The organism is Reyranella sp. (assembly GCF_965249915.1).
In the GTDB taxonomy this organism is placed as follows: domain Bacteria; phylum Pseudomonadota; class Alphaproteobacteria; order Reyranellales; family Reyranellaceae; genus Reyranella.
The window spans coordinates 2,339,055-2,453,170 of sequence record NZ_OZ252257.1 but is presented as its reverse complement, the minus strand read 5'-3'; the positions used below and the strand labels follow the sequence as shown (position 1 = coordinate 2,453,170).

The 114,116-nt window shown below is 66.5% G+C and carries 103 protein-coding genes and 2 tRNA genes (2 of these 105 cut by a window edge); 70 read left to right on the top strand and 35 right to left on the bottom strand.

Features of this window, described 5'->3' with window-relative positions; all coding sequences use genetic code 11:
* A protein-coding gene (uvrA, locus tag ACP15H_RS12140) for an excinuclease ABC subunit UvrA (RefSeq protein ID WP_425066438.1) crosses the window boundary here: on the bottom strand, window positions 1-1,668 show its 5' portion. The gene continues 1,221 nt to the left of window position 1, outside the view; only the first 1,668 of its 2,889 coding nucleotides appear in the window; it begins with the start codon at window positions 1,666-1,668; the stop codon falls past the left edge of the window.
* Between the two features lie 75 nt (window positions 1,669-1,743).
* A complete protein-coding gene (locus tag ACP15H_RS12135; RefSeq protein WP_425066437.1) occupies window positions 1,744-2,988 on the bottom strand; it encodes an MFS transporter in 1,245 nt (414 codons plus the stop codon).
* A gap of 323 nt (window positions 2,989-3,311) precedes the next feature.
* On the opposite strand from ACP15H_RS12135, the gene ACP15H_RS12130 reads away from it, so the two are divergent.
* The 3 genes from ACP15H_RS12130 (at window position 3,312) to ACP15H_RS12120 (ending at window position 6,032) form a co-directional block, all read left to right on the top strand.
* The gene (locus ACP15H_RS12130) at window positions 3,312-3,581 is read left to right on the top strand and encodes a hypothetical protein (protein ID WP_425066436.1); all 270 of its coding nucleotides are present in this window, start codon (window positions 3,312-3,314) and stop codon (window positions 3,579-3,581) included.
* 321 nt (window positions 3,582-3,902) lie between these two features.
* Window positions 3,903-4,415 carry a single-stranded DNA-binding protein gene (gene ssb, locus ACP15H_RS12125; protein WP_425066435.1) on the top strand — a complete coding sequence of 171 codons (513 nt, stop codon included), beginning with the start codon at window positions 3,903-3,905 and terminating at the stop codon, window positions 4,413-4,415.
* 3 nt (window positions 4,416-4,418) lie between these two features.
* Window positions 4,419-6,032 (top strand): DUF4166 domain-containing protein, encoded by a 1,614-nt coding sequence (locus ACP15H_RS12120; protein WP_425066434.1) that lies wholly within the window; start codon window positions 4,419-4,421, stop codon window positions 6,030-6,032.
* On the opposite strand, the gene ACP15H_RS12115 is transcribed toward ACP15H_RS12120, so the two are convergent.
* Both ACP15H_RS12115 and ACP15H_RS12110 read right to left on the bottom strand, forming a co-directional pair.
* Window positions 6,019-6,450, bottom strand: coding sequence for a thiol-disulfide oxidoreductase DCC family protein (locus ACP15H_RS12115; RefSeq protein ID WP_425066433.1), 432 nt, complete (start codon window positions 6,448-6,450; stop codon window positions 6,019-6,021). The genes ACP15H_RS12120 and ACP15H_RS12115 overlap by 14 nt on opposite strands.
* Window positions 6,447-7,088 carry an HAD family hydrolase gene (locus ACP15H_RS12110; protein ID WP_425066432.1) on the bottom strand — a complete coding sequence of 214 codons (642 nt, stop codon included), beginning with the start codon at window positions 7,086-7,088 and terminating at the stop codon, window positions 6,447-6,449. Before ACP15H_RS12110 ends, ACP15H_RS12115 begins: the two co-directional genes overlap by 4 nt.
* Before the next feature lie 177 nt (window positions 7,089-7,265).
* On the opposite strand from ACP15H_RS12110, the gene gyrA reads away from it, so the two are divergent.
* From gyrA to ACP15H_RS12045, 13 genes are all read left to right on the top strand, one after another.
* A complete protein-coding gene (gene gyrA, locus ACP15H_RS12105; protein ID WP_425066431.1) occupies window positions 7,266-10,118 on the top strand; it encodes a DNA gyrase subunit A in 2,853 nt (950 codons plus the stop codon).
* 55 nt (window positions 10,119-10,173) lie between these two features.
* A complete protein-coding gene (gene coaD / locus ACP15H_RS12100; RefSeq protein ID WP_422035227.1) occupies window positions 10,174-10,680 on the top strand; it encodes a pantetheine-phosphate adenylyltransferase in 507 nt (168 codons plus the stop codon).
* 86 nt (window positions 10,681-10,766) lie between these two features.
* Window positions 10,767-10,841, top strand: a tRNA-Lys gene (locus tag ACP15H_RS12095).
* 28 nt (window positions 10,842-10,869) lie between these two features.
* Window positions 10,870-11,748 carry an ABC transporter permease gene (locus ACP15H_RS12090; RefSeq protein WP_425066430.1) on the top strand — a complete coding sequence of 293 codons (879 nt, stop codon included), beginning with the start codon at window positions 10,870-10,872 and terminating at the stop codon, window positions 11,746-11,748.
* Window positions 11,726-12,532 (top strand): ABC transporter ATP-binding protein, encoded by an 807-nt coding sequence (locus tag ACP15H_RS12085; protein ID WP_304854657.1) that lies wholly within the window; start codon window positions 11,726-11,728, stop codon window positions 12,530-12,532. The genes ACP15H_RS12090 and ACP15H_RS12085 overlap by 23 nt, the downstream gene beginning before the upstream one ends.
* A gap of 6 nt (window positions 12,533-12,538) precedes the next feature.
* A complete protein-coding gene (locus tag ACP15H_RS12080; protein ID WP_425066429.1) occupies window positions 12,539-13,705 on the top strand; it encodes a glycosyltransferase in 1,167 nt (388 codons plus the stop codon).
* Window positions 13,702-14,082, top strand: coding sequence for an STAS domain-containing protein (locus ACP15H_RS12075; RefSeq protein WP_425066428.1), 381 nt, complete (start codon window positions 13,702-13,704; stop codon window positions 14,080-14,082). The genes ACP15H_RS12080 and ACP15H_RS12075 overlap by 4 nt, the downstream gene beginning before the upstream one ends.
* Window positions 14,083-14,237: 155 nt before the next feature.
* On the top strand, window positions 14,238-15,326 hold the full coding sequence (locus ACP15H_RS12070; RefSeq protein WP_425066427.1) for a polysaccharide biosynthesis/export family protein: 1,089 nt from the start codon (window positions 14,238-14,240) through the stop codon (window positions 15,324-15,326).
* A gap of 86 nt (window positions 15,327-15,412) precedes the next feature.
* On the top strand, window positions 15,413-16,366 hold the full coding sequence (locus ACP15H_RS12065; RefSeq protein WP_425066426.1) for an HlyD family secretion protein: 954 nt from the start codon (window positions 15,413-15,415) through the stop codon (window positions 16,364-16,366).
* Window positions 16,366-17,640, top strand: coding sequence for a hypothetical protein (locus tag ACP15H_RS12060; protein ID WP_425066425.1), 1,275 nt, complete (start codon window positions 16,366-16,368; stop codon window positions 17,638-17,640). The genes ACP15H_RS12065 and ACP15H_RS12060 overlap by 1 nt, the downstream gene beginning before the upstream one ends.
* A 5-nt stretch (window positions 17,641-17,645) precedes the next feature.
* Window positions 17,646-18,359 carry an ABC transporter ATP-binding protein gene (locus ACP15H_RS12055; protein WP_425066424.1) on the top strand — a complete coding sequence of 238 codons (714 nt, stop codon included), beginning with the start codon at window positions 17,646-17,648 and terminating at the stop codon, window positions 18,357-18,359.
* Window positions 18,360-18,374: 15 nt separating this feature from the next.
* A complete protein-coding gene (locus tag ACP15H_RS12050) occupies window positions 18,375-19,619 on the top strand; it encodes a glycosyltransferase family 2 protein (protein ID WP_425066423.1) in 1,245 nt (414 codons plus the stop codon).
* 13 nt (window positions 19,620-19,632) lie between these two features.
* A complete protein-coding gene (locus ACP15H_RS12045; protein WP_425066422.1) occupies window positions 19,633-20,931 on the top strand; it encodes a glycosyltransferase in 1,299 nt (432 codons plus the stop codon).
* Here ACP15H_RS12045 and ACP15H_RS12040 read toward each other — a convergent pair.
* From ACP15H_RS12040 to ACP15H_RS12025, 4 genes are read right to left on the bottom strand one after another with little or no spacing between them, the layout of a single operon-like run.
* The gene (locus ACP15H_RS12040; RefSeq protein ID WP_425066421.1) at window positions 20,928-21,890 is read right to left on the bottom strand and encodes a hypothetical protein; all 963 of its coding nucleotides are present in this window, start codon (window positions 21,888-21,890) and stop codon (window positions 20,928-20,930) included. The two genes, ACP15H_RS12045 and ACP15H_RS12040, sit on opposite strands and share 4 nt — an antisense overlap.
* Before the next feature lie 2 nt (window positions 21,891-21,892).
* Complete coding sequence (locus tag ACP15H_RS12035) at window positions 21,893-23,299, bottom strand: mannose-1-phosphate guanylyltransferase/mannose-6-phosphate isomerase (protein WP_425066420.1); 1,407 nt, start codon at window positions 23,297-23,299, stop codon at window positions 21,893-21,895.
* Between the two features lie 14 nt (window positions 23,300-23,313).
* Window positions 23,314-25,017, bottom strand: a complete 1,704-nt coding sequence (locus ACP15H_RS12030; protein WP_425066419.1) for an FAD-dependent oxidoreductase — start codon at window positions 25,015-25,017, stop codon at window positions 23,314-23,316.
* Window positions 25,014-26,222 (bottom strand): cyclic nucleotide-gated ion channel, encoded by a 1,209-nt coding sequence (locus ACP15H_RS12025; protein ID WP_425066418.1) that lies wholly within the window; start codon window positions 26,220-26,222, stop codon window positions 25,014-25,016. The genes ACP15H_RS12030 and ACP15H_RS12025 overlap by 4 nt, the downstream gene beginning before the upstream one ends.
* Before the next feature lie 94 nt (window positions 26,223-26,316).
* On the opposite strand from ACP15H_RS12025, the gene ACP15H_RS12020 reads away from it, so the two are divergent.
* The 8 genes from ACP15H_RS12020 to ACP15H_RS11985 all read left to right on the top strand — a co-directional run bounded on the left by ACP15H_RS12020 (window position 26,317) and on the right by ACP15H_RS11985 (window position 38,029).
* Window positions 26,317-28,395 carry a hydantoinase/oxoprolinase family protein gene (locus tag ACP15H_RS12020; protein ID WP_425066417.1) on the top strand — a complete coding sequence of 693 codons (2,079 nt, stop codon included), beginning with the start codon at window positions 26,317-26,319 and terminating at the stop codon, window positions 28,393-28,395.
* Between the two features lie 10 nt (window positions 28,396-28,405).
* Window positions 28,406-30,079: a hydantoinase B/oxoprolinase family protein gene (locus tag ACP15H_RS12015; RefSeq protein ID WP_425066416.1), complete on the top strand. Its 1,674-nt coding sequence runs from the start codon at window positions 28,406-28,408 to the stop codon at window positions 30,077-30,079.
* A gap of 55 nt (window positions 30,080-30,134) precedes the next feature.
* The gene (locus tag ACP15H_RS12010) at window positions 30,135-31,148 is read left to right on the top strand and encodes a TRAP transporter substrate-binding protein (RefSeq protein ID WP_425066415.1); all 1,014 of its coding nucleotides are present in this window, start codon (window positions 30,135-30,137) and stop codon (window positions 31,146-31,148) included.
* Window positions 31,145-31,729: a TRAP transporter small permease subunit gene (locus tag ACP15H_RS12005; protein ID WP_425066414.1), complete on the top strand. Its 585-nt coding sequence runs from the start codon at window positions 31,145-31,147 to the stop codon at window positions 31,727-31,729. Before ACP15H_RS12010 ends, ACP15H_RS12005 begins: the two co-directional genes overlap by 4 nt.
* A 23-nt stretch (window positions 31,730-31,752) precedes the next feature.
* Window positions 31,753-33,057, top strand: coding sequence for a TRAP transporter large permease (locus ACP15H_RS12000; RefSeq protein ID WP_425066413.1), 1,305 nt, complete (start codon window positions 31,753-31,755; stop codon window positions 33,055-33,057).
* Between the two features lie 28 nt (window positions 33,058-33,085).
* Window positions 33,086-34,450, top strand: a complete 1,365-nt coding sequence (locus ACP15H_RS11995; RefSeq protein WP_425066412.1) for a glutamine synthetase family protein — start codon at window positions 33,086-33,088, stop codon at window positions 34,448-34,450.
* A gap of 73 nt (window positions 34,451-34,523) precedes the next feature.
* Window positions 34,524-36,992: a GcvT family protein gene (locus tag ACP15H_RS11990; RefSeq protein ID WP_425066411.1), complete on the top strand. Its 2,469-nt coding sequence runs from the start codon at window positions 34,524-34,526 to the stop codon at window positions 36,990-36,992.
* A gap of 26 nt (window positions 36,993-37,018) precedes the next feature.
* Entirely contained in the window at window positions 37,019-38,029 is a 1,011-nt protein-coding gene (locus ACP15H_RS11985; RefSeq protein WP_425066410.1) for a putative 2-aminoethylphosphonate ABC transporter substrate-binding protein, read from the top strand.
* Between the two features lie 15 nt (window positions 38,030-38,044).
* Here ACP15H_RS11985 and ACP15H_RS11980 read toward each other — a convergent pair whose 3' ends face one another.
* On the bottom strand, window positions 38,045-39,730 hold the full coding sequence (locus ACP15H_RS11980) for a Na/Pi cotransporter family protein (protein WP_425066409.1): 1,686 nt from the start codon (window positions 39,728-39,730) through the stop codon (window positions 38,045-38,047).
* An 85-nt stretch (window positions 39,731-39,815) separates the two neighbouring features.
* Window positions 39,816-40,682, bottom strand: coding sequence for a LysR substrate-binding domain-containing protein (locus ACP15H_RS11975; protein WP_425066408.1), 867 nt, complete (start codon window positions 40,680-40,682; stop codon window positions 39,816-39,818).
* A 73-nt stretch (window positions 40,683-40,755) separates the two neighbouring features.
* Between ACP15H_RS11975 and ACP15H_RS11970 the strand changes: the two genes are divergently transcribed.
* Genes ACP15H_RS11970 through phnY form a run of 3 tightly spaced genes read left to right on the top strand, consistent with a single transcriptional unit; the run spans window position 40,756 to window position 44,639 of the window.
* On the top strand, window positions 40,756-41,907 hold the full coding sequence (locus tag ACP15H_RS11970; protein WP_425066407.1) for a 2-aminoethylphosphonate--pyruvate transaminase: 1,152 nt from the start codon (window positions 40,756-40,758) through the stop codon (window positions 41,905-41,907).
* An 11-nt stretch (window positions 41,908-41,918) separates the two neighbouring features.
* Window positions 41,919-43,175, top strand: coding sequence for a phosphonoacetate hydrolase (gene phnA / locus ACP15H_RS11965; RefSeq protein ID WP_425066406.1), 1,257 nt, complete (start codon window positions 41,919-41,921; stop codon window positions 43,173-43,175).
* Window positions 43,176-43,184: 9 nt separating this feature from the next.
* Window positions 43,185-44,639, top strand: coding sequence for a phosphonoacetaldehyde dehydrogenase (gene phnY / locus ACP15H_RS11960; RefSeq protein WP_425066405.1), 1,455 nt, complete (start codon window positions 43,185-43,187; stop codon window positions 44,637-44,639).
* A 9-nt stretch (window positions 44,640-44,648) separates the two neighbouring features.
* Here the strand turns inward: phnY and ACP15H_RS11955 are convergent, their stop codons facing one another.
* Together ACP15H_RS11955 and ACP15H_RS11950 are read right to left on the bottom strand one after the other, a co-directional pair.
* Complete coding sequence (locus tag ACP15H_RS11955; protein WP_425066404.1) at window positions 44,649-45,488, bottom strand: DUF2950 domain-containing protein; 840 nt, start codon at window positions 45,486-45,488, stop codon at window positions 44,649-44,651.
* 89 nt (window positions 45,489-45,577) lie between these two features.
* Window positions 45,578-46,858 (bottom strand): DUF3300 domain-containing protein, encoded by a 1,281-nt coding sequence (locus ACP15H_RS11950; protein WP_425066403.1) that lies wholly within the window; start codon window positions 46,856-46,858, stop codon window positions 45,578-45,580.
* Between the two features lie 217 nt (window positions 46,859-47,075).
* Here ACP15H_RS11950 and ACP15H_RS11945 point away from each other — a divergent pair, with 217 nt between their 5' ends.
* Complete coding sequence (locus tag ACP15H_RS11945; protein WP_425066402.1) at window positions 47,076-47,900, top strand: isocitrate lyase/PEP mutase family protein; 825 nt, start codon at window positions 47,076-47,078, stop codon at window positions 47,898-47,900.
* Window positions 47,901-47,909: 9 nt separating this feature from the next.
* Entirely contained in the window at window positions 47,910-48,539 is a 630-nt protein-coding gene (locus ACP15H_RS11940) for a hypothetical protein (protein ID WP_425066401.1), read from the top strand.
* Window positions 48,540-48,542: 3 nt separating this feature from the next.
* Here ACP15H_RS11940 and ACP15H_RS11935 read toward each other — a convergent pair whose 3' ends face one another.
* Entirely contained in the window at window positions 48,543-48,923 is a 381-nt protein-coding gene (locus ACP15H_RS11935) for a rhodanese-like domain-containing protein (protein WP_425066400.1), read from the bottom strand.
* Window positions 48,924-49,043: 120 nt separating this feature from the next.
* On the opposite strand from ACP15H_RS11935, the gene ACP15H_RS11930 reads away from it, so the two are divergent.
* The 3 genes from ACP15H_RS11930 to ACP15H_RS11920 all read left to right on the top strand — a co-directional run bounded on the left by ACP15H_RS11930 (window position 49,044) and on the right by ACP15H_RS11920 (window position 52,231).
* On the top strand, window positions 49,044-49,415 hold the full coding sequence (locus ACP15H_RS11930; protein ID WP_425066399.1) for a Rid family hydrolase: 372 nt from the start codon (window positions 49,044-49,046) through the stop codon (window positions 49,413-49,415).
* 65 nt (window positions 49,416-49,480) lie between these two features.
* A complete protein-coding gene (locus tag ACP15H_RS11925; RefSeq protein ID WP_425066398.1) occupies window positions 49,481-50,965 on the top strand; it encodes a flavin-containing monooxygenase in 1,485 nt (494 codons plus the stop codon).
* Complete coding sequence (locus ACP15H_RS11920; RefSeq protein WP_425066397.1) at window positions 50,966-52,231, top strand: MFS transporter; 1,266 nt, start codon at window positions 50,966-50,968, stop codon at window positions 52,229-52,231.
* Window positions 52,232-52,246: 15 nt separating this feature from the next.
* On the opposite strand, the gene ACP15H_RS11915 is transcribed toward ACP15H_RS11920, so the two are convergent.
* Window positions 52,247-53,026: a 2-keto-4-pentenoate hydratase gene (locus ACP15H_RS11915; protein ID WP_425066396.1), complete on the bottom strand. Its 780-nt coding sequence runs from the start codon at window positions 53,024-53,026 to the stop codon at window positions 52,247-52,249.
* A 33-nt stretch (window positions 53,027-53,059) separates the two neighbouring features.
* On the opposite strand from ACP15H_RS11915, the gene ACP15H_RS11910 reads away from it, so the two are divergent.
* The 9 genes from ACP15H_RS11910 to speB all read left to right on the top strand — a co-directional run bounded on the left by ACP15H_RS11910 (window position 53,060) and on the right by speB (window position 63,061).
* The gene (locus ACP15H_RS11910; RefSeq protein ID WP_425066395.1) at window positions 53,060-53,878 is read left to right on the top strand and encodes an isocitrate lyase/PEP mutase family protein; all 819 of its coding nucleotides are present in this window, start codon (window positions 53,060-53,062) and stop codon (window positions 53,876-53,878) included.
* A complete protein-coding gene (locus tag ACP15H_RS11905; protein ID WP_425066394.1) occupies window positions 53,875-54,357 on the top strand; it encodes a MarR family winged helix-turn-helix transcriptional regulator in 483 nt (160 codons plus the stop codon). Before ACP15H_RS11910 ends, ACP15H_RS11905 begins: the two co-directional genes overlap by 4 nt.
* 93 nt (window positions 54,358-54,450) lie before the next feature.
* Complete coding sequence (locus ACP15H_RS11900; RefSeq protein ID WP_425066393.1) at window positions 54,451-55,497, top strand: putative 2-aminoethylphosphonate ABC transporter substrate-binding protein; 1,047 nt, start codon at window positions 54,451-54,453, stop codon at window positions 55,495-55,497.
* A gap of 82 nt (window positions 55,498-55,579) precedes the next feature.
* Window positions 55,580-56,647, top strand: coding sequence for a putative 2-aminoethylphosphonate ABC transporter ATP-binding protein (locus ACP15H_RS11895; RefSeq protein WP_425066392.1), 1,068 nt, complete (start codon window positions 55,580-55,582; stop codon window positions 56,645-56,647).
* Window positions 56,648-56,660: 13 nt separating this feature from the next.
* Window positions 56,661-58,349, top strand: a complete 1,689-nt coding sequence (locus ACP15H_RS11890; RefSeq protein WP_425066391.1) for a putative 2-aminoethylphosphonate ABC transporter permease subunit — start codon at window positions 56,661-56,663, stop codon at window positions 58,347-58,349.
* 20 nt (window positions 58,350-58,369) lie between these two features.
* The gene (gene prpF, locus ACP15H_RS11885) at window positions 58,370-59,557 is read left to right on the top strand and encodes a 2-methylaconitate cis-trans isomerase PrpF (RefSeq protein WP_425066390.1); all 1,188 of its coding nucleotides are present in this window, start codon (window positions 58,370-58,372) and stop codon (window positions 59,555-59,557) included.
* Window positions 59,554-60,696 carry an NAD(P)/FAD-dependent oxidoreductase gene (locus ACP15H_RS11880; RefSeq protein ID WP_425066389.1) on the top strand — a complete coding sequence of 381 codons (1,143 nt, stop codon included), beginning with the start codon at window positions 59,554-59,556 and terminating at the stop codon, window positions 60,694-60,696. Before prpF ends, ACP15H_RS11880 begins: the two co-directional genes overlap by 4 nt.
* Window positions 60,697-60,725: 29 nt before the next feature.
* On the top strand, window positions 60,726-62,063 hold the full coding sequence (locus tag ACP15H_RS11875) for an aspartate aminotransferase family protein (protein WP_425066388.1): 1,338 nt from the start codon (window positions 60,726-60,728) through the stop codon (window positions 62,061-62,063).
* 17 nt (window positions 62,064-62,080) lie between these two features.
* Window positions 62,081-63,061 carry an agmatinase gene (gene speB, locus ACP15H_RS11870; protein ID WP_425066387.1) on the top strand — a complete coding sequence of 327 codons (981 nt, stop codon included), beginning with the start codon at window positions 62,081-62,083 and terminating at the stop codon, window positions 63,059-63,061.
* A 12-nt stretch (window positions 63,062-63,073) separates the two neighbouring features.
* Here speB and ACP15H_RS11865 read toward each other — a convergent pair whose 3' ends face one another.
* Window positions 63,074-63,457 (bottom strand): ArsR/SmtB family transcription factor, encoded by a 384-nt coding sequence (locus ACP15H_RS11865; protein ID WP_425066386.1) that lies wholly within the window; start codon window positions 63,455-63,457, stop codon window positions 63,074-63,076.
* Window positions 63,458-63,573: 116 nt separating this feature from the next.
* Between ACP15H_RS11865 and ACP15H_RS11860 the strand changes: the two genes are divergently transcribed.
* Both ACP15H_RS11860 and ACP15H_RS11855 read left to right on the top strand, forming a co-directional pair.
* Window positions 63,574-64,725 carry an MFS transporter gene (locus ACP15H_RS11860; RefSeq protein WP_425066385.1) on the top strand — a complete coding sequence of 384 codons (1,152 nt, stop codon included), beginning with the start codon at window positions 63,574-63,576 and terminating at the stop codon, window positions 64,723-64,725.
* Between the two features lie 55 nt (window positions 64,726-64,780).
* A complete protein-coding gene (locus ACP15H_RS11855) occupies window positions 64,781-65,629 on the top strand; it encodes an alpha/beta fold hydrolase (protein ID WP_425066384.1) in 849 nt (282 codons plus the stop codon).
* Window positions 65,630-65,769: 140 nt separating this feature from the next.
* On the opposite strand, the gene ACP15H_RS11850 is transcribed toward ACP15H_RS11855, so the two are convergent.
* Window positions 65,770-66,915, bottom strand: a complete 1,146-nt coding sequence (locus tag ACP15H_RS11850) for an iron-containing alcohol dehydrogenase (protein WP_425066383.1) — start codon at window positions 66,913-66,915, stop codon at window positions 65,770-65,772.
* Window positions 66,916-66,969: 54 nt separating this feature from the next.
* Here ACP15H_RS11850 and ACP15H_RS11845 point away from each other — a divergent pair, with 54 nt between their 5' ends.
* From ACP15H_RS11845 to ACP15H_RS11820, 6 genes are read left to right on the top strand one after another with little or no spacing between them, the layout of a single operon-like run.
* Complete coding sequence (locus ACP15H_RS11845; protein ID WP_425066382.1) at window positions 66,970-68,364, top strand: M20 family metallopeptidase; 1,395 nt, start codon at window positions 66,970-66,972, stop codon at window positions 68,362-68,364.
* An 11-nt stretch (window positions 68,365-68,375) separates the two neighbouring features.
* The gene (locus ACP15H_RS11840; RefSeq protein WP_425066381.1) at window positions 68,376-68,933 is read left to right on the top strand and encodes a sigma-70 family RNA polymerase sigma factor; all 558 of its coding nucleotides are present in this window, start codon (window positions 68,376-68,378) and stop codon (window positions 68,931-68,933) included.
* Window positions 68,930-69,598 carry a ChrR family anti-sigma-E factor gene (locus ACP15H_RS11835; RefSeq protein ID WP_425066380.1) on the top strand — a complete coding sequence of 223 codons (669 nt, stop codon included), beginning with the start codon at window positions 68,930-68,932 and terminating at the stop codon, window positions 69,596-69,598. Before ACP15H_RS11840 ends, ACP15H_RS11835 begins: the two co-directional genes overlap by 4 nt.
* A 59-nt stretch (window positions 69,599-69,657) precedes the next feature.
* Complete coding sequence (locus tag ACP15H_RS11830; protein WP_425066379.1) at window positions 69,658-70,206, top strand: carboxymuconolactone decarboxylase family protein; 549 nt, start codon at window positions 69,658-69,660, stop codon at window positions 70,204-70,206.
* Window positions 70,207-70,229: 23 nt separating this feature from the next.
* Window positions 70,230-71,741: a M81 family metallopeptidase gene (locus ACP15H_RS11825; RefSeq protein ID WP_425066378.1), complete on the top strand. Its 1,512-nt coding sequence runs from the start codon at window positions 70,230-70,232 to the stop codon at window positions 71,739-71,741.
* A 31-nt stretch (window positions 71,742-71,772) separates the two neighbouring features.
* Window positions 71,773-72,780: a TauD/TfdA dioxygenase family protein gene (locus ACP15H_RS11820; RefSeq protein WP_425066377.1), complete on the top strand. Its 1,008-nt coding sequence runs from the start codon at window positions 71,773-71,775 to the stop codon at window positions 72,778-72,780.
* 9 nt (window positions 72,781-72,789) lie between these two features.
* Here ACP15H_RS11820 and ACP15H_RS11815 read toward each other — a convergent pair whose 3' ends face one another.
* From ACP15H_RS11815 to ACP15H_RS11775, 9 genes are all read right to left on the bottom strand, one after another.
* Window positions 72,790-73,842 carry a prolyl hydroxylase family protein gene (locus ACP15H_RS11815; protein WP_425066376.1) on the bottom strand — a complete coding sequence of 351 codons (1,053 nt, stop codon included), beginning with the start codon at window positions 73,840-73,842 and terminating at the stop codon, window positions 72,790-72,792.
* A gap of 212 nt (window positions 73,843-74,054) precedes the next feature.
* Entirely contained in the window at window positions 74,055-74,537 is a 483-nt protein-coding gene (locus ACP15H_RS11810) for a hypothetical protein (RefSeq protein WP_425066375.1), read from the bottom strand.
* Window positions 74,538-74,725: 188 nt separating this feature from the next.
* Window positions 74,726-76,351: a dihydroxyacetone kinase subunit DhaK gene (locus ACP15H_RS11805; protein ID WP_425066374.1), complete on the bottom strand. Its 1,626-nt coding sequence runs from the start codon at window positions 76,349-76,351 to the stop codon at window positions 74,726-74,728.
* 91 nt (window positions 76,352-76,442) lie between these two features.
* Entirely contained in the window at window positions 76,443-77,630 is a 1,188-nt protein-coding gene (locus tag ACP15H_RS11800) for a multidrug effflux MFS transporter (RefSeq protein ID WP_425066373.1), read from the bottom strand.
* Window positions 77,631-77,713: 83 nt separating this feature from the next.
* Window positions 77,714-78,319: a histidine phosphatase family protein gene (locus tag ACP15H_RS11795; protein WP_425066372.1), complete on the bottom strand. Its 606-nt coding sequence runs from the start codon at window positions 78,317-78,319 to the stop codon at window positions 77,714-77,716.
* Window positions 78,320-78,370: 51 nt separating this feature from the next.
* A complete protein-coding gene (locus ACP15H_RS11790) occupies window positions 78,371-78,673 on the bottom strand; it encodes a hypothetical protein (protein WP_425066371.1) in 303 nt (100 codons plus the stop codon).
* Between the two features lie 152 nt (window positions 78,674-78,825).
* Entirely contained in the window at window positions 78,826-79,254 is a 429-nt protein-coding gene (locus ACP15H_RS11785; RefSeq protein WP_425066370.1) for a hypothetical protein, read from the bottom strand.
* Window positions 79,255-79,453: 199 nt separating this feature from the next.
* A tRNA-Val gene (locus ACP15H_RS11780) sits at window positions 79,454-79,528 on the bottom strand.
* Between the two features lie 35 nt (window positions 79,529-79,563).
* Window positions 79,564-80,268 carry an HAD-IA family hydrolase gene (locus ACP15H_RS11775; protein ID WP_425066369.1) on the bottom strand — a complete coding sequence of 235 codons (705 nt, stop codon included), beginning with the start codon at window positions 80,266-80,268 and terminating at the stop codon, window positions 79,564-79,566.
* Window positions 80,269-80,327: 59 nt separating this feature from the next.
* Here ACP15H_RS11775 and glmU point away from each other — a divergent pair, with 59 nt between their 5' ends.
* Both glmU and glmS read left to right on the top strand, forming a co-directional pair.
* On the top strand, window positions 80,328-81,701 hold the full coding sequence (glmU, locus tag ACP15H_RS11770) for a bifunctional UDP-N-acetylglucosamine diphosphorylase/glucosamine-1-phosphate N-acetyltransferase GlmU (protein WP_425066368.1): 1,374 nt from the start codon (window positions 80,328-80,330) through the stop codon (window positions 81,699-81,701).
* A gap of 25 nt (window positions 81,702-81,726) precedes the next feature.
* Complete coding sequence (gene glmS, locus ACP15H_RS11765; protein WP_425066367.1) at window positions 81,727-83,550, top strand: glutamine--fructose-6-phosphate transaminase (isomerizing); 1,824 nt, start codon at window positions 81,727-81,729, stop codon at window positions 83,548-83,550.
* Between the two features lie 69 nt (window positions 83,551-83,619).
* On the opposite strand, the gene ACP15H_RS11760 is transcribed toward glmS, so the two are convergent.
* A complete protein-coding gene (locus ACP15H_RS11760) occupies window positions 83,620-84,717 on the bottom strand; it encodes a hypothetical protein (protein ID WP_425066366.1) in 1,098 nt (365 codons plus the stop codon).
* 270 nt (window positions 84,718-84,987) lie between these two features.
* Here ACP15H_RS11760 and ACP15H_RS11755 point away from each other — a divergent pair, with 270 nt between their 5' ends.
* The 6 genes from ACP15H_RS11755 (at window position 84,988) to ACP15H_RS11730 (ending at window position 91,082) form a co-directional block, all read left to right on the top strand.
* Window positions 84,988-85,776, top strand: a complete 789-nt coding sequence (locus ACP15H_RS11755) for an ABC transporter ATP-binding protein (RefSeq protein WP_425066365.1) — start codon at window positions 84,988-84,990, stop codon at window positions 85,774-85,776.
* Window positions 85,776-86,489: an ABC transporter ATP-binding protein gene (locus ACP15H_RS11750; RefSeq protein WP_298309544.1), complete on the top strand. Its 714-nt coding sequence runs from the start codon at window positions 85,776-85,778 to the stop codon at window positions 86,487-86,489. Before ACP15H_RS11755 ends, ACP15H_RS11750 begins: the two co-directional genes overlap by 1 nt.
* 11 nt (window positions 86,490-86,500) lie before the next feature.
* Window positions 86,501-87,406 (top strand): branched-chain amino acid ABC transporter permease, encoded by a 906-nt coding sequence (locus tag ACP15H_RS11745; RefSeq protein WP_422015044.1) that lies wholly within the window; start codon window positions 86,501-86,503, stop codon window positions 87,404-87,406.
* 1 nt (window position 87,407) lies between these two features.
* Window positions 87,408-88,412 carry a branched-chain amino acid ABC transporter permease gene (locus ACP15H_RS11740; RefSeq protein WP_425066364.1) on the top strand — a complete coding sequence of 335 codons (1,005 nt, stop codon included), beginning with the start codon at window positions 87,408-87,410 and terminating at the stop codon, window positions 88,410-88,412.
* A 100-nt stretch (window positions 88,413-88,512) separates the two neighbouring features.
* On the top strand, window positions 88,513-89,730 hold the full coding sequence (locus ACP15H_RS11735; RefSeq protein WP_425066363.1) for an ABC transporter substrate-binding protein: 1,218 nt from the start codon (window positions 88,513-88,515) through the stop codon (window positions 89,728-89,730).
* Between the two features lie 131 nt (window positions 89,731-89,861).
* On the top strand, window positions 89,862-91,082 hold the full coding sequence (locus ACP15H_RS11730; RefSeq protein WP_425066362.1) for an ABC transporter substrate-binding protein: 1,221 nt from the start codon (window positions 89,862-89,864) through the stop codon (window positions 91,080-91,082).
* Window positions 91,083-91,137: 55 nt separating this feature from the next.
* Here the strand turns inward: ACP15H_RS11730 and ACP15H_RS11725 are convergent, their stop codons facing one another.
* A complete protein-coding gene (locus ACP15H_RS11725) occupies window positions 91,138-91,617 on the bottom strand; it encodes an EF-hand domain-containing protein (protein ID WP_425066361.1) in 480 nt (159 codons plus the stop codon).
* A 138-nt stretch (window positions 91,618-91,755) separates the two neighbouring features.
* Between ACP15H_RS11725 and gor the strand changes: the two genes are divergently transcribed.
* The 4 genes from gor (at window position 91,756) to ACP15H_RS11705 (ending at window position 96,543) form a co-directional block, all read left to right on the top strand.
* Window positions 91,756-93,150 carry a glutathione-disulfide reductase gene (gor, locus tag ACP15H_RS11720; RefSeq protein WP_425066360.1) on the top strand — a complete coding sequence of 465 codons (1,395 nt, stop codon included), beginning with the start codon at window positions 91,756-91,758 and terminating at the stop codon, window positions 93,148-93,150.
* Window positions 93,151-93,244: 94 nt separating this feature from the next.
* Window positions 93,245-94,693 (top strand): class II 3-deoxy-7-phosphoheptulonate synthase, encoded by a 1,449-nt coding sequence (locus ACP15H_RS11715; RefSeq protein ID WP_425066359.1) that lies wholly within the window; start codon window positions 93,245-93,247, stop codon window positions 94,691-94,693.
* A gap of 42 nt (window positions 94,694-94,735) precedes the next feature.
* Window positions 94,736-95,884 (top strand): hypothetical protein, encoded by a 1,149-nt coding sequence (locus tag ACP15H_RS11710; RefSeq protein ID WP_425066358.1) that lies wholly within the window; start codon window positions 94,736-94,738, stop codon window positions 95,882-95,884.
* 29 nt (window positions 95,885-95,913) lie between these two features.
* Window positions 95,914-96,543, top strand: coding sequence for a glutathione S-transferase family protein (locus tag ACP15H_RS11705; RefSeq protein ID WP_425066357.1), 630 nt, complete (start codon window positions 95,914-95,916; stop codon window positions 96,541-96,543).
* Window positions 96,544-96,547: 4 nt separating this feature from the next.
* On the opposite strand, the gene ACP15H_RS11700 is transcribed toward ACP15H_RS11705, so the two are convergent.
* Complete coding sequence (locus tag ACP15H_RS11700; RefSeq protein WP_425066356.1) at window positions 96,548-96,961, bottom strand: hypothetical protein; 414 nt, start codon at window positions 96,959-96,961, stop codon at window positions 96,548-96,550.
* A 72-nt stretch (window positions 96,962-97,033) separates the two neighbouring features.
* Between ACP15H_RS11700 and ACP15H_RS11695 the strand changes: the two genes are divergently transcribed.
* Window positions 97,034-98,248 (top strand): MFS transporter, encoded by a 1,215-nt coding sequence (locus tag ACP15H_RS11695; protein ID WP_425066355.1) that lies wholly within the window; start codon window positions 97,034-97,036, stop codon window positions 98,246-98,248.
* Between the two features lie 65 nt (window positions 98,249-98,313).
* Window positions 98,314-98,979 (top strand): hypothetical protein, encoded by a 666-nt coding sequence (locus tag ACP15H_RS11690; protein ID WP_425066354.1) that lies wholly within the window; start codon window positions 98,314-98,316, stop codon window positions 98,977-98,979.
* 8 nt (window positions 98,980-98,987) lie between these two features.
* Here ACP15H_RS11690 and hemA read toward each other — a convergent pair whose 3' ends face one another.
* The 3 genes from hemA to ACP15H_RS11675 all read right to left on the bottom strand — a co-directional run bounded on the left by hemA (window position 98,988) and on the right by ACP15H_RS11675 (window position 102,086).
* Window positions 98,988-100,211 carry a 5-aminolevulinate synthase gene (hemA, locus tag ACP15H_RS11685; protein ID WP_425066353.1) on the bottom strand — a complete coding sequence of 408 codons (1,224 nt, stop codon included), beginning with the start codon at window positions 100,209-100,211 and terminating at the stop codon, window positions 98,988-98,990.
* A 106-nt stretch (window positions 100,212-100,317) separates the two neighbouring features.
* Complete coding sequence (locus ACP15H_RS11680) at window positions 100,318-100,671, bottom strand: hypothetical protein (protein WP_425066352.1); 354 nt, start codon at window positions 100,669-100,671, stop codon at window positions 100,318-100,320.
* A gap of 2 nt (window positions 100,672-100,673) precedes the next feature.
* Complete coding sequence (locus ACP15H_RS11675) at window positions 100,674-102,086, bottom strand: aspartate aminotransferase family protein (RefSeq protein WP_425066351.1); 1,413 nt, start codon at window positions 102,084-102,086, stop codon at window positions 100,674-100,676.
* Window positions 102,087-102,287: 201 nt separating this feature from the next.
* On the opposite strand from ACP15H_RS11675, the gene ACP15H_RS11670 reads away from it, so the two are divergent.
* The 7 genes from ACP15H_RS11670 to ACP15H_RS11640 all read left to right on the top strand — a co-directional run bounded on the left by ACP15H_RS11670 (window position 102,288) and on the right by ACP15H_RS11640 (window position 110,207).
* Window positions 102,288-103,904: an ABC transporter substrate-binding protein gene (locus ACP15H_RS11670; RefSeq protein ID WP_425066350.1), complete on the top strand. Its 1,617-nt coding sequence runs from the start codon at window positions 102,288-102,290 to the stop codon at window positions 103,902-103,904.
* Window positions 103,905-104,007: 103 nt separating this feature from the next.
* Complete coding sequence (locus ACP15H_RS11665; RefSeq protein ID WP_425066349.1) at window positions 104,008-105,003, top strand: ABC transporter permease; 996 nt, start codon at window positions 104,008-104,010, stop codon at window positions 105,001-105,003.
* Between the two features lies 1 nt (window position 105,004).
* A complete protein-coding gene (locus ACP15H_RS11660) occupies window positions 105,005-105,943 on the top strand; it encodes an ABC transporter permease (protein ID WP_425066348.1) in 939 nt (312 codons plus the stop codon).
* A gap of 9 nt (window positions 105,944-105,952) precedes the next feature.
* On the top strand, window positions 105,953-106,975 hold the full coding sequence (locus ACP15H_RS11655; RefSeq protein WP_425066347.1) for an ABC transporter ATP-binding protein: 1,023 nt from the start codon (window positions 105,953-105,955) through the stop codon (window positions 106,973-106,975).
* Window positions 106,968-108,005, top strand: coding sequence for an ABC transporter ATP-binding protein (locus ACP15H_RS11650; RefSeq protein ID WP_425066346.1), 1,038 nt, complete (start codon window positions 106,968-106,970; stop codon window positions 108,003-108,005). Before ACP15H_RS11655 ends, ACP15H_RS11650 begins: the two co-directional genes overlap by 8 nt.
* A gap of 121 nt (window positions 108,006-108,126) precedes the next feature.
* Window positions 108,127-109,320, top strand: a complete 1,194-nt coding sequence (locus ACP15H_RS11645; RefSeq protein ID WP_425066345.1) for a M20 aminoacylase family protein — start codon at window positions 108,127-108,129, stop codon at window positions 109,318-109,320.
* 26 nt (window positions 109,321-109,346) lie between these two features.
* Window positions 109,347-110,207, top strand: a complete 861-nt coding sequence (locus tag ACP15H_RS11640) for a DUF6671 family protein (RefSeq protein ID WP_425066344.1) — start codon at window positions 109,347-109,349, stop codon at window positions 110,205-110,207.
* Window positions 110,208-110,284: 77 nt separating this feature from the next.
* Here the strand turns inward: ACP15H_RS11640 and ACP15H_RS11635 are convergent, their stop codons facing one another.
* The 4 genes from ACP15H_RS11635 to ACP15H_RS11620 form a co-directional block, all read right to left on the bottom strand.
* Window positions 110,285-111,319 carry a succinylglutamate desuccinylase/aspartoacylase family protein gene (locus ACP15H_RS11635; protein WP_425066343.1) on the bottom strand — a complete coding sequence of 345 codons (1,035 nt, stop codon included), beginning with the start codon at window positions 111,317-111,319 and terminating at the stop codon, window positions 110,285-110,287.
* Window positions 111,319-112,221 carry an ABC transporter permease gene (locus tag ACP15H_RS11630; protein ID WP_425066342.1) on the bottom strand — a complete coding sequence of 301 codons (903 nt, stop codon included), beginning with the start codon at window positions 112,219-112,221 and terminating at the stop codon, window positions 111,319-111,321. Before ACP15H_RS11630 ends, ACP15H_RS11635 begins: the two co-directional genes overlap by 1 nt.
* Window positions 112,218-113,198 carry an ABC transporter permease gene (locus tag ACP15H_RS11625; RefSeq protein ID WP_425066341.1) on the bottom strand — a complete coding sequence of 327 codons (981 nt, stop codon included), beginning with the start codon at window positions 113,196-113,198 and terminating at the stop codon, window positions 112,218-112,220. The genes ACP15H_RS11630 and ACP15H_RS11625 overlap by 4 nt, the downstream gene beginning before the upstream one ends.
* A 168-nt stretch (window positions 113,199-113,366) precedes the next feature.
* Window positions 113,367-114,116, bottom strand: the final stretch of a protein-coding gene (locus tag ACP15H_RS11620) for a peptide ABC transporter substrate-binding protein (protein ID WP_425066340.1). Its footprint extends 909 nt past the window's final position; the window shows 750 of its 1,659 coding nt (coding positions 910-1,659); the start codon falls outside the window, past its right edge; the stop codon is at window positions 113,367-113,369.

The window sequence follows — 114,116 nt, the reverse complement described above, 5'->3', positions numbered from 1 at the left end:
TTCGACCACCAGCACCGTGTTGCCGAGGTCGCGCAGGCGCGTCAGCGTCTTCAGCAGCCGGTCGTTGTCGCGCTGGTGCAGGCCGATCGAGGGCTCGTCGAGCACATAGAGCACGCCGGTCAGGCCGGAGCCGATCTGGGAGGCGAGGCGAATGCGCTGGCTCTCGCCGCCGGACAGCGTGCCCGACGTGCGATTGAGCGTCAGGTAGGACAGGCCGACATTGTCGAGGAAGCCCAGCCGCTCGTTGATCTCCTTCAGGATGCGGGCGGCGATCTCGCGCTGCTTGGACGTGAGCTTGGGATCGAGTGCCAGAAACCACTTCACCGCCTCGCCGATCGAGAACTCGGTGGTCTGGCTGATGTTGAGGCCGGCGATCTTGACCGCGAGCGCCTCGGGCTTGAGACGCGCGCCGTTGCAGACCTCGCACTTGCTCTCGTGCTGGAAGCGCTCCAGTTCCTCGCGCACCCACGAGGAGTCGGTCTCCCGCCAGCGGCGGTCGAGATTGGGGATCACGCCCTCGAACGGCTTGGTCGTCTGGTACTGGCGGATGCCGTCGTCGTAGCGCATGGCGACCGACTCGCTGCCGCTGCCATGGAGGATCGTGTCGCGCACTTTCTTGGGCAGATCGCGCCACGGCACCGAGGTCTTGACCTTGAAGTGCTTGGCGATGCTCTCGAGCGTCTGCATGTAATACTGGCCCGACGAATCGGCCCACGGCGCGACCGCGCCCTCGGAGAGCGAGAGCCGGTCGTCCGGCACCACCATCTCGGGATCGAAGAACATCTTCACGCCCAAACCATCGCAGGCCGGGCAGGCGCCCTGCGGCGCGTTGAAGGAGAAGAGGCGCGGCTCGATCTCCTCGATGGTGAAACCGGAGACCGGGCAGGCGAAGCGGGCGGAGAAGACGGTGCGCTCGCCGTTGTCGGCGTTCTCGGCGATGGCCAGGCCCTCGGCGAGGGTAAGCGCCGTCTCGAGCGAATCGGCGAGGCGGTTGCCGAGGTCGGGCTTCACGACGATGCGGTCCACGACCACGTCGATGTCGTGCTTGAACTTCTTGTCGAGTGTCGGCGCCTCGGCGATCTCGTAGAGCTTGCCGTCGATCTTGACCCTCTGGAAGCCCTTGCGCTGCAGGTCCTGCAGTTCCTTGCGATACTCGCCCTTCCGGCCACGCACGATCGGCGCCATCAGATAGAGGCGCGTGCCTTCGGGCATCGTCTTGATGCGGTCGACCATCTGCGAGACGGTCTGGCTCTCGATCGGCAGTCCGGTCGCGGGCGAGTAGGGCACGCCAACGCGCGCGAACAGCAGGCGAAGATAATCGTAGATCTCGGTGACGGTGCCGACCGTCGAGCGCGGATTGCGCGAGGTCGTCTTCTGCTCGATCGAGATCGCGGGCGAGAGGCCCTCGATCGAATCGACGTCCGGCTTCTGCATCAGTTCGAGGAACTGGCGGGCATAGGCCGAGAGGCTCTCGACGTAGCGGCGCTGGCCCTCGGCATAGATCGTGTCGAAGGCGAGCGACGACTTGCCCGAGCCGGAGAGGCCGGTGATCACCACCAGCCGGTCGCGCGGCAGGTCGACGTCGACGTTCTTGAGATTGTGCTCGCGCGCGCCCCGTACGGAGATGAAGCGATGCGGCTCGGCAGCTTGTAAGCGGGACTTGGCCATCAGGAGCGGAACCATAAGGTATGCGCGGGATCAGCGCATATGGCGATTAGCCCACAGCTCCGCCAGTGCCCTGCGTCAAGCTGGCGATGCTTGCGCTGCCAGCACGCGAGCGGTCGGCCGGTCGTTCATCAGAAGCTGCGCGGTCCCCGCGATCAGCCCGATCAGCACGCCGATCTTCCAGGCGAGGTCATAGGAGCCCATCAGATCGAACAGATAGCCGCCGCCCCAGGCGCCGAGGAACGATCCGGCCTGGTGGCTGAGGAAGGCAATGCCGGTCAGGGTCGACAGGAAGCGCAGGCCGAAGATCTGCACCACCAGCCCGTTGACCAGCGGAATAACCCCCAGCCAGAGCGTGCCCATGGCGGCGCCGAACAGCACGACGGAGAGCGGCGTCGGCGGGAACAGGAAGAACAGCGCCACCGCCAGCGAGCGCAGCAGGTAGATCGCGCCGAGCAGCAGGCGCTTGGGATATTTGTCGCCCAGCCAGCCGAACAGCCACGAACTCAGGATGTTGAAGCCGCCGATCAGCATCAGCGCCACGGCGCTGTACGACGGATCCATGCCGCACTGGGCGAGATAGGTCGGCAGATGGGTGGTGATGAAGACCAGCTGCAGGCCGCAGACGAAGAAAGCGAGCGCCATCACGACATAGCCGGTGTGGCGCCGCGCCTCGTCGAGCGCGCCCGCCAGGGTGAGGTTGCGATCGGTCGACAGGGTGTTGGGCAGCTTGTCGGCCCGGCTGCCGACCCAGGCGGCCGGCAGCATGGCCAGCGCCAGAATGACGAAGGCCCAGACCGCCGCGCGCCAGCCGTCGGTATTGAGAAGGTAGGCCGCGATCGGCGCCGTCACCATGGTGCCGACGGAGCCGGCGGCCGAGACGATGCCGAAGGCCAATGTCCGGCGCCCCGGTTCGACGACGCGGGCGGCGATGTTGGCGGTGATGCCCGAGGTCGTGCAGGCCAGCGCCACGCCGATCAGGACGCCGGCGCCCAGAACGATGGGCAGGGCGGCCTGCGCCGTGGCGGTCAACCAGATGCCCAGGATGTACAGGGCGCTACCGATCATGGCGACCCAGCGCGTCCCGTATTTGTCTGCGAAGAAGCCGGCGACCGGCTGGCTCAGACCCCAGGCGACCTGCTGCACGGAGATCGCCAGCGCGAAGTCCGAGATCGCGATTCCGAGTTCCTTGGACGCCGGCGCCTGGAACAGGCCGAGATTCTGCCGGATGCCCATGGCGAGGGTCATCATCAGCGCGGCGCCGCCCAGCATGGCGTAGGCCTGGCCGGTCGAGACCTGGGGAACGTGGAAGGATTTGCTCATGGCCGGGGAAGATACGGGAGAGTTTGCCGCGACAACCAATGAATTGTCGGAGGGCCCGCATGAGGGAAGCTCACGCCACAACCGTAATTTGGTGGCTGCCCACAGGCTCCCGACCTTAGAATCTGTTGGAGGCTCAAGGCTTCGGCCAGAAAAAGGGCTGGCCGCTGCTTGCAACAGCGCCAGCCCTAGGTCGATGCCGAAGGTCTCGGAGCGAGACCATGCGACAACAAAGCAAATCCAGTCTGCGTTTGGGGCTGGCGTCCGTCAAGCACGCGAAACGTGTGGCCTCGCTCTCCTTGTTGGAAAGACCATAGGAGACTGAAATGGCGCTCTTTGCCGTAAGTTATGACCTACACAACAACCGCCAATATGAGCCGCTTTGGAACGCGCTCAAATCTGCAGGCGGGGTTCGGCTACTGGAATCATTCTGGCTGCTCAGTTCAACGCACAGCGCTGCCATCCTTCGCAATCTGCTGAACGCGCTCGTCGATTCCGACGACGCTGTAGCGGTTATAGAGGTTACGCCTGCTGCCGACTGGGCGACCACAGCGAATGTTTACACCGGCGGTACAAGGCTTCTCCAGACTCGGTAGATCGAGAACGCCCACCCCGTGGCTACCTCGGGGTGGGCGAATTCGCTGCTTCGTGAAGAACCAGCGTAAGCACCGCCAGCAGCCGCGCGCTGCGGTCACGGCGCCATGCGGAGCCGCCGGCCGCCGCCGACCGGCCCAGCCCGCAGGCTCACCAGGTGCCCCGCCGCAGCAGCAACGGCACGCCGCGCGCGTGAAGGCGCTACCTCACGTCGCTCGCGGCGCCATCGAAGTTAGGTGTTTCCCACAGGCGGCCGGGGCTAGGTTGCCCGCCGTGAGGTAGGTGCCGCGTCCTGCGGTGCCGGGAAAGCCAAGGAGGCCCCCATGGCGGGCAGCGTCAACAAAGTCATTCTGGTCGGCAATCTCGGCCGCGACCCCGAAGTGAAGTCCATGCAGGACGGCCGTTCGCTGGTGAACATGTCGGTGGCGACGTCGGAGACCTGGCGCGACCGCAACAGCGGCGAGCGCAAGGAACGGACCGAGTGGCACCGCGTCGTGATCTTCAACGACAAGCTGGCCGAAGTGGCCCAGAAGTTCCTGAAGAAGGGCGCCAAGATCTATCTCGAAGGCCAGCTCACCACCCGCAAGTGGACCGACCAGAGCGGCCAGGAACGCTACACGACCGAAGTGGTCATTCCGCGTTTCGGCGGCTCGCTCACCATGCTCGACGGCCGCAGCGGCGGCGGTGACGGCGGCGGGGGCGGCGGCATGGACGACGATTTCGGCGGCGGCGGCATGTCCGGCGGCGGCGGGATGTCGAGCGGCGGTGGTGGGGGTGGGGGCGGCCGCGCTGCCCCGCGCGGCAAGGCCGAGCTCGACGACGACATTCCGTTCTAGGCCATGATGCGGACGCTCGTCCTGGGTGGGACGGGCGTCTTTGGCGGCCGGCTATGCCGCCTGCTGGCGAACGATCCCCTCATCGATCTGACGATCGCCGCGCGTGATCGCGTGAAGGTCGAGGCGATGGCCACCGAATTGGGCGTGGCCGGCCTCGCGCTCGATTGGCGGCAGGATCTCGATCGCGCGCTCGCCTCGCAGCGATTCGACGTTCTGATCCATGTGGCTGGTCCCTTCCAGGGCCAGGACTATGCGGTGGCGGAAGCCTGCATCCGCCACGGCGTCCACTATCTCGACCTTTCGGACGACCGCGCCTTCGTCTGCGGCATCGACCGCCTGGACGCGGCGGCCCGAGCCGCCGGCGTGTTCGTCTGTTCGGGGGCGAGTACGGCGCCCGCGCTCACCGGCGCCGTCCTGGAGCAGGCGTTGCAGGAAGGAATAGCCGTCGACCGCGTGTCGTTCGGTATCGTGCCGGGAAATGATGCGCCGCGCGGCCGCGCCCTGATCGAGGCCATCCTGTCCGGCGCGGGGAAGCCCATTCCCGATCAGCCGGGGCGGCATGTCTGGGGCAGCCTTCGCCGGTTCGCCGTGTCCGGATTGGGCCGCCGCTGGGCGGCTTCCTGCGACCTGCCCGAGCCGGCCCTGTTTCGAGAGCGTTTTGGCGTCGCGGAGACCTATGCCGGTGCGGGGCTGGAACTCTCCATCCTGCACCTCGGCCTCTGGCTGCTGGCCATGCCCGTCCGGCTCGGCGTGCTTCGCTCGCTGCGACCGGCGGCGAGGCCGCTCGCCTGGATCGCCGATCGGCTGCGCGTCTTCGGCACCGACAGAGGCGGGCTGCGCATCGATCTCGAGGGCGCGGGTGGTTCGCGCAGCTGGTCCCTGGTGGCGGAGGGCGGCGACGGTCCTTTCGTGCCGGCGACGCCCGCCGCGGCGCTGGTGCGCAAGCTGGCGCGCGGGGAAGTCTCCCAGCGGGGCGCCATGCCCTGTATCGGCCTGCTGTCGCTGGCCGAGATCGAGGCCGAGTGGGTGCGGGCGCATCTGCGCATCGCATCGGGATGGGGCGAGGACGGGGCGTCGTTCCGGCCCTCGCTCTATCGCCGCGTCCTGGGCCGTGCCTACGGCGCGATGTCCGGCGCCGGGCAGATCCTTCATGACGGCGACGTCGTGAGCTGGAGCGGGCGGTGCACGGTCGAGGGAACGACCCGCCTCGCCGGACGGGTCTTGGCCCGGTTGTTCGGCTTGCCGCCTGCGGTCGCGGACGCCCGCATCGAGGTCGACTTCGGCATGCAGGGCGGGCGCGAGACCTGGATACGGCGGGTCGGCGGCCGCACCATGCGTTCCGAGCAATATATCGGGCTGCGCCGCCCCATGGGCTGGATCGTCGAGCGGTTCGGGCCCTTCGCCTTCGATCTCAGGCTGCCCGTGAAAGATGGCCGGCTCGAACTGGTGATGGTGGGCATGCGTTTCGCGGGCGTGCCGCTGCCGCGCTTCTGCTGGCCCGTCATCAAGGCGGTCGAGACCGAGGATGAGGAGGGGCGTTTCCGGTTCGATGTCGAGATCGGCCTGCCCTGGATCGGCCGGCTGGTGCGCTATCGCGGCTTCCTCACAGGTCGATGAAGCGGTCCCGCGTCTGCGGCGACGGCACGAGGCATGAGTCGAGGCGGCCGAACCAGCGGATCCGGTTGCGCGCGACGATGTCGTAGATCGGGTCCCGCAGGATCTTCGGCAGTAGGATGAGGGGATAAAGCCCGCGCGCCGGGCCCTTCAGATGGCGCAACGCCCGCAGCGCGGCGGTCGAGCGTGTGTAGACCTTTCCGTTCTCGAGCAGCAGGATCGTGCGGTCCAGCGTGTCGCCGGGCAGGTCCAGGGCGGCCAGGACCCGCTTGCCGAGGAGCGACTGTGCGCTGGCGAACTTGAGGCGCCCGGCGGGATCGCGCTTCAGGCAGAAGGCGACGAAGCGGCTGCACAGCACGCATTGACCGTCGAAGAAGTAGAGCGGCTGCGGCAGGTCCGCCAGAGCCGGCGGGATCTTCACGCGGGAAAGCCGAGGGCCCGCAGTTCGGCCTCCGTCTCTTCCGCCGAGCGGTGATGGATGGCGCTCATGCCGATGGCCCGCGCGCCCTCGACGTTCGCCATCACGTCGTCGATGAACACGGCGGCCTGTGGCCTGAAACCGCCGGTCTCGCAGGCCAGCCGGTAGATGGCGGCGTCGGGCTTCCAGCAGCCGACGTTTCCGGAGACGATGAAGTCGCGGAAGCGGCCCACGAAGGGGTGTCTTGCCCGCGCCGGTCCGCGCAGCCACGCGTCGAGGAAGCCGGGCGCGTTGGACAGCAGGTAGAGCGGCACGCCGGCGTCGGCCAGCCGCTCGACCAGGGCCGCCACCGGCGGGAAGGCGTGGTCGAGCATCTCGTCGAAACGGTCATAATAGGCCGAAATCAGCGCTTCCTTGCCCGGATGACGCGCCTGGAGCTCGCGCGTGGCGGTGGCGGGATCGCCATCATAGTCCTGCCGCATGTGCCATTCGCGGGTGGTCACATTGGCCAGGAACGCCTCCATCTCCGCCTCCTGCGGGATCAGCTTCCGGTAGAGGTGCCGCGGATTGTAGTCGATCAGCACGCCGCCCATGTCGAAGACCACGACGGAGGGGCGGGACGGGGCATTTTCTGGGGGCAATTCTCGGCCTTTCCGCGAGCTATTTTCGGTGCGAATTTAGTCAATAATATCAAAGCATTAAAGGGCAGTTCTTCGGGCGATTTTTGTTGGTCTTCCGGGGTATGTTTGGTAGGTTGCGAAATACCCCTGCCGGAGTCTCCGGACGGGCTGCAAGAACGAGAAAAATCCCAGGTCTCCGTGAGCGACGATACGACACTGCCGCCGGCGCCGCCGCCCTCCGACGCGCCTCCGCCCCCGTCATCTCCGCACGATATCGCCCCGATCACGATCGAAGAGGAGATGCGCCGCTCCTACCTCGATTACGCCATGAGCGTGATCGTGGCGCGCGCTCTTCCCGATGCGCGCGACGGCATGAAGCCCGTGCAGCGTCGCATTCTCTACGCGATGAAGGAGGGCGGCTACGACTCGACGCGGCCCTTCCGCAAGTCGGCGCGCATCGTCGGCGACGTGATGGGCAAATATCACCCGCACGGCGACAGCGCGATCTACGACGCCATGGTTCGCATGGCGCAGGACTTCTCGATGCGCCTGCCGCTGATCTCGGGGCAGGGCAACTTCGGCTCGATGGACGGCGATCCGCCGGCGGCGATGCGCTATACCGAGGCGCGTCTGGCCAGCGTCTCCGAGACGCTGCTCGAGGACATCAACAAGGACACGGTCGAGTTCCAGCCGAACTACGACGAGCGCGAGAGCGAGCCGACGGTGCTGCCGGCGGCCTATCCGAACCTGCTGGCCAACGGCGCCGGTGGAATCGCGGTGGGCATGGCGACAAACATTCCGCCGCACAATCTCGGCGAACTGATCGATGCCTGCCTGGCGCTGATCGCCAATCCGGAGCTGACCGTGCCGCAGCTCACGGAGTACGTGCCGGGTCCGGATTTTCCGACCGGCGGCATCATCCTCGGCCGCAACGGCATCCGGGCTGCTTTCGAGCTGGGCCGCGGCTCGATGATCATGCGGGCCAAGACCAACATCGAGGCGAGGTCCGGAGGCCGCGAGTCGATCGTCGTCACCGAGATACCGTACCAGGAAAACAAGGCCCGGCTGCACGAGCGCATCGCTGAGGTGGTGCGCGACAAGAAGGTCGAGGGCATCTCCGAGATTCGCGATGAGAGCGACAGGGATGGCGTGCGGCTGGTCATCGACCTGAAGCGCGACGCGATGTCCGATATCGTGCTCAACCAGCTCTATCGCTTCACGCCCCTGCAGACGAGCTTCAGCGTCAACGCCCTGGCGCTCGACGGCGGCCGTCCGAAGTTGATGAACCTCAAGGAGCTTCTCGAGGCCTTCATCCGGTTCCGGGCCGAGGTGATCACCCGGCGCACGCGCTTCGAGCTCAACCATGCGCGCGACCGCGCCCATGTGCTGGTGGGGCTGGCGATCGCCGTCGCCAATATCGACGAAGTCATCGAGATGATCCGTCGCTCGCCCGACCCGAATGTGGCGCGCGAGCGTTTGATGGCCAAGGACTGGCCGGCTGCCGACGTGAAGCCGCTGATCGACCTGATTGCCGAGCCCGGCCGCGAAGTGTCGCCGGAGGGAACCTACCGGCTGTCCGAGGTGCAGGCCCGCGCGATCCTCGAACTGCGCCTGCAGCGCCTGACCGGCCTGGAACGCGACAAGATCGCCGAGGAGTTGACCGAGGTCGCGAAGCTGATCGAGGGCTATCTCGAGCTGCTGGGCGATCGGGGCAAGCTGTTCGCGCTGATGGGCGAGGAGCTCCGCGAGATCAAGGAGAAGTACGCCACGCCGCGGCGGACCCAGATCGTCGACAACGAATTCGAGCAGGACATCGAGGACCTGATTCAGCGCGAGGACATGGCCGTCACGGTGACCCATGGCGGCTATGTGAAGCGTGTCCCGGTGTCGGCCTATCGGGCCCAGCGCCGCGGTGGCAAGGGCCGCTCGGGCATGGCCACGCGCGAGGACGATTTCGTATCGAGCCTGTTCGTGGCCAACACGCACACGCCGGTGCTGTTCTTCTCCAGCCGCGGCATCGTCTACAAGCTCAAGGTCTGGCGCCTGCCGCTGGGCGCGCCGCAGGCGCGCGGCAAGGCGTTCGTGAACCTGCTGCCGCTCGGCGAGGGCGAGACCATCAGCGCCGTCATGCCGATGCCGGAAGACGAATCGAGCTGGTCGAAGCTCAACGTCATGTTCGCGACGGCGCGCGGCGGCGTGCGTCGCAACGAGCTCAGCGACTTCACCAGCGTCAACCAGGGTGGCAAGATCGCCATGAAGTTCGAGGGCGAAGACGCGGGCGATCGCCTGATCGGCGTCGGCGTCTGCTCCGAGGAGCAGGACGTCCTGCTGGCGACGCGCCAGGGCCGCTCGATGCGCTTCCCGGTCTCGACCGTGCGCGTATTCGCCAGCCGCAATTCAACCGGCGTGCGCGGCATCGCGCTGGCCGAGGGCGACGAGGTGATCTCGATGTCGCTGGTCGACGGCGGCAAGGGAATCCCGACCGAAGATCGCGACGCCTACCTGCGCCAGTCGCGCGCGCTGCGCCAGGCGGAGAACGCGGTGGACGCCGGCGAGCCGGTCGCGGACGCAGCAGAGGAAGAGGCGGTCCCAGGCGAGGAGGCCACTTCGACGGCCTACACCCTGTCGCCCGAGCGTTTTGCGGAGCTTCAGGCCAAGGAGGAGTTCGTGCTCACGGTGGCCTCTTCCGGCTTCGGCAAGCGCACCTCGGCGTACGAGTATCGGGTGACCGGTCGCGGCGGCAAGGGCGTGGAACTGATGAGCCTCGCCAGGGGCGGCGAGATCGTCGCTGCGCTGCCGGTGCTCAATACCGACGAGATCATGCTGGTGACCGATGCCGGCACGCTGATCCGTTGTCCGGTGGATGGAATCCGTATTGCCGGGCGGGCGACGCGCGGCGTGCGCATCGTCAACGTGAGCGAGGGCGAGCGCGTCGTGACGGCTGTGCGGATCGGCGACGACGATGCCGGCAACGGCGGAAACGGCGACATCCAGGCAGAGCCGAATACCGGAACAGAGCAGGACTCCAGTTCCGAAACAAACGGTGGATAAGGGTCGGTCGTGTCGCTAAGACTTCGCCGTCGCAGTCTGCGCACAAGGGGGAGACATGGCCGTAGAACGCACCGGGGTTTATCCGGGCACGTTCGATCCCATCACGAGCGGGCACATGGAAGTGGTGCGGCGCTCGCTGCGCCTCGTCGACAGGCTGGTGATCGGCCCGCACATCAACGTGGGCAAGGGACCGCTTTTCTCGCTCGAGGAGCGGATCGAAATCATCAACGAGGACATCGCGGATTTTCCACAGGCGGACCGCGATCGCATCACGGTGGTGCCGTTCGAGGGGCTGTTGATCCACTTCGCGCGCGACGTGAATGCGTCGGTCATCATCCGCGGACTGCGGGCCGTCTCGGACTTCGAGTACGAGATCCAGATGGCCAATATGAATGCGCGCATGGAGCCTGCAATCGAGACGATCTTCCTGATGGCGTCGGACCGGCACCAGTTCATCGCCTCGTCCCTGGTGAAGGATATCGCCCGTCTGGGCGGCGACACGTCGCAATTCGTGTCCAAGAAGGTATTCGAGCGCCTGAAAGCCAAGTTCAGCAAGGCGTGAGGCCGGCAAGGTCGCGTTGACCATCGGCCCCCCGCACTTTATATGGGCGCCGCGCGGCGGAGAAGCCCGCGGCGCGGAACCGGAAAGAGCCCGTAGCTCAGCGGTAGAGCATCTGACTTTTAATCAGAGGGTCGTGGGATCGTACCCCACCGGGCTCACCACTGGACCCAAGAAGGAGAAGAACGGCTCATGCCGTCGGTGAAAGTCGTCAACGGCAAGCAGATCGTGGTCGAGCATCTCGGCCCGGTCGAGCGGGTCATCAGCTTCCTAACCAAGCCGTTCGTCCGGATGCTGCAGCATCGCGACCTGATCGCGGCCATCCTGCGGCGCGAGGTGCGCGAGCGCTTCAAGGGATCGATCGCGGGCTGGATCTGGGCGATCATTGCCCCGCTGCTGATGATCGCCGTCTATACCTTTGCGTTCACGACGACGCTTTCGCTGCCGGTGGCCGACGGGACCGACGGCAAGCAGGTCAGCTATTCGCTGTTCATCTTCAGCGGCCTCATCGTCTTCAGCTTCTTCTCGGAGATGGCGTTCCGGGCGCCGATGCTGCTGCACGAGTACACCCATTTCATCAAGCAGACGATCTTCCCCAGCGACATGCTGCCGGTGATCTCGACCCTGCGTGCGACGGCCTACACGCTGATCTCCGGCGCGGTGATGCTGATCTTCCAGCTCGCGATGACCGGCTCCCTGCCGTGGACCGTGCTGCTGGTGCCGTTGATCTTCATTCCGTTCATGGCGTTCCTGATCGGCATGTCGTGGTTCCTTGCAGCCCTGGGCGCGTTTACGCGCGACGCCGGCTATCTGATGATCACCATCGTGCCGCTGTTCATGTTCGCGACGCCGATCTTCTACTCCCACACCGGGTTGCCGCCGCCGTTCAACTTCTGGATCTATGCCAACGCGCTGACCGGCTTCGTCGAGGTCATGCGCGACGTCGTCCTGTTCGGCAAGCTGCCTGATATGATCGTCTACGGGTATACGCTGGCGATCTCGTTGTTCAGCTTCTATTTCGGCTACTGGTTCTTTGACAGGTATCGGAATGTCATCGTCGACGTCCTCTGAGATCGTCGTCGAGGCGAAGAACCTCGGCAAGGCTTTCCAGCTCTATGCTCACCGCAACGACTGGTTGAAGCAGGTCCTGTTCGGCTGGTGGAAGGCGTACTTCAAGCCGTTCTGGGTGCTGCGCGACATCAGCCTCGAGGTGAGGAAGGGCGAGAGCATCGGCATCCTCGGTCGCAACGGCTGCGGCAAGTCCACCCTGCTGCAGGTGGTTTGCGGCATGACGCTGCCCAGCCATGGCGAACTCAGGGTCACCGGCCGCATCGCACCGGTGCTGGCGCTGGGCTCGACCTTCGACATGGAGCTGTCGGGCCGCGAGAACGTCCTGATCGGCGGCGCCGTGCTCGGGCTGAAGCGCAGCGAAGTCCTGCGCAAGTTCGATTCGATCGCCGAGTTCGCCGGCATCGGCGAGTACATGGACCAGCCGGTGAAGCACTATTCGATGGGCATGCGCACGCGCCTGGCCTTCTCGATCTGCGCCCATGTCGAGGCGGAAATCCTGGTCGTCGACGAAGCACTGTCGGTCGGCGACGCCGCGTTTCAGCGCAAGTGCCTCGACTGGATCGACAATTTCCGCAAGACGGGGACGCTGCTCTTCGTGTCCCATTCGATGGCCGAGGTTCGTCGCCTGTGCACGCGCGCGATCTGGATCGAGGAGGGGCGCATCCGCGAGCAGGGCGATCCGAACGACGTCATCCGCTCCTACCATCGTGCCCTGCTGGTCGAGAAGGACGACGTCCAGCGCTTCTCCTCAGGAAACGCCAAGCAGGTTGCTGCGGGCGAGTAGGGCCGCATGGAGCCGGGCATCCTGGCGTGGCTCGGCTTCGGCTGGTGGTCGCTCGGCTCGGCCATCCAATGGACGAGTGCCGCCCTGGGGAGGTCGCCCCGGCAGAACCTCGCCGCCAGCCACAGCCCGCGTGAGTTCAGCATCGTGGCGCCGATGGCCGGCGCCGACGATGCGGCAGCGGACTATGTGCAGGCCCTGAGGCGACTGGCCGAGGCCGGCGCGGAAGTTCTGATCTGCGTGGCCCGTGCCGACGATGCGGCGGTGGCGCCGACAAGAAGGATCTGGGCCGAGGCGCAAATCCTGGTCGGCGCGGACGATACCTTCAACCCGAAGATGAACAATGTGCGCAAGGGGCTCGAGGCGGCCAGCCGGAACGTCGTTGCCCTGTGCGACGCCGGTATCCAGCTTAGTCCGGAGGAGCTGACCCGCGCCGCCGCTCCGCTCTCTGCGGGAGTGGGCTTGGTGCTCGCGCTCAAGGCTGCCGACGCGCCGCGGAGTTTCGCGGCGGAGATCGAGCGGGCGTACATCGACGGCCACCAGGCCAAGTTTCTTTTCGCCGCCGATCGCCTGGGCCTTGCCGTGGCGTCCGGCGGCGTCACGCTCTTGACCCGCGACACGCTGCAGCGGATCGGCAACTGGCGGGGCTTCAACCGCTGGATCGCCGACGACTATTCGGTGGTGCGCTCGGTGCGCGAACTGGGCCTCTCCACCCGTCTGGGTGCGGTGATGCCGCGCCTGCCGCTCGGGGAGCGCTCCTGGTCGACGGTGTGGCGGCGCCAGGTCCGATGGGCGCGTACACGGCTGCGGCTGCCGGTCTGGCCGCTCGTTCTGTGGGAGCCCGCGATCGGCTGGGCGGCCACCGGTGCGGCGGGCGCCGCTGCGCTCTTTTGTTCGGGGGCGAACCTGGCGATGGTCGCGGTCGCTGTGGCGCTCCATACCGGAGGCTGGCTGTTGGCCGAGAAATGGTTCATGACGGGCCGTGGCCTGTCGTTCGGCATGCGCGGTGCGGCCGCTGCGCTCGTCCGCGAGGCGCTTGCGCCGGTCTTGATCGCAAGTGCGCTGTCGGGCCGCGCGATCCACTGGCGTGGCACCGATCTCGGGGGCCAATGGCGGGACCGACAGGGATCTGCCGAAGAGTCGTCGAAGAAGACCGTATCCGGGAAGCCCACATGAACAGCAGCAGCAGGCAGGCGATTTCCACCGTGATGTTGCCGGCGAAGGTCGACACGGTGACTGTCGCGGCGGTCGAGGGAATGCTGTTGGAGACTCTGCATCCAGGCGCACGCATCATCGTCGACGGCAGCGAGGTTGCCTACATGAGCGCCGCCGGCGTGCGCACCTTCGCAACCGTGATGCACAAAGCGGCGAAGGTGCAGGCGCAGATCGTTTTCTGTCGCTTCTCAGGCGCCGCCTGGGATTGTCTCCTGGTCAGTGGCTTTTCTGAACTTCTGGAAATCGCCGCTACGACCGAAGAAGCCGTGGCACGACTTGAGAAGGATCCGCGGCCATCCACTGGGGAAAGCTTGCACCGGCGCCGTGGCGCGGGTTAACTACTGTTTGGGCTGAGAGCGATATCAATGAGTTGGGACAAGGCGCGACGCGAAGCGTGGCGACAGTTCCGGACGGAGATTGGGATTTGACAATCTGGAGCTGGCTGCGTGCTACCGCGCGCCCTACCGCCATTGTCCTCGGCTTGGGAGTTGGCTTGGCGGCTTGTACCGCCTTGCCCGGCGACGGCCCCTGGATGGGAGGCGCATCCTCCGCCACCACCGATGCATTGCCGTTCGACGTGATCGACCTCACGCCGACGACCATTGCGAACTACCGCCAGCCGCCACCCATCGACAGGCCCTCGACGGTAAGCCAGCTGCCGGCTGGAGCCAGGGTCTCGGTTGCGCCGGGCGACGCCATCAAGGTTCGAATCTTCGAGCCCTACGAAGGCAGTATCTTCCCGACCATTCAGCGGCCGGGAGCGGATTTCGGTGTCCAGCGCGTCACCGACGACGGCACGATCAACGTGCCCTTCGTCGGCACGGTCAAGGTCGCAGGCCTCGACCTCAGCCAGATCGAGAAGAAGGTCGCCCAGCAGGTGGCGGCATCCGGCAAGGCCCAGGACCCGCAGGTCATCGTCGAATTCGTCGCCGACCGGACGCACACGGTCATGGTCTCTGGCGATGTGAGGAATCCCGGGCGGGTGTCCCTGCTTGAAGGGGTGCGCTCCGTCGTCGAGGCGATCAACAAGGCCGGCGGTCCGTCCGGCATCGGCGGGCAGGCCCCCAACGGCGTCGGCGCCAACCAGTTCGAAGTGGTCGTCCGCCGCAACGGCCAGATGATCCTGCAGTCGCAATTCTCCGACCTTCTCGCCGGGGCGGACATCGCCCTCCAGAAGAACGACGAGATCGTGGTGCGCCCCAACCCGCGGATGTTCACGGTGCTCGGCGCCGTGATCAAGGCGGGCAATGTCGACATGTCCAAGCACTCGATCAGCCTTCTCGAGGCCATGGGCATGGTCGGCGGGCTCAACGATGCCCGTGCGAACAAAACGGGCGTTTATGTGTTCAGGATGGGGGATTTGCAGAACAATCCCACCGCCCGGGCGCGGGTTTTCCGGCTGGACCTGTACCAGCCCGTGTCTATCTTTATCGCGCAGCAGTTCCCCGTGCTGCCGAAGGACGTTGTCTATATTACCAACGCCCCGCTTTACGAGTACGACAAGATATTGACATCAATCTATCGTACTTTCTCGATCGTGGGGGTCGCGCGAGGAAATCTCGTGACGTCGACCAGCTTCTAACTAGGGGCAGCGTGCCCGAGGGTTTTCTGGTACCATCTATTATGGCGCAGGCAAAAAAGTTCACTTGGGGCGCCGCAGGATTCGCCGTGTTGCTCGTTGCCGCGGCGCTGACCCTGTGGATCATGCCCAGTCGGCAGACGAGCAGCGCCCAGGACGGACCCCGTCCGATGGCCCCGCTGATCACGCGCGGATATACCGATGCTCCGGCCGGCACGGCGCTGATTGCCGGCGATCCCGCCGGTGGCGGCGTGCTGATCGAACTCAAGATCGCCGACGGCCAGAAGGTGAAGCGCGACGAGGTCATCGCCGTGCTGTCCAATTATCCCAAGGCCGATATCGCCGTGCGTACCACCGAGGCCGAGCTCGCGAAGACCCGGCAGGCGCGCGAAGCGATGGTCAGCGGCTATCGTGCGGCCGAGATCGCCATGCAGGAAGTCGTGGTCAAGTCGACGGCGGAGGAGGTCAAGCTCAAGAACCTCGAAATGCAGCGTTCGGGCAAGCCGCCGGATCAGAAGCAGCTCGAGCAGAGCATTTCCCTCCAGAGCCTCGAGCGCGAGCAGGCCAAGCTCCGCGTTTTGAAGGAGACGCTGCAGACCGATCTCCAGCAGATCGATACGGACATCTCCATCATCCAGGCGAAGCTCGACAATGCGCGCAACACGCGCGAGCAGGCGCTGGTGCGGTCGCCCCTCGATGGGATGGTGATCCAGGTTTATACCCGCCAGGGCGAGCGGGTCTCGCAGAACGGGATCGCCAAGATCGTCGACCTGTCGCAACTCCGCGTTCTGGCGGATGTCGACGAGTTGAACGTCGGGCGAATCGCGACCGGCGGCAAGGTGGAGGTGACGTTCCGCGGCAGCCCCACCGTCTACTACGGCACGATCTCGCGCGTCGCGCCGACCGTGAAGCGCATGCAGCGCATGGAGCCCGATGGCGGTTCCTCGACCGACGCGCGCGTGGTCCAGGTCGAGATCCAGCTCGATGACCCGTCCAGCATGCCGCAGGTCCTGGGCCGCGAGACGCGCGTCACCTTTCTCTGATGGCGTTGACGCTGCCAGCGGTCAAGTCGCTGCCGCGGCGCTGGGCTAACTGGCGTCCGACCTTCTCGCTCGCCCGGTTGCGTGCGGCCGCGATAACCGCCACGCGCATGCCGCTGGGCTCGCAACAGCTCAAGCGCCAGCGCACGAGTACACTGCTCTCGCTCGCCGGCGTGACGGCCAGTCTGCTGGTGATCTTTGCGCAGCTCGGCATCGAGCGTGCGGTCTACGATTCGGCAATCCGTCTTCATCGTTCGGTGGTGGGCGACCTCGTCCTGGTGCCCTACGGCTTCAAGTCGCTGCAGCTCCACGCCGAGGTGCCGGCGTCCCTGACCGACGTGGTTTCAGCCAATCCGGCGGTGACCAACACGCTGCCGTTCTGGTTCGGCGTCATGTCGATCATGCACAAGGGCATGGATAGCGCCCGCCGCATCGCCTGGTATGCCGTCGATGTCGAGCGCCCCGCGATCGACGTTCCCGGCCTGCGCGAGAACCTCTATCGCCTGCGCGAAGCCCGCAGGATGCTCTACGACCGCGAATCACGGCCCTATTTCGGCGACCTCGCCGATCAGGTCGGACCGGGCAAGCCGGAATTCCAGGTCCTGGGGCCACCCGACAATCGCGGCCTGCTGCGCCAGCTTTTCGTGGTCGGCAACTTCTCGCTCGGTCCCAACGTCCTGAACGACGGCTCGATCATCATGTCGGAGGACACGATGGCCGAGGTGTTCGGATCGTGGTGGTCGGACCGGCCGGCCTTCATTGCGATCCAGCTCGCCAAGGGCTCCGACGTCAGCGCCGTTCGCCAGGAAATCAACACGGCGCTCGCCGGGCGAGGCGAGGTCCTCACGCTGCGTGAATTCGAGAAGCGCGAGCGCATCTACTGGTCGCGCGAGACGCCGGTCGGCTACATCACCGACCTCGGTTTCGTGATGGGCGTGATGATCGGCATGGTCTTTATCTACTATGCCCAGTACCAGATCATCCGCTTCTACCTGCCCGAATATGCCATCCTGAAGAGCCTCGGTTACGACTGGTGGTTCTTCCTCTTCATGATCGGGCAGATCGGCGCGGCCATCATCACACCGGCCTTTCTCGTGGCCTTCACGCTCGGCCGCTTCGTCTACGGCGCCACGGAAGCGGCCATGCATCTGGGCATGACGATGGGCCTGCGCGAAATGGTCGTGGCGCTGGTCGCCTGCCTGATCATGACGCTCGTCTCCAGCCTGTTCGCCATCCGGCGGCTGTGGCGGGTCGATCCCATCATGCTGTTCGAGTGACCGAGATGTCAGACACGCAAGGGTTCGGGCCGGCGGTCGTCGAGGCGGTGGATGTTCACCACCACTACGGCGAGGGGCCGCAGCGGGTGGACGTGCTGTACGACATCAACATGCATGTCCGCGAGGGGGAGCTGGTCATCGTCACCGGCCCGTCGGGCTCGGGCAAGACGACGCTGCTGACCATTCTCGGCACCATGCGCAAGCCGTCGGAAGGCAAGCTGCGGCTGCTCGGCACCGACATCGTGGGGCTGGGCGGCTCCGACCTCGACGTCCTGCGCAACCGCATTCGCTTCCTGTTCCAGAAGCGCAACCTCCTGTCCTCGCTGACGGCGCTGCAGAATGTAGTCGCCGGCGTTTCGACGACGCCGCTCGCCGATCCGGCATGGGACGAACCGCGGGCGCGGCATCTGCTCGGCATGCTGGGCCTCGGCGACAAGGCCTCCGCCTGGCCGGACGAGCTGTCGGGCGGCCAGCAGCAGCGCGTCGCGATCGCCCGCACCATGATCGGACTGCCCGATTTGATCATCGCCGACGAACCGACCTCGGCACTGGATCGCGTTTCCGGCCGGCTGGTGGTCGACCAGCTCAAGGATCTGTCGATGCGCGCCAAGTGCGCGGTGGTCCTGTCGACGCACGATGAACGCATCTTCGACGTCGCTTCGCGCCGCCTCCACATCGAGGACGGCCGCTGCTTCGAAGTCCCCATTCATTATCACTGAGAGCGGCGGCCCGGCATGCTGCTGTTCCTGATCGATCTCCTCGTTTTCCTGTGCCTGGCCGCGCAGTTCGCGATCGCGGGCTATTTCCTCTATCTCGTCTACTGGCTGTTCGAATTGCCTCGCGAAGAGGCGCCACCTGCGTCGTTGCCCGCGGATCTGCCCCGTGTCCTGGTGCAGGTGCCGGTCTACAACGAGCCGCTGGTGGTCGAGCGTTCGATGGCCGCGATGGGCGCCCTCGACTGGCCGCGCGACCGCCTCACCATCCAGCTCCTCGATGACAGCAACGACATCACCTCCGACATCGCCGCGCATGCCATCGCGCGCCTGCGCCGGGACGGCATCGACGCGCATCATGTCAGGCGCGACGACCGCGGTGGCTTCAAGGCCGGCGCGCTGGCGGCAGGCATGGCGCTCGACGATGCGCCCTATGTCGCGGTGTTCGACGCCGATTTCGTGCCGCCGCCCGGCTGGCTGAAGCAGGCCATGGCCGCGATGCTCAGTCATCCGCGCGCCGCCTTCGTCCAGACCCGTATCGAATGGGGCAATGGCGAGCGCAACTGGCTGACGCGCGCCCAGCGCCTCATGCAGGATGCGCACTTCGCCGTGGAGCAGGATGTGCGGGCTCGGCGCGGCGTGCCGTTCCAGTTCAATGGCACCGGGGGCATCTGGCGCCGGGCTGCGGTCGAGGAGGCCGGCGGCTGGTCTCACGACACGCTGTCGGAGGATCTCGACCTGGTTCTGCGCACCTACCTGAAGGGCTGGACCGGCGTGTTCCTGATGGACACGCATGTGGTCGGCGAGCTGCCGCAGAAGGTCGAGGATTTCAGCGCCCAGCAGAGCCGCTGGTCAAAGGGCTTCGTGCAGGTCGCCCGCAAGCTGCTGGGGCCGATCTGGAAGTCGGCCTGGCCGACCGAGGCCAAGTTCACCACGACCGTGGCGCTCGCCCAGCAACTGGTCTTTCCGCTGCTCGTGGTCGGAGTCCTGGGTCTGGTCGTTTCGATCCTGGGCCATGGCCGGCTGCTCGGTCTTTTCCGGTTCGGCCTCTGGCTGTGGTTGATCGGCATGCTTGCCGTGCTGTTCGGCATGACCTGGGGGGCCTATCGTCGCCTGAAGCGCGGCGGGACCGTGCGCTACCTGGTCACGGCTGCCAGCGTGCCGGCGCTGATCGTGTATCTTGCCGTCGCCAATGCCGCCGCGATCGTGGGCGCGGGCCTGGGCAGGAAGACCGAGTTCAATCGCACACCCAAGACGGGGACCTGAGGCAGCGTCGTCGATGGCTATTATCGCTACCCTGGCTCTTCTGTTCGGCGCCGTGTTTGCGGTCTGCTGCGTCTTGCTGGCGGCTTTCATCGGCAGCCTGCTCTACATGGTCGTGCTGCATCATCGTCTGAAGGCCAGCGGGCTGCGTCGCGAGGAGATGCTGCTGTCAACGCCGTTGCCGGCCGACGCCGACCTGCCGCATGTCGTCGTGCAGATTCCCTCGTTCAACGAAGGCCCCGTGGTACGGCGCGGCGCCGAATCGGCGGCGGCGCTCGACTGGCCGCGCGACAAGCTGCACATCCAGCTCCTCGACGACAGCACCGACGAGACGGCCGAGACGGTCCGCCAGGTCGCGGCGGAGTTGCGGGCCAAGGGCTTCGACGTGGTGGCCCTGCAACGCACCGATCGCAGCGGCTACAAGGGCGGGGCGCTGCACGAGGCGATGCAGAAGACGCCGCACGATTTCTTCGCGATTTTCGACGTCGACTACATTCCTCCCGTGGACTTCCTGCGCGTCTGCATGCGTCCGTTCTTCGCCGAGCCGAAGACGGCCTTCGTCCAGGCGCGCTTCGATTTCCTCAATCCGCACGAGAACGCGCTGACCGAGATGCAGATGGTGACGCTCGACGCCCATCTCGGCATCGAGCAGGCGACGCGGTGCTGGGCCGGCCATCCGCTGCCGTTCAACGGGACCTGCGGGATCTGGCAGCGCGCGGCCATCGATGCCGGCGGTGGCTGGAAGGGCGACACGGTCACCGAGGATCTCGATCTCACCTACCGCGGCTGGGTGAAGGGCTGGCGGGCCCTGTTCCTCACCAGTGTGGGCGTGCCGGGCGAACTGCCGGCCGACACCAAGACCTGGCTGCGTCAGCAGCAGCGCTGGCAGGACGGTTTCCGCCACGTTTCGATGCGGATGTTCCCCGAGATTCTGAAGAGCCGCGACATCACCCCGTCGGCCAAGCTGGCGGCCCTGCTGCATCTCTGCATGGCGCTGAACCAGCCGGTGCTCCTGGTCGGCGTCGTGTCGGGCATCCTGGCGGGCCTGCTGGCGCCGTCGCTCGTGCCGCTTCTGCTCACGCTGTTTTTCGTGACCGTGGCATGGGTCCTGGTCTGCGCGACGACGTTCCTGCGGGCCGGGCACAACTTCATCCGGGGCGGCGAGATTCCGCCGCTCCAGTTCGCCGTGGTGCTGTTGCGCTTCGTGGGCGGGCAGGTGGCGACCGTGGTGCGCTCGCTCGGCGTTCACGTGAAGAAGCTGTTCAGCAAGCCCAAGCCGGTCGTCTTCGACCGCACCCCCAAGCGCGGAACCTAGGCCAGCACGCTCTCGCGCAGCAGCGGATGGTGGGCGCAGCGCAGGCCGCCTCCGAGCCGGATCGGTCCGTCGAAGGGAAGCGGGATGACGTCGACCTTGCGCTTGCGCAGCTCGTCGCTCACGCGCCGGTTGTCGGCGTCGATGATGACCCGCCCCGGTTCCAGGACGAGGCCGTTGGTGGCGAGAAGCGTGGCCTCCTCCGGCGAGACTTCGATCTTGTCCCAGTCGCGCAGCGACATCGGCAGACCGTCGATCAGCTTCTGCGGGCAGTGGATGAGCAGGCCGGGCTGGACCAGCGCCATCGCGCAGTCGAGATGCAGGACGTGCGACTTCAGGGCGACCGGGATCACGCGATAGCTGTCGCCGACCAGGGCCTGCAGCCAGTCGGCGCCGGCGAGATCGGAGGCGCAGCCCGAGATTCCGACATAGATTTCGCGGCCGTTGAGCAGCGTATCGCCGCCTTCGAGGAAGGGGCCGTCGACGCCTCCCGGCGAGCCCAGCGGGACGCTCGACCAGTGGGCGCCGCGGGTTGCGACGGCCTTCTGGACGATCGGCCGCAGGCCATAGCGCTCGCGCTGGCGGCACTTCAGGCGCAGCGACGCATCGATCACGTGCCTGTCGACGACGATCATGCCGTCGCGCGCGAAGAGCTGGGCGCCTTCGCCCTTCGGGGCGAGGAAGGTGCGCTCCTCGCCCTTCAGCCGCTGCGGGCGGTGAACAGTGACGCCCTCGCGGGCCACGAGCTCGGCCAGCGCATCGACTTGGCGCTCTATGCGGTGCGCCCACTCGGGATCGACGTCGATCAGGCGCTGTCCGGCGTGACGGCGGCTGAATTCGAGTCCCTCGGGTGTCAGCCAGCGACACGAGTCTTCGTGGAAGACGACGAAGTCTTCGGCCGGCGAGATGCCGATCACCACGTCGCGCAGTTTGCCCCACTCGTGGTGTGCGCCGAACAGCATGCTCAGACCCGGGCGTAGATGTCCTCGTAGCGGACGATGTCGTCCTCTTCGACATAGTCGCCGGTCTGGACCTCGACCACCTCGAGCAGTTCGGTGCCGGGATTGGCAAGGCGATGGACGCCGCCGATCGGGATGTAGGTCGATTCGTTCTCGTGCAGGGTCATGATCTTGCCGTCGAGCGTGACCTCGGCGACGCCCTTCACGACCACCCAGTGCTCGGCCCGGCGGTTGTGGCTCTGCAGGCTGAGCTTGGCGCCGGGCTTGACCGTCAGCCGCTTGGCGCGGAAGCGCTCGCCGCGGTCGATGTCCTGGTAGCTGCCCCAGGGGCGATGCATCACCGCATGCTCGGTCGCGGCGCGGTGCTTGCCGTCCGACATGCGCTGCACGACGTCCTTCAGGCTCGGCAGGTTGTCGCGATGGCCGACCAGCACGGCGTCGTTCATCGACACCACGACGACGTCCTCGACGCCGATCACGGCGGTGAGCGGGCCGTCGGAGCGGATGTAGGAATTGCGCACATGGTCGATCTCGACCGGGCCTTCGGTGACGTTGCCCTCGCTGTCGGCATGGCCGACATCGAGCAGCGCGTCCCAGGTGCCGAGGTCGGACCAGCGGAAGCGGGCGGGCACCACCCAGCATTTGTCGGTGCGTTCCATCACGGCATAGTCGATCGACTTGGCCGGCGCCCTGGCGAAGGAATCGGCGTCGAGGAACACCGTCGAGCCGCTCGTCCTGGCCTTGGCCACGGCGTCTTCGGCCGCGGCCGCCATCGCCGGCTCGAAGCGGGCCATCTCCGACAGCAGGAGGGCGGGGGCGAACAGGAAGTTGCCGCTGTTCCACAGCAGCCCTTCGGCGATGTACTGCATCGCCTTCTGGGCATTGGGCTTCTCGACGAAGGCCGCGACCTTCATGACCGGGCCGATCTTCTCGGTGCCGGGCCGGATATAGCCATAGTCGGTCTTGGGCTCCGTCGGCGGAATGCCGAAGGTAACGATGCCGCCCTGCTGGACGGCGGCGAGGCCTTCGCGGCAGCCGGCGAGGAACTCCTCGGCGCCGATCACCAGATGGTCCGAAGCCAGCGCCAGCACCGCCTTTGCGCCCAGGCCGCGCGTGTAGGCGGCGGCAGCGGCCATGGCGGGGCCCGAATCGCGGCGGGATGGCTCGACCAGGATGTCGATCTCGACGCCGATCTCCGAGGCCTGGCTCTCGCACATGAAGCGATAGGCGTCGTTGGTCGCGATCACGGGCTTGCCGAACAGGCTGCGATCGGCCACGCGCAGCAGGGTCTGCTGGAAGGTCGACTGCTTGCCCAAAAGCGGGACGAACTGCTTGGGCATGCTCTCGCGAGACAGCGGCCACAGGCGCTTGCCGGAGCCTCCGACGAGGATAACGGGCGTGATGAGCGACATTTGGGCGGCTTTCGTTACGGAGAGGCTTCCTGGCCGGCTTCGGCGGCGGCGTGCCGGGCCGCGATATAGCCGAACGTAAGGGCTGGGCCAATGGTGATGCCGGCACCGGGATAGGTGCCGCCCATGACGCTGGTCATGTCGTTGCCGGCGGCATAGAGGCCGCGGATCGGGGCGCCCGCGCTGTCGAGGACGCGGGCATGGCCGTCCACCCGCAGGCCGAGGAAGGTCCCGATGTCTCCGGGCAGCATTTTCATCGCGTAGAAGGGCCCTTGCTCCAGTGGTGCGAGGCAAGGGTTGGGACCGTGCGTCGGGTCGCCATTGAAGCGGTGGTAGGCATCGGTGCCCTTGCCGAAGTCGGGATCTTCGCCCCGTGCGGCATTGGCGTTGAAGCGACGGATCGTCTCTTGCAGATCGCGTGAATCCATGCCGATCTTTGCGGCCAGGGCCGACCAGTCCGGAGCCGTCAGCAGATAGCCGGTCCGCACATGCGGACCGAGCGGCAAGGGGGCGGGGCCGATGGCGCCCATGCCGTAGCGCCGGATGGCGCGATGGTCGCAGAGCAGCCAGCAGCTGGTCTCGTCGCGCCCGCGGCAGGCCTCGACCATGGCCGGTACGAAGTCGTGATACGAGGCCGATTCGTTGGCGAAGCGCCGGCCGCTCGGATCGACGGCGATGTAGCCTGGCTTGCCGCGCTCATAGAAATGCGGGAACGGCAGGGTCGACCCATCGGGCTGGGGGACCAGCGAGACCGGAACCCAGGCGGCAGGATGGGCGACGTCTTCCGCCATCGCGCCGCCGGCCGACTGGCCGAGCCGGATCCCGTCGCCGCGATTGCCAGGGGGTGGCGCCGAGCGATGGAAGTGCCCGTTCCGAACATGGCCGTAGTAGCGACCCTTGAGCTCGTCGTTGGCGGGGAAGCCGCCACAGGCCAGCACGACGCCGCGGCGCGCACGGATCTCCTGTCGCTTGCCCTCGCGCTGCACGATTGCGCCCGTGACCGCACCCTCGTGCTGCACCAGTTCGACTACCGGGCTGTCCAGCCAGAGTTCGATGCCGCGCTCCTCGGCCGAGAGGGCGAGAGCGGCGATCAGGCCGTTGCCGTTGGTGAGGCGTGTGCCGCGATCATGATTCAATCGGTCGACCGCGTAGCGTGCCGTCATGCCCGCGACATGAAGCGCCGAACGCACGGAACGGGTCATCTTGAAGACATGGGGCAGGTCGTTGCGGCCGAGCATCATGCCGCCGAACGCCATCATCGTCGTCAGCGGCGCCCGTAATTGATCGAACCGCTTGCCCAGCCGCCGTCCGTCGAACGGCAGGGGCAGCAGCGATCGGCCGCCCTGCGCGGCGCCCGGCTTGGTGGGGTGATAGTCCGCCCAGATCGGCACGGCCTCGTAGCGAACGTGCGTGTTGTTCTCGATGAACTCGACGGCGGGATTGCAGTTGTCGAGGAAGGCATTGGCCAGTTCGAGGTTCAGGCGGTTTCCAGCCTCGTGCTGCAGGTAGGTCAGTGCATCTTCCTTGGAATCGGCGATGCCGAGGGCGCGCCCGTGCCGGTTGCCGGGGATCCAGATGACACCGGCGGAATAGGCCGTGGTCCCGCCGAACAGCTTCTCCTTCTCGACCATGAGCACGTCGAGACCGGCATGAGAGGCCGTCAGTGCCGCCGAGAAGCCGGCCGCACCCGATCCCACCACCAGGAGATCGGTTTCGATCATGATTTCGTCGCACCGGGCGACGAATCGCCCGGATGCCTTCCGAGATTCTCCTCGTGCCGGCGCCGGGCCTCGTTCTCCACCGCCTCGGCAAGGGCCGGGATGTGGGACGCGATCTCGTAGAAGTCGCTGGCATAGAGAACGAGAAGGGTGGTCGGTGCCGTCGTGACGATGGAGGCGGCCCGAGGCTGGCGATTGAGAAGCGACATTTCGCCGAAGAAGGCGCCGTCGCCGAGGCGCACCGTGCCGCCGGTCGGCAGCCGCACCTCGACCTCGCCGTCGCAGATGAAGAACATCGAATCGCCGGGGTCGCCGCGTCGCAGGACCAGCACGCGCGCCGGGTAGTAGCGGGTGCGCAGCTTGCCCACGATCTCGGAGAGCGTCACCACGCCCAGCGACGCGAAGATCGGGACCCGCGTCACCTGATCCCAGACCCGCAGATACTCGCGCCGCCGCTCTTCCTGCGCGAAGCCCGTGGCGAGCACGCCGGTCATCAGCGCCAGCACCGCGATGCCGCTGATCATGAGCAGCGAACCGATGATGCGGCCCATCGGCGTAAGCGGCACGACGTCGCCGTAGCCGGTCGTCGTCAGGGTGACCACCGACCACCACATGGCGTTGGGCAGGCTGCCGAACTGCTGCGGCTGGCCTTCGCGCTCCACGATATGGGCGCCGGTGGCCGCAGTGATCAGCAGGATCGCGAACACGATCAGCACGCTGGCAATGGGCGCGCGCTCGTTGGAGATCACGCGGGCAAGCGTGCCGAAGGCCGGCGCGTGAAGACCGAGCTTCAGTATCCATAGGATACAGAATACCGAGGCGGCATCGGTCCCGGCGATGCTGTACCCGCCTGCCAACATGATGGCGGGCATGATTGCGAGCAATCCGATCAGGCCGGGTATGCTGCCCGCCCAGCGCAGCCGCGCCGCAGAGGGAGACATGTCGGCCATGTGGGGCAGTTCGGGCGCCACCCAGAGGCGGGCCACATATTCCACGAGGAAGAAGAGCGTCACGCACCAGATCGCCGCGCGCAGAAATACGCGATGCTGGGGCAACAATTCATCGATCGACAGCAGAATCACGGCGAGCAGTCCGACGCCGAGAATGACCAGATGGGCTTTCCGCCACCGGCGGGCGCCTGGCGTCGGGTTGTTGGGGCGCAGGATGTCGAATGCCTGCGCGCGAGGCGTCTTATTGGGGGCCGTCACGGAGCGACCATAGGCGCGCTGGCCTGCGAATTGCAACGCGGGGGCGCCCAGTCTACCGTCAGGGCCGTTCCCCAGACAGAGGTTTGCATTCAAGGTGGTCAACGATTTGCGCATTGCCGTCGACATCGGCGGCACGTTCACGGACGTCGTGTTGGAAGAGGGAGGCCGTCGGATCACGCGCAAGCTGCTGACGACGCCGCAGCGGCCGGAGGAGGCCGTTCTTGAAGGGGTACGTCTTATCCTGGGGGATGCGGGCAAAGGGTTCGGCGATGTCGGCGTCTTCGTGCATGGCACCACGCTGGCCACCAATGCCGTCATCGAGCGACGCGGTGCGCGCACGGCGCTGATCGCCACGGAAGGCTTCCGTGACGTCCTCGATATCGCCAACGAGAGCCGCTACGACCAGTACGATCTCGGCATCGAGAAGCCCAAGCCTCTCGTTGCACGGGCAATGCGCTTCACCGTGCCGGAACGCATGGACGTTCATGGCAAGGTCCGTCTGGCCCTCGATGAAGTGGCGGTCCGTACCCTGGCCGGAACGCTCAGGTCCGAGGGGATCGAAAGCGTCGCCATTGCCTTCATGCACTCCTATGTGAACCCGGCCCACGAGCGGCGGGTGCGCGAGATCCTGAAGGCGGAACTGCCCAAGCTGTGGGTGACGCTGTCGAGCGAGGTCTGCCCCGAGGTCCGCGAATACGAGCGCACGTCGACCGCGGTGGCCAATGCCTACGTGCAGCCGCTGATGGACTCCTATCTCGAGCGCATGCAGGCAGCCCTGGCCGCGGAGAAATTCACAGGCACGATCTATCTCGTGACCTCCGGCGGCGGTCTCACCGCCATCGAGACGGCGCGGCGCTTCCCGGTGCGTCTGGTCGAATCCGGTCCGGCCGGCGGCGCGATTTTTGCGGCGCAGGTGGCGGCGCGTGCCGGCGAGGCGCGGGCACTCAGCTACGACATGGGGGGCACCACGGCCAAGATCTGCCTGATCGACGACTACCAGCCGCACACCGCGCGGCTGTTCGAGGTCGACCGTGCGGCGCGTTTCCTCAAGGGCTCCGGCCTGCCGGTCCGCATCCCGGTGATCGAGATGGTCGAAATCGGCGCAGGAGGCGGCTCGATCGCCCGACTGGATGCCCTGAAGCGCGTCACGGTCGGCCCGGAAAGCGCCGGCGCCGAGCCGGGCCCTGCCTGCTACGGGCGCGGCGGCCGGCATCCGGCCGTGACCGACGCCAACGTCGTGCTGGGAACGATCGATCCGGCGCATTTCGCCGGCGGCTCGATTGCGCTCGACATCGATGCGGCGCGCGGCGCCATCGAGCGCGACGTGGCTGAAGGCATCGGCCTCTCCACCGAGATGGGTGCCTACGCCGTCTATGAGATGGTGTCGGAGAACATGGCGAGTGCGGCGCGCGTACACGGCGTCGAGCGCGGCGCCGTCGTCAACCAGTACACGCTGATCGCGTTCGGCGGCGGCGCGCCGCTCCATGCCGCGCGCGTGGCCGAGAAGATCGGGGTGCAGCGTGTGATCGTGCCGCCCAATGCCGGCGTCGGCTCGGCGGTCGGGTTCCTCGCGGCGCCGGTGTCGTTCGAACTGGTACGCAGCCGCTACATGCGCCTCGACACGTTCGACGCGGCGGCCGCCAGCGACCTCCTCGAGGAGATGAGTCGCGAAGCGACGGCGCTGGTGGTGCCGGGCGCACGCGGCCTGCCGACCTTCGAGCGCCGCGTCGCCTTCATGCGCTATGTCGGCCAAGGCCACGAGATCATGGTGACCCTGCCGCAGCGGCCGCTGACGGCGTCCGATACCGAGGCGCTGCGCGAGGCCTATGAGCGCGACTATGGCGTGCTGTTCGAGCGCCATATCCCGAATGCCGCGATCGAGATCCTGAGCTGGTCCGTCCAGGTTTCGACCGAGGCCAAGCGACCGGAGGTGCAGGGCAAGGCGGGCAGCGTGCCCGCGCCGCAGCCGGTCGGGCGCCGGCCGGTGTTCGACGGGCGCAGCGGCAAGACCGCCGATGTGCCGGTCTATCGCCGCGAGAAGCTGCCGCCCGGCAGCATCTTCAGCGGCCCGGCGATCGTCGCCGAAGACGAGACCTCGACCTACATCTCGGCCAGTTTTGCCGCGCATATCGATGCCTCGGGTTGTATCGTCATGGAACGCAAGGCAGCGTGAGGAGCCACAGATGAGCCAGTCCAACAGCGTCGGCCTGATCGATCTCCAGATCATGTGGAACCGCCTGATCGCGGTGGTGGAGGAGCAGGCGCAGACCTTGATGCGCACCGCCTTCAGCCCGATCGTGCGCGAGTGCGGCGATCTTTCCGCCGGCGTGTTCGACCTGCAGGGGCGCATGCTCGCGCAGGCCGTGACCGGCACGCCGGGCCACGTGAACTCGATGGCCGAGTCGGTGAAGCACTTCCTGCGCTTCTTCCCGGTCGAGACCATGAAGCCGGGCGACGCCTACATCACCAACGATCCGTGGATGGGCACCGGCCATCTCAACGACTTCGTCATCACCACGCCGTGCTTCCGCAACGGCAAGCTGGTGGCGCTGTTCTCCTGCACCAGCCATCTCATGGACATCGGCGGCATCGGCTTCGGTCCCGACGCCACGGACGTCTTCATGGAGGGGCTCTACATCCCCATGTTGAAGCTGTTCGACCAGGGCAAGGCGAACGAGACGCTGATGGCGATGATCCGCGCCAATACCCGCCAGCCGGTCGATACCGAGGGCGACGTCTACTCCCTGGCCGCCTGCAACGATGTCGGCGCCCGCCGGCTGATCGAGATGATGGACGAGTTCGCCATCGACTCGCTGGACGAACTCGGCGACCACGTGATCGCGCGCTCGCGCGAGGCCGTGCTGGCCGAGATCGCCAAGTTGCCCAAGGGCACCTGGCACAACAGCATGACGGTCGACGGCTACGACGAGCCGGTGACCCTGAAGGCCGCGCTGACGATTTCCGACACCGGCATCCACGTCGATTTCTCGGGCACGTCGGGCGTGTCGCGGCGCGGCATCAACGTGCCGCACGCCTATACGACGGCCTACACGGTCTTCGGCCTGGGCTGCGTGGTCTCCACGAACATCCCGAACAATGCCGGTTCGCTCGAGCCGCTCACGGTTTCGGCGCCGGAGGGCTGTATCCTGAACGCGCCCAAGCCGACGGCGGTCGCGTCGCGCCATGTCGTCGGCCAGATGCTGCCCGACGTGGCGTTCGGCTGCCTGCGTCAGGTCGTGCCCGACCGCGTGCCGGCCGAGGGCACCTCGTGCCTGTGGAACATCAACGTGCGGGGCCGGATCAAGGGCGGCGACGGCGGCAACTACGGCTTCGGCATGGCGATCACGTCCAACGGCGGGACCGGCGCGCGTCCCGACAAGGACGGGCTGTCGGCCACGGCCTATCCCAGCGGCGTGCGCGGCACGCCTGTCGAGATCGCCGAGACGCAGACGCCGCTCATCTTCTGGCGCAAGGAGTTCCGTCCTGATTCGGGCGGCGCCGGGCGCACGCGCGGCGGCTTGGGGCAGATCATGGAAATCGAGAGCGGCATCGACGAGCCGTTCGACCTGCTGGCCGCCTTCGATCGCATCGACTATCCGGCGCGCGGCCGTGACGGCGGTGGCGACGGTGAGGCGGGCGTGGTGGCCCTCAAGTCCGGCAAGACCCTGAAGGGCAAGGGCTTCCAGCTGATCCCGCCGGGCGAGCGGCTGATGGTTCTGACGCCGGGCGGCGCCGGCATCGGCGCGCCGAAGGAGCGCGATCGTGTTCAGGTCGCCAATGACCTGGCAGACGGGCTGATCTCGGGCGAAGCGGCCGAGCAGCTTTACGAATTCAAGCCGTCGCAGGCCGCCGAGTAGGGCGACGTCGGCTGGATACGGGGAAACAATCAACTCGATAACGATGGGGGCTTCGATGAAGCTGGGACGCAGGAAGGCCTTGAAGGCTGGCGTGGGAGCGGGTGCATTGGCGATGGTCGGTGCGCCGGCCGTGGTGATGGGGCAGGCGGCGCTCAAGCTGCCGCTGGCGACCGTATGGCCGGATGGAAACTTTCACACGGTCAACGTCAAGCGCTTCGCCGAGGAAGTGAAGAAGGCGACGAACGGCGCCGTCGAGATCGACGTCAAGGCGGGCGGCCAGCTGGGCTTCAAGGGCCCCGAGCAGATGCGCGCCGTGCGCGACGGCCTCGTGCCGATGGCCGACATCCTCAACATCCAGCAGATCGGCGACGAGCCGATCTTTGGCGTCGAGGGCATCCCCTTCATCTGCAACAACATCGAAGAGCTGAAGGTGCTGCACAAGTATCTGCGGCCCGAGTACGAGAAGGTTCTGCTCAAGAACAACCAGACGATGCTCTACACGGTGCCGTGGCCGACGCAGTACCTGCATCTCAAGATCAAGGCCGAGTCTCTGGACGCGCTCAAGGGCATCAAGATCCGCGTGCCCGACAAGAACGCCCAGGAAATGTGCAGCGCCATCGGCATGGCGCCGGCGCTGATTCCCTGGGGAGAGACGATCGCGGCTCTGTCGTCGGGCGCCGTCTCGGGCGTGTCGACCTCGTCCGTTTCGGCCGTGGACGGCAAGTTCTGGGAGTTCCTGAAGTTCTTTCACCAGACCAATCATGCCTGGTCGTCGGAGATCGTCACGATCAACAACGACACCTGGAAGAAGATCTCCCCGGCCAACCAGAAGATCATCGTCGATCTCGCGAAGAAGCTCGAGCCCGAGTTCTGGGAGTCGTCGCTGCAGGCCGACAAGGACAGCAACGCCCGCCTGATCGCCGGCGGCATGCAGCTGGTCATTCCGCCGCCGGCCATGACGGCTGAATTGCAGAAGAAGACCGCGCCGATGATCGCCGAGTTCTACAAGCGCGTCCCGGCGGCCGAGAAGCCGATCAAGGCCTATCTCGCGGAGATGAAGCGGACGTGAGCGGCCACGGCCCCAATCCCAACGCCGGCGCGCCGCCCGTGCTGCGCGCCTTCCTCGACGGGATCGACATGCTGGGCCGTCTCGACGGCTGGATGGGCGCCGCCTGCCTGGTGGCGCTCACCTGCCTGATGCTGGGCGAGGTCCTGGTCCGGGCGTTGTCGGACATCTTTCCCTGGGTGCCCTCCGACATTCCGGTCGCCTGGGAATACGGCTCCTATCTCATGGCGGCAGCCTTCACTTTCGGGGCCGCCATGACCCTGCGGGCCGGCGGCCATATCCGCGTCACGCTCGTGCTGGCGCGCATAGGCCCGAAGGCGCGGCGGTGGCTGGAGACGGTCCTCGCGGCGCTGGGCGTCGGCTTCTCCGGCTATCTCGCACTGGCGATGGTGAACTTCACCTGGCGCAGTTTCGTGTCGGACCAGGTGTCGATCTCCAGTGCGACACCGCTGTGGATTCCGCAGGCGCTGGTGACGTTCGGAATCTGTCTGCTGGTCATGCAGTTCGTCGCGCGGTTCTTCCAGGCCCTCTTTGGCCTGCCGCTCGAGGACCTCAACATGCGCGCCGGGTCCGTCTCTGAGTAGTTTTTCGCGCGAGTTGAGATCTCATGCTTGAAGTTGTCCTCACCATGTTCGTCGTGCTGTTCGCCTTCCTGGCGGGCGGCCTGTGGATCGGCTGGACCCTGGCCGTTACCGGCACGGTGCTGCTGGCGATCTTCCGCGACATACCCCTCGACAAGCTGCTGGCCCAGTACACCTGGAACATCCTGACCACGCAGGAATTGCTGGCCTTGCCGCTGTTCATCATCATGGGCGAGATCCTGTTCCGGACGCGGCTGTCGCAGACCCTGTTCCGCGGCCTGTCGCCGTGGGCGGCGATGCTGCCAGGGCGGCTGCTGCACGTGAACGTCATCGGCTGCACGATCTTCGCCGCCATCTCGGGCTCGTCGGCGGCGACGACCCAGGTGGTGGGCCGCATCTCCCTGGCAGAGCTCCTGAAGCGTGGCTACTCGAAGGATGTGGCGGTGGGCTCGCTGGCCGGAGCCGGGACCCTGGGGTTCCTGATTCCACCCTCCAACATCATGATCATCTATGGCGTCCTGGGCGACGTCTCGATCGCCAAGCTGTTCACGGCGGGCTTCATCCCCGGCTTCCTGCTGGCGGGCTGCTTCATGGGCTGGATCATGATCTACACCGCGCTGAAGCCCGAGCTCGTGCCCGAGGCGGAGCGCAAGGTGCGCATCGCCTCGGCGGCGGAGTTCCTGACGTCGATCCGCGAACTGGGACCGGCCGTGTTCCTGATCCTGTGCGTGCTGGGGTCGATGTATGGCGGCCTCGCGACGCCGTCCGAAGCCGCTGCGGTGGGCGTGCTGGGCGCGCTGGTCGTTGCCGGCATCCAGCGGGAACTGTCGCTGCCTGCGTTGAAGGCCATCGCCATCGGCTCGGTGCAGACCTGCGCCATGATCGCCCTGATCGTGCTGGGCGCCTCTATCCTGGGCAGTGCCGCGGCCTTCCTCGGCATTCCGGCGGCCGTCGCGGAGTTCGTGAGCAGCCTCGGACTTTCGTCCTTCATGCTGATCGTGGCCCTGATCATTTTCTACCTCATCCTGGGCTGCTTCCTCGACGGCTTCAGCATGATCGTGATGACCCTGCCGATCGTCATGCCGATCGTGAAGGCCGCCGGCTTCGATCCGATCTGGTTCGGCGTCTTTCTCGTCCTGGTCGTCGAGATGGCGCAGATCACGCCGCCCGTCGGCTTCAATCTGTTCGTGATCCAGGGGCTGACCGAGGACGGGCTGGGTTACATCGCCCGCGTGACCCTGCCGTTCCTCGCGATCATGGTGTTGTTCACCATGGCGATCGCCGTATTTCCCGACATTGCCCTCTGGCTTCCCCGCTATCTCAGCAGCTAGTCTGCCGCGGGGTAGCGAGGGGAGTTGGATGGAACCGCGACAGGTCAAGACGGCTGCAGATGCGCTGAAGATCGTGAGGGAGCGCGGGCTCACCCACGTGAAGGTGGGCGTCCACGACATCGACGGAATCCTGCGCGGCAAGTACATCCACGTCGACAAGTTCCGGTCCGCGCTCGAGGGAGGCTTCGGTTTCTGCGACGTGGTGCTGGGCTGGGACATGAACGACCAGCTCTACGACAACGTCACCTACACGGGCTGGCATACGGGCTATCCCGACGCCAACGTCCGCATCCTGCCGGAGACCTGCCGCGAGATCGCGACGGAGCCCGGCAACCTGTTTTTCCTCTGCGAGTTCGTGGGCAAGGCCGAGGAGATCTGTCCGCGCGGCACCCTGCGCCGTGTGCTGGCGCGCGCGAAGAAACTGGGCTTCGATGTGAAGGTCGGCTTCGAGTACGAATTCTTCGTCTTCGCCGAGACGCCCGAATCGATCCGCGAGAAGGGCTATCGCAACCTCAAGCCGATCTCGCCGGGCTTCTTCGGCTACTCGGTCCTGCGCAACTCCGTCCTGTCCGACTGGTACCGCGACCTGCTCGCCATGTGCGAGGCGATGGACATGGGCATCGAGGGTCTGCACACGGAGACGGGCGCGGGCGTGCTGGAAGCCGCGCTGCGGGTCGACGACGCGCTGGCCGCCACCGACAAGGCCGCCCTGTTCAAGATCTTCACCAAGGTGCTGGCACAGAAGCAAGGCTGGCTCGCCACCTTCATGGCCAAGTGGTCGAAGGACTGGCCGGGCTGCGGCGGCCACATGCACATGTCGCTGTGGAAGGGCGGCAAGCCGGTCTTCTTCGACGAGAAGGCGCCGCACCGCATGAGCAAGACGATGCGCCAGTTCGTCGGCGGACAGGCCGCGCTGATGCCCGAGCTGCTGGGCATGGTCGCCTCGAACGTGAACTCCTATCGCCGTCTGATCCCCGGTTTCTGGGCGCCGACCGCCTCGACCTGGGGCGTCGAGAACCGCACGACGTCGCTGCGCGTGATCCCGGGCTCGGCCAAGTCGACGCGTGTCGAGTATCGCGTGGCTGCGGCCGACGCCAATCCCTATCTGGCGATCGCCGCCGCCATCGGTTCCGGCCTCTGGGGCATCGAGAACGACATCGATCCGGGCGAGCCCGTCGCGGGCAATTCCTACGACAAGAAGCATCCGGCGAAGTCGCAGCTGCCGCGGACGCTCATGGAGGCGGCGGGCCGGCTCAAGGCCTCGAAGCCGGCGCGCGACCTCTTCGGCGACGCCTTCGTCGATCATTACTCCGCAACACGCGAATGGGAAGAGCGGGAGTTCCGCAAGGCCATCACGGACTGGGAACTCGACCGCTACATGGAAATCATCTGATGTCGTTCCAGGGGACTGCCGCCAAGCGGTCTCCCTGCCGTGAACGGCCCGAGGTGAGCAAGGACCGCAGCACATGACAGTTCCGTCCCACGCCCGCGTCGTCATCATCGGCGGCGGCATCATGGGCTGCTCGACCGCCTATCATCTGGCCAAGCTCGGCTGGAAGGATGTCGTGCTGCTGGAGCAGGGGCGGCTGAGCGGCGGGACGACCTGGCATGCGGCGGGGCTCGTGGGCCAGTTGCGCAGCGTCCAGAACCTGACGCGGCTGATCCGCTACAGCACCGAGCTCTATTCGAAACTCGAGGCCGAGACAGGGCTTGCGACTGGCTGGAAGCAATCGGGCTCGCTGATCGTGGCGCGCACCGAGGAGCGCATGACCCTGCTGCGCCGCTCCGCCGCCATGGCCAATGGTCAGGGCGTCGTCTGCGAGCCGCTGACGCCGCAACAGGCCGGCGACAAGTATCCGATCATGCGCACCGACGATCTCGTGGGCGCCGTCTGGCTGCCGGGTGACGGCAAGGCCAATCCGGCCGACATCACGCAGTCCCTGGCCAAGGGCGCGCGCAACGGCGGCGTCCGCATCTTCGAGAGGGTTCGCGTTACCGCGATCGACACTGAGGAGGGGGCGAGCGGCCCGCGGGTGACGGGTGTTCAGACGACGGAAGGCGCGATCAAGGCCGACATCGTGGTCAACTGCGGCGGCCAGTGGGCCCGCCAGCTCGGCCGCATGATCGGCGTGACGGTGCCGCTCTATTCCTGCGAGCACATGTACATCGTCACCGAGAAGATGGAGAACGTGCCGCGCGACCTGCCGGTGATGCGCGATCCCGACGGCTACATCTACTTCAAGGAAGAGGTCGGCGGCCTGCTGATGGGCGGCTTCGAGCCGGAGGCCAAGCCCTGGAACAAGGACGTCATTCCCGACGATTTCGAGTTCGGGATGCTGCCCGACGACTGGGACCAGTTCCAGATCCTGATGGACAATGCACTGATCCGCGTGCCGTCGCTGGAGAAGACCGGCATCAAGACCTTCATGAACGGGCCCGAAAGCTTCACGCCCGACATGAACTACATCCTGGGCGAGGCGCCGCAGGTCCGTGGCTTCTATGTCGGCGCCGGCTTCAACTCGATGGGCATCGCGAGTTCCGGCGGCGCCGGCATGGCGCTGGCCGAATGGATCGTCGCGGGTGAGCCGACGATGGATCTCTGGCCGGTCGACATCCGGCGCTTCGCGGGCTTCCACGGCAACGATGCGTGGCTGCGCAGCCGCGTCGCCGAGACGCTGGGGATGCACTACAAGATGCCGTGGCCGCAGCGCGAGCAGGAGAGCGGCCGGCCGTTCCGCCGCTCGCCGCTCTACGACCGCCTCAAGGCGCGCGGCGCCTGGTTCGGCAACAAGATGGGCTGGGAACGGCCCAACTGGTTCGCGGGGGCGGGCAACACGCCCGACATGCAATATGGCTGGGGCCGTGGCGCCCCCGGCGGTTGGTTCGATGCCGTCGCCGCCGAGCACAAGGCGACGCGCGAGGGCGTGACGATCACCGACGAGACCTCGTTCGGCAAGCTGCTGGTGCAAGGCCGCGATGCCGAGGCCGTACTGCAGCGTCTTTGCGCCAACGATGTCGCCGTGCCGGTCGGACGCACCGTCTATACCGGCGTGCTGAACGAGCGCGGCACTTTCGAGAGCGACATCACTGTTGCCCGCTTGGCACGCGACAAGTTCCTGGTGATTACCGGATCGGCCCAGCCGATGCGCGACATGGATTGGATCGGACGGCACATGCCGGCTGAGGCGAATGCGGTCCTGACCGACGTCACGTCGGGTTGGACGGTGCTGTCGCTCATGGGCCCGCGCAGCCGCGAACTGTTGCAGAAAGTGAGCAAGGCCGACCTCTCCAACGAAGGCTTCCCGTTCGCGACCATCCGCGAGATCGGCATCGGCTTCGCGACGGTTCTGGCGTCGCGCCGCACCTATGTGGGCGAGCTGGGGTGGGAACTCTATGTGCCGGTCGAGTTCGCCGTCACCGTGTTCGAGACGCTGCAGGAAGCGGGCGAGCCCCTCGGCCTGCGCGACGGCGGCTACTACGCTGTCGAGACGCTTCGGCTCGAAAAGGGTTACCGCGCCTGGGGCCGCGAGCTGACGCCCGACGACACGCCGTTCCAGGCCGGCCTCGGCTGGGCGGTGAAGCACGACAAGCCGGGCGGCTTCATCGGCCAGAAGGCGCTGGTCGAGGCCAAAGCGAAGCCGCTCGCCCGGCGGCTCGTCTCGGTCGTGCTGGAAGACGGCGAGCCGCTCCTGTGGGGCGGCGAGGCGCTGCTGCGCGACGGCAGGCCGGTCGGCGATCTGACCTCGGCGGGCTACGGCCACACGCTCGGCGCATCGGTCGGCCTCGGCTACGTGAAGCGGGGCGATGGCCAGGCGATCGACACGGCATGGCTGGAGGGTGGCCGCTTCGAGGTCGATCTGGCCGGCACGCGATTTGGCGCGCGGGTCTCGCTGCGCGCGCCCTACGATCCGACGGGAGCGCGGATCAGGCTTTGAAGAAGCGCGACTGGGGGGAGTGGGGCATGCGTCTGTTGGTGGTTCTCGCGACGGCGGTGCTTGCACTATCGGGCGTTGCACGGGCTCAGGAAGTCATCGTCTATACGTCGTACGAACGTGAGGATCTCGCACCTTACAAGGCGCGTGCCGAGACGGACCTGCCGGGCATCACCATCCGCTGGGTGCACGACGCCAACGGCGTGCTGACGGCTCGTCTGCTGGCCGAGAAGGCCAATCCACGCGCCGACGCGGTGTGGGGCGTCGCGGCCTCGAGCCTCGGCCAGCTTGCCGATACTGACGTGCTGCTGCCTTACGCGCCGCCCGGCCTCGACAAGATCCCGGCCAAGTTCCGCGATACCGCCAATCCGCCGCGCTGGTTCGGCAACTCCGCCTGGGTCGCCGCCATCGTCTATAACGAGGCAGAGGGCAAGAAGCTCGGCATTCCCAAGCCCGAGACCTGGGCCGATCTGACGAAGCCCGTCTACAAGGGCAAGGTCGTGATGCCCCATCCGCTGTCGTCCGGCACCGGCTTCCTCGACGTTTCGGCCTGGCTGCAGGCCTTCGGCGAAGCGGAAGGCTGGAAGTTCATGGACGGCCTGCACGAGAACATCTGGCGCTACACCCATTCTGGCTCTCAACCCGCGACGCTGGCGGCACGCGGCGAGGCGGTGGTCGGTATCGCCTTCGACATCCGCGCGGCGCGCGAGCTGGCCCAGGGCGCGCCGGTCGCCATCGTGTTCCCGGAGAAGGGTCTCGGCTGGGAGATGAATGCCTTTGCGGTCGTGAAGGGCGCCCCGCATCTGGAGGCGGCCAAGAAGCTCGCCGACTGGGCGGCGTCGGACGCGGCGATGCAGATGTACGCCGAAACCCGGGCGGTCGCGGCACGGCCGGAATTCTCCAAGCCGGTGAAGAACCTGCCGACCAACCTCGCGGACCTGCTGATGGTGAACGACTTCGCTTGGGCCGCCGCCAATCGCGAGCGCATCCTGGCCGAGTGGTCCAGGCGCTACGACACCAAGGCGGATCCGAAGAAGTAGGGACCGTCCGGACGCTCAGTGCGACGGTGCGGCCCGGCCGGCGGGCTCCGCCGCCGTCGTCTTGAGGCGCGTTTCGGCAAGTTCGCCGGCGGCTTCGAGGATCGGGTAGGCCACCGTCGTAAAGTGGCCGTTGATGCGCTTCAGGTCGCGGATCACGTCCATGTGGATCGAACTGGTCTCGATCGACTCTGGGCGCCCTTCGCGCAGGCGGGCATAGTGGCTGTCGGCGGCATGGGCCTCGGCCTCCCGGATCGAGGCTTTCTCAGCCACGAGCCGACGCGCGAGCGTGATGTCCCGGGTGGTGAAGACGTTCAGCGCCAGCCGTAGATTGTCGAGCACACGGGCGTGGAAGGCGCGCAGCTCCGCCGTGCCTTCGGCCGAGAAGGCGTAGCGGTTCTTGATCTTCTTGGCCGCCAGTTCCATCAGGTTCTTGTCGATGATGTCGCCGGCATGTTCGAGATTGGTGACGAAGGTCAGGATCTCGACGTAGCGCTTGCCGTCGTCCTCCCCCAGCTCCGTGCGTGACGTCTGGATCAGGTAGAGCTTGATCGCCTCGTAGAGGCTGTCGACGGCATCGTCCGCTGCCTCGATCGCCTTCACGGCGCGCGCGTCGTTCTTCTCGAACACGTCCATGGTCTGGCGCAGCATGTCGGCGACCCTGTCGCCGAGATTGAGCGTCTCGCGCATGGCGCAGCCCAGCGCTTCCGCCGGCGTGTCGAGTACGTTGGGATCGAGATTGCGCGGCTTGCCGGGGTCGTCGGTCTGCGGCCGGTCGGGGACCAGGCGCCGGCACAGCGCGGCCACGGGATCGATCAGCGGCAGGAACACGATCGCCGCCACGACGCTGAACGCCGTGTGGAAGTTGACCAGCAGCCGACCGGGCGCCGGATCGATCATCGTCAGCCACTGGTGGAACGGCTCCAGGAACGGCAACAGCGCGATGCCCACCAGGACACGCGTGATGAGGTTGCCGAGCGGCAGGCGCCGCGCCTCGGTATCGGTGGCGGCCTGGTCGAAATAGGGGGCGATCGCGCCGCCGATATTGGCGCCGATCACCATCGCCATGCCCAGCTTGGGATCGATGATGCCGCTTGAGGCGAATGACATGACCAGCAGCACGGTCGAGAGGCTGGAATGGATGAACCAGGTGGCGGCGGCGGCGACCAGGACGCCCATGACATATTCGTTCTGCAGGCCTGACAGCACGGCCACGAAGGCCGGCGCGGAGCGCAGCGGCAGGGCGGCGGCCTCCAGCAGGTGAAGCGACAACAGCATCAGGCCGAGGCCGATGGCGACGCGGCCGAGATGGCGGGCCCGGTCGGAACTGTTCGACAGGAAGGCGATGACGCCGCCCGCGATCATCAGGGGCGAGACCCAACCGAGCGGGAAGGACAGGATCTGCGCCGTCAGCGTCGTGCCGACATTGGCGCCCAGCATCACCGCGAGGCCGATCGAGAGCGAGATCAGCCCGCGTCCGGCGAAGGAGGCCAGCAGCAGGGCGGTCGCGGTGCTCGATTGCAGGACGCCCGTCAGCACGACGCCGCCGGCGAAGGCCGAAAACCGGTTGCGCGAGCAGGCGCCGATGGCGCGGCGCAAGCTCGCGCCGAAGGCGCGCGTCAGCCCGGTCCGCACCATGCGCACGCCCCAGAGCAGCAGGCACACGCTGCCGAGAACGTTCAGGATGGTGTCGACGCCTTGCATGATCGCGGAATCCTACGCCTCGTCGATAGACGATGAAAGTTTTTTGACGATTTTGTTACGTCGCGGGCTTTGTTACGTCGTCTGCTCAGGAGGCAAGCCGCGTCGCTTCGTCCATGAAGGCTCGAACGAGCGCAACGCGCCGACGCTCCTGCAGGCACACGGCATATTCAGCGACCGCGAGATCCTGACCGGTGATGGTGATGCGGCGGAAGCGGCGATCCTCGCCGAGCTCGCTCGCGAACACCGCGCCGATTCCAAATCCGGCCGCCACCGCTTCGCGCACACCTTCGCGGGTCTGCACCTCGACGATCGACGCCGGCCTGATATCGGCCGCCGCCATCGCCTGTTCAAGCACTTCGCGCGTGATCGAGCCGCGTTCGCGCAGTACCAGCTCCTGTCCGGCCAGCGCCGAGAGGGGCGTGCGGCCGCGTCTGGCGAGGGCATGGGCGACGGGCGCAAACAGGACCAGCCGGTCGGTGCGCAACCGCACCGCATGGAGGCGCGGGTCGGACAGGCTCTTGGCCATCACGGCGACATCGGCTTCGTGGCGCAGGAGGCGTTCCAGCACCACGGCGGAATTGTCGATCGAAAGCGCGAAGGTGAGGCCGCCGGCGCGTTCACGCAGTGCCGCCATGATCGGCACGACATGGTGTGCGGAGTCGGCGGCGATCCTGAGATGCCCGCGCGTCAGCGCCTGCTCACCCAGCAGCAGCGCCTGCGCCTCGTCCTGCAGGGAGAAGAGACGGGTTGTGACGCCGTGCAGCTGGCGGCCGGTTTCGGTCGGCGTCACGCTGCGGCCGCGGCGGTCGAACAGGTGCACGCCATAGGCCTTCTCCAGCGCCGTCACCTGGCCGGAAAGATTGGGCTGGCTGAGACCCGATGCGCGGGCGGCGGCCGAGAACGAACCGGCCTCGGCCACGAGGTGGAAGGCGCGGAGCTGGGTGGGTGTCATATATAGGAAACCGATAGTTAACATATGGATTATATACTGGACGGATAGAAACGGCGAGACGATCATCCGCGCCATGACCTCCAAGCCCGCTGCCTCCGAAACCGGCGATCCGCTCCTGCTGACCCCCGGCCCGCTCACCACCTCGGCCAGCGTGAAGCAGGCCATGGTCCACGACTGGGGCTCGCGCGATCAGGGCTTCATCGCCATCAACAAGATGGTGCTGGAGAAGATCGTCGAGCTGGCCGGCGGCCAGGGCACGCACGTCACCGTGCCGGTGCAGGGTTCCGGTACCTTCGCCGTCGAGGCGATGATCACCAGCTTCGTGCCGAAAACCGGCAAGCTGCTGGTCGTCATCAACGGCGCCTATGGCCAGCGCGCAAAGAAGATCGCCGAGATCGCCGGCCGTGCGGTCGCGACCTACGAGACGCCCGAGGATACGCCCCCCGATCTCGCCAAACTGCAAGCGATGCTGGTCGCCGATCCGGCCATTACACACGTCTTCGCCGTCCATTGCGAGACGACGTCGGGCATCCTCAATCCGATCGGCGAGCTTGCCACGCTGGTGAAGAAGCAGGGCCGCCGGCTGCTGGTCGATTCGATGTCGGCCTTCGGCGCGATCGAGATCGACGCGCGCACCGTCTACTATGACGCCCTCGCGGCTTCCTCGAACAAGTGCCTGGAAGGCGTGCCCGGCCTCGGCTTCGTCGTCTGCCGCAACAGCGCCCTCGCCGAATGCAAGGGCAACGCGACCACGCTGGTGCTCGACCTGTTCGACCAGGCCGAGGGCTTCGCCAAGACCGGCCAGTACCGCTTCACGCCGCCGATCCACGTGATCGTGGCGCTGGGCAAGGCGATCGAGGAGCATGCCGAAGAGGGCGGGGTCGCGGGCCGCGGCAAGCGCTATCGCGAAAATGCCAGGGTCTTGATCGACGGCATGCGCGCCATGGGATTCCAGACGCTGCTGCCGAACGACCTGCAGGCGCCGATCATCATCACCTTCCACATGCCGACCGATCCGAAGTTCGTCTTCCAGCGCTTCTATGACGGGCTAAAGGACCGCGGCTACGTGATCTATCCGGGCAAGCTCACCGTGGCGGATTCGTTCCGCATGGGCTGTATCGGCCGGCTCTATCCCGACCACATGCGCGGCGCCCTGGCGGCGGTCCGCGAGGTGCTGGACGAGATGCGGGTCACCAACGGTGGCCCGGCACTGGCAGCGGAATAAGGGAACAGGACATGGCACCCGACAGCATCAACGTCAGCGGCGGCGAAATCACGGTCAACGGCCGCAGCTACCGGCTGCCCAAGCAGCCCGTCGTCGTGGTCTGCGTCGACGGCTCGGAGCCCGGCTATATCGAGCGCGCCGTCGAGGCGGGCCAGGCGCCGTGGTTTGCCAAGGTGCTGAAAGAGGGCACCAACCTGATCGGCGAGTGCGTGGTGCCCAGCTTCACCAATCCGAACAACCTGTCGATCGTCACCGGCCGTCCGCCAGCGGTCCACGGCATCTGCGGCAACTACTTCCTCGACCCCGACACGGGCAAGGAAGTGATGATGAACGATCCGAAGTTCCTGCGGGTCGAGACGCTGTTCCCGGCTTTCCAGCGCGCCGGCTGCCGCATCGCCGTCGTCACCGCCAAGGACAAGCTGCGCGGCCTGCTGGGCAAGGGGCTCGAACTCGGCGCCGGCAAGGCCTGCTCCTTCTCGTCGGAGAAGTCCGACAAGGCGACGCTCGCCGACAATGGCATCGACCATGTGAACGATATGGTCGGCATGGCCGTGCCGGACGTCTACAGCGCCGGCCTCTCGGAGTTCGTGTTCGCCGCCGGCGTCAAGCTGATGGAGCGCGACCGGCCGGAGATCATGTATCTGTCGACCACCGACTACATCCAGCACAAGCACGCGCCCGGCACGCCGGTCGCCAATGCCTTCTACGCCATGATGGACGGGTACCTGGCCAAGCTCGACGCCATGGGCTGCACCATCGTCGTCACCGCCGACCATGGCATGAACGCCAAGTTCGGCAGCGACGGCCAGCCGGACGTGATCTACCTGCAGGACGTGTTCGACGGCTGGGTGGGCAAGGACAAGGCCCGCGTCATCCTGCCGATCACCGATCCCTATGTCGTCCATCACGGCGCGCTGGGCTCCTTCGCCGTCGTCTATTGCGAGAACCCGCAGGAGTGGGCGGCCAAGCTGAAGGCCATGCCGGGCATCGAAGCCGCACTCACCAAGGAAGAGGCGGCCGCGAAGTTCGAGCTGCCGGCCGATCGTCTGGGCGACCTCATCGTCGTCTCGACCAAGCACAAGGTGCTGGGCACCTCGGCCTCGCGGCACGATCTCTCGGGCCTCACCGAGCCGCTGCGGAGCCATGGCGGGGTGTCCGAGCAGCGCGTGCCGCTGCTCTGTAACCGCAAGCTCACGAAGGGCGACACCGGTGCGCATCGCTGGCGCAACTTCGACGCCTTCGACCTCGCCCTCAACCTCGTCGCCTGAGAGAGTTCCATGGACACCATCACCCGCACGGGCTCCGACGTCCGGCACGAATATCTCCGCATCGCGGGCCGGAAGGTCGAGACCAAGGCGCGCCTCGAAGTGCGCTTTCCCTGGGACAACCGCCTGGTCGGCACCGTGCCGCGCGCCACGCCCGAGCTGGTGGCCGAGGCGTTCCAGATCGCCCATGACTACAAGCCGAAGCTGACCCGCTATCAGCGCCAGCAGATCCTGCTCAAGACCGCGGACCTGCTGGTTTCCCGCAAGGAAGAGCTGTCGCGCCTGATCACGCTGGAGTCGGGTCTCTGCCTTAAGGACTCGCTCTACGAGGTCGGCCGCGCCTACGACGTCTTCACCTTCGCGGGCCAGCTCTGCATGCTGGACGACGGGCAGACCTTCTCCTGCGACCTCACCCCGCACGGCAAGTCGCGCAAGATCTTCACCCTGCGCCAGCCGCTGAACGCCATCTCGGCGATCACGCCGTTTAACCATCCGCTGAACATGGTGGCGCACAAGCTGGCGCCGGCCTTTGCGACCAACAACTGTGTCGTGCTGAAGCCGACCGAGCTGACGCCGCTCACGGCGCTGTTCCTGGCCGACACGCTGTACGAGGCGGGTCTGCCGCCGGAGATGCTGTCGGTCATCACCGGCAATCCGTCCGACATCGGCGACGCGATGATCGTCGATCCGCGCGCCGATCTCGTGACCTTCACGGGCTCCGTCCGGGTCGGCAAGTACATCGCCGAGAAGGCGGGCTACAAGCGCATCGTGCTGGAGCTGGGCGGCAACGACCCGCTGATCGTCATGGAGGATGCCGACCTCGACAAGGCGGCCGAGCTGGCGGTCGCCGGTGCCACCAAGAATTCCGGCCAGCGCTGCACCGCCGTGAAGCGCATCCTGGTCGTCGACAAGGTGGCCGATGCCTTCGTCGAGAGGGTGCTGGCCAAGGCGAAGAAGCTGAAGGCCGGCGATCCGCTCGATCCCGAGACCGATGTCGGCACCGTGATCCACGAGCGCGCCGCCACGCTGTTCCAGAACCGCGTGAGCGAAGCGGTGGCGAAGCACGGCGCGAAGCTGCTCCATGGTAACGACCGCCAGGGCGCGCTCTTCCCGCCGACCGTCGTCGATCATGTCGACCCGCAGGCCGAGCTGGTGCGCGAGGAGACCTTCGGTCCGGCGATCCCGATCATCCGCGTGAAGGACATCGCCCACGCCATCCAGGTCTCCAACGGCACGGCCTATGGCCTGTCGTCGGGCGTCTGCACGGATCGTCTCGACTACATCACGAAGTTCGTCGACGAGCTGCAGGTCGGCACGGTGAACGTCTGGGAAGTCCCGGGCTATCGCATCGAGATGTCGCCGTTCGGCGGCATCAAGGATTCGGGCCTCGGCTACAAGGAAGGCGTACTCGAGGCGATGAAGAGCTTCACCAACGTGAAGACCTGGTCGCTGCCCTGGCCGGGCTAGCGGCCGCCGTCACGGCGGCGTTGCGTCTGCTTTCTCCCAGCTCTTGTCCGGATTGTAGACGTTGATCGCGGCGGCCCTGGCCGCCGTGTCGGGGCCGAGATCCTGTTCGTAGACGACGCCGTCCTGATTGACGATGAAGCTCATCACGCCGGTATCGCCGTAGCGGACCGGCCAGGCGAGGATGGCGAAGCCGCCGATCATCCGGCCTTTCACGAGATAGTCGTAGGCGCCGCCGGGCGCATCGGGGCCCTGCGAATAGAGCAGGCGGAAACGATAGCCGTAATAGCCGTCTTCGGTGCCGCCCTGGCCCTGTGCCTGGGCCGTCGCGAGGGCGGGGCCGATCGGGCTCTCGGGTTCGCCGGGCGCGACATCCCAGTAAAGCCCGTCCTTCTTGCCCGGCGAGCTGAGCAGCCGCCGCGCATAGACGGGCGCGCCGACCTTCATGGGATCGAGGGCCGCGTATTCATGCTCGGCATCGACCAGTGCCAGCAGGCTCTGGATGACCGACAGTTCGTTGCGGCCGATGCGGCGCGCCGTGATCTCCCGCTGCCCGGCTTCGGTGTCGAAGCGCCACTGGTCGCCGTCCTTGACGATTGGAATCGGGCCCGTCCAGCCGCTGGTGCCCGCCTCGATCGTCGCCTTGTTGCCGTCGACGACGACCTTGTGGCTGGCATCCCAGGCTTCGAGGAACTTCTGGCGCAGCGGCTCCTCGTCTTGCGGACGGCCCAGCACCATGTCGCGCCAGCCGCTGCCGAGGATCGTCCCGATGGCCTTGTCGTCGTCGCGCCTGATGGCATCGGTGAGGGCGTCGGCGGCGGCTTCGGGGGTCGCGAAGCCTTGGGGCTTCATGGGTTGGGCAGAGACACCGCTCGCAAAGGCAGCCGCAAGGCTGCCTGCCAGAAGGAGGGTCAGAAATGCCTTCCGGAGCATTGAAGCACTCATCGCCGTCCCCCTCCGTGATTGCCGCCACCCGCAGCACCGCCACCCCCTCCGCCGGCGCGGCCACCGCCGCCGCTGCCGCTGCCGCCTGCACGCGCGCCACCGCCGCCACCGCCGCCCGATGGATGCGTCGCCGCCCGCGACTGCTGCGCCCGGCCGCGTGCGGCCTCGCGATTGACCTGCTGGCCGTTGTTGACGCCGCGGATGGCGCCGCCGCCGCGCGGGGCGCCGGCGTTATTCTGGAAATTGGGATGCTGGCCGCCCGCCGCGCGATTGGCGACGTTGGGCCGCTGCGCCGGGCCCCCGCCGGCCGGGCGGCTGGGCAAGTTGGGTCGCGCATTGGCTTGGCCACCGCCCGCGGGGCGGTTCTCGAGGCGGCCGCGGAATTCCTGGCGCTGGTCGGCGCCCGGCCGCACCTGGTTGAAGCGCTCGCGGGTCGCGGGATCGCGATAGGCCACGCCCTTGCGGTGAACAGGCTCGTGCTGCCAGCGACCGTTGTTGATGTTGTTGACGTTGAAGTTGCGGTCGATGTTGACCGCGCGATTGACGTTCACGTTGACGTAACTGTTGCCGCGTCCCCAGTTCCAGCCGCCGAAGATCGCGCCGGCGGCGGCGATGCCGATCCCGAACATCAGGCCGCGCAGCAGGGCGGAGCCATAGCCGTAGCCCGGCGGCGGTGGATAGTAGGTCGGCGGATAGGCCGGATAGGGCCAGGTGCCGTAGACGGTGTTGGGATTGTAGGCCGGCACATAGATCACTTCCGGGTTGGCCGGGGCGATGACGATCGTGCGGTCGGTCCCCGATCCCTGCGAGGTGACCGTCTGCTCCTTGCCGCTCTGCAGATTGCCGGCGTCGGCCGCCCGGGCGCGCAGGCGCTGGATCGAATCGGCGACATCCTGTTGCTGGGCGATCGTCGCGTCGCCGACCTTCTGCATCCAGTCGAGATTGTCGCTGAGCTGGCTCAGGACCTGCGGGAAGGCGACCAGCGACTTGACGCTGACGTCCCAGCTCTTGTCGTTGACCGCGGCGACGGCGGCGTCGCCCTTCAATGTCGGATTGGCCTTGGACCAGCGGGCCGCCTCGACGACCTCGAGGGGATAGCTCGCCGCCATCAGGGTCTGCGCGAGCAGGGCGTCGGGATAGAGCGCGATCGGCGCCAGAATCTGGTCGAGCTGTTCGGCCGTGAACGGCTTCTTGGCTGTGTCCTGCGCCCGCGCGGCTTGCGTGACCCCGACCGCGAGCGTGGCGGCAAGGGCGGTCATCAGGCTACGGCGCTGCATACGTTTCTCTCCCGCGACCACATTGGCGGTCCATCATGATGCGGTCTGCTTCCTGGGCAAACTCGGTCCGATCATGATCCATTTGCAGGCGTGGGCAATGCCCTTGGCGACCGTTTGCCGAAGCGCGTTGCGAGGGGCGGCGTTGAAATAATCTCGATTGTCCTGCAGAGAGCCGGCGAGACAAACTCCGCCGGTCATTCGAGCAAGGGGAAGGTTCATGAGTGTCAGCCAGGCCGAGAAGGCCCGCAAGTTCCGGGCGCTTCACGAGGCGCCGGGCACGTTCTTCATCGCCAATCCGTGGGATGCGGGCTCGGCGCGCATCCTGGCCGGGCTGGGCTTCGAGGCCCTGGCGAGTTCGAGCGGCGCCAAGGCGGGCGTGCTCGGCAGGCGCGACGGCCGCGTGACGCGCGACGAGGCGCTGGCCAATGCACGACTGATCGTGAACGCCACCGATCTGCCGGTGGCGGCCGATCTCGAGAAGGGCTTCGGCGATTCGCCCAGCGATGCGGCCGAGACGATCCGCCAGGCGGCGGGCGTGGGGCTGGTCGGTGGTTCCATCGAGGACGCGACCGGCAATCCGGACCAGCCGCTGTTCGATATCGATACGGCGACGGCCCGCATCAAGGCGGCAGTCGAGGCGGCGCGTTCGCTGCCGGTACCGTTCGTCCTGACGGCGCGCGCCGAAGGATTCCTGCGCGGCAAGCCGGACCTCGGCGACGTGATCAAGCGCCTGCAGGCCTACGAGGCGGCCGGTGCCGATGTCCTGTTCGCGCCCGGCCTGCCCGATCTGGCCTCGGTCAGGAAGGTCTGCGGCGCGCTCCGCAAGCCCTTCAACTTCATGGTGGGCATCAAGGGCAAATCCTTCAGCAAGGCCGAACTCGAGGCCGCCGGCGTGAAGCGGATCAGCCTTGCCACCTCGCTGTACCGGGCCGCCATGACGGGGCTGATCGATGCCGCCACCGAGGTCAAGGAGCAGGGGACCTTCACCTATCTCGACCGGGCGATTCCCACGCCCGACCTCAATGCATTCATGAAGGAGTAGAGGAGCGAGATGCTGACCGAAGACGAGATGAAGCGCATCGCGGCCGAGGAGCGCTATCGCCATTCGATCCGCAAATCCCTGGAAGAGGAGTCCGCAGGGCCCGCGCCTGAGCCGCCGCCGCCTCCGGCCCCGCCGGGATTCGGTTCCAAACTGTACGACTTCCTCAACAGCTCGGTGGGCATGTGGCTGTTGTCTTCGGTCGTCCTCACGGGAGGCGCGGCGTTTCTCCAGCAGGTGCAGCACCAGCATGAGATCGATCAGAAGAACCGGGCGGACCTGGTCAGCCATCGCTTCGAGATCGAACACCGGCTCGATGGCATGAACTTCCTGCTCCGCCGCGCCGTCACGGTGGGGGACGCGAAAACGGCCCTGAGCGGGGTGTTCAAGAGTGCGATCCCGCTGACGCCGGAGCTGCAGAACCGCAGCCTCGCCTCGCTCTATCTCTCGGTCTATCCGTTGCTTGCCGGCACGGAAAAGGAGAAGACCAACAAAGCCTACAATCTCGTGAAGGAGCTGGAGGATGTCGAGCTGTTGCTGCAGCCTCTGCCGGACGACAAGCCGCTCGACGACGCCCAGCGGACGCAGATCGCCAAGCTGATGAAGGCGATTCAGCAGCTCAAGTTCGAGGACGGAAAGTAGGCCTCAGGGCTTGTCGACGGCGCCGCCGCTGTCGACCCAGTCCTTGAAGGCGCCGAGGTTGAAGACGTTGGCGTAGCCGAAATCCTTCAGCACCTTGCCGCTGAGCGCCGAGCGGCCGCCCGACGCGCAATAGACGATCACGGTCTTGTTCCTGTCGAAGGCCTTGTCGTGCGCAGGCGACTCAGGGTCGGCCCGGAACTCGAGCATGCCGCGCGAGACATGCACCGCGCCCGCGACCTTGCCGCTGTTGGCGACCTCGGCGGCGTCGCGCACGTCGACGACGAGCGTATTGCCCTTGGCGATCATTTCCCGGGCCTCGGCCGGCGTGACCCTCGGCACGGCGGCGTTGGCCGCTTCGATCATCTGCTTGACGCTCGTGGGCATGAGACCCTCCTCCAGGGTGAAGTGGAACGCCAATCTAGCACGCCGCGCTGGCCGTCCTCCGCTGTTTGTCTGCGGTCGTGTCGGGTCCATAGTGTCGACGTTTCGCGAGGGAGTTCGAATATGAGTACCGGTGACATCACGCGCGTGCCCAATCCGAGGGTGCCGGCCAAGTCTTCGGTCGCGGTCTACCGGCTGCCCGGTGGCGGCGGCTTCCTGTGGGGCGTGGCGACCTCGCCCGACCGGACCCAGGATATCCGCGTCCAGACGCTGGGCGCGCTGGGGGTCATCGACGGCTATCTCAAGGACGCCGGCCTCGACCGGACGCGCATCGTGAAGGCCGAGATCGTCGTCACCGATCACGACAACAAGCCGGTCTTCGACGAGGCCTGGGCGACCTGGATGCCGGCCAATCACGGCCCGGTCCGCTCCTTCGTGCAGTCGGTCATGCCCGAGGGCGACCTGATCGAGATCATCATCACGGCGGCGCTCTAGGACGAGGCGGAGGACGGCCGCAAAGGCGAGTTGCCAGTCCCATTTCTTTCCGCGATGAAGTCTGGATGGATACAATCGTCGCGCCCGCGCCGCAGAGCCGCACGGCAACTGAACATTTCGATGTGCTGATCGTCGGCGCCGGCCTGTCCGGCATCGGTGCCGCCTGGCATCTGCAGAAGAACTGTCCGGGCAAGCGCTACGCGATCCTCGAGGGGCGCGCCGCCAGCGGCGGGACCTGGGATCTGTTCCGCTATCCCGGCGTGCGCTCGGACTCCGACATGTACACGCTGGGCTACCGCTTCCGGCCGTGGAAGGACGCCAAGGCGATCGCCGACGGGCCGTCGATCCTGAGCTACATCCGCGAGGTCGCCAGCGATCACGGTATCGACCGCCACATCCGCTACGACCATCGCGTCGTGGCGGCCTCGTGGTCGACGCCCGACGCCAGATGGACGGTCGAGATCGAGCGCGGCGGCGAGCGCGTGTTTCTTTCCTGCGGCTTCCTGTGGATGTGCAGCGGCTACTATCGCTACGAGGCCGGCTACCTGCCGGACTTTCCCGGCATCGACGGCTTCAAGGGCAAGGTGGTCCATCCGCAGCACTGGCCGCAGGATCTCGATTATGCCGGCAAGAAGGTCGTGGTGATCGGCAGCGGCGCCACCGCGGTGACGGTGGTGCCGTCCATGGCCGAGACCGCCGGTCACGTCACCATGCTGCAGCGTTCGCCGACCTACGTCGTGGCGCGCCCGGCGCAGGACCCGTTCGCCAACAAGATGCGGCGCCGGCTGCCGCTCAAGCTCGCCTATATGGCGACACGCTGGAAGAACGTGCTGATGGGCATGTATTTCTACCAGATGTGCAAGCGCAAGCCGGAGAAGGTGAAGAGCCTGATCCTGGGCGGCGTGCGTCAGATGCTGGGGCCGGACTACGACGTCGCCACGCACTTCACGCCGAAATACAATCCGTGGGACCAGCGGCTCTGCCTGGTGCCCGACGCCGATCTGTTCCGCGCCATTCGCAAGAAGAAGGCGTCCGTGGTCACCGACCAGATCGAGACCTTCACCGAGACCGGCATCAAGCTGAAATCGGGCGCCGAGCTGGAGGCCGACGTGGTGGTGACGGCGACCGGCCTGGTCGTGCAGCCGCTGGGCGGCGCGAAGCTGGTGGTCGACGGCAAGCCGGTGAAGCCGTCCGACACCATGATCTACAAGGGCATGATGTATTCCGACGTGCCGAACCTCGCGTCGGTGTTCGGCTACACCAATGCCTCGTGGACCCTGAAGGCCGACCTGGTCTGCGAGTATGTCTGCCGGCTCCTGAACTACATGGACCGCAAGGGCTTCAAGCAGGCAACGCCGCACAACAGCGACCCCACACTCACGGAGGAGCCCTGGGTCAACTTCTCGTCCGGCTACATCCAGCGCGCCCTGCCGCACCAGCCCAAGCAGGGCAGCAAGCGGCCGTGGAAGCTCTACCAGAACTACGTGCTCGACCTGCTCACCCTGCGCCATGGCTCGCTGCGGGACAAGGCGATGGTCTTCTCCAAGTAGATGGGTCCGCAGGTAAACTCGCCGGCCCGCATCCTGGTCGCGAGCCTCGTCGGGACGACGATCGAGTTCTTCGACTTCTACATTTTCGCCACGGCGGCGGTGCTCGTCTTTCCGCACCTGTTCTTCCCGACCAGCGATCCCGCCTCGGCCGTGCTGCAGTCCTTCGCGACCTTCTCCATCGCCTTCTTCGCGCGGCCGCTGGGCGCGGCCGTGTTCGGCCACTATGGCGACCGGATCGGCCGCAAGGCCACGCTGGTGGCCGCGCTCATGACCATGGGTCTGTCGACGGTGCTGATCGGCTTCCTGCCCGGCTATGAGACGATCGGCGTCTTTGCGCCTTTGTTGCTGGCGATCTGCCGCTTCGGCCAGGGGCTGGGCCTGGGCGGCGAATGGGGCGGGGCCGTCCTGCTGGCCACGGAGAACGCGCCGCCGCACCGCCGGAGCTGGTATGCGATGTTCCCCCAGCTCGGGGCGCCTCTCGGCTTCGTCCTGTCGGCGACGTCCTTCCTGCTGCTGACGCAGACCCTGACCAACGCGCAGTTCCTGGCCTGGGGATGGCGGCTGCCGTTCATCGTCAGCCTGCTGCTGGTGATGCTGGGCCTCTACGTCCGGCTCAAGATCACCGAGACGCCCGAGTTCCAGAAGGCCGTCGATACCGAGGCCAGGGTCGCCGTGCCGCTCATGGTGCTCATTCGCAACCACAAGCGCGCTCTGCTTCTGGGCACGCTGGTCGCGCTGGCGACCTTCGTCCTGTTCTATCTCATGACGGTGTTCTCGCTGAGCTGGGCCACCAGCAAGCTGGGCTACTCGCGCGAGCGCTATCTCGAGATTCAGTTGATCGGCGTGGCCTTTTTCGCCGCCACCATTCCGCTGGCGGCCTGGCTGAGCGACCGGTACGGGCGGCGCAGTGTGCTCGTGATCGCCACCGCCTGCACCGGCGTGTTTGGCCTGTTCTTCGAGCCGCTGCTCGCCAGCGGCCTCGCCGGCGCGCTCGCTTTCAACGTCATCGGCCTTGCGCTGATGGGCTTCAACTACGGCCCGATCGGAGCGGCGCTCGCGTCGCCGTTCCCGGTGTCCGTGCGCTACACCGGCGCCTCGATGACGTTCAACCTGGCGGGCATCTTCGGTGCGTCGCTGGCGCCCTACATCGCCACCTGGCTTGCGCTCAACTTCTCGCTGGCCTGGGTCGGCTACTATCTCCTCGGTGCCTGCGTCCTCACCCTGGCGGCGATGCTGCTGAGCCGCGACGCCGAGCTCTCTTCCTGAGCCGGGCTCCAGCCGTCAGGTGAAAGAGACCGTGACCGACCCGAACGGGCCGAAATCCGCCACGTAGGTTTCGCCTCGCCTGGGCGCCAGCATGCCGGTGAGGGTGCCGGTACTGACCATCTGACCTGCCTTCATGCCGACGCCGGTGCGCGACAGTTCGTTGGCGAGCCAGGTGAGCGGGACCATCGGATGGTCGAGCGCCGCCGCCGCCGTGCCCTTGCGGCGCAGGCGGCCGTCGGAGGAGAGGGTGGCTTCCTGGCCCGCGATGTCGCGGTTCCGCCAGCCGTCGATGGCGGGACCGTAGACGATCGTGCCGGAGCCGGCGCCGTCGGCCAGGATGGCAGGCAGCAGCGGGAACGACGGGTCGTGGATGAAGCGGCACTCCGCCAGCTCCAGTCCGGGATGCAGTGAGGCGACCGCGTCGGTGACTTCCTCCACTGTGTAAGGCGTCTCTCGCGGCGGCAGATCGCGGCCGAGCTTCGCCTGGTACTCGACCTCGGGGATCGGGCTCGCAAGCCTGGCATGCACGGCGCTGTGCGGGGTCTCCGTCGCAAAGTAGACGCGGCCATAGATCGGCGAGTCGGTTCGCAGCGCCTGCTGCATCTCCTCCTTCATCGCCGCGATCTTCCATCCCACGACCGGCCAGCCCAGTTCCTCGGCGACCATGCCGGCGATCCGATAGGCCGTCGCCTTGTCCGGCGGCACGAGATGCGGGGCGAGGCCGCTCTGGCTGCGCGGCTCGCGGCGCAGCGAGGCAAGGAGGCGGGCGAGTTCCCGTTGCGCTGTCACGTCCATCGGTGTTCCTTATCAGAAAGCGGAGGAGACGAGATGCGCAGCCAGGCCGAAAAGGGACGGGTGTTTCGCGAACTGCATGAGCGACCCGGTCTGCTGCTGCTCCCCAATCCGTGGGATGCGGGCACCGCCAGGCTGCTGCAGTCGCTGAGCTTCGAGGCGCTGGCCACGACCAGCCTCGGCATGGCCAACGCACTGGGCCGCGTCGACGGAGACGGTGCGGTGAGCCGCGCCGAGCTGCTGGAGAACTGCCGGGTCATCGCGGGCGCAACCGACCTGCCGGTGAATGCCGATCTCGAGAACGGCTATGCCGACGATCCGAAGGAGGCCGCGACCATCCTGCGCGACGCGGCTGCGGTCGGTATCGTCGGCGGTTCGATCGAGGACTGGAGCGGCGAGCGGATCTATGACTTCAACCATGCGGTCGAGCGCGTGGCGGCCGGCGCCGAGATGGCGCGGTCGCTCGATGTGCCCTTCACCTTCACCGCGCGGGCGGAGAACCTGATCCGCGGCGTGAAGGACCTCGACGACACGATCCGCCGGCTGCAGGCCTTCGAGAAGGCCGGCGCCGACGTGCTCTATGCACCGGGCCTTCGCGACCTCGCGACCATGCGCACGGTGGCCTCCGAGGTCTCGAAGCCGCTGAACGTCGTGATGAGCGCCGGCGATCCCGACCTGACGGCCGAGCAGATCGAGGCGACCGGCGTGAAGCGGGTCAGCGTCGGCGGAGCGCTGTCCCGGCTTGCCCTCGCGGCCTTCATGAACGGGGCGAAGGACATGAAGGCCGGCAGCTTCCAGTGGATGCGCGACACCATGCCGACCAGCGACCTGAAGAAGGTGTTTTCACAGGCATGAACCGCAAGGCGAAGCCCGTTCGCGCGATCCCGGATGCGGGCGAGGGCAAGCGCGGCCCGGAAGGCCATCTTGGCTACCTTGTGCGGCAGGCCCATGCGGCGGTGCGGGGGGCGATGGAGAAGGCGCTGGCCGACCTTGACGTCACGCCGCCGCAATTCGCCGTTCTGACCATGGTCGTGAACTATCCGGGCATCTCTGGCGCGGAGCTTGCTAGGCTGACATTCCTGACACCGCAGACGATCAACGTGATCGTTCGCAATCTGGTCAGGGCGGAACTGGTCGGGAAGTCCGCCGATGCCGCGCACGGCCGCATCCTGCGGCTGCATGCGACGATCCGGGGCGAGGCATTGCTGAAGCGATGCCGGGCCAGGGTCATGGAAATCGAGGGCCGGCTATCGGGGATGCTGGGGCGGGACGAGGAACGGGTTGTTCGGCAATGGCTCTCCGCCGTTGGGGAGAAATTGACCGAAGAAGGTTGAGTGCACTCTTCGCGAGTGTTGTAACATAAGGTTCACGAACGGCCTGTAGCTGCAGGCGTTCGAGGGGCTGACAAGACAGGGGGACTCTTAAAAATGATCGATCGCACCATCATCAGGCGCGCCACGCTGGCGGGCGCTGCCGCACTCGCGATGTTCGGCCTGGCGTCGCCGGCCTTTGCGCAGAAGACCCGGCTCACCGTCTATACCGCGCTGGAGAACGACCAGCTCGATCCGTTCAAGAAGGCCTTCGAGGCCGACAATCCCACGATCGAGATCGCCTGGGTGCGCGATTCGACCGGCGTCGTCGCGGCCAAGCTGATGGCCGAGAAGGACAATCCCCGCGCCGACATCATCTGGGGCCTCGCTGCTTCCAACGTCGGCCTGATGGCCTCGATGGGCATGCTCGAGCCCTACACGCCGGCCGGTTCGACCGCGCTCAACCCGATGTTCCTGAGCGGCAAGTCGCCCCAGACCTGGGTCGGCATGGACGCCTATCTCTCGCTGGTCTGCTTCAACACGGCCGAGGGCAAGAAGGGCAACAAGCCGGTTCCGACCAGCTGGGCCGACCTGATCAAGCCCGAATACAAGGACTCGATCGTGATGCCGAACCCGGCCTCGTCGGGCACCGGCTACCTCACCATCGCGGCCTGGCTGCAGATCATGGGCGAGGAAGCGGGCTGGAAGTACATGGACGCGCTCCATCAGAACATCGCGCAGTACATCCACTCGGGCTCGGCGCCCTGCGTCCAGGCGGCCAAGGGCGAGCGCCTGATCGGCATCGGCCTCGACACCCGCGGCGCCTCGGAGAAGACCAAGGGCGCCCCGCTCGAACTGGTGATCCCGAAGGAAGGCCTGGGCTGGGAGCTCGAGGTCACGGCGATCGTCAAGGGCACCAAGCATCTCGACGCCGCCAAGAAGCTTGCCGACTGGGCCGTCACCAAGAAGGCCAATGAGCTCTACGCCAAGACCTATCCCATCGTCGCCTATCCGGGCGTCGCCATCACGCCGCCGAACTATCCGCCGAACCTCGAGAAGGTGATGGTGAAGAACGACGTCGAGTGGATGGCCAAGAACCGCGACCGCATCCTGGCCGAGTGGACGAAGCGCTACGACGGCAAGTCCGCCCCGAAGGCCAAGTGACGCGAGTCATCCCGAGCATCGCGAGGGATCCTTCAACGAGCCGTAAAGATCCTTCGCTTCGCTCAGGATGACATTAGCTGCCATGGCGAACTACCTCGAGGTCCGCAACCTCTCCAAGCGGTTCGGCGACTTCTCGGCCCTCGGCGACGTCTCGCTCGACGTCGTCGAGGGTGAGTTCGTCTGCTTCCTCGGCCCCTCGGGCTGCGGAAAGACGACGCTCCTGCGGGCCATCGCCGGCCTCGATCCCCAGACCTCCGGCACGATCCGGCAGAAGGGGCGGGACGTCTCGGCTCTGCCGCCCGCGCAACGCGACTTCGGCATCGTCTTCCAGTCCTACGCGCTGTTCCCCAACCTCACCGTCACGGACAATGTCGGCTACGGGCTGGTGAGCCGCCGCCAGAACCGGGCAACGATCCTGAAGAGGGTCACCGAATTGCTGGCGCTGGTCGGCCTGCCCGATGCCGGCCCGAAATATCCCGCCCAGCTTTCGGGCGGCCAGCAGCAGCGTGTGGCGCTGGCCCGCGCGCTCGCGACCTCGCCCGGCCTGCTGCTGCTCGACGAGCCGCTGTCGGCGCTCGACGCCCGCGTCCGGCTGCGCCTGCGTCACGAGATCAAGGCACTGCAGCGCACGCTCGGCGTCACGACGATCATGGTGACGCATGACCAGGAAGAGGCGCTGACCATGGCCGACCGGATCGTGGTCATGAACCAGGGCGCCATCGAGCAGGTCGGCACGCCGCAGGAGATCTACCGCCGGCCGGCGACCGCCTTTGTGGCCGACTTCGTAGGGTCCATGAACTTCCTCGCCGGGACCCTGATGGCGCCGGACAAGGTGCGCGTGGCCGGCGTCGATTTCGCCTGCCCGGTCCAGGACGGGTTGGCGCCCGGCCAGAAGGTGAGCCTCTGCATCCGGCCGGAGGACGTGCGCGTGCGCGACTTGCCGGCCGACATCGCCAATCGCGTTCCGGTCGAGGTGGCGGAGCTGGATTTCGTCGGCGCGTTCTGCCGCGCCACGCTGCGGGCACGCGCGGCGGCCGACGTCGCCGTGACGGCCGACTTCTCCAGCAACCTGATCCGCGACCTGGGCGTCGACATCGGCACGAAGCTCGACATCGCCCTGCCGCCCGACCGGCTCAGGGTCTTCGCGTGAGGGGAAGCCGCTCGTGAGCCTGGCGATCCCGGGACTGAAGGTCGGCCTCTCGCGCGACGACCTGATGATGCGCGCCGGTGTGGTCGTGCTGGCGGGCGTGCTGCTGGTCATGGTCGGCCTGCCGCTCTGGGCGCTGCTCGCCAAGGGCTTCGAGGACCGCGACGGCAAGTTCATCGGCCTCGCGAACTACGTCTCGTATTTCTCCACGCCGGCGCTGTTCCAGTCGGCGCTGAACAGCTTCCAGGTCGCCTCGATCACCACCGTGATCGTCGTACCGCTGGCCTTCCTCTACGCCTATGCGTTGACGCGCACGGTGCTGCCGATGCGCTGGCTGTTCCAGGGCATCTCCCTGATCCCGATCTTCGCGCCCTCGCTGCTGCCGGGCATTGCGCTGATCTACCTGTTCGGCACGCAGGGTTTCTTCAAGGCGTTGCTGGGCGGCGGCTCGATCTACGGGATCGACGGCATCGTGATCGCCCAGGTCTTCTACTGTTTTCCGCACGCGACGCTGATCCTGACGACCGCGCTCGCCACGTCCGACGCGCGCCTCTACGAGGCGGCGGACGTGCTGGGCGCCTCCAAGCGTCGCGTGTTCTTCACGGTCACTCTGCCCGGCGCCAAGTACGGCCTGATCAGCGCCGCGCTGGTCGTGTTCACCCTGGTGATGACCGATTTCGGCATCGCCAAGGTGATCGGCGGCAACTTCAATGTGCTCGCGACCGACGTCTACAAGAAGGTGATCGGCCAGCAGGATTTCTCGATGGGCGCCGTGGTCGGCATGGTGCTGCTGGCGCCGGCGGCGCTGGCCTTCCTGGTGGACCAGCTGGTGCAGCGCAAGCAGGTGGCGCTGCTGACCGCGCGCGCCGTGCCGCTGGTGCCGCGGCCGAAGTTTGCGCGCGACCTGTTCTTCACCCTGTTCTGTCTGCTGGTGTCAGCCGCCATCCTCGCCATCCTCGGCATGGCGATCTGGGGCTCGCTGATCAAGTACTGGCCGTACAATCTCAGCCTCACCCTCGACAATTACGACTTCGCCAAGTTCGACGCCAACGGCTGGGATTCCTACTGGAACTCGGTGCAGATGGCGTTGGGCGCGGCGGTCTTCGGCACGGTGCTGATGTTCACCGGCGCCTGGCTCAACGAGAAGACCCGCGGCTTCGGGATGATGCGCGGCGTCGTCCAGCTCCTGGCGTTCCTGCCGATGGCGGTGCCGGGGCTGGTGCTGGGCCTGGGCTACATCTTCTTCTTCAACGCGCCCAACAACCCGCTCAACTTCCTCTATGCCACCATGGGCATCCTGGTGCTGAACACGGTGGCCCACTTCTACACGGTGGGCCATCTCACGGCGACGACGGCGCTGAAGCAGATCGACCCGGAGTTCGAGGCGGTCTCGGCGTCGCTCAAGGTGCCGATCTGGAAGACCTTCGTGCGGGTGACGGCGCCGATCTGCCTGCCGGCGATCCTCGACATCGCGATCTACCTGTTCGTCAACGCCATGACGACGGTGTCGTCGGTGATCTTCCTCTACGCGCCCGACACCAAGCTCGCCTCGGTCGCGGCCGTGAACATCGAGGAGGCGGGGACGACCGCAGCCGCGGCGGCGCTCTGCGTCGTGATCGTGCTGACCTCGGCCGCGGTCAAGGCCGCCCACCTAATCGCCGACCGCTTCCTGTTCGCCCGACTGCAGGTGTGGCGGCGCCGCTGATTTCGCGCGAACATCGCGCCATGAAGCAGCTCCGTATTCCCGCCGTCTACATGCGCGGCGGCACCAGCAAGGGCGTGTTCTTCCTGGCGCACGACCTGCCGTCCGATCCCGCGGCGCGCGACCGGCTGCTGCTGCGCGTGATCGGCAGTCCGGACCGCTACGGCAAGCATACCGACGGGATGGGCGGGGCGACCTCGAGCACCAGCAAGGTGGTGATCCTGTCGAAGTCGGAGCGCGAGGGCTGCGACGTCGACTATCGCTTCGGTCAGGTCGCGATCGACGCGCCGGTCATCGACTGGTCGGGCAATTGCGGCAACCTCAGCGCCGCGGTCGGTCCGTGCGCGCTCGGTATGGGCCTGGTCGAGGGGCCGGCCGACGGCGTCGCGACGGTGCGGATCTGGCAGGCCAATATCGAGAAGGTGATCGTGAACCACGTGCCCATGCGGGGCGGCGAGGTACAGGAGCTGGGTGACTTCGAGCTGGACGGCGTGGCCTTTCCGGCCGCCGAGGTGAAGGTCGAATTCCTCGATCCTGCCGCCGACGAGGAAGGCGGCGACGGGTCGGGGGGCGGCGCCATGTTCCCGACCGGCAACCGCATCGACGTGCTGGACGTGCCCGGTGTCGGCAGGATCGAGGCGACGCTGATCAACGCCGGCAATCCGACGATCTTCGTCGATGCGGCGAGCCTCGGTCTCCGGGGCACGGAACTGCAGGGCGACGTCAACGGCGACAAGGACCTGCTGAAGCGGGCCGAGGCGGTGCGCGCGCTGGGCGCCGTCGCGATGGGCCTCGTCGCCACGCCCCAGGAGGCGACGGACAAGCGCCCGCACACGCCCAAGCTCGCCTTCGTGGCCAAGCCCGCCGCCTACACCGCCTCCGACGGCAAGAAGATCGAGACCGGCGCCATCGACCTGCTGGCCCGCATCTTCTCGATGGGCGTCCTGCACCACGCCATGACCGGCACGGGGGCGGTGGCCATCGCCGCCGCTGCCGCGATCCCGGGCACGATCGTGAGCCGCGTCGCGCCCGCCGGCGCCGATGGCCGCATTCGCTTTGGTCACCCGTCGGGCAGCCTCAACGTCGGCGCCGAAGCCCGCGAGGAGGGCGGTCAGTGGACCGTCAGCAAAGTCATGATGAGCCGCTCGGCCCGCCGCCTGATGGAGGGCTGGGTGAGGGTGCCGGGCGAGCAAAGGCCGGGCGAAAGATGAAGTCAGATGTCGTGGTGATCGGGGGCGGGGCGATGGGATCGTCGGTTGCCTACCATCTGAAGTCCGATCCGTCCTTCACGGGGACGGTGACCGTGGTCGAGCGCGATCCGGCCTATACGCGCGCCTCGTCGGCGCTGTCGGCGAGCTCGATCCGGCAGCAATTCTCGACGCCGCTCAACATCCGCCTGTCGCGCTTCGGGATCGGCTTCCTGCGGCGCGCGCGGGAGTTGCTCGGCGTCGACCTCGGTCTCAGGGAGCCGGGCTATCTGTTCCTCGCCAGCCCGGCCGGGGAGGCCGTGTTGCGGGCGAACCATGCCGTGCAGAAGGGCGAGGGATGCGAGGTCGAGCTGCTCGATCCGGCGGCCTTGAAGGCGCGCTTTCCCTGGATCTCGGAGGAGGGGCTGGCGCGGGCTTCGCACGGAACGGCCAACGAGGGCTGGTTCGACGGGCCATCGCTGATGCAGGGCTTCCGGCGTACGGCGCGGGATCTCGGCGCGACCTACATCGCCGACGAGGTCGTCTCGTTCGATGCGGGCGGCGTCGATCTGAAGGAAGGCGGACGGCTGGAGGCGCGCACCGTCGTCCTGGCGGCGGGACCCTGGTCCGGCGAGGTGGCGGCGCGGTCCGGCATCGCTGTGCCGGTGGAGCCGCGGCGGCGCTCCGTGTTCGTCTTCGACGTGCGCGAGGCGCCGGGCGTGACGCCACTCACCATCGACCCGTCGGGCACCTGGTTCCGGCCGGAGGGCCGCTTCTATATCGCGGGCACCACGCCGGCCGAGGGCAACGATGCCCCCGGCGCGCCGCTCGAGGTGCAGCACCAGGAGTGGGACGACATCGTCTGGCCGACGCTGGCCGCCCGCGTGCCGGCCTTCGAGGCGGCCAAGGTCGTGAATTCCTGGGCGGGTTACTACGAGTACAACACGTTCGACCAGAACGGCATCGTCGGCCGCCATCCGAAAATCGAGAGCCTGATCTTCGCCACGGGCTTCTCCGGCCACGGCATCCAGCAGTCTCCGGCGGTGGGACGCGCCGTCGCCGAACTGATCGTGCATGGGGACTACCGAACGCTCGATCTCAATACTTTTGGTTATGACCGCATTGAATCGGGCCGGCCTATCCGGGAACTCAACGTCGTGTGATACTCGCGGCCTCATCCGAGGAGAGTGACGTGCCCGATCAAGCGCTGGTGAATTCCGATTTGCAGTCCGCCCTGACGGAGGCCAAGCAGGCCTATATCGACCGCAATCCGAAGAGCTTCAGCCGTCACCAGGATGCCTGTGTGGCCATGCCGGGCGGCAACACCCGCACCACGCTGCACAATTCGCCGTTTCCGCTCACGGTGGTGCGCGGCGCGGGCTGCAAGCTATGGGACGCGGACGGCCACGAATATATCGATGTGCTGGGCGAGTATACCGCCGGCATCTACGGCCACTCCCATCCGGTGATCCGTAAGGCGATCGACAGGGCGCTCGACCATGGCTGGAACTTCGCCGGCCGCAACGAGAGCGAAGGCAAGCTCGCCAAGCTCGTGGTCGACCGCATACCGTCAATCGACCTGGTGCGTTTCACCAACTCCGGCACCGAGGGCAACGTGATGGCCCTCGCGGGCGCGCGCGTCTTTGCCCAGCGCAAGGGCCGGACCAAGGCCACCAAGGTCATGGTGTTCCACGGCGGCTATCACGGTGGTGTGCTCTACTTCGTGAGCGGCGGTTCGCCGGTCAACATGCCCTACGAATATGTCGTGGCGCCGTACAACGACGTCGAAGGCACCCGAGCGCTGCTCGCCAAGCATGGCGAGGAGCTGTTCGCCGTTCTGCTCGAGCCGATGCAGGGTAGCGGCGGCTGCCTGCCCGGCAACCTCGACTTCCTGCAGATGGTCCGCAGCGAGACCAAGGCGCGCGGCATCACCATGATCTTCGACGAGGTCATGACCTCGCGGCTGTCGCCCGGCGGCCTGCAGGAGAAGACGGGCGTGATTCCCGACATGACGACGCTGGGCAAGTATATCGGCGGCGGCATGTCGTTCGGTGCCTTCGGCGGCCGGCGCGACATCATGGAGCTGTTCGATCCGACCAAGCCCGATTCGTTGCCGCATGCCGGCACGTTCAACAACAACGTGCTCACCATGGCCGCGGGCGTCGCGGGCTATGGCGAGGTCTATACGCCCGAGGCGGCCAAGGAGCTGAACGATCGCGGCGACAGGATCCGCGAGCGGTTGAACGCGATCTGCCGATCGGCGGGTGTCGAGTTCCAGTTCTCCGGCATCGGCTCGATGATGACGGCGCATGCCACGACGCGGCCGATCAAGAGCGCGGCCGATCTCGCGTCGAGCAACCAGGACGCCAAGGAACTGTTCTATTTCGACATGGTTGCAGCCGGCATCTGGATCGCCCGCCGCGGCTTCGTGGCGCTGAACATCATGATCGGCGACGCCGAGGGCGATCGCTTCGTGGCGGCCGTAGAAGAATTCGTTTCGGCGCGAAAGGCCCTTTTGCAGCCGTCGTAACGGCTTACACTGGGGGAATGACCAGGAGCCAGGATTTCCCCCAGCCGGTCGCCGGCACCGTGGTGCCGCGCTTCGGCGACGTCGCCACCTTCATGCGCCTGCCGCTGTTCCGCGACCCGTCGGAGGTCGAGATCGGCATGGTGGGCGTGCCGTGGGACGGCGGCACGACCAACCGACCCGGCGCGCGGCACGGCCCACGGCAGATGCGCGATCTCTCCACGATGATGCGGCGCATCCATCACGTGACGGGAATCGCGCCCTATGAGCTGGCCCGGTGCGGCGATCTCGGCGACGCGCCGGTCAATCCCGCCAGCCTCGACGATTCGCTCGACCGCATCGAGAAGCACTATGCGAAGCTCCAGGCCGCGGGCGTGGTGCCTTTGTCTGCCGGCGGCGACCATCTGATCACGCTGCCGATCATGCGCGGCATCCGCAAAGGACTACCGCCGCTCGGCATGGTCCATTTCGACGCCCACAGCGACACCTGGGACAGCTATTTCGGCGGCTTCAAGTATACGCACGGCACGCCCTTCCGGCGCGCCGTGGAAGAGGGGCTGCTCGACCCCAAACGCGTGGTCCAGATCGGCATCCGCGGTTCGCTCTACAAGGCCGACGACAACCAGTGGGCCCTCGACCAGGGCATGCGCGTGATCACGATCGAGGAGTATTTCGATCTCGGCGTCGAGAAGGTGATCGCCGAGGCGCGCGGCGTCGTCGGCAGCGGCCCGACCTATGTGAGCTTCGACGTCGACGGTCTCGACCCGGCCTATGCGCCGGGCACCGGCACGCCCGAGATCGGCGGCTACACCCCGCACGAGGCCCAGCGCATGCTGCGCGGCCTGCGCGGCCTCGACCTGGTCGGCGGCGACGTCGTCGAGGTCTCGCCGCCCTTCGACATGAGCGGCAACACCGCGCTCGTCGGCGTCACGATGATGTGGGAAATCCTCTGCTTGCTCTCCGAAGCGGTGGCGCGGCGGAAGGGGCGTCTGACGACCTAGTAGAGAATTTCGTCAGCGCTTCTTTTTGGCCTCGGCGGCAGACCGGCTGCAGCCCGCCAATTCGAGGCATACGGGATCGCGAGCCGCCGCCTTCAGGATCGACTCCAGCAATCCGGGGAAGCGCGCTTCGAGGTCGTCGCGGCGCAGGCTGATGTAGCGGCCCGTGCCCTCGACGCGCGTGCGGATGAGGCCCGCCTCGCGCAGCCGCGCGAAGTGATAGGTCAGATTTGATTTCGCGCCGATGGCGTTGAAATTCCCGCACTGGAGCTCGGATTCGCCCGGTCCTAACTGGGCGAGCCTGTAGACGACCACCAGCCGCGTCGGATCGCTCAGGCAATCGAGCAACATCGGCAATTCGATCTGTTCGGGTGCGGGGTGCACAGGAGAACGCGCCATGCGGTCAGGCTATCACCGCGCGTCGTTGGGAACAATAGTTCGAAAGTTACTGAACAATTGACTCTCCGTTCAGCTAGTTCCATGGTTCAAAGAATATTGAACTATGAGGTTCATTGATGAACTTGTACTGGCTGGCGCTGACGGCTTTCGCGATCGGCACCGAGGCGTTCGTGATCACGGGCCTCCTTCCGATCATCGCCGCCGACATCGACATCTCGATCGCCGACACGGGACTGCTGGTCACCGTCTATGCGCTCACCTACGCCGTTGGCTCGCCAATCCTCGCGGTCGTCTTCAACAATATCGATCGCAAGCGCGCCATGGTGCTGGCGCTCGTGTTTTTCGTTGCGGGCAACCTGGCGGCCGCCGCGGCGAACGGACTTGCGATGTTGCTGGTCGCTCGGATGGTGATGGCGGTGGCCGCCGGCCTCGCCATCCCGACGGCGAATGCCGTGGCCATCGCGCTTGCGCCGCCTGAAAAGCGCGGGCGCGCCATCGCCGTGGTGTCGTCCGGCATGACGGTATCGACCGTGCTCGGGGTTCCCCTGGGCACCATGGTGGGGGACAGCTTCGGGTGGCACGCGACTTTCCTCCTGGTTGCGCTGCTGGGAGTCATGGCGCTTGCGGGGCTGGTTTTTGGGCTGCCGCGTGGGCTGCCCCGCAGCGCCGCAACGCTCGCGCAACGCCTCGCCGTGGCACGAAATGGCGCGGTGTTGCGCACCCTGGCCGCCACGACGGTATGGGCAGCGTCCATCTTCACGGTCTTCACCTACATCGCCGTCGCGTTGCACGACGTCGGCATGGCGGCGTCGGGCGTCAGTTTCGCTCTGCTGGTCTTTGGCATTGCCGCGGCCATCGGCAATACGGCGGGTGGACGGCTGGTCGATCGCTTTGGGTCCAGGCCGGTCGCGGGCATTGCTCTTGCCCTGTTGACCGTCGCCCTCGCCGCGGAATCGTTCACGCTGAAAATGGCTCCACCCGAGATCGCCGCGCCCGCGATGGTGCTGCTGCTGTTCTTGTGGGGACTTGGCGGCTGGGCTTTCTACGTGGCCCAGGTCGTCACGCTGGTGCGGCTTTCGCCGGAGGCGCCGATGATCGCTTTGTCGCTCAATGCCTCCGCCATGTATCTGGGCATCGGGCTGGGCGGCATGATCGGCGGTACGTTGCTTGCGGCGCTCGGTACGACCGATCTTGGCTGGGTCGGAGCCTGCGGACTGGCCTTGGCCCTGGCGCTCACACTGTGGCGCAAGACGGTGGCAACCCCGTAGGGTCGTTGCGTCGGGACTCTGGCGGAATTGCGGGCGGCGGCGCTATCCTCGGCGCATGCGCGCCTTTCTGCTCAGCCTCGTCCTCGCCTTCGTCGCGTCATCCGCCTCGGCCCAGCCGGTGCCGCGCTGGATGACGCTCCCGCCCACGCCCACGCTGCCGCCGGCCGTGAGCAGCGGCCATGCGCCGGTCAACGGCATCTCGATCTGGTACGCGACCTTCGGCAGCGGGCCGCCGGTCATCCTCCTGCACGGCGGGCTGGCCAACTCGAACTACTGGGGCCACCAGGTTCCCGAACTGGCGAAGACCCACCGGGTGATCGTCATGGACAGCCGCGGCCACGGGCGCAGCACGCGGGACGAACGGCCGTACGGCTACGCGCTGATGGCGTCCGATGTGTTGGGGCTGATGGACTATCTCGGCGTGCCGCAGGCCGCGGTGGTGGGCTGGAGCGACGGCGCCATCATCGGGCTGAGCATGGCCATGTCCCACCCGCAGCGCGTGTCGCGCCTCTTCGCCTTCGCCGCCAACTCCGACCCTGGCGGCGTGAAGGACGTGGACAAGAGCCCCGTGTTCAGGAGCTTCATTGCCCGCGGCGAGAAGGAGTACGAGGCGCTCTCGGCCACGCCGCGCGAGTACCGGAAATTCGTCGAGGAGATCAGCACCATGTGGGCGACGCAGCCCAACTGGACGGCCGCCGATCTTGGCGGCATCAATGTCCGCACCTGGATCGTCGACGCCGATCGCGACGAGGCGATCAAGCGCCAGAACACCGAGTTCATGGCCGAGGCGATCCCCAATGCGGGGCTGTTGCTGCAGCCGGAGGTCAGCCACTTCTCGATGCTCCAGGCGCCGCAGCAGTTCACCGACGACGTGAAGCGCTTCCTCGACCGGAAGTGGGACTGAGCCTCGATCGCAGACGCGCTCCGACCCGGCCTGCGGGCGGCCTCGTGAGACGCACAACCGAAATAAACGAAATAAACGAAACAAACGAAGCCAATGTCGCACCCCTGCGGGCGAGCGCCCAATCTGCAGGCGAACTGCGACTAGGAGGCCAGTTCCAGGATCTCCTTCACCTCGGCGGGCGTCGGGATCGGGCGCGGATTGCGCGGCACCCAGGGGGTGCCCATCGCCTGCTGGGCGATGCGGTCGAACTGCTCGCGGCCGATCTTCACGTCGGACAGGTGGCGCGGCATGTCGAGGCCGCGGATGAAGCGGTCGAGCACGTCGCCCGCGTCTTCGCCCGGATGCCCCATGGCGTTGGCGATCAGCGCCTGGCGGTCGGCATTGGCCGGCTTGTTCCAGCGCATCACCCACGGCAGCATGATGCAGGACGTGTGGCCGTGCGGGACGTCGAACACGGCGCCCAGCACGTAGCCGATGCCGTGGCTGGCGCCCATCGGCACACCGGCGGCGATGCCGGTCATGGAGAGCCAGGAACCGGTCTGGCAGTCGAGGCGGGCGGCCATGTCCGATGGATCGGCCTTCACGCGCGCGAGCCCCCGCGCCAGCAGCGACAGGCCGTGCAGCGACGAGGCGTTGCTGTATTCGGTCGATTCGAGGGAGCAGACGCCCTCGACGCAGTGATCGACGGCGCGGATGCCGGTCGAGAGCAGGAGCCACATCGGCGTGTGGCGCGTCACCTCGGGGTCGAGGATGACGGCCTGCGGGATGGTGAGGGGATGGCGGAACATCTCCTTTACCTTCGTGGCCTCGTTGGTGACGCCGGCGATGGCGGAGAATTCGCCGGCCGACAGGGTGGTCGGGATCGAGATCTGGCGCACGGTCGGCGGCGCCACGTCCGACTGGCCGCGGATCCGGTCCATGTCCTCGGGCGTGCGGACGTCGTTCGACAGGCAGAGCTGGACGGCCTTGGCGGCGTCGGTGATCGAGCCGCCGCCCAGGGTGACGATCAGGTCGGCGCGGGCCTCGCGGGCCTGTTCGGACGCGGCGACCACGGCGCTGCGCGGCGAATGCGCCGGCATCCTGTCGAAGGTGCCGACGCACTTGTTGCCCAGCGCCCGGCGCAGCTTCTCGATCTCGTCGGTTTCCCGGTTGAGGGTACCGCTCACCATCAGGAAGACGCGGTTGGCGCCCTGGCGCTCGACCAGTTCCGACAGGGCCTCGGCGGCCGGCCGTCCGAACACCACTTCTTCCATTTTGCTGAAAACGATACGGCCTGAAGCGGTCATGCTCATCTCCCTGTAATTTTGCTATCGTGGCGGCGAAAACAGGCAAGGGAAAGCATGACCGGCACACGGGATGGGGCGATCGCCCGCGCAGAGAAATATTTCGACGAGGGCGGCTTCCTCGAGGAGCTGCAGCGCCGGGTCGCCATTCCGACGACCAGCCAGGAGGCCGGGTCCATGCCGGCCCTGCAGCAATACGTCTCCGGCGAGATGACCGAGTCGCTGCAGAAGCTGGGCTACGACTGCACGGTCCTGCCCAATCCGCGCAGCGAGTACGGCCCGTTCCTGATCGCCCGGCGGGTCGAGGACCCGTCCAAGCCGACCGTGCTGACCTACGGCCATGGCGACGTGATCCGCGGCCAGGAGGAGCAGTGGCGCTCCGGCCTGTCGCCCTGGAAGATCGTGATCGAGGGCGACAAGATGTACGGCCGCGGCACGGCCGACAACAAGGGCCAGCACACGATCAACATCGCAGCCCTCGCCTCCGTCATGCAGGAGCGTGGCTCGCTGGGCTTCAATTCGACGATCCTGATCGAGACCGGCGAGGAGACGGGTTCGCCCGGCCTCGCGGACTTCTGCAAGGCCAACAAGGAGGCGCTCAAGGCCGACGCCCTGATCGCCTCGGACGGCCCGCGGCTCGACCATCGCCGGCCGACCATCTTCGGCGGCACGCGCGGCACGCTGAACTTCAACCTCTCGCTGACGATGCGCGAGGGCGGCCACCATTCGGGCAACTGGGGCGGGCTGCTGGCCAATCCCGGCATCATCATGGCCCATGCCCTGGCCACCATCACCGACGAGCGCGGCCAGATCAAAGTGCCGGAGTGGCGGCCCACGACGCTGACCAATTCGATCCGCGCGGCGCTGGCCGACGCCCATCCCGATGCGGGCGAGGGCGCGCCGGAGATCAACGAGGATTGGGGCGAGAAGTCGCTCACGCCGGTGGAGCGCGTGTTCGGCTGGAACAGCTTCGAGATCCTGGCCTTCAAGACCGGCAACCCCGACCGGCCGGTCAATGCGATCCCGCCCAGCGCCGTCGCCTACTGCCAGCTGCGCTTCGTCGTCGGCACCGATCCGCACGAGATCATCCCGGCGCTGCGCCGCCATCTCGACAGGCACGGTTTCGGCATGATCAAGATCGAGCAGGCGCGCGACGTGATCATGAGCGCAACCCGCCTCGATCCCGAGAACCCCTGGGCGAAGTTCGCTTCCGGCTCGATCGAGAAGACGGCGGGCCAGAAGCCGAACATGCTGCCCAACCTGGGCGGTTCGCTGCCCAATGAGGTGTTCACCGACATTCTGGGCCTGCCGACGGTGTGGGTGCCGCACTCCTACGCCGCCTGCTCGCAGCATGCGCCGGACGAGCACCTGCTGGCGCCGGTCGTCCGCGACGGGCTCAGGCTGATGACCGGCCTGTTCTGGGATTTGGGGGCACAAGGCCGGCCGGGCTAAGCTCCCGCCCGATGATTTCCGCCGAAGAGGCCGCAGACCTGATCGAAGCCATCGCGACCCGCCAGGATCGCGCTGCCTTTGCACGTCTGTTCCAGTATTTCGCACCTCGCGTGAAGGCATTCATCATGCGTGGCGGCACCGATCCGGAGGTGGCGCAGGAAGTCGCCCAGGAAGCCCTGATCATGGTCTGGCGCAAGGCCGCCAGCTTCGACCGGGCCAAGGCCTCGGCCTCGACGTGGATCTATACCATCGCCCGCAACAAGCGGATCGATCACCTGCGGCGCAACAACCGGCCGGCGATCGATACCGAGGACTGGCTCACGGTTTTTGCACCGGAAGACGACAGCGCCGACAAATCCGTTCTCGCGGGGCAGACGTATACGCGGGTGAAGGAGTTACTCGGGGGGCTGTCTGCCGATCAGCTGTTGGTGATCGAAAAGGCGTTCTTCGAGGACAAGACCCACACGGCCATCGCCGAGGAACTGAAGCTGCCCCTCGGGACGGTGAAGTCGCGTATCCGCCTGGCGTTGGCCCGCCTGCGGGAAGCACTGGAGAAAGACGAGTCATGAGCCGCCATCCGGCGCCCGACGAAATTCTGCTGGATTATGCCGCGGGCGCCTTGCCGGACGGGCCGGCGCTGGCCGTGGCCCTGCATGTCGCCCTGGATCCGCAGTCGCAGCGCACGATCGACCGGCTGAACGCCGTGGGCGGGGCGCTGATCGAGCGCGAGCCGGTCCCCGACCTGGGTGGCGGAAGCGAGGATGCGGCGCTCGAACGGGCACTGGCTCGCCTCGATGAGGTGCCGGTGGAGCCGCGACCCGCTGCTCCCGGCCGACGTCATCCCGCGTTCGACTGGGCGCCGGCGCCGCTGGTGCCGCATCTGCGGCCCGGCATGGACTGGCGCAGGGTGATGGGCAAATTCGACGAAATCCGGCTCGACCTGCCCGGTGACTTCCATCGCGTTTCGCTGCTGCGCCTCGAGTCGGGGCGCGGCCTGCCCGAGCACAAGCATGACGGCTATGAATATACGGTCGTGCTGCAGGGCGGTTATACCGACGATACCGGCAATTACGGCGTGGGCGATTTCGCCGTGGGGCCGGGCGACCACAGGCATGAGCCGATCGCCGATCCGGGCGAGCCCTGTATCGCCTTGATCGTGGTCGAGAATCCCATCGTGCTGACCGGTCCGTGGGGTCGCTGGCTCAATCCGCTGGTCAGTCGCGGCTGGATCTGAAGCGGCGTTGACCGCGCAAGGGGTTCCCTTCAGGTTTGCGGCCTGAAGAGAGGACCCCTATGCCGCGCATTCCGTACTACGAAGTCGAAAACGCCACAGGCAAGCATGCCGAGCTGCTCGGCAAGCTCAACCCCATGCTCAACATCTACCGGATGCTGGCCAACTCCGAGCAGGGCGCGAAGGGCTTCCTGCGCATGGGCAACGGGCTGCTGTATCGCTGCGAGCTTGATCCGGTGCTGCGCGAACTCGCCATCATCCGTGTCGGTCGCCTGAGCCGCACCGCCTACGAAGTCTTCCAGCACGAGCGCATCGGTCGCGACGTCGGCGTGAGCGAGGAGAAGATCGCCGCCCTGCGCGACGCGACCATCGAGGCGGCCGCCTTCACCGACAATGAAAAGGCCGTGCTGCGCTACACCGACGACGTGGTGCGCAACGTCCGCGCGTCGGACAAGACCTTGAAGCCCGTGCAGGCCTTTCTGACGCCGGGTGCGCTGGTCGAACTCACCCTGACCATCGGCTATTACATGATGGTCTGCCGCTTCCTCGAATCGATGGGTGTCGACGGGGAAGAGGGCCAGGCCGAGTGGCTCAAGACGGCCAAGCTGTAAGCGTCGAGCGTAGGAGTAGAGAGATGGCGTACCGCGTCCTGATCGCGCAGTTCATGCATGAGACCAACACCTTCAGCAAACTCAAGACGACGCTGGAGGATTACCGCAAGCGCTGGCTGATCGAGGGCGAGGAGATGGTGCCGCGCTTCACCGGCACCAAGAACGAAGTCGGCGGCTATATCGACTCGGTGAAGAAGTACGGCTGGGAGCCGGTCTGGGCCGCGGCGGCGAATGCCACGCCCTCCGGCAAGCTCACCAGGGAGACCTGGGAGCATATCCGCGACCTGATCCTCGACGCGGCGAAGAAGGCGGGCAAGCTCGACGCGATCTGCCTGTCACTGCATGGCGCGGCCGTCACGGAAACCGAGGACGATGCCGAGGGCGCGCTTCTCGAGGCGCTGCGCGGCATCGTCGGTGCGGACATTCCTATCGTTGCCACGCTCGACCTGCACGCCAACGCCACCGTGAAGATGGCCAAGCATGCCAATGCGCTGGTGAGCTATCGCACCTATCCGCACATCGATGGCTACGAGCGCGCGGTGCAGGCGGCGGCGCTCGTGCAGGACGCGCTCGAAGGCAAGAAGAAGCCCACGTGCCTGCTGGTCCAGCCGGCGATGCTGCAGGGCGCCGATTCCGGCAAGACCACGCAGCCCGGCCTGATGCGCGATCTGCTGGCCAAGGCCGACGCCTTCGAGAAGGAGCCGGGCATCAACGTGGTCAGCGTCCAGGCCGGCTTCACCTGGGCCGACATTCCCTACACCGGCCCGTCGATTGCGGTGAGCCACGAGCCGGGCGCCGAAGGCCGCGCGAAGGAGGCGGCGGCCGCGATCCTCGACGAGATCTGGAAGCGCCGCACCGAGAACACGTCGAACTTCCGTCCCGTGGCCGAAGCCATTGCCGCCGCCAAGGCCGGCGCGGGCAAGGAGGGGCCCCTGGTCGTGGCCGACGGCACCGACAATCCGGGCGGCGGCGGCTACAACGACACGACGCCGGTGCTCCAGGCCCTGATCGACGCGAAGGTCGAGAACGTGGCCTTCGGCACGATCTACGATCCCGGCACGGTGCAGCAGGCGATCAAGGCCGGCGTCGGCGCGGAGATCGACGTCGAGCTGGGCGGCCATACCGATCCCTCGATGGGCGCGCCGGTGAAGGCCCGCGCACTGGTGAAGATGCTGTCGGACGGTTCGTTCAAGAACGACGGCCCGATGAATGCCGGTGTCGAGACGTCGATGGGACCGACCGCGGTGTTGCGCATCGGCGGCATCGACGTCGTCACCATCTCCAACCGCATCCAGACCATCGACCTGCAGGTCTTCCTGAGCCAGGGCATCGACCCGCGAACCAAGAGCGTGGTGGTGGTGAAGAGCGTGCAGCACTTCCGGGCGGCCTATGCGCCGATCGCCCGCGAGGTCGTGCTGGTGGATTCCGGCGGCATCTGCTCGCCGGACATCTCGCGGCTGAAGTTCACCAAGCTGCGGCGGCCGATCTGGCCGCTCGACGGCGTCAACGATCCCTACGCGGGGCAGCGCCCCTGAGCCTTGGCACGACACTGGCATGAGGATGGGCATGAACATCACACGCGAGGCGCCCCTTCCGGGCGCATCCTTCGGCGCAACGCTGCGACTGGACGGCGATGCAGCAAAGATCGTGGCGGCGGCCGAGAGCGATCCGAAAGCGCTCCCGGCAGCGCTGGCCGAGGCGAAGGGGCTGCTGCTGATCCAGGGCATGAACGGGATCTCCGGCGATCCCGACCTGCTCATTCGCCTCAGCCGCGTCTTCGGCCCGGAGGTCGAGGATTACCGGCACACGCTCACCGACCTGAAGTCGGTCCATGTCTCGGTGCCGGAAATCCTGCTGGTGTCCAACATGCCGCCGGTTTCCAAGGCGCCGCCCAAGCGCCCCGAGCCGCCGCTGGCCGCCGATGGTCTGATCCCGACCCAGTATCCCCATCGCATGGGTTGGCACACCGACCAGAGCTATCGCCGGCCGCCGCCCGACATCTCGCTGTTCTATGCCGTGACGCCGGCCCAGCGCGACACCGGCCAGACCCTGTTCGCCAACGGCATCCTGGCCTACCAGGCCCTGCCGCCGGCGTTGAAGGCGAAGGTCGACACTCTGGTCGGCCTGCACGCCCAGCCGGGGAGCGGCCGCTCACGCGAGGCCGCCCTGGCCGGGCGCACGCCGCGTGCCTTCGCGGTCCATGAGCGCTCGCAGCCGCAACCGGTCGTGCGCACCCATCCGGTGACGGGCGAGAAGTCGCTCTTCCTCTGCGAATGGGGCCAGATGGACTGGTTCGAGGGGCCGTTCGTGGGCATGGAACCCGGCCCGCACGGCGCGGGCGCAGCGCTGCTCGACGAGATCATGGCGCACTATACGGAGCGTCGCTTCTGCTACGCCCATGAATGGACGGAGGGCGATCTCCTGATCTGGGACAATCGCTGCCTTGTGCACGCCGCGACCTGGTTCGACGGCGATCGCGAGGGCCGGCTGATGTGGCGCACGACGGTGCACGGCAATCCCGGCGCCGCTTACGCCAGCGAGAAGAAGAGCTGGATTCCGGCAGCCGTAGCCTGAGGGCGCGCTTCAGCGCTTCTGACGGAAGAAGGTCGTGAGCGCATAACGGCGCCCCCGGGTGACCGGGCCGACCGCGTGCAGCAGGGAGCAGGAGAAGACGGCGGCGGCGCCCGCGGGCGGGCTGACGCGCACGCTGGCATATTCCGGAAACACCAGCTCGCCGCCGTCGAAATCGTCGTTGAGGTTCAGCGACACGGCGAAGGCGCGATCGGCCGTCGTCGGCGCGCCATTGTCGCGATGCGCGGCGAAGAAGTGCTGGCCCTCGGCGCTGTAGGACAGCACGACATGGGAGTCGAAGGTGAATTCGCGATCGAAGGCGAAGACCTTCGTGAGTTCGGGCCCGATTCGATAGGCCAGCCGATCGGACACCGCCTTCAGCATCATCGGCTCGACGATCGTATAGTCCTCGGTGCGCTTCAGCGCCGCCATGTCGACATTGCCGTAACGGCTGGAGACGCCTGAATCTCTATGGTCGCCCTTGCCCCACAGGCGGATGAGCTGGGTGCAGAAATCCGGCTCGAAGACGCGCGGCAGGACGAGGACCGGCGCCATCGCCGTGTTCAAGCACAGGTCGGCGCCGCCGTCGGCGCGCACCGACGCGGCAAGCGCGCCGATCGCCTCGGCCGCGGCCAGGAGCGCGCGCGTGTCGAAGGTACCGGCCACCCGCTGGTTGGGATCGAGCACGATCACGCGCTGGCGCATGCCTATGCCCTGGCCGAAGGACACCGCGCCGGCCTGGGAGAGAAACGCCGGCAGGAACTGGCCCTTGCCGTCGCACAGCAGCAGCGGCTCTTCAGCCTCTGCGCCGAGCTTCTTCCAGAGCGTCCCGGCCGCTGCGACCGGATTGCCGGCGACTACAACGAGCTTGGTCGAGGCGGCAGCACAGGCCTCGCGAAGGGAGACGAACTGCGCGGCATCGAGGGCGGCGAGATCCGCCACCGCGAGGAGGGCGACCGGGTCGCCATTGAACGACCAGACGAACTTGCGGAGTTTGCCGTCGAGCCCCGGCAGCACGAAGTCGGGGAGGCGGTCACCGGGTCGAAGAGACAGCGTGCTGGTCATGGCCGCTGTTAGCAGTGGGTCGGGCCCGGTTCAAGCACGCGCAGCTTATGCCTATTTCGGTTATGCAGACACGAAGCAAGACAGGACGTCGTTGATTTCGGGAGGTTTGGTGGTGTGCCTGGAGGAGCAGGTATCGTCGGTGGCCTCGCAACGCGCGGAGCAGCCAGCAGTTCACCAAAGCGTAGGCTCGGCTAAGGAAGTTTCGGAGTTTCCTATTGGCGGTCTGGCAAGGTCGCTCGGTCGTGTGTTCTGCAATCAAGAACATCACCGCACGCCAGGACGCTGCAGCTAAACCCAAAAGCGTCAGCCTTATGCGGGTCACTTTCGAATATCACGCCGCGGACCCTCGTAGCGGGAAAGGTATCTTCCAAAAAGTTGGATGACGCGCCTTCTGGTCCCGTCATCCAATAACCTTTGCCGTGATTGAGAGGCACGAATTTCTTCCAGCCACTCTGATAAGACGAATGAAGCCTCAGCGGAGCGTTCTCATCTATGAGGCGCATGATAGCTTCGTCACGTTGATAGTGTTGACGCACTTTCTCAATGGCTGCGACATCATCCTCGATCAAGGGTCCCCTCCAGCAACGCGCCAGGATTAAGGCTGGACGGAGGATGGTGTCCATATGAGCGATCAATACCGTGCTGATCAGAAGCGTGCTGATCAGGAACACTCCCCGAATCATGCGCTTCTTCAACGTCTATTTCTCTGGTCGCCGAGACCGGGCGGAAAGCCAATATGACATTCCTTGGCAGACGGCTGGAATAGCGTTGCGGAGCCTGCTGCCGAGAAGGAGGTGAGCCACCGGCATACTGGACGCGCCGGGCTCGTTGCGCCGCGCGTCGCCGCAGTGTTTGGAGAAGGGGACGCGACGGGTCGGCACCCTCACCCCTCCGCGAGGCCTTCCAGCAAAACGGCGATGGCCTCCGCTCCCGGATCCGGAACGCCCTCGAGGTGCGAGGACGAGACATAGGTCGAACGGCCGGCGCGAGCGGACGGCATCCGGGCGGTGGCGTCGGCCCCGGCGCGCGCGGCTTTCGCGGCTTCGTCCAGCCCCTGCGGCAGCGCCTGGAGAGCCGGCGCGATGGCGTCGATCATGGTGCGGTCGCCGGGCTTGGCGCCGCCATAGGCCATCATCTTCGCGAGGCCGGCCGACAGGGAATTCTGCCAGCTCGCACCACCCGATGCGGACTGACTGGCCGCCGAGAAGAAGATGGCGAGCAGAACGCCCGACGAGCCGCCCATAGAGCGCGCGAGCGCGTCGCTCGTGGCGGCGAAGAAGCGGTCGAGCCTGGCCAGCGGCATCAGGGGCAGAGCCGCCTGCAGGTGACGCGCGGCGGTGGCGACCGTCGACCCGGTATCGCCATCGCCTACCCTTGCGTCGAGCGCGTTGAGTTTCCCCTCGGCGCCGATGAGAATGTCGCAGGCACGGCTCACGAGCGCGCCCAGCGCCGGGTTCCGGCTCGCCCGCTCGGACTTCTTCTTCATTTCGCGCGGCAGCTTCACGAGCTTTGGTTTCGTGTGGGCATGGACCTTCGGCCAGACCAGCGGGCTGGCCGGGGAGAGCAGGGCCTTCTCGAAATCCGGCGTCAGGGGCAGAAGGCTCAGGGAGAAGCCATGCATGTCGAGAGAGGACACCAGCGTGGCGGGGCCCAGCACCAGTTTGACCTTCGCGCCGCGCCGGCTCGCCAGCACCTCGTTGGTGAGCAGATTCATCTCCAGCGCCGTGGTCGAGCCGAGGTTGTTGACCAGAAGGGCATAGGAGCGGGCCGGCTTTGCCGCCGCGAAGAGGCGGTCGAGGAGCACCAGGGCCGCCTGGCGGGCGCCTTCGAAATTCACGAGGTCGACACCCGGCTCGCCATGGAGCCCGAGGCCCAGTTCTGCCTTGCCGTCGGGAACGCGGTCCTCGCGGCCGATGCCGGGCAGCGTGCAGGAGGAAAGCGAGATGCCGAGCGAGACCACCTGGTCGGCCGCCTTCCGGGCCATGGCGGCGACGGTTGCGAGGTCTGCGCCCTGCTCGGCATAGTGCCCCGCCACCTTCTCGACGAACATGACGCCGGCTATTCCGCGCGGCTGAGGAGCGTCGGGCAGCGCGATGTCGTCCTTCACGATGACGACCTCGACCTTCTTGCCGAGCGCGCGGGCGCGTTCCACGGCGAGGCCGAAGTTGAGACGGTCGCCGGTGTAGTTTTTGAAGATGACGAGGCAGCCGCCTTTGCCCGTCACCGCCATGATCGCGGCGAACACGGCGTCGATCGACGGCGAGGCAAAGACATCGCCGCAGACGGCGGCGGTCAGCAGGCCCTTGCCGACGAAGGAAGCGTGGGCCGGCTCGTGGCCGGACCCGCCGCCCGCGACGATGGCCACGCGACCGGGCTTATGGTCGGTGCGGAGAACGACCTTGATGCCGGGATAGCCGTCGAGGCGCGCCAGGTTGGCGGCGCCGCTGCTGCGCAGGAGTCCGTCGATCGCGTCGACGACGAGACTGTCCTTGCTGTCTATGAATTGCATGGCGGTCCCACGTCGTCCGGTTGCGGCGAGGTGAATCGTATAGCCGGTGACGGGCAGGGGGCGGAAGCGGACTTGCCCGGCGGGCGATCCTTTAGGCGGGCGAGCGCCGCACCAGCGTCCACCAGCCGACCAGGCCGACGATGCCGGTGATGGCGACGCCGATGCCGATGTTCATCTGCGTGTCGTGCGGCACGTAGCCGACCGGCAGCGTGAGCACCGCGGCGGTGACCATCTGCACGAAGCCCATCAGGGCGGAGGCGGCGCCGACCCGGGTGGCGGGGACGGCGGACAGGGCGCTCGCCATCGCGTTGGGCATGTTGAGCCCGTTTCCCCATCCCATCAGCATCAGCGGTACGATCAGCGCCAGCGGCGTGACATAGCCCAGCGCGGCGGTTGTCATCATGGCCACGGCGCCCAGGGTCAGGATGCATTGGCCCACCGGGATCAGGATAAGGCTTTTTACCCGGCCCTGCAGGCGGCTGGAAACCAGGCTGCCGAGGACGAAGTTGCCCGCCCAGGCGAGCGTGAACCAGCCGAACGTTTCGACGGCTACGCCCATGACCTGGATCAGCAGGATGGGGCCGCCCGAAAAGAAGACATTGAAACCGGCCGAGGCACAGGTGGTGGCGGTCATGAGACCGATGAAGCGGCGCTCGCGCAGCACCGCGCGGAAGCCGTCGAGATAGTCGCGCACGACACCCGTTGTGCGCGGAGCGGCCTTGGGCGCGGTCTCCGCGACGATGCGCCAGACCAGGACGAGCACCGCCACCCCGCAGGCGGCCGTGAACCAGAAATTGCTGCGCCAGCCGAAGAAGCCGAGCAGCTGACCGCCCAGCAGCGGCGAAAGCGCCGGCGCCAGCGCCATGGAAGAGGCCATGTAGCCCATCGCGCGGGGGGCTTCGGGGCCGGTCCGGCTGTCGCGCACGATGGCGCGGCCCAGCACCACGCCGCCGCAGGCGCCGCAGGCCTGGATCAGGCGTGAGGCGATCAGGGTCTCGATCGTCGGACTGAGCGCGCAGCAGACGCTGCCGATGGTGAACACGACGAGGCTGGCCAGCAGCATCGGCCGCCGGCCCACGCTGTCCGAGAGCGGCCCCACGGCCAGCTGGGCAAAGGCGAATGCGAACAGGTAGATCGACAGCGTGAGCTGGGCGGTGCCGTAGGAAACGCTCAGGTCGCCGGCGATGGTCGGCAGCGACGGAAGGAAGATGGTCAGCGCCATCTGCGAGGAGACGGTGGCGCTCATCAGCAGCCAGATCGGAGGTTTGGTCGTGCGCATGCGCGGCAATTTCACATGTCCGCGACAGGCGGAGTGGCCGGCTCATAGCAGCCTTCGACGGACCGGGGCAGTGCTGCGGTCCGTCAGGCGGTCGGCAGGCGCCCCTGGACCGAAAGCTGGCCGCCATCCATTCGCTGCATCACCACGATCTCGCCGCTGCCGGGAAAGATCTGGCTGAGAGCCGTCACCACGACCTGGTGCGTCACGAACACGGCCGGTTTCGCGAGGTCGAGCTGTCCGATCCACTGCCGCAGGGCCTCGATCTGCGCGGCTTCGCGCGCCCGGTCTCGAAAGAAGGAATTGAGCAGCGGCTGCGGGCGCACCTCACCCAGCTTCGTCAGGCTCGCCGTGTCGAGACAACGGCACCACTGGCTGGAGTAGATCTGGGCGGCGGCGATCCCGTTGGCACGGAACAAGTCGCCGATCCGGGCGGCCTGCGCGCGCCCCTCGGCCGACAGGTTGCGTTGCGTCGCGCAATCGTCGAGGCGGAAGCCCGGTGGATCGTCGGTTCCGGGCGCCGTGGCATGCCTAATCAGCGCAAAGGACCCGGGGCGGCGCAGGGAAGCCCAAGGGTCGCTTTGCGCTGAAGCGGAACCAAGGGCGCTCGAGAGCGCAACCCCGGCGAGCCCTGAGATCAGGCCTCGGCGCGTTCGATCGGAGCGTCGGAGGTCAGGCGCGGGACGTGTCACGTCGCGACGTTAAGGGCGGCTCACCTGCGGGTCCACGGCGACGGCCCGCGCTCACTGTGCTTTGATCGACCGTGAGCCCGCTTCTTTCAGAGCCGCGCGAACCACCTCCGGCTCGCTTCCGTGATAGTCGACTGAGACTTCGATCTCGCCGCCGAGTTCCGGCGTGCCGCGCTTTTGTTGGCCATGGCCGCTCTCGACGTCCGCGCCTGCAGCCCTGACGCCCGCCGAATTCGACTCGCCCCGCGCGCGGATGAAGATGTCGGTTCGTGGGACCGCATGGGCCTGAACAAGATGCTCGACGGCAATCTCGGCGTCGCGTCGTGTCTCGAAGTTGGCGACGATCGTCCGCTCCATGCTCTTCTCCGTTTGTTGTGCTGGAGCTTCAACCGGCCCGGCTGCAAACGGTTGCCGGCCTCGATTGAGCCACGGACAAGCGTTGCAGCGGGATTCTCCGTCGCTACTGCTGCGCCCGGTCGGCGTGTGGTTCGTTCACGGCGCCGGCCAGGCTAGGGCTTCGCCAGCGGCAAGATGTTCGAGGGGACGGGCGTACCCCGCGTGGAAATGGGCTCGCCGGCAAGCCATCGCCTGGCCTCGGCCTCCTCGGTGAAGAGGCGAAAGCGCCGTGACGCGCTCATGCGATCCTTCAGGAGGATCGCCATGTCGACCAGCAGGGGCGGCGGAGTCCTCCCCATCACGATCGCAATGGGCCCCGCGGTAGGGGCATTGTTTCGGGCGTCCTCTGAAATGAGCCTAAGATCGTCCGGCGCCAACACGATGTCGGACCGGTGCAGATCGAACAGCTTCCGATAGTGGGCGGCTCCCTCCGTCTGCATCGCCTGGCGATAGGCGCGGATGAAAGACAGGTCGAAGAGGCCAACGCCGCTTACGACGACGAGACCGTCCGGTTCGTGGATTTCCCAGCCCAAGGCGCCCATGTGCTGCTCCGACGTTCCATCTGCGGATGCAGATGGTCAACCTTCCGTCCACGTTCCACAACGTCTGTGATAGGGATTGTTTAATTGCGCGATCACTCCTGGGGATCACGGCTCGGGGTGGTCAGTAATTTGGCGGGCTCTCATCCAGGCTGGGCCTGAGGGCATCTACCAATCTACCGCGTGATTTCCGGAGGGTAGATGGTGGGCGCTGTAGGGATTGAACCTACGACCCCACCCGTGTGAAGGGTGTGCTCTCCCGCTGAGCTAAGCGCCCGGAAGGCGCGCGTATAGGGCAGGCGGGCTTGGCCGTCAACGGGCCGATGCGAGTTGGGCCAATGCCGCGGGCAGGGCGTCGAAACGGTCGATCACGGCGTCGGCGCCCAGCTCGCGGGCAGGCCTGGCCGTATAGCCCCAGCTCACCAGCACGGCCGGGATGCCCGCGCCGCGCGCGGCCTCGGCGTCGTGCGTCGAATCGCCGATCATTACGGCCCGCTTGGGATCGCCGCCCATGCGTTCCAGCAGCATCAGGATGTGGCGCGGGTCGGGCTTGCGGACGGGGAAACTGTCGGCGCCGGCCACGTCGATGATCGGCGGCATCAGCCTCAGATGCTCGAGAATCATGCGCGACGGCTTCTCGAACTTGTTGGTGCAGACGCCCTGCTTCAGGCCGAGGCGGGCGAAAGTCGCGACCACGTCGGCGACGCCGGCGAAGGCGGTGGTGTGGCTGATCGGATCGGCCTCGTAGTAGCGCACGAATTCGCGCGTCACCGCGGTCAGGGCCTCGTCGTCCAGCGACCGGCCGTACTTGGCGAAGGCCTTGCCCATGGTCACCTTGCTGCCCTGGCCCATGAAAATCCGCACATCCTCCTCGCTCACGGGCGGCAGGCCGTGGTCGGCCAGCACGTGGCTGACGGCCAACTGCATGTCCTTGGCGCTGTCGATCAGGGTGCCGTCGAGATCGTACAGGACGGTCCCGAAGCGGGCGGTGATGAGTTTCTCGGCATCTGTCTGCATGCCGTTTTCTCTAGCACATCCGCCTTGCCCACCCGCCAGTCGCGTGGCATCCGACGGGCATGAAATCACCCATTGCCGTGGTCGTGCTCGCCGCCGGCGCCGGGACCCGCATGAAATCGGCGCTGCCGAAGGTCCTTCACCCCCTGGCCAACCGCCCCATGCTGGCTCACGTGCTGGCCAATGCAGCGGCACTGAAGCCCGCCCGCATCGTGGGGGTCATCGCACCCGGTGCGACGGAAGTGGCCAAGGCCTTCGCGCCCCATCCGACGGTCGTGCAGAAGCGCCCGCTGGGAACCGGGCATGCCGCCAGGGCGGCCCTCGGCGCGCTCGAGGGGCACAGGGGGCCCGTGCTGGTCGTGTTCGGCGACGCACCGCTCGTCACGACGGCCAGCCTGCGCAAGCTGGTCGCGGCCTGCGCGAGGGCAGGGGCTGCGGTCGGTGTGCTGGGCTTCGTGGCCCGCGATCCCACGCCCTATGGCCGGCTCATCGTCGAGGACGGCGAGCTGTTGAGGATCGTCGAGAGCAAGGATGCCGATGCGACCGAACGAACCGTCGCCTTCTCCAACTCCGGCGTCATGTGTATCGACGGCAAGTTGATCGCGTCGCTGCTCGGCGCCCTGCGCAACGACAATTCGAAGCGCGAATTCTATCTCACCGACGCCGTGCGGCTGGCGCGTGAGGCCGGCCAAAAGGCGATCGCCGTGGCGGGCGAGGAGGCGGAATTCCAGGGCGTGAATTCGCGGGCCGAACTGGCCGTGGCCGAGCAGGCGCTTCAGCAGCGCCTGCGCGCCGCCGCGATGGCGGGCGGGGTCACGATGACGGATCCCGGCACGGTCTGGCTGTCGGCCGACACGAAGTTCGGCACCGACGTCAGGATCGGCCCGAATGTACGGTTCGGCCCGGCGGTTAGCGTCGGCTCCGACACGGTCATCAACGCCTTCTGCGACATCGAGGGCGTGCGCATCGGCCGGGGCGTCCTCGTCGGGCCGTTCGCGCGAATTCGTCCGGGCTCGGAGGTCGCCGACGGTGTCCATATCGGCAATTTCGTCGAGCTCAAGGCCACGCGCATGGGCAAGGGCGCCAAGGCCAATCACCTGGCCTATCTCGGCGACTCCGATATCGGGGCGGGCAGCAACATCGGGGCCGGCACGATCGCGGTGAACTACGACGGCTACGGCAAGCACCGCACGGTGATCGGTCCCGACGTGTTCATCGGCTCCAACAGCTCTCTAGTTGCGCCGCTCAAGGTCGGCCGGGGCGCCAACGTCACGGCCGGCAGCGTGGTGACGGAGGACGTTCCGGCGGATGGCGTGGCGTTCGGCCGGGCCCGCCAGGTCACAAAGAAGGGGCGGGCGACGGCGCTTCGTGCGAAGCTGCAGGACCGGGCGGCAGCCGCCAAGAAGGCGGCCAGCGAACGTTCCGGCAACAAATAATCCCCCTCCCTGTCGAGACAATCCCATGTGCGGCATCATCGGCATCATCGGCAAAGCGCCCGTCACGCCTCTTCTCGTGGACGCGCTGAAGCGGCTCGAATATCGCGGCTATGACTCGGCGGGCGTCGCCACCTTGGTGAACGGGCATATCGACCGCCGGCGCGCCGAAGGGAAGCTGGTGAATCTGGAAGAACGTGTCAGGGAGGAGCCGCTTCCCGGTACCATCGGCATCGGCCACACGCGCTGGGCCACGCATGGCAAGCCCTCGGAACGCAATGCCCATCCAATCGCCACCGACCGGGTCGCGGTCGTGCACAACGGCATCATCGAGAACTTCCAGGAGCTGAAGGACGAGCTGGTCGCCAAGGGCCGCCGCTTCGAGAGCGATACCGATACCGAGGTGGTGGCACAGCTGCTGACCGCAATGCTCGACGAGCAGAAGTCGCCCGAACAGGCAATGGGCGAAGCGATGGGCCGGCTGCGCGGCGCCTTTGCGCTGGTCGTGCTGTTCAGTGGCCGTCACGACATTCTGCTCGGTGCCCGCCGTGGCAGCTCGCTCGCCGTCGGCTATGGCGATGGCGAAATGTACATCGGCACCGACGCGCTGGCGCTGGCCCCCTTCACCCGGAAAGTGAGCTACCTCGAGGACGAGGACTGGGTCGTGCTGAGCCATGGCGGTGCGAAAGTCTACCAGGGCACCCAGGAAGTGACCCGTGAAGTCCGCCAGAGCGGCATCACGGGGGCGATGATCGGCAAGGGCAATCACCGCCACTTCATGCTCAAGGAGATCCACGAGCAGCCGGCGGTGATCGGCGACACGCTGCGCAGCTACCTCGATCCCGCGACACGTATGGTGACCCTGCCGCAGCTGCCGGTCGATTGGGCGAAGGTGAGCCGCCTTACCATGACGGCCTGCGGCACGGCGTTCTACGCCTGCATGATCGCGAAGTACTGGTTCGAGCAGCTCGCGCGGCTGCCGGTAGAGGTCGAGGTCGCGTCGGAGCTGCGTTACCGCGAGCCGCCGCTGCCCAAGGATGGTGTTTGCATTGCCGTCTCGCAGTCTGGCGAGACGATCGATACGCTGGCGGCGATTCGCTATGCCAAGGCCAACGGCCAGACCATCCTGTCGGTGGTCAACGTCCCGGAGAGCGCGATCGCCCGCGATTCGCACGGTGTGTTGCCGACCTTGGCGGGCCCCGAGATCGGGGTCGCCTCGACCAAGGCCTTCACCACCCAGCTCACCGTCCTGCTCTGCGCTGCGATCGCCGCCGGCCGCGCGCGCGGTACCCTGAGCGCGGCCGACGAGGCCAAGATCGGGCTCGCCCTGACCGAGCTGCCGGCACGGGTCAACGAAGCTCTGAACATGGAAGAGCAGTACCGCCAGATCTCCGAGGATGTCCTCGCCGAGGCGCGCGACGTTCTCTATCTCGGCCGCGGCACGTCGTTCCCGGTGGCGCTCGAGGGCGCACTGAAGCTGAAGGAAATCTCCTACATCCACGCCGAGGGCTATGCCGCCGGCGAGATGAAGCACGGGCCGATCGCGCTGATCGACGAGCTGGTGCCGGTCGTGGTTGTGGCGCCCAACGATTCGCTGTTCGACAAGACGGCGTCGAATTTCGAGCAGGTGAAGGCGCGCGGCGGCAAGCTGGTGCTCCTGAGCGACGCGGCCGGCGTCGCGCGACTGGGCGCACAGGCGGTCGCCACGCTCACCCTGCCGGCAGTCGACCCCGTCGTGGCGCCGATCCTCTACACCATCCCGGTGCAGCTGCTGGCCTACTACACGGCCGTCGCCAAGGGCACCGACGTCGACCAGCCGCGCAATCTCGCCAAGAGCGTCACGGTCGAGTAGCGGCGCCCGCGCACGAAAAAGCCGCAGGCCTTTCGGTCCCGCGGCTATTCATCTTTCCAAGCAGCGTCGTTAGCGCGTGCCTTGCGGCAGGCCCGGCGGCGGACCCGACGGCTGTGCCGGTGCGGGCTGGCCTCCACGCGGCTGCGCCTGAGCAGGGCGGGGCTGGGCTGGCTGGGCCGGCATCATCGTCTGGACGATAGCGCGGATCTTCGCGGCCTCGGCCTCCTGCGCCTTCTTGAACTCCTCCTCGCTGATGAAGCGGTCCTTGTTCAGGTCCATCTCGCCGAATTGCTTCAGCGCATAGGCGGAGAGCTCGACGCGGTCGATCTGGCCGTCCTTGTTGGTGTCGATCTCGGCGAACTTGCGCATGGCGATCTGCTTGCGCATGTCGAACGGCAGCAGGTTCTTGGCTTGCGGCCCATCGGCCGGACCCGCCAGGACCACATATTCCGGTCCGCTGATCTTGGTGTCCTTGTTCTTGTCGAGTTCGTCGCCCTGGCGCAGCTGCATGTCCATGAACTCGTTCAAGGTCATCATGCCCTGGCGACGGCGGGCCTCGGCCTGCTGGCGTTCGGCCGCCTCGCGCTGCATCGAACGCTGGACGATGAGGCGAACCTCCGGCTCGGTGACCTTGTTGTCGCGATCGGTGTCGTAGTTGTTGAACTCCGAATGGACCACCGCCTCGGCCTCGCCGCGTTCGAGGAAGCCGTCGCGGTTCGTGTCGAGGGTCTGAAACTCCGTGCGGGCGCGGGCGCGGCGCTCCTCGAGCGGAGGCAGGCCCGGCGCCTCGGCAGGCGTCGCCGGCGGTTCGACGACTTTGACAAACTCTTCGACCGACAGCTTGTTGTCCTTGTTGAGGTCGAGCGCCTCGAAGGACTTCATGCGGTATTTCAGGAACTCGGCGCGGGTGACCTCGCCTTTCTTGTCGACGTCGATGTCGACGAACCACTGCGGCAGCGGGACGGGCGCCGCGGACGCGGTGGGTGCGCCGGCGGCTGGCGGAGTGGCACCTGCAGCCGGGGGAGCGGCGGGCTGCGCCGGAGCCGCGGCCGGCGGGGCGGCCTGGGCCGGTGGCCGGTTCTGCGGCCAGGCCTGCGTTGGCGGAGTCTGGGCCATCGCCGGAACGGCAATGCAGGCTACGGTGAGGAAGAGGGTCGGGCGAAACATGCGATTCATCTGCGGTGAGCCCGCTTTTGGAGGGGGACTTTTCGTATCGGTTGCAATGGACGGCGTGTCAATGTCCGCAAAGCCGCGCAAACGTGCGGCGCAATCGCGCCGAAAGCATGGCGCGTCGCCATTTGAGTTGCACGCTACCTCTGGATAAGTCATCGTTATCGAAGTGCAGACTCCACAGAAGAGTCGCAAGTAGTTGGGAGGCAAGGGTAATTTCGCCACGTTGGCGCGTGTAATGCGCCGACCGGCGAAACCAGCATCGACATGGCAGGACCATCTTCATCTCGCGGCTCGCCGCTTTTGAGCGTGCGCGACGTGTCCGTCCGGTTCGGCGGAATCGTCGCTCTCGATGGCGTAACCTTCGACGTCTTCGCCGGCCAGGTCGCCGGCCTGATCGGGCCGAACGGCGCCGGGAAGACCACGCTCTTCAACTGCCTGAGCCGGCTCTACACGCCGAACGCCGGCGACGTGCTGTTCGAGGGCAAGACCATTCTCGACCAGCCGCGGCACGCCATTCCCAAGATCGGCATCGGACGGACGTTCCAGAACGTGGCGCTGTTCGACAAGATGTCGGTCCTCGACAACGTGAAGGTCGGTTGTCACAGCGTGAGCTCGAGCAGCTTCTTCGAGAACGCGATCCGGGTCCCCAGGGTCAAGCTCGAGGAAGCAGCGATCACGCGGCGAGCCGAGGAATTGGTCGCCTTCATGGACCTCGCCCCCTTCGCCAATGCGCTGGCGGGGCCCCTGCCGTTTCCGATCCGCAAGCGCGTCGAGCTGGCGCGCGCGCTGGCTTCCAGCCCCAAACTGCTGCTGCTCGACGAGCCGGCGGCCGGCCTGAACCATGACGAGATCGAGGTGCTCAAGCACCAGATCAAGCGTGTCCGTGATCTGCAGAACGTCACGGTGCTGCTGGTAGAGCATCACATGAGTCTCGTCATGTCGGTGTCGGACAAGGTTGTCGCCATCGACTTCGGCAGGAAGATCGCCGACGGCACGCCGGCCGAAGTTCAGCGCGATCCCGAAGTGATCCGCGCCTACCTGGGGACTGCGTGATGGCTGCACTTCTCGAGGTGAGCGGCCTGAAGGCCTTCTACGGGCAGACCCAGTCGCTCTATGACGTCGGCTTCGAAATTCCCATGGGCGGCATCACGACGTTGCTGGGGGCCAACGGCGCCGGCAAGACGACGACCCTGCGGGCGATCTGCAACATGGTCCGCACCGACGGCACGATCCGCTTCGACGGCAAGAACATCCGCGGCATGGCGACGGAAGAGATCGTGCGCCAGCGCATCGCCCACGTTCCGGAGGGACGCGGAACCTTCACCACGCTCACCGTCGACGAGAATCTCCGCATCGCCGCCTATACCCGCAAGGACAAGCAGGCGGTGAAGGACGAGCTGGAGCGCGTCTTCGTCTACTTCCCGCGGCTCAAGGAACGCATCCAGCAGCAGGCCGGCACGCTGTCGGGCGGCGAGCAGCAGATGCTGGCGATCGCGCGGGCGCTGATGCTGAAACCGCGGCTGATGCTGCTCGACGAGCCGTCGTTCGGCCTCGCGCCGCTGATCGTGCTCGAGATCTTCCGCATCCTGCGGCGCATCAACGAGGAGGAGAAGGTGAGCATCCTGCTGGTCGAGCAGAACGCCGCCCTGGCACTCGACCTCGCCACGCACGCTTACGTGCTCGAAACCGGCAAGGTCGTGATGTCGGGCCCTTCGGACGTCGTGAAGAACGACGAGAACGTCCGCAAATCCTACCTCGGCTACTGAGGCAGCCCCAAATGGAACAGTTTCTTCAGCAGATCGCCTCGGGCCTCGCGAACGGCGCCATCTACGCCTGCGTGGCCCTTGCGCTGGTCATGATCTACGTGTCGACCGACCACATCAATTTCGCCCAGGGCGAGATGGCGATGTTCAGCGCCTACATCTCCTGGCAGCTCATGGACTGGGGGATGAGCTTCTGGGTCGCCTTCATCCTGACCGTTCTGATCTCCTTCGCCATGGGCGTGCTGATCGAGCGACTCATCCTGAGACCGCTGCACAATGCCCCGGTCCTGTCGATCATCGTGGTCTTCATCGGCCTGCTGGCGATCTTCAACTCGATGGCCGGCGCCTTCTGGAGCTACCTGATCAAGGAATTCCCCTCGCCGTTTCCCAAGGCCGAGTTCGGGATTGCCGGCGTGATCGGGCCCCATCAGTTGGGCGTGGTCCTGGTCACGTTGATCGTGCTCGGTCTGCTGTTCGTGTTCTTCCGCTATACGCCGCTCGGCCTCGCCATGCGCGCAGCGGCGCAGAACCCGCAGATGGCCAGGCTGGTCGGCGTCCGCGTCGACTGGATGCTGGCGCTGGGCTGGGGCCTCGCGGCCTCGGTCGGCGCCGTCGCCGGCATCATGGTGGCCCACATCGTCTACCTCGAGCCCAACATGATGGGCGGCATCCTGCTCTACGCCTTCGCGAGCGCCCTGGTCGGCGGTATCTCCAATCCGGCTGGCGCGGTGGCGGGCGGCTTCATCGTCGGCATCCTCGAGAACATGGTGGCCTATGCGGGCAACCAGATCGAGAAGGCGACGGGTATCTACATCATCGGCAACGGCGAGAAACTCACGGTGGCGCTGATCATCGTGATCTTCGTGCTGACGGTTAAGCCCGCGGGCCTGTTCGGCCGCGTCGTCGTGAAGAGGGTCTGATATGACCGAGTCCAGGAAATGGGTGCTGGGACTGATCGTCCTGGCCGTCATCGTGCCCCTGCTGCGGCCGGTGTTTCCCGATGTAGTCTCGGACTACCGGCTGTTCCTCGTCAGCACCATGATCATCGCCTCGATCGCGGTGCTCGGGCTCAACCTGCTGACCGGCTTCAACGGCCAGTTCTCGCTGGGTCACGGCGCGTTCTACGCCGTCGGCGCCTATACGGCGGCGATCCTGATGGACAAGCTGAACGTGCCCTACTGGGCGACGATCCCGGCGGCGGCCATCGTGTGCTTCATCGTCGGCTACCTGTTCGGCCTGCCGGCCCTCAAGCTCGAGGGGCATTATCTCGCGCTCGCGACATTCGCCCTGGCGCTCGCGGTGCCGCAGATCCTGAAATACAAGTGGCTCGAAGGCCTGACCGGCGGCGTGCAGGGCATCGTGCTGATGAAGCCGGAGGTGCCGTTCGGCCTGCCGCTCAGCGAGGACCAGTGGCTCTATTACTTCTGCCTGCTGGTCATGATCGTGCTGTTCTGGGGCGCGTCGAACCTGCTGAACAGCCGCAGCGGTCGCGCCATGATGGCGATCCGCGACCAGTACATGGCGGCCGACACGATGGGCATCGACACGGCCCTCTACAAGACGGTGACCTTCGGCATCAGCGCCGCGTATACCGGCATCGCCGGTGCGCTCTCGGCCTGCGCCATCGCCTTCGTGGCGCCTGACAGTTTCGGCATCTTCCTGTCGATCAAGTTCCTCATCGGCCTGGTCGTGGGCGGCATCGGCTCCCTGTTCGGATCGGTCCTGGGCGGCATCTTCTACGTGCTGGTCGACAATTCGGCACAGTCGCTGACCCAGTTCATCCGCAACGACCTCGGCCTGCCGTTCGACCTCTCGGCGTACACCGTCTTCGGCGTGCTGCTGATCGCGATTATCTACCTGATGCCGATGGGCATCGCCGGTGGGCTCTACATGGCCTACCGCAAGCTGCGGGGTGCACGGGCGTAACCCGGGCCTCTTTGTCGGAAGGTCGCCGGAAGGCGGCCTTCTTTCTGGCCGAAATTCGGACGAAGCTCCGGCAGGCTTGAATCAACTGGGAGGAATAGAAATGCGTACAAGCAGGCGTGGTTTTGTGGCGGGCGCTTCGGCGTTTGCGGTGTTCGGGGCGAACTCGGCTTTCGCCCAGAAGAAGTACGACGACGGGGCGACGGACTCCGAGATCAAGATCGGCCACACCGGTCCCTATAGCGGCCCGGCATCGTCCTACGGCCAGATCGGCAAGACGATCGAAGCCTTCTTCAAGTCGGTCAACGAGGCGGGCGGCGTCAACGGCCGCAAGATCAACTTCATCACGCGCGACGACGGCTATTCGCCGCCGAAGATGGTCGAACTGGTCCGCCAGCTCGTCGAGCAGGACAAGGTCCTCTGCCTGTTCAACACGCTGGGCACGCCGACCAACACGGCGATCCATCGCTACATGAATCAGAAGAAGGTGCCGCAGCTCTACGTCGCGACCGGCGCGTCGAAGTGGGGCAAGCCGAAGGAATTCCCGTGGACGATGGGCTTCCAGCCCGACTACCACACCGAAGGCGTCGTCTATGCCAAGCACATCCTGGCCAACATCAAGGACGCCAAGATCGGCGTCCTCATGCAGAACGACGACTACGGCAAGGATTACTACGAGGGATTCCGCGAGGGCCTGGGCAAGGAGACCGGCAAGATCGTCAAGCACGTCACCTTCGAGGTGACCGACCCGACGGTCGACAGCCAGATCATCCAGCTGAAGGATTCCGGCGCCAACGTCTTCTTCAACATCGCGACGCCCAAGGCCGCGGCCCAGGCGATCCGCAAGGCGGCCGACATCGGCTGGAAGCCGGCGCAGTATCTCAACAACGTGTCCGCCTCGGTGGGCTCGGTGATGAAGCCGGCCGGCCTCGACAACAGCCAGGGCATCATCACGGCGCAGTACCTGATGGACCCCACCGACAAGCAGTGGGAAAACAACGACGCCTTCAAGGCCTGGAGCGTCTGGATGGACAAGTGGATGCCCGGCGCCAACAAGGCCGACGCCAACCACGTGTTCGGCTATGCCGTTTCCAACCTGATGCTCGAGACGCTCAAGAAGTGCGGCGACACGCTGACGCGCGAAAACGTCATGAAGCAGGCGGCCAACTACCAGAAGTACAAGCTGCCGCTGCTGCTGCCGGGCATCACGATCAACACCAGTCCGACCGACTACTATCCGATCCAGTCGGTGCAGCTCGCGCGCTTCAAGGGCGAAACCTGGGATCTGTTCGGCGACGTCATGTCGGCCGAAGGCTCCTGAGCACCGGCTCGTTGCATTGAGAATGAAGGCCGCCGGCATCCCGGCGGCCTTTTTCTTTGGCGATTTGGGGCTTCCCAAGACACCTCTTTGGCGAGAGGCTTCCTCCATAAATACAAACAAAGGAGGAAGCGTTGACTACCAGCAGGCGTGGTTTCATCGGCGGCGTGTCGGCCGCGGCTTTTCTCTCCGGCACCGGTTCTGCGTCCGCGCAGAAGAAGTACGACGACGGCGCGACCGACAAGGAGATCAAGGTCGGTCACTTCTGTCCCTATAGCGGCCCGGCCTCCGCCTATGGCGTCATCGGCAAGGCGCACGAGGCCTACTGGAAGAGTGTCAACGATGCGGGCGGCATCAACGGCCGCAAGATCGTCTTCGTCACCCGTGACGATGGCTACAATCCGTCGAAATCCGTGGAGGTGACGCGCGAGCTGATCGAGCAGGAGAAGGTGCTCTGCCTGTTCAACACGCTGGGCACGCCGACCAATACGGCGATCCACAAGTACGTGAACCAGAAGAGGGTGCCGCATCTCTTCGTGTCGACGGGCGCCTCGAAGTGGGGCAAGCCCAAGGAGTTCCCGTGGACGATGGGCTTCCAGCCCGACTACCACACCGAGGGCGTGATCTACGCCAAGCACGTCCTGGCCAATGTGAAGGATCCGAAGATCGGCGTCCTGATGCAGAACGACGACTACGGCAAGGATTACTGGGAGGGCTTCAGGGAGGGCCTTGGCAAGGACGCCAGCAAGGTCGTCAAGCACGTGACCTACGAGGTTACCGATCCAACGGTCGATAGCCAGGTCATCCAGCTGAAGGATTCCGGCGCCAACGTCTTCTTCAACATCTCGACGCCGAAGTTCGCCGCGCAGGCGATCCGCAAGGCAACCGATGTCGGCTGGAAGCCGGCGCAGTATCTCAACAACGTCTCTTCGTCGGTCGCTTCCGTCATGAAGCCGGCTGGCTTCGAGAACAGCCAGGGCGTGATCACCGCGGCCTATCTCAAGGATCCGACCGACAAGCAGTGGGACGCCGACGAGGAGATGAAGGCGTGGCGGCAGTGGATGACGACGTACATGCCGGGCGCCAACCAGGCGGACGGCAACTACGTCTTCGCCTTTGCCGTCGCCACGATGCTTCGCGAGACGTTGAAGAAGTGCGGCGACAACCTCACCCGCGAGAACGTCATGCGCCAGGCTGCCAACTTCCAGAAGGCCCGCATCCCGCTGTTGCTGCCCGGCATCCTGGTCAGCACCAGCCCGACCGACTTCTACCCGATCCAGGCCGTCCAGCTTTCGCGCTTCAAGGACGATAGCTGGGAACTGTTCGGCGACATCATGGCCGCCGAAAGCACCTGACGGGCCGTTGCCCCTTGGGCCTTCCCCCGGCAGATGCGGGGGAAGGGACGGGAAGTCAGCGCTCCGCGGGCTTGCGTTGCAGCGCCTGGCGGCACTCGGCCGTATCGATGCGGCCGTTCTTGTCGAGGTCGCAGCGGTTAAAGTTGCGGTCGGCTCCGGCCATGAATTCCGCCAGCGTGACGAAGCCGTCCTTGTCGGTGTCGAGAAGGAGGAAGTAGTTCGACTGCTGGCCGGCCTGACGGTCGGTCGGGAGAACGCTGTTTCCGACGGCGGGCGTACGGGCAAACAGCTCTTCCTTGCTGAGCTTGCCGTCGCCATTGGCATCGAGGCGCTTGAATCGCGCCTGTTGGCCGGCCTTCCATTCCTCGATCGTGACCCAGCCGTCCTTGTTGGTGTCATAGCGCATGATGCCGCTGTCGACCCGCGCGGGCCGGGCCGAGGGGGAAGCGGGGGCCGCGGGCGTTTCGTCAGGAGCGGCGAAGGCGGGGGCGCTCAGAAACAGGAAGGCTGTCGCAATCAGGGCAATTCTCTGCATGGGAGTGTCCTTATAGTTGTATCAGGAGACAGCAATACACGCGCCATTTCCCTTACCGGCCCGTCTAGGCCTCGATATAGTCTGCCCGGCGACCGAAATATGGCCGCGTTGAGGTTTTGTTCTCTCTGGGGATAACCCATGGCCTATGATTACGATCTGTTTGTCATCGGCGCCGGCTCGGGCGGCGTGCGCGCCTCGCGAATCGCGGCGACCCACGGGGCGCGTGTCGGCATCTGCGAGGATTACCGCGTCGGCGGCACCTGTGTGATCCGCGGCTGCGTGCCGAAGAAGCTCCTGATGTACGGCTCCAAGTTTGCGCACGAGTTCGAGGACGCGGCGGCCTATGGCTGGACCGTTCAGGAACCGACCCATTCGTGGCCGACGCTGCGTGACAACGTGAACAGGGAAGTCGACAGGCTGAATGCGCTCTACCTGCGTCTGCTCGATGGGGCGGGTGTGAAGCTGCATATGGGCCGGGGCCGACTGATGGACCGCCACACGATCCAGGTCGGTGAGGAGACGATCACGGCCGAGAAGATCCTGATCGCCACCGGCGGCCATCCGGTGATTCCGTCGATCCCGGGCTGCGAGCTGGCGATCACGTCGAGCGACGCCTTTCACCTTCCCGAGTTGCCCAAGCACATCACGATCGTCGGCGCGGGCTACATCGCCGTCGAGTTCGCCGGCATCTTCCAGGGGCTGGGCGCCAAGGTCGACCTCGTTCTGAGGCGCGACCGCGTCCTGCGCGGCTTCGACGAGGAGTGCCGCACCTTCGTGCACGAGGCGCTGAAGGACAGTGGCATTCGCATGCGCACGGAGATGGAAATCGGCCGCATCGTCGCCAAGGGGGCCGACGGCAAGAGCGGCCCGTACGAGGTCCATACGCCGATGGGCGGCATGTTCGAGACCGATTGCGTGATGTATGCGACCGGGCGCGCGCCCAACACGTCGGGCATCGGGCTGGAGAAGGCCGGCGTGCAGCTCAACAAGGCGGGCGCGATCGCGGTCGACGAATGGTCGAAGACGACCGCCGACAATATCTGGGCGGTGGGCGACGTCACCGACCGCATCAACCTGACTCCGGTCGCCCTCATGGAAGGCCACTGCTTCGCCGACACCGAGTTCGGCAAGAAGCCGCGCAAGGCCAACCATCACGACGTCCCGTCGGCCGTCTTCTGCCAGCCCGAGATGGCCAATGTCGGCCTGAGCGAGGAGCAGGCGAAGCTGCAGCTGGGACAATTGCGGATCTACACGGCGGCGTTCCGGCCGATGAAATACACGGTCTCCGGGCGCCACCAGCGCACCTTCATGAAGATGATCGTCGAGGATGCGACCGACCGGGTGGTCGGCATCCACATGGTGGGCGACGACGCGGCCGAGCTGATCCAGGGCCTGGCGGTGGCCATGAAGGCCGGGGCCACCAAGGCCCATTTCGACGCCACCGTGGGCATCCACCCCACCGCCGGCGAGGAGTTCGTGACGATGCGCACGGCGCGGGCGGATTCGACCCCGACCCGGGCAGCCGCGGAGTAGAACGGGCCCGCTCTGCCGGCTGGTTTTTCATCCACAGCACGTATAGGTTCACCACCCCGCAGGCCCCTTCGGCCCGCGGGTCGAGGAGGAGTCGATGACCGCGATCCAGGGCCAGTCCAAGGCCGATTCGCGTAACCCCGCAAAGGGCCAATCCCGCAGCTCGAGCGCCGCCGACTGGTCGCTGACCAGCTGGCGCAGCCGGCCGGCCCTGCAGATGCCGGTCTATCCGGATGCCGCCGCGCTGGCGAATGCGGAGGCACGCCTGCGCCGCTATCCGCCGCTGGTCTTTGCCGGCGAGGCCCGCAAGCTCAAGGCGTCGCTGGCCAAGATCGCCAACGGCGAGGCCTTCCTGCTGCAGGGCGGAGACTGCGCCGAGAGCTTTGTCGACTTCACCGCCAACAACATCCGCGACACGTTTCGCGTGCTGCTGCAGATGGCCGTCGTGCTGACCTACGGTGCCGGTGTGCCGGTGGTGAAGGTCGGCCGCATGGCCGGCCAGTTCGCCAAGCCGCGCTCGTCCAATGTCGAGAAGGTGGGCGACGTCGAACTGCCGTCCTATCGCGGCGACAACGTCAACGGCTTCGAGTTCACCGCCGCCGCGCGCCTGCCCGATCCGGAGCGCATGGTGCAGGCCTACAACCAGTCCGCCGCCACGCTCAACCTGCTGCGTGCCTTCGCCCAGGGCGGCTATGCCGACCTGCACGAGGTCAACCGCTGGAACCTCGACTTCGTGCGCAGCTCGCCCGCTTCGGCACGCTACGAAGACCTCGCGGCGCGCCTCGACGAGACGCTGAACTTCATGGCGGCCTGCGGCCTGAGCTCCGCGACGACACCGCAGATCGCCGAGACCGACTTCTTCACCAGCCACGAGGCCCTGCTGCTGCAGTACGAGGAGGCGCTGACCCGCGTCGATTCGACGTCGGGCGAATGGTACGACTGCTCGGCCCACATGCTGTGGATCGGCGATCGTACGCGTCAGCCCGACGGCGCCCATGTCGAGTTCCTGCGCGGCGTGCGGAATCCGATCGGCTTCAAGGCCGGACCGACCTTGCCGACCGACGATCTGCTGCGCCTGATCGACACGCTGAACCCGTCGAACGAGGCCGGTCGGATCGTGATCATCGCCCGCATGGGCGCCGACAAGGTGGGCGACAAGCTGCCGGCGCTCGTCCGCGCCCTCAAGCGCGAGGGCCGTACGGTCGTGTGGTCCTGCGACCCGATGCATGGCAACACGGTCACCGCCTCGAACGGCCGCAAGACCCGCCATTTCGATGCGATCCTGCATGAGGTGAAGGACTTCTTCGCCGTGCACCGCGCCGAGGGCACTCATCCCGGCGGCGTGCATTTCGAGATGACCGGCCAGGAAGTCACGGAGTGCATCGGCGGTTCGACGGACATCACCGTAGACAACCTCAACGAACGCTACGAGACGCAGTGCGACCCGCGGCTCAACGCCAGCCAGGTGCTGGAACTCGCCTTCCTGCTCGCCGAGCAGCTCAAGGCGGAGCGCCTGTCCGTCGCAAGGGCGCGCCCGGCCGTCTGACAGACGTCACCGGCTGAGCGCGCGAGAGCCCGGGGAGGGCCGATGACGCATCCTGAGAACGGCGAGATCGAACGCTATACCGACCACTACTTCAATCGCTCGAAGCAGGTGGTCGGCAAGTTCGGCGATTGCCAGGTCACCTACGCCATCTTCATGCGGCGTCCGGTGGTATTCGCGCCGCGGCTCGCGCTGGAATGGCTGGAAGAAACCTGCCGCGCCCGCAATGCGACGGTGGACCTGGACCTGCGCTACCGCGAAGGCAAGTGGGTCGGCGCCGGCGAACCGATGATGTACATCACCGGCTCGTTCTTCCATCTCGTCGATCTCGAGACGATCTTCCTGCAGAAGCTCGGCCCCGCCTGCGTCGCCGCCTACAATGCCTGGACGATGTGCGCGGACATGCCGAAGTCGGCCTTTCTTGCCATGGATGCGCGCCACTGTGCCGGCCAGGAGATGGCCGAGATGATGGCCTATGCCGCCTCGGTCGGCTCCGCCCGGGCCAAGCGCAAGGTCGGCGCCATCGGCTTCATCGGCAATGCCACGCATGCCACCGCCCACTACTTCGGTCGCGAGTACGGCCTGGGGACGATGCCGCATGCGTTGATCGGCTATGCGGGTTCGACCCTGCGTGCCGCCGAGATGTTCCACGAGACCTTCCCGGCCGAGGGGATGACGGTGCTCGTCGACTATTTCGCCCGCGAGATTTCCGACTCGCTCGAAGTCTGCCGGCGCTTCCCCGAACTCGCGGCACAGGGAAATCTCTCGCTGCGGCTCGACACGACCGGCGGCCGCTACATCGAAGGACTCGATCCCGCATCGTCCTATGCCGTGTTGGAGCGCTTTTCCCCGGAATCGATCCGCGGCTACCGGAGCGAGGAGGAGCTGCGCTACCTCGTCGGCACCGGCGTCTCGGCGGCGGCGATCTTCCATCTGCGCGCCGAACTCGACCGCAACGGCTTCGACAAGGTGAAGATCGTGGCGTCTTCCGGCTTCGGTCCGGCCAAGTGCCGGATCATGGCCGAGGCCAAGGCCCCGATCGATGTCGTGGGCTCGGGCTCGTTCCTGCCGTCCAACTGGTCGGAAACCTACGCCACTGCCGACATCGTCGAATATGATGGCGAGAAGCGCGTGAAGATCGGCCGCGAGTTCCTGCATCGCAACAGGCCCGCCGACGCCACGCGGCCGCTCTAGTTCTCCCGTCCGGTTCTCCGAGGATCAACATGCTCAAGCTCTATTTCGCGCCCGGCGCCTGTTCGACCGCATCGCATATCGGGCTGGAGGAGAGCGGGGCGACGTACGATTCGCAGGCGCTTTCCTTCGCCAAGAGCGAGCAGCGGACGCCGGAATACCTCAAGGTGAATCCACGGGGTCGCGTGCCGGCGCTGGTCGTGGACGAGGGCACGATCGTGGAGAACACGGCGATCCTCGACTACGTCGCCGCGACGTACGCACCGCATCTGATGCCCAAGGATCCGGTCCAGCGCGCCCGTGCCCTGTCGCTGATGGCCTGGTTCTCCAATGCCGTGCATCCGAATTTCACCCACATCGGCCGTCCCGAGCGCTTCGCCACGGACGCAGGCGTCTTCGACCATCTCAAGGCGGTGGGCCGCGAGAATTTCCACGCCAACCTCAAGGAGATCGACGCTCTCCTGGCGGGCAAGACCTGGATCCTGGGCGAGGAGTTCTCGGTGGTCGACGGCTACGCGCTGGTCTTCTACGGCTGGGGCAAGCGCATCGGCCTGCCGGTCGCCGAACTCCCGAACTACACGGCCTGGAAAGACCGGATGCTGGCGCGGCCGGCGGTGAAGCGTGTGCTCGAGCGCGAACAGAGCGTCCTGCTCGCCGCCTGATTCGTCAGCCGACGACGAAGCTCTGGTACATGAACTGGAGGTCGGCGCTTTCCTGGGGCGTGATCTCACCGTCCAGGACGCGGCCTTCCCACGAACGCAGCTTGCGCTTGATGTCGACCGGTGTGCGCGGGCTCAGCAGCACCATGAAGAACTGCTCGTGCGGCGACAGTTCGCGCTCGCGTCGGTAGCCGAATGGACCGGCTCCGGGCGTGCGGGGCTGGGCCGGCTCCTGCGCCGGAGATGAAGAAGGGGCGGCGGCGCGCGGCAGGATGGCGTCGTCGATCACCTGGTCCCAGGTGAGGCCCGCTTCGCGCACCATGGCCGAGGCGAGCTTGGCGGCCGCCAGCGCCTCCTGGGCGTGGCTGCTGTCGAGGATCTCGAGAACCTTGACCAGAGTATTGCGATTGAAGGTGGACACTTGCGTTCGGCGCCTTTGACTATCGCGTGAGCAACGGGCACTAAGTGCCTACAACATATAGATGGATGTGCCTTGGATCAAGGCAAGCCCCCGGCCAACGCTTTCCCGGTTTACCTCGCGGGCCTCGCCAGCTGGTTCGTGCCGCTCGGCATCCAGATGGTGCTGTTCCCGTGGCTGGTCGCCGTGGTCCTGCACATGGACGCCTTTGCCGTCGGCGTGGCACAGGCAGCCGTCATGGCGCCGTCGCTGCTGTTCCTGCCGCTCGGCGGCCTGGTCGCCGACCGCGGCAACGCCCGCCGGCTCCTGCTGCGCTATCATCTGATCTACGCTCTGCCGCCGCTCGCCCTGGCGCTGGTCCTGTGGTCCGGCGGGCTGAGCTATCCGCTGCTGATCGCCTACGGCATCATCGCCGGCGCGATCGGCGCCTTCGCCATCCCGACCCGCGATGCCCTGCTGCCGGTCGTGGCGCCCAAGGGCGGCCTGCCCAAGGCGGTGGCGCTGGCGACGGCGCTGCAGTTCGGCGGCCAGTTGTTGGGCATTGCCTGCGCCTCGACCGCCGACTGGTTCGGCGCCCTGCCGCTGCTGCTGCTGCATTCCGGCATGGTGCTGGCGGGCTGCATCTTCGTGCGCCGGCTGCCCGACCCGCCACCGCATCCGAAGACCGAACATCCCGGCTTCTGGCGCAGCATCGGCGAGGGCGTGTCGGCGGCGGCGAAGTCGGACCAGATCTGGCCGGTGCTGCTGCTCAACTTCGGGGTCGGCATCTTCTATGTCGGCCCGTTCATGGCGGTGCTGCCGCTGGCGATCCGAGACCACTATGCCGGCGGTGCGGCCGAACTCTCCTACATGAACCTGGCCTTCTGGGCCGCGACCATCGTGGCCAGCATGGCACTGGTCGGGCTCGCGCGGCGGCTCACGTTGCGCGGACGCCTGATCGGCAGCGCGGTACTGACGGGCGCGGTGGTGCTGCTGTCGCTCGCCACGCTGCCCCCGTTCCCGGTGTTCCTGGCCCTCATCTTCGTCTGGGGGCTGGGCGCCGGCATCACCATGACGCAGAGCCGGACGGTGGTGCAGATCGTGGCGCCGGCCACGCACCGCGCGCGGCTGATGTCACTGTTTCAACTGGGTCTCAGCGGCGGTGGACCGATCGGCGCCTTCCTGACCGGCACGATCTGCTCGATCTGGGGCCTCAAGGCCGCGCTGCTGGTCCCCGCGATCGCCATGCTGCTGATGATCGCGATCGTCCTGCTGCGCTCGCGCCTCTGGTCGATGCGGACGGTGGAGTAGGGCAGCAAATGCCATCCTTGCCACCACGAATGGACGCTTCGGATGGGGCGTATCGCTGTCTCGCCATGCGCTGGCTGCAATTGGCGGCAATGTTGGGTAGTCTGCTGCTTTACTCGGTTGCATCGGCAACTGCGCAACCATCAAGCCCCCTGGAGCCAGTAGACTGCGTAGAGATGCAGTTGGGGAAGCGTACCTATTGCTTTCCAAAGGCGGCGCTCGAAATCTACCGGCGAGGCAAGCTGCGGCAGGACGTCGTTGTGATGTCGTTCATGATGCCGGACTTGAGATTACCGACGCCGGAAGATAATCGTCGCTTCTTTCTCGGTGAGAGGTCTCGAGGAAAAGAGACGACTACCATTGGTCTGACGGCAAACGGTCTACCAATCTCTTGGGATCAGGCGGTTCGCAATCGGATCAAAGGAGGCGGCCCTGTTCCCGTTGAGGTGCCTGGCCCTTTCGGCTTGGTCGAACTCGTGGGCGGGTTTCCGAGGTCCAACCCCTACGAAAGCGAGTTCGTTGCAGAGCGTGACGGGTTTCGTTTTACAATAAGTTGTGGCTTTGGAGGAGTTGACGGACGTCCTCATAGCCCGGGGCTTGTGCCGACGTGTCGATCGGAAATTCCTTTCCGTGATCTTAAAGTGATTCTTCGTTTTCCTGCAGGTCACCTCGATCAATGGAAGAAACTCCATGATGACGTGATCAGCAAAATCATTGCTTGGACCCGAGACTAATCTAGCGCCTATTCGGCGGCGGCGCGGGAGCCGAGGCCCAGGGTCTGCCACACGTCCTGCAGGGCCGCGACGAGCCGGGACATGTCGTCGTCGCCGTGCAGCGGCGTCGGCGTGAGGCGCAGGCGCTCGGTGCCGCGCGGCACGGTGGGATAGTTGATCGGCTGGACGTAGATCGCGTGGCGGTCGAGCAGCAGGTCGCTCGCCTGCTTGCAGAGCGCGGCATCGCCCACGAAGACCGGCACGATGTGCGTGGCCGAGGGCATCACTGGCAGGCCGGCCGCGGCGAGGCGGCGCTTCAGCGTGGTGGCGCGTTCCTGGTGGCGGACGCGCAGTTCCGGCTGGCTGCTGACCAGTCGGACGCTGGCCAGCGCCGCGGCGGCGATCGCGGGCGGCAGCGAGGTCGTGAAGATGAAACCCGAGCCGCAGGAGCGTACGAAGTCGACGGTGGCCGTCGTCGAGGCGATGTAGCCGCCGACCACGCCGAAGGCCTTGGCGAGCGTCGCCTGCACGATATCGACCTTGTCGAGCACGCCGTCGCGCTCGGCCACGCCCGCGCCGCGCGCGCCGTACATGCCCACGGCGTGGACCTCGTCGAGATAGGCGAGGGCGCCATGGCGATGGGCGACGTCGCAGATCTCGCCGATCGGCGACACGTCGCCGTCCATCGAATAGACCGACTCGAAGGCCACGATCTTCGGCGTCGCGGGATCGGCGGCGCTGAGAAGCTCTTCGAGATGCCGCGGATCGTTGTGCCGGAAGATACGGCGGGTGGCACCGGAGTGACGGATGCCCGCGATCATCGAAGCGTGATTGAAGGCGTCGGAATAGAGCTCGCAGCCCGGCAGCAGGGCGCCCAGCGTCTGCAGGGTCGTCTCGTTGGCGACATAGCCCGAGGTGAAGACGAGGGCGGCCTCCTTGCCATGAAGCGCGGCCAGTTCGCGTTCCAGCGCGGCATGCAGCGTGTTGGTGCCCGAGATGTTGCGCGTGCCGCCCGCGCCCGAACCTTGCGCGCCGATCGCGGCCTGCATCGCCTCGACCACGGCCGGATGCTGGCCCATGGCGAGATAGTCATTGCTGCACCAGACCGTGACGTCGCGCGGCGCTTCGCCCTCGCGATGGAGGCGGGCGCGCGGGAAGGCACCGACGATGCGTTCCAGTTCGGCGAAGACGCGATAGCGCCCCTCGTCGCGAAGGCGGCACAGATGGCCGTTGAAAAAGGCTTCGTAGTCCATGGGTAGGTGTCTCCCGCGCACTCACTCCAGGCGCAAGGCGCTTTTTGTCCGCAGTCACAATTGGTCGCGTTGACGTGCGTCAAACGAGAACGATTCGCAGCGACCGTCAGCGCAGCAGCGGAAGGAAGAGCGCGACGCTGAGGAAAAGCGAGACCGACAGAAGCGGAAGCGCGCCCAGCCAGCGCGTCTGCGCCGGCAGACCGTCCCAGTGGCGCAGCGTCGGTACGGCAGCGCAAAGGGCAAACAAAAACCCCAGCACCCAGAACAGCAGGGCGAGGGGCATTGCGACGTTCACTTGGTCGTCGGTGGCCGTCGAGATGCCGAAGCCCACGACGGCCGGCGGGATCGCGGCGGTGAACAGGGACACCGCCCAGATCGCGCGGGTACGGATTCGCTGGCCCGTTCCGAAGGGCGGCGGTCGAACGGCCGTCGCGCCGCCGCCTTCGGAACCGGCGCTCACGGTCAGCCCTTGAACAGGCCTTCCGACTTGAGGTCGGCCAGCGTGGCATCGAACGCCTGGCGCAGGCGGCCGAACAGGTCGCCGAGTTCGGTCTCGTTGATGACCAGCGGCGGGCAGATGGCGACGCGGTCGCCCATGTTGCGGATGAACAGGCCGCGCGCCACGGCGTGGTTGTAGACCCGCAGGCCGGCGGCGCCGGGCGCGCCGAGGTCGAACGGCGTCTTGGTCTTCTTGTCGGCGACGATCTCGATCGCGCCCATCATGCCGATGCTCATCGCCTCGCCGACCAGCGGGTGGTCGGCGAACGACTGCACGTGCTGGGTGAAGACCGGGCTCATGCGCTTGGCGTGACCGAACAGGTCGGTCTCGTCGTAGATCTTCTGCGCTTCGAGCGCGACGGCGGCAGCGACCGGATGGCCGGAGTAGGTGAAGCCGTGGCCCCAGGTGCCGATCTTGTCGCTCTCGCTCATCAGCGCCTGGTAGACCTTCTCGCTCACCATCACCGCCGAGATCGGCAGGAACGACGCCGACAGCGCCTTGGCGCAGGTCAGGATGTCGGGCTTGATGTTCATCGTCTGGCTGCCCCAGACATTGCCGGTGCGCCCGAAGCCGCAGATCACCTCGTCGGCGACGAACAGCATGTCGTACTTGCTGCAGACCGCCTGGATCTTCTCGTAGTAGCCCTTGGGCGGGACGATGACGCCGCCGGCGCCCATCACCGGCTCGCAGATCATCGCGGCGACCTGGTCGGCACCGCCTTCCTTGATGATCAGCGCCTCCAGTTCCTCGGCGCAGCGCGTGGCGAACTGCTCCTCGGTCTCGCCCTCGACGCCGAAGCGGTAGAAGTGCGGGCAGGTCGTGTGCAGCACGCCCTGGATGGGGAGGTCGAACGACCGATGGTTGGCCGGCAGGCCGGTGAGGCTCGCGGAGGCCACGGTGACGCCGTGATAGCCCTTGGTGCGCGAGATGATCTTCTTCTTCTGCGGACGGCCCAGCGCATTGTTCATGTACCACACCATCTTCACGACGGTGTCGTTGGCCTCGGAGCCGGAGTTCGCGAAGAACACCTTCGACATCTCGACGGGCGCCATCGACTTCAGCTTCTCCGCGAGGTTGATCGCGGGCTCATGGGAGCGCTGGTTGAAGGCGTGATAGAACGGCAGCTGCTTCATCTGCTCGTAGGCGACCGTCGCCAGCCGCTCGTTGCTGAAGCCCAGCGCCGCCGACCAGAGGCCGGCCATGCCCTCGATATACTCCTTGCCGTCGTCGTCCATGACGTAGACGCCGCGACCGCGCACGATGGTCAGGGGACCGGTCTGCTCGTGCTTCTTGAAGTTGGTGTAGGGGTGCAGATGGTGGGCGATGTCCCGCGAGGCGTTGGAATTGCCGCGGAAGCTGCGAGAAACGTCATTCATACCGGTACCCCTGAACTATGGTGACGCGCACGATAGCCCGCCCGAGGCCGAAGTACACTGTATCTGACCATGCAAATTTTTTGTGCAATTGACGACCTCAGAGCCGCGGTGCAATTTGTGTGAAATATCGCTGACGCAGGGCCGGCGGCCGGGGAGGCCCTCTTGCGCGTGCGAACGGGGACTATCGAAGGGGTTGTATTCATGCACTTCAAACTGCGGCATTCAGTGGCGCTGGCGGCGCTCGCCTGCGCCGGCTTCGCGTTCGCGCCGGCGGCCGACGCCAAGACGTTCAAGTGGGCCAATTCGGGCGACGTCAGCTCGATGGATCCCTACGCCCGCCAGGAGACGTTCCTCCTGACCTTCACCGCGAACATCTACGACCCGCTGGTCCGCCGCGACAAGGACCTGAAGCTCGAGCCGGCGCTGGCCACCAAGTGGGGCCAGACCAGCCCGACCGAGTGGTTCTTCGACCTGCGCCCGGACGTGAAGTTCAGCGACGGCACGCCGTTCACCGCCGACGACGTCATCTTCTCGATCAACCGCGCCAACGGCCCGGGTTCGAACGTCAACGGCAACTTCTCCTCGATGAAGGAGATCCGCAAGGTCAACGACCATCGCGTCGAGGTCACGACCAACGTTCCCGATCCGCTGCTCGCCGACAAGTGGGCGTCGATCTCGATCATGTCGAAGGCGTGGGCCGAGAAGAACAACGCCATGCAGCCGGCGGACATGATCAAGAACGAGGAGAACTTCGCGACCCGCAACGCCATGGGCACCGGCCCCTTCATGCTGAAGGAGCGCCGCGCCGGTGAGAAGACGGTCCTCGTCCCGAACCCGACCTGGTGGGACAAGCCGGTTCATAACCTGACCGAAGTGGTGTTCACGCCGGTTCCGAACGCTGCGACCCGCATCGCCGCGCTCAAGGCCGGCGACATCGACATGACCTACGAGGTCCCGCCGGCCGACACCGACAACCTCAAGAAGGACGCCAACATCAAGGTCCTGGAAGGGCCGGAGACGCGCGTCGTGTTCCTTGGCTTCGACCAGGAGCGCGACGAGCTGGTCGAGTCCAACGTCAAGGGCAAGAACCCCTTCAAGGACAAGCGTGTCCGTGAGGCGATGCACCGCTCGATCGACGTCGACGCGATCAAGCGCACCGTCATGCGCGGCCAGTCCTTCCCGACCAACCTGATGGTCGCGCCGGGCATCAACGGCTACACCAAGGATCTCGACAAGCGTCCGGCGCTGCTGAAGCCCGAGGAAGCCAAGAAGATGCTGGCCGACGCCGCCTATCCGAATGGTTTCGAGACCGGCATGGATTGCCCGAACGACCGGTACGTCAACGACGAGAAGATCTGCCAGGCCGTCGTGGCGATGCTCGCCAAGATCGGCATCAAGGTGAATCTGCGCGCCCAGACGCGCAATCTCTACTTCGCCAAGATCCTGCGCAGCACGGCGGACGGCAAGCCGAGCAACACCAGCTTCTACATGCTGGGCTGGTCGCCGGCGACGACCTACGACGTGCACAACGTCTTCGAGCAGATCATCCAGACGCCGGACGTGAAGGCCAAGAAGGGCCTCTATAACGCCGGCGGCTACTCGAACAAGAAGTTCGACGAGCTGTCGAACAAGGTCGAGGTCGAGACGGACAAGGCCAAGCGCGACGCGATGATCGCCGAGGCCACCAAGATCTACGTGGACGACTTCGCGTACATCCCGCTTCACCAGCAGGCGCTGGTCTGGGCCACCCGCAAGAACGTCGACCTGGTCCAGCCGGCCGACAACAGCTTCCCGCTGCGCTTCGTCAACCTGAAGTAGCTCCGGCAACCCAGGCCCGGCCCCGGCGCAGATACCCTGCGACCGGGGCCGGTTCCGTTATGGCGTCATTCCTGCTAGGGCTGCGCCAGGCCAAGAACAGCATATGCTCGCCTTCATCCTTCGACGACTTCTTCAATCGATCGCCGTCCTGCTGACGGTCGGTCTCGTGGCTTTTTCACTCTTTCGCTACGTCGGCGATCCGATCAATTCGATGGTCGGCCAGGACACGCCCGCCAGTGAACGCGAAGCGCTGCGCGAGCGGCTCGGCCTGAACGACGCGCCGCCGATCCAGTTCCTGCGCTTCATCGGCAATGCAGCCCAGGGCAAGTTCGGGCTCAGCTACCGGACTTCCGAGCCGGTCGGGCGGATGATCGTGGAGCGTCTGCCGGCCACCCTCGAACTCTCGTTCTGCGCCGCCGTCTTCGCCCTGTTCGTGGGCGTGCCGATGGGCGTCTATACCGGCCTCTATCCCAAGCACTGGTCGAGCCGGCTGATGCAGGCCGTCTCCCTCATAGGCATATCGCTGCCGACCTTCGTGATCGGCATCCTGCTGATCCTCGTCTTTGCGGTCTGGCTGCACTGGCTGCCATCCTTCGGGCGCGGCGAGACGGTGATGCTGTTCGGCTGGTGGCCCACCAACTTCCTGACCATCAAGGGCCTCCAGGCGCTGATCCTGCCCTCGATCACGCTGGGCCTGTTCCAGCTGACGCTGCTGATGCGACTGGTGCGCTCGGAGATGCTGGAGGTGATGCGCACCGACTACATCAAGTTCGCGCGGGCGAGGGGGCTCACCAACCGGGCGATCAATTTCGGCCATGCGCTCAAGAACACGCTGGTGCCGGTGATCACCGTGACCGGCCTGCAGCTGGGCGCCCTGATCGCCTTCGCGATTGTGACCGAAACGGTGTTCGCGTGGCCGGGCGTCGGCCAGCTCTTCATCCAGTCCGTGCAGTTCTCAGACATTCCCGTGATGGCCGCCTATCTGATGCTGATCGGTCTCCTGTTCGTGCTGATCAACCTCACGGTCGATCTTCTCTATTTCGTCGTCGATCCGCGCCTGCGCAGCCAGGGCGGGGCGGCGCGCGTGGCGGGGCATTGAGATGACCGACCGTTCGACCTCTCAGCCCGGCTGGCTGCACAGGGTGACCGACAGCGACATCTGGTGGAGCTTCAAGTCCTCATCGCTCACCGTCGTCGCCGCCATCGGCACGATCCTGATCATATTGATCGCCTTCCTCTCGCCGGTGCTGGCGCCGCACACGCCGTTCGATCCCGCGACGCTCAGCCTGAGCGACGGGCTGAAGCCGCCAGTGCTGCTGTCGCCCGACGGGGACTGGGCCTTCCCGCTCGGCACCGACGACCAGGGCAGGGACATCCTCTCCTCGATCATGTACGGCACGCGGCTCTCGCTGGTCGTCGGCTTCGCCTCGGTCGTCGTCGCCATGACGATCGGCATCGCGCTCGGCCTGCTCAGCGGCTACTTCGGCGGTGCCGTCGATGCGCTGATCATGCGCATCGCCGACGTGCAGCTCACCTTCCCGGCGATCCTGGTGGCGCTGCTGATCGACGGCATCGTGCGCAGCGTGATCTCGGTGCAGCGCCATGACGAGATTGCGGTCTTCGTGATCGTCGGCGCCATCGGCCTCAGCTTCTGGGTCCAGTATGCGCGCACCGTCCGCGGCTCCGTGATGGTCGAGAAGAACAAGGAATACGTCCAGGCGGCGCGGGTGATCGGCCTGTCGCCGCTGCTGATCATGGTGCGCCACGTCCTTCCCAACGTGACCGGGCCGGTGCTCGTGATCGCCACCATCAACCTGGGCCTCGCCATCATCACCGAGGCAACTTTGTCGTTCCTCGGGGTCGGCCTGCCGTCGACCGAGCCGTCGCTCGGCACGCTCATCCGGCTCGGTAACGACGTGCTGCAGTCGGGCGACTGGTGGATCACCGTGTTTCCGGCCGCCACGCTCGCGGCGCTCGTCCTGGCCGTCAACCTGCTGGGCGACTGGCTGCGCGACGCCCTCAATCCCAAACTGCGATAGTCACGACCGATGGCCGCCGCATCGAACAACCAGCCACTTCTCGAAGTCCGCAACCTGCGGGTCGAGTTTCCGACGCGCCGGGGCACCTTGCTCGCCGTGGACGACGTCTCCTTCGACATCGCGCCCGGCGAAGTGCTGGGCGTGGTGGGCGAGTCCGGCGCCGGCAAGTCGCTGACCGGCAATGCCATCATCGGCCTGCTGGAGCCGCCCGGCCGCGTGGCCGGCGGCGAAATCCGGCTGGAAGGGCGGCGGATCGACAACCTGCCCTACGAGGAGATGCGCAAGATTCGCGGCGCGCGCATCGGAGCGATCTTCCAGGATCCGCTGACCAGCCTCAATCCGCTCTATTCGGTGGGCCGCCAGCTCGTCGAGACGATCCAGACCCATAAGCCGCTGTCGGGCGCCCAGGCGCGCGCGCGCGCCGTCGAACTCCTGAAGGAAGTGGGCATTCCCGGCGCCGAGATGCGCATCGACCACTATCCGCATCAGTTTTCCGGCGGCATGCGTCAGCGGGTCGTAATCGCGCTGGCATTGTGCGCCGACCCGCGACTCATCGTGGCGGACGAGCCCACGACCGCGCTCGACGTGTCGATCCAGGCGCAGATCATTGCCCTGCTGAAGCGCCTGTGCCGCGAGCACGGCACGGCGGTGATGCTGGTGACGCACGACATGGGCGTGATCGCCGAGACCGCCGACCGGGTCGCCGTGATGTATGCCGGCCGGGTGGCCGAAATCGGCCCGGTGCGCGAGGTCGTGAAGCACGCCAAGCATCCCTACACGAAGGGCCTCATGGGCTCGATCCCGAGCCTCGGCGTGCGCACCGACCGGCTGACGCAGATCGACGGCGCCATGCCGCGTCTCACGGAAATTCCACCAGGCTGCGCCTTCAATCCGCGCTGCACCTTCAAGGGCCAGCGCTGTCTGGTCGAGCGACCCAACCTGATGCCGGCCGGCGCCACGCGGGCGGCCTGCTGGCTGCACGACGGTGGCGGCGTCGGCGCCCCCATCCTCAAGGAGACGGTCGATGCCTGACGGCGGCGCCGATTTTGTCCGTATCGCGGGGCTGAAGCGTCATTTCGACGTGTCGGCGCCGTGGCTGGTGCGCAAGCTCGAGGGCCGGCCGCGTCAGGTCGTGCAGGCGGTCGACGGGATCGACATCGAGATCGCCAAGGGCGAGACCTTCTCGCTGGTGGGCGAGTCGGGCTGCGGCAAGTCGACGGTCGCCCGCCTCGTCGTCGGCCTCTACCCGCCGACGGCCGGCCGCATCGAGTTCGACGGCAACGACATGTCGGGTCGCCACAGCCGCTCGGACATGGCCGCGCTGCGTCGGCGCATGCAGATGATCTTCCAGGATCCGTTCGCCAGCCTCAATCCGCGTTGGCGCGTGTTCGACATCATCGCCGAGCCGATCCGCGCCTTCGGCCTCTCGACCGGCAAGGCCGACCTGGAAGCGCGCGTCGGCGCGCTGCTGCGGCAGGTCAAATTGAACCCGGCCGACGGCCGCAAGTATCCGCACGAGTTCTCGGGGGGGCAGCGCCAGCGCATCTCGATCGCGCGCGCCCTCGCCAGCGAGCCGGAGTTCCTGGTGTGCGACGAGCCGACGTCGGCGCTGGACGTCTCGGTGCAGGCGCAGATCCTGAACCTGATGGTCGACCTGCAGCGACGCCTGCAGCTCACCTACCTGTTCATCAGCCACAACCTCGCGGTCGTCTATCACATCTCAACGCGGGTCGGCGTGATGTACCTCGGCCGCCTGGTCGAAGTGGCGCCGACCGACACGCTGTTCCGGCGGCCCAAGCATCCCTACACGCGCATGCTGCTCGACACGATCCCCGACCTCGAGATGACCGGCCGCCAGCGCAGCCCGGTCGGCGGCGAGGTGCCGAGCCCGATCAACCCGCCCTCCGGCTGCACCTTCCACCCGCGCTGTCCCTTCGCCAACGACCGCTGCAAGGCCGAGCGGCCAAAGGCGCTGCCGATCGAGGGCGGCACGGTCGCCTGCCACGCGATCGAGGAAGGCCGCCTGCCGATCGAGGACCGGACCTACGCACTGAACACCTGAAGTCGCCCGCGAGAAGGCGCTTCGTATCAGGCCTGATGTGCGTCGACGGATGCCGAGCGCGCTTGATCTGTGGCGGCGCTCGCTTACGATCCGGCGCAACATTTTCAACGGAGATTTCAGGATGCCGGTCATCAACCGCATTGCCTCGTTCCACAAGGACATGACCGCGTGGCGTCATGACATTCACAGCCACCCGGAGACGGCCTTCGAGGAAGTGCGGACGGCCGATGTGGTCGCCGCGAAGCTCGAGAGCTTCGGCATCGAGGTCCATCGCGGCCTCGCCAAGACCGGCGTCGTGGGCGTGCTGCGCTCGGGCACGTCCAATCGCGCGATCGGCCTGCGGGCCGACATGGATGCGCTCGACGTGCACGAGACCAACCAGTTCGATCACAAGTCGACGATCCCCGGCAAGATGCACGCCTGCGGCCATGACGGGCACACGGTGATGCTGCTGGGCGCCGCCAAGTACCTCGCCGAGACGAAGAACTTCGACGGCACCGTCTACTTCATCTTCCAGCCGGCCGAGGAGAACGAGGGCGGCGGGCGCGTGATGGTGGAAGAGGGACTGTTCGAGAAATTCCCGGTCGAGGGCGTCTACGGCATGCACAACATCCCGGGCATCCCGGTCGGCAAGTTCGCCGTCCGCCCCGGCCCGATGATGGCCGCCTACGACATCTTCGAGGTCGTGCTGAAGGGCGTCGGCGGCCACGGCGCCATGCCGCAGCACACGATCGATCCGGTCGTCGTCGGCGCGCACATCGTGACGGCGCTGCAGTCGATCGTCGCGCGCAACGTCGATCCGATGGACACCGCCGTCGTCTCGACGACGCAGATCCACGCCGGCGACGCCTGGAACGTGATCCCGCAGGAATGCGTGCTGCGCGGCACGGTCCGTACCTTCAAGAAGCCGGTGCAGGATCTGATCGAGAAGAACATCGAGAAGATCGCGCGCAACGTCGCCGCAGGCTTTGGCGCCGAGGTCGTGAAGTGGCGCTACGAGAAGCGCTATCCCGCGACTGTGAACAGCGTGCAGGAGACCGAGTTCGCCGCCCAGGCCGCAGCCTCGCTGGTCGGGCTCGAGAACGTGAACCGCAATCCGACGCCGGCCATGGGCTCCGAGGACTTCGCCTGGATGCTGCTCAAGAAGCCGGGCTGCTACATCTGGGTCGGCAACGGCGACGGCGTCGGCAGCTGCATGGTCCACAATCCGGGCTACGACTTCAACGACGAGATCCTGCCGCTCGGCGCCTCCTACTGGGCGACGCTGGTCGAGCAGCAGCTCGCTCGTCAGGCCCTGCCGCAGGCCGCGGAGTAACGCGAGGCTCCGATCCGCGCACGGTCGTGTCAGGCTCGCACCCCTACGCCAGTGCCCGCATCGCGCTGGCGACGATGCACGAGAAGGAGCGGGCGCTCGGGCCCGCCTTCCGCCGCGTGCTGGGCGCGGAGATCGTTGCCGTGCCGGAACTCGACACCGACACGCTCGGCACCTTCTCCGGAGAGGTCCCGAGGCCCGACGCGCTGGTGGAGACCTCGCTGCTGAAGGCCGAGATGGCTTTCCGGACCATGGACGTCGACTGCGCGGTCGCGAGCGAAGGGAGTTACGGGCCGATCGACCGGGTGCCGCTCAACCCCGGTGGGGTGGAGATCCTGGCCTTTATCGACCGCAAGCGCGGCATCCGGCTGGTGGACACGTTCCCCACGCATCATACGACCTGGAGACTGTCGCGCTTCCGGGCCGGCGATCCGGCGCGCCTCGCCGTCCTGCGCGCCATGGGCTTTCCGCGCTACGGCGTGTTCGTCGCCTGCAGCAGCGACATGGACCATCCGGTCAAGGGCCTCGCCACCGAGGAGCAGGTGATCGCCACCATGGACCGCGAGGCCGAGCGCTCCACGGAAGGGCTCGCCGTGCTCTATTCGGACATGCGCGCACACCGCAATCCAACCCGCATGAAGGTGCTGCGCGCGGCAGGCTGGCAGCTCGCGAAACGCCTGCAGTGTCTTTGCCCCAAGTGTCGCGCGCCGGGCTTCGGTCGCATCCAGTCGCGCCGCGGCCTGCCGTGCGAAGCCTGTGGCGATCCCACCCACTGGATCGACTTCGAGATCGACGGCTGCAACGCCTGCGGCCATGCCGAAGCGCGGCCGCGCAAGGACGGCCGTCGCACCGCGCCGAAGCTCTCCTGCAGGAGCTGTCGGGGGGCGTAGCAATGGAGCATGCCACTCCAGTGGCGCTTCAAGCTTTCATGATATGAGCGCCACAGGAGTGGCGCGCTCCAATGAAACTAAACCGCCAGGTCCGTCGCGAGGTGGAAGAGGCAGTCGCCGCGCTCGCAGCGGGCGGGGACGCGCTTGCAGAGGACGAGGCCGGCGCGCTTGAACGTCACCACCTCGGGTTCACGCCAGGGCGTGTGGTGGAAGTGGATGCGGCCGGCCGGCTGGTCGGCCTTCACCTCGTCGCCGAGCTCGACCAGCGGCTCGAACAGGCCGCCGTCCGTCGCATAGACGTAGTAGTCGTCGCCACCGATCTCGGTGAAGCGCGTCGCGGTCGGCGCCGGCACCGAGCCCTGCAGCAGGCCGACATGGGCCAGGACGCGGCGCATGCCGTCTTCGGCCACCTTGAGCGAACCGGGCGTCACCAGACCGCCACCGCCCAGTTCGGTGCCCATGCCAACCACGCCCTGGCGATAGGAGGCCGAGGTGAAGGTGCGACCGCCGCCCTGCGGGGCGGCCGAGACGTAGCTCACCGGCGCACCGAAGGCCTTGAGCAGGCCCATGACCTTCTCCATGCGGGCGGCGTCCTGATGGCGCGGTGCGAGCGCACTCGGGATGTAGGTGAGCGAGCTGCCGCCGGAATGGAAGTCGAAGGCGTAGTCGAAGCCCGGCAGCAGCGCATGCTCGATCCAGTAGGCGATCTGCTGCGTGATCGTGCCCTCGGCGTCGCCGGGAAAGGAGCGGTTCAAGTTGCCCTCATCGATGGGCGAGGTGCGGCGTCCCTCCATGGCGGCCGGGAAGTTGGCCGAGGGCAGGATCACCAGGCGGCCCTTGATGTCCTTGGGTGAGAGGGCACGGATCAGGTTGCCGAGGCCAATCTGGCCCTCCCACTCATCGCCATGGTTGCCGGCCTGCATCAGTACGTTCGGGCCGTCGCCGTTCTTGATGCGCACGATGGGGATGGGGATCCAGCCATAGGCCGAGCGGTGCACCGAATGCGGCACGCGCACGAAGCCCGTGGCCTTGCCCTCGGCATTGAGGTCGATGTCCAGCGTGAGGCGGCTCATCGCGGTGAATTCGGTCGATTTCAACGTTGCGTCGGTCATCAGCGTCTCTCGCTTCTGGGATCGAGGGCATCCTGCAGTCCATCGCCCAGGAAGTTGAAGGCGATCACGGTCAGGAAGATCAGCAGGCCCGGCCACAGGGCCAGCACAGGGGCCTCCTGCAGCAGTTCCTGAGCACCGGTCAGCATGTTGCCCCAGCTCGCGGCCGGCGGCTGGATGCCGAGGCCGAGGAACGACAGGGTCGATTCGAACAGGATCAGCGTGCCGACCGACATGGTGGTGGCGACGACCAGCGTGCCGGCCGTATTGGGCAGGATGTGGCGGAACATGATGCGGCCGGGCCGTGCGCCCAGCGCCACGGCCGCGCGGGTGAAATCCCGTGCCTTCAGCGATAGGGTCTCGGCGCGCACCAGCCGCGCAACGGTGGTCCAGCCGGTGAGGGCCACGATCACCACGATTCGATAGAGCGAGAACATCTCCGATTGGGCGATCTCCGCCGGCACGCCCAGCTTCCGGGGATCGACGGCGGCGAGCACGATCAGGAGCGGAAGCAGCGGCAGGGAGATCACGCCGTCGGTCAGGCGCATCAGGAACGCGTCGAGCCGCCCGCCGAGATATCCCGCCAGCACGCCGATGAAGGCGCCGAGGATCGCCGACAGGACCGCGCCGGAAATGCCGACCAGCAGCGAGACCCTGCCGCCGTCGAGCAGGCGCTGGAAGAGATCGCGCCCGAGATCGTCGGTCCCCAGCCAGTGCTGGGCGGAGGGCCCTTCGAAGCGGCGGAAGAGATCTGTCTCGGTCGGATCGATGCCGCGCAGGTTGGCGATCAGGGGGGCGGCCACGGCCAGCACCAGGAGGATTCCGAGAAAGGCCAGGGAGAGCCAGGCGAGCCGGTGGCGCAGCATGCGCCGCCACGCGGTCGGCTGGAGGGTCGCGGCCGTCATGACCTGGCATCCGCGAGGGAGACGCGCGGGTCGACCCAGGCATAGGCCAGGTCGGCCAGCAGGTTGCCGCCAATGGTGGCGGCCGTTGCCACCAGCAGGCCGACGAGGGCGAGGTTGTAGTCGTTCTCGAGAATGGCCTGGTAGATCGCCTTGCCCATGCCGGGCCAGGCGAACATCGTCTCTGTAATCAGCGCGCCCGAGACGAGGCCGCCGAAGGAGAGGGCGAGGATCGTCAGCACCGGGGACAGCGCATTGGCGAAGGCGTGGCGCCACAGGACGACGCGCTCGGACGCGCCCTTGGCCCGCGCCGTCCGCACATAATCCTGCCGTAGAGCCTCGATCATCGCGCCGCGCATGAAGCGGGTATAGCCACCGAGCTGGACGAGGGTCAGCGTCAGCACGGGCAAAGCGAGGTGGCGTAGCTGCTCGGCCAGGGCGGTGGTCCAGGACGTGCCAGCCCGTATATCGGCCATGCCGCCGGCCGGCAGCCATCCCAGCTTCACGGCGAAGAGGGTGATCAGCAGCAGCGCCAGCCAGAAGGGCGGCGCCGAGATGCCCCCGAAGCACAGGAGGTTGATCAGGTAGTCGGCCCGGCTGCGCGGATGGGCGGCCGCCCACATGCCGAGCGGCAGGGCGATCGCCACCGAGATGACGAAGGCGATACCGGCCAGCAGCAGTGTATTGAGAAGGCGCGGCCAAAGCACGGTCAGCACCGGCTGGCCGAAGGAGCGGGAGTAGCCGAAATTGCCCTGCAGGGCCTGCAGCAGCCAGGCGAGGTATCGCTCGAGCAGCGGCTTGTCGAGGCCATAGGCGGCGCGCAGGCGGGCGGCATCGGCGCTGGTCATCGTCGGATCGCCCGAGATCATCATGTCGATCGGATCACCCGGCATGAGGCCGATCAGCAGGTAGACGACCAGACTCATCAGCAGGAGGGTGACGACGGTCTGGACGGCGCGCGCGACGAAGTAGCGGCTCATGTCCTCGTCCCGCCGGGACGAGACGCGAGAGGTCCTTCGCTGCGCCCAGGATGACAATTTTTCTGTGGTTGGCGCAGTGCGTCGGTGCAGAAACCGTTGTCATCCTGAGCGCAGCGAAGGACCCTTCCGTGCCGCGCGATTGGCCTATTCATCTGAGGAGAGCGCCATCTAGTTCTCCCAGCGCCATTGCTCGACCCAGAGGGTCGAGCTGTTGAGCGTGCCGGTCGGCGTCACGCCCTTGAGCGGCTTCGGGATCACGAACGGGTCGACCCGGAAGAACAGTGGCAGGGACGGCAGGTCGTCGGCCGCCAGTTTCTGAATCTCGGCGAACAGCACACGGCGCTTGACGACGTCAAGTTCGCGCTCGGCGGCATCGAGGGCCGCGTCCATCTCAGGATTTGCGTAGCCCGGGTAGTTCTGCCCGCTCCAGCCGTTGGCGGCCGAGGGGATTTCCTTCGAATGCAGCGACGAGCGCGGCACGCCTTCCGGCCGCTGCACCCAGGCATACATGCCCAGCCCGCCATAGGTCCGCTTGCCCATGGCGTCGAAGAAGATGCGCGGCGGCTCGGCCTTGAGGCGCACCTCGATGCCGACCTGGCGAAGCTGGCTCTGGATCACCTGCGCCACCAGTTCGCGCACCCTGTTGCCGGCGGTCGTGCCGAGTTCGACGGAGAGGCGTTCGCCGGCTGCGTTCTGGCGCACATTGTTGCGGAGGGTCGAGAAGCCCGCCTCGTCGAGCAGCTTGCGGGCGGCCGCAGGGTCGTATCCGTACTGGCGGGCGGCGGGGCTGAACATCGGGTCGAGTTCGCTGATCCCGCCATGGGCGATCGGCTGTTTGCCCTCGAACAGCTTCTCCGAAATGGCCTTGCGATCGATCGCCAGCAGCATCGCCTGCCGGACGCGCCGGTCGGCCAGGAG

Coding starts and splice junctions, on each gene's coding strand:
- ACP15H_RS12135 (WP_425066437.1), bottom strand. CDS start 2,988: ATGAGCAAATCCTTCCACGTTCCCCAGGTCTCGACCGGCCAGGCCTAC.
- ACP15H_RS12130 (WP_425066436.1), top strand. CDS start 3,312: ATGGCGCTCTTTGCCGTAAGTTATGACCTACACAACAACCGCCAATAT.
- ssb (WP_425066435.1), top strand. CDS start 3,903: ATGGCGGGCAGCGTCAACAAAGTCATTCTGGTCGGCAATCTCGGCCGC.
- ACP15H_RS12120 (WP_425066434.1), top strand. CDS start 4,419: ATGATGCGGACGCTCGTCCTGGGTGGGACGGGCGTCTTTGGCGGCCGG.
- coaD (WP_422035227.1), top strand. CDS start 10,174: ATGGCCGTAGAACGCACCGGGGTTTATCCGGGCACGTTCGATCCCATC.
- ACP15H_RS12090 (WP_425066430.1), top strand. CDS start 10,870: ATGCCGTCGGTGAAAGTCGTCAACGGCAAGCAGATCGTGGTCGAGCAT.
- ACP15H_RS12085 (WP_304854657.1), top strand. CDS start 11,726: ATGTCATCGTCGACGTCCTCTGAGATCGTCGTCGAGGCGAAGAACCTC.
- ACP15H_RS12080 (WP_425066429.1), top strand. CDS start 12,539: ATGGAGCCGGGCATCCTGGCGTGGCTCGGCTTCGGCTGGTGGTCGCTC.
- ACP15H_RS12075 (WP_425066428.1), top strand. CDS start 13,702: ATGAACAGCAGCAGCAGGCAGGCGATTTCCACCGTGATGTTGCCGGCG.
- ACP15H_RS12060 (WP_425066425.1), top strand. CDS start 16,366: ATGGCGTTGACGCTGCCAGCGGTCAAGTCGCTGCCGCGGCGCTGGGCT.
- ACP15H_RS12055 (WP_425066424.1), top strand. CDS start 17,646: ATGTCAGACACGCAAGGGTTCGGGCCGGCGGTCGTCGAGGCGGTGGAT.
- ACP15H_RS12050 (WP_425066423.1), top strand. CDS start 18,375: ATGCTGCTGTTCCTGATCGATCTCCTCGTTTTCCTGTGCCTGGCCGCG.
- ACP15H_RS12045 (WP_425066422.1), top strand. CDS start 19,633: ATGGCTATTATCGCTACCCTGGCTCTTCTGTTCGGCGCCGTGTTTGCG.
- ACP15H_RS12040 (WP_425066421.1), bottom strand. CDS start 21,890: ATGCTGTTCGGCGCACACCACGAGTGGGGCAAACTGCGCGACGTGGTG.
- ACP15H_RS12035 (WP_425066420.1), bottom strand. CDS start 23,299: ATGTCGCTCATCACGCCCGTTATCCTCGTCGGAGGCTCCGGCAAGCGC.
- ACP15H_RS12030 (WP_425066419.1), bottom strand. CDS start 25,017: ATGATCGAAACCGATCTCCTGGTGGTGGGATCGGGTGCGGCCGGCTTC.
- ACP15H_RS12015 (WP_425066416.1), top strand. CDS start 28,406: ATGAGCCAGTCCAACAGCGTCGGCCTGATCGATCTCCAGATCATGTGG.
- ACP15H_RS12010 (WP_425066415.1), top strand. CDS start 30,135: ATGAAGCTGGGACGCAGGAAGGCCTTGAAGGCTGGCGTGGGAGCGGGT.
- ACP15H_RS12000 (WP_425066413.1), top strand. CDS start 31,753: ATGCTTGAAGTTGTCCTCACCATGTTCGTCGTGCTGTTCGCCTTCCTG.
- ACP15H_RS11995 (WP_425066412.1), top strand. CDS start 33,086: ATGGAACCGCGACAGGTCAAGACGGCTGCAGATGCGCTGAAGATCGTG.
- ACP15H_RS11990 (WP_425066411.1), top strand. CDS start 34,524: ATGACAGTTCCGTCCCACGCCCGCGTCGTCATCATCGGCGGCGGCATC.
- ACP15H_RS11985 (WP_425066410.1), top strand. CDS start 37,019: ATGCGTCTGTTGGTGGTTCTCGCGACGGCGGTGCTTGCACTATCGGGC.
- ACP15H_RS11980 (WP_425066409.1), bottom strand. CDS start 39,730: ATGCAAGGCGTCGACACCATCCTGAACGTTCTCGGCAGCGTGTGCCTG.
- ACP15H_RS11975 (WP_425066408.1), bottom strand. CDS start 40,682: ATGACACCCACCCAGCTCCGCGCCTTCCACCTCGTGGCCGAGGCCGGT.
- ACP15H_RS11970 (WP_425066407.1), top strand. CDS start 40,756: ATGACCTCCAAGCCCGCTGCCTCCGAAACCGGCGATCCGCTCCTGCTG.
- phnA (WP_425066406.1), top strand. CDS start 41,919: ATGGCACCCGACAGCATCAACGTCAGCGGCGGCGAAATCACGGTCAAC.
- phnY (WP_425066405.1), top strand. CDS start 43,185: ATGGACACCATCACCCGCACGGGCTCCGACGTCCGGCACGAATATCTC.
- ACP15H_RS11955 (WP_425066404.1), bottom strand. CDS start 45,488: ATGAAGCCCCAAGGCTTCGCGACCCCCGAAGCCGCCGCCGACGCCCTC.
- ACP15H_RS11950 (WP_425066403.1), bottom strand. CDS start 46,858: ATGCAGCGCCGTAGCCTGATGACCGCCCTTGCCGCCACGCTCGCGGTC.
- ACP15H_RS11945 (WP_425066402.1), top strand. CDS start 47,076: ATGAGTGTCAGCCAGGCCGAGAAGGCCCGCAAGTTCCGGGCGCTTCAC.
- ACP15H_RS11940 (WP_425066401.1), top strand. CDS start 47,910: ATGCTGACCGAAGACGAGATGAAGCGCATCGCGGCCGAGGAGCGCTAT.
- ACP15H_RS11935 (WP_425066400.1), bottom strand. CDS start 48,923: ATGCCCACGAGCGTCAAGCAGATGATCGAAGCGGCCAACGCCGCCGTG.
- ACP15H_RS11930 (WP_425066399.1), top strand. CDS start 49,044: ATGAGTACCGGTGACATCACGCGCGTGCCCAATCCGAGGGTGCCGGCC.
- ACP15H_RS11925 (WP_425066398.1), top strand. CDS start 49,481: ATGGATACAATCGTCGCGCCCGCGCCGCAGAGCCGCACGGCAACTGAA.
- ACP15H_RS11920 (WP_425066397.1), top strand. CDS start 50,966: ATGGGTCCGCAGGTAAACTCGCCGGCCCGCATCCTGGTCGCGAGCCTC.
- ACP15H_RS11915 (WP_425066396.1), bottom strand. CDS start 53,026: ATGGACGTGACAGCGCAACGGGAACTCGCCCGCCTCCTTGCCTCGCTG.
- ACP15H_RS11910 (WP_425066395.1), top strand. CDS start 53,060: ATGCGCAGCCAGGCCGAAAAGGGACGGGTGTTTCGCGAACTGCATGAG.
- ACP15H_RS11905 (WP_425066394.1), top strand. CDS start 53,875: ATGAACCGCAAGGCGAAGCCCGTTCGCGCGATCCCGGATGCGGGCGAG.
- ACP15H_RS11900 (WP_425066393.1), top strand. CDS start 54,451: ATGATCGATCGCACCATCATCAGGCGCGCCACGCTGGCGGGCGCTGCC.
- ACP15H_RS11895 (WP_425066392.1), top strand. CDS start 55,580: ATGGCGAACTACCTCGAGGTCCGCAACCTCTCCAAGCGGTTCGGCGAC.
- prpF (WP_425066390.1), top strand. CDS start 58,370: ATGAAGCAGCTCCGTATTCCCGCCGTCTACATGCGCGGCGGCACCAGC.
- ACP15H_RS11880 (WP_425066389.1), top strand. CDS start 59,554: ATGAAGTCAGATGTCGTGGTGATCGGGGGCGGGGCGATGGGATCGTCG.
- speB (WP_425066387.1), top strand. CDS start 62,081: ATGACCAGGAGCCAGGATTTCCCCCAGCCGGTCGCCGGCACCGTGGTG.
- ACP15H_RS11865 (WP_425066386.1), bottom strand. CDS start 63,457: ATGGCGCGTTCTCCTGTGCACCCCGCACCCGAACAGATCGAATTGCCG.
- ACP15H_RS11860 (WP_425066385.1), top strand. CDS start 63,574: ATGAACTTGTACTGGCTGGCGCTGACGGCTTTCGCGATCGGCACCGAG.
- ACP15H_RS11855 (WP_425066384.1), top strand. CDS start 64,781: ATGCGCGCCTTTCTGCTCAGCCTCGTCCTCGCCTTCGTCGCGTCATCC.
- ACP15H_RS11850 (WP_425066383.1), bottom strand. CDS start 66,915: ATGACCGCTTCAGGCCGTATCGTTTTCAGCAAAATGGAAGAAGTGGTG.
- ACP15H_RS11845 (WP_425066382.1), top strand. CDS start 66,970: ATGACCGGCACACGGGATGGGGCGATCGCCCGCGCAGAGAAATATTTC.
- ACP15H_RS11840 (WP_425066381.1), top strand. CDS start 68,376: ATGATTTCCGCCGAAGAGGCCGCAGACCTGATCGAAGCCATCGCGACC.
- ACP15H_RS11835 (WP_425066380.1), top strand. CDS start 68,930: ATGAGCCGCCATCCGGCGCCCGACGAAATTCTGCTGGATTATGCCGCG.
- ACP15H_RS11830 (WP_425066379.1), top strand. CDS start 69,658: ATGCCGCGCATTCCGTACTACGAAGTCGAAAACGCCACAGGCAAGCAT.
- ACP15H_RS11825 (WP_425066378.1), top strand. CDS start 70,230: ATGGCGTACCGCGTCCTGATCGCGCAGTTCATGCATGAGACCAACACC.
- ACP15H_RS11820 (WP_425066377.1), top strand. CDS start 71,773: ATGAACATCACACGCGAGGCGCCCCTTCCGGGCGCATCCTTCGGCGCA.
- ACP15H_RS11815 (WP_425066376.1), bottom strand. CDS start 73,842: ATGACCAGCACGCTGTCTCTTCGACCCGGTGACCGCCTCCCCGACTTC.
- ACP15H_RS11805 (WP_425066374.1), bottom strand. CDS start 76,351: ATGCAATTCATAGACAGCAAGGACAGTCTCGTCGTCGACGCGATCGAC.
- ACP15H_RS11800 (WP_425066373.1), bottom strand. CDS start 77,630: ATGCGCACGACCAAACCTCCGATCTGGCTGCTGATGAGCGCCACCGTC.
- ACP15H_RS11790 (WP_425066371.1), bottom strand. CDS start 78,673: ATGGAGCGGACGATCGTCGCCAACTTCGAGACACGACGCGACGCCGAG.
- ACP15H_RS11785 (WP_425066370.1), bottom strand. CDS start 79,254: ATGGGCGCCTTGGGCTGGGAAATCCACGAACCGGACGGTCTCGTCGTC.
- ACP15H_RS11775 (WP_425066369.1), bottom strand. CDS start 80,268: ATGCAGACAGATGCCGAGAAACTCATCACCGCCCGCTTCGGGACCGTC.
- glmU (WP_425066368.1), top strand. CDS start 80,328: ATGAAATCACCCATTGCCGTGGTCGTGCTCGCCGCCGGCGCCGGGACC.
- glmS (WP_425066367.1), top strand. CDS start 81,727: ATGTGCGGCATCATCGGCATCATCGGCAAAGCGCCCGTCACGCCTCTT.
- ACP15H_RS11760 (WP_425066366.1), bottom strand. CDS start 84,717: ATGTTTCGCCCGACCCTCTTCCTCACCGTAGCCTGCATTGCCGTTCCG.
- ACP15H_RS11755 (WP_425066365.1), top strand. CDS start 84,988: ATGGCAGGACCATCTTCATCTCGCGGCTCGCCGCTTTTGAGCGTGCGC.
- ACP15H_RS11750 (WP_298309544.1), top strand. CDS start 85,776: ATGGCTGCACTTCTCGAGGTGAGCGGCCTGAAGGCCTTCTACGGGCAG.
- ACP15H_RS11745 (WP_422015044.1), top strand. CDS start 86,501: ATGGAACAGTTTCTTCAGCAGATCGCCTCGGGCCTCGCGAACGGCGCC.
- ACP15H_RS11740 (WP_425066364.1), top strand. CDS start 87,408: ATGACCGAGTCCAGGAAATGGGTGCTGGGACTGATCGTCCTGGCCGTC.
- ACP15H_RS11735 (WP_425066363.1), top strand. CDS start 88,513: ATGCGTACAAGCAGGCGTGGTTTTGTGGCGGGCGCTTCGGCGTTTGCG.
- ACP15H_RS11725 (WP_425066361.1), bottom strand. CDS start 91,617: ATGCAGAGAATTGCCCTGATTGCGACAGCCTTCCTGTTTCTGAGCGCC.
- gor (WP_425066360.1), top strand. CDS start 91,756: ATGGCCTATGATTACGATCTGTTTGTCATCGGCGCCGGCTCGGGCGGC.
- ACP15H_RS11715 (WP_425066359.1), top strand. CDS start 93,245: ATGACCGCGATCCAGGGCCAGTCCAAGGCCGATTCGCGTAACCCCGCA.
- ACP15H_RS11710 (WP_425066358.1), top strand. CDS start 94,736: ATGACGCATCCTGAGAACGGCGAGATCGAACGCTATACCGACCACTAC.
- ACP15H_RS11705 (WP_425066357.1), top strand. CDS start 95,914: ATGCTCAAGCTCTATTTCGCGCCCGGCGCCTGTTCGACCGCATCGCAT.
- ACP15H_RS11690 (WP_425066354.1), top strand. CDS start 98,314: ATGCGCTGGCTGCAATTGGCGGCAATGTTGGGTAGTCTGCTGCTTTAC.
- hemA (WP_425066353.1), bottom strand. CDS start 100,211: ATGGACTACGAAGCCTTTTTCAACGGCCATCTGTGCCGCCTTCGCGAC.
- ACP15H_RS11675 (WP_425066351.1), bottom strand. CDS start 102,086: ATGAATGACGTTTCTCGCAGCTTCCGCGGCAATTCCAACGCCTCGCGG.
- ACP15H_RS11670 (WP_425066350.1), top strand. CDS start 102,288: ATGCACTTCAAACTGCGGCATTCAGTGGCGCTGGCGGCGCTCGCCTGC.
- ACP15H_RS11665 (WP_425066349.1), top strand. CDS start 104,008: ATGCTCGCCTTCATCCTTCGACGACTTCTTCAATCGATCGCCGTCCTG.
- ACP15H_RS11660 (WP_425066348.1), top strand. CDS start 105,005: ATGACCGACCGTTCGACCTCTCAGCCCGGCTGGCTGCACAGGGTGACC.
- ACP15H_RS11655 (WP_425066347.1), top strand. CDS start 105,953: ATGGCCGCCGCATCGAACAACCAGCCACTTCTCGAAGTCCGCAACCTG.
- ACP15H_RS11650 (WP_425066346.1), top strand. CDS start 106,968: ATGCCTGACGGCGGCGCCGATTTTGTCCGTATCGCGGGGCTGAAGCGT.
- ACP15H_RS11645 (WP_425066345.1), top strand. CDS start 108,127: ATGCCGGTCATCAACCGCATTGCCTCGTTCCACAAGGACATGACCGCG.
- ACP15H_RS11635 (WP_425066343.1), bottom strand. CDS start 111,319: ATGACCGACGCAACGTTGAAATCGACCGAATTCACCGCGATGAGCCGC.
- ACP15H_RS11630 (WP_425066342.1), bottom strand. CDS start 112,221: ATGACGGCCGCGACCCTCCAGCCGACCGCGTGGCGGCGCATGCTGCGC.
- ACP15H_RS11625 (WP_425066341.1), bottom strand. CDS start 113,198: ATGAGCCGCTACTTCGTCGCGCGCGCCGTCCAGACCGTCGTCACCCTC.